The 115,343-nt window shown below is 44.4% G+C and carries 101 protein-coding genes, 4 tRNA genes and 1 other annotated feature (1 of these 106 running past the window's edge); of the genes, 61 read left to right on the top strand and 44 right to left on the bottom strand.

The features are described 5' to 3' along the window. Nucleotides 1–18 carry the 3' portion of a DUF4250 domain-containing protein gene (locus tag CBX98_RS15470; protein WP_109169711.1) on the top strand. The gene continues 183 nt to the left of window position 1, outside the view, so the window shows 18 of its 201 coding nt (coding positions 184–201); its start codon lies off the left edge, out of view; it ends in the stop codon at nucleotides 16–18. Between the two features lie 19 nt (nucleotides 19–37). Here the strand turns inward: CBX98_RS15470 and metR are convergent, their stop codons facing one another. Then, nucleotides 38–949 carry an HTH-type transcriptional regulator MetR gene (gene metR / locus CBX98_RS15465; protein WP_005392844.1) on the bottom strand — a complete coding sequence of 304 codons (912 nt, stop codon included), beginning with the start codon at nucleotides 947–949 and terminating at the stop codon, nucleotides 38–40. A 278-nt stretch (nucleotides 950–1,227) separates the two neighbouring features. On the opposite strand from metR, the gene metE reads away from it, so the two are divergent. Next, on the top strand, nucleotides 1,228–3,510 hold the full coding sequence (gene metE / locus CBX98_RS15460) for a 5-methyltetrahydropteroyltriglutamate--homocysteine S-methyltransferase (protein WP_109169710.1): 2,283 nt from the start codon (nucleotides 1,228–1,230) through the stop codon (nucleotides 3,508–3,510). Nucleotides 3,511–3,643: 133 nt separating this feature from the next. Here metE and gspS2 read toward each other — a convergent pair whose 3' ends face one another. From gspS2 to CBX98_RS15415, 8 genes are all read right to left on the bottom strand, one after another. After that, complete coding sequence (gspS2, locus tag CBX98_RS15455) at nucleotides 3,644–4,036, bottom strand: GspS/AspS pilotin family protein (RefSeq protein WP_048625727.1); 393 nt, start codon at nucleotides 4,034–4,036, stop codon at nucleotides 3,644–3,646. Nucleotides 4,037–4,039: 3 nt separating this feature from the next. After that, nucleotides 4,040–4,336 carry a YciI family protein gene (locus CBX98_RS15450; protein ID WP_005392847.1) on the bottom strand — a complete coding sequence of 99 codons (297 nt, stop codon included), beginning with the start codon at nucleotides 4,334–4,336 and terminating at the stop codon, nucleotides 4,040–4,042. A gap of 115 nt (nucleotides 4,337–4,451) precedes the next feature. Beyond that, nucleotides 4,452–4,847 carry an acyl-CoA thioester hydrolase YciA gene (gene yciA / locus CBX98_RS15445; protein WP_005392848.1) on the bottom strand — a complete coding sequence of 132 codons (396 nt, stop codon included), beginning with the start codon at nucleotides 4,845–4,847 and terminating at the stop codon, nucleotides 4,452–4,454. A 227-nt stretch (nucleotides 4,848–5,074) separates the two neighbouring features. Next, nucleotides 5,075–5,638: a septation protein A gene (locus tag CBX98_RS15435; protein ID WP_005392849.1), complete on the bottom strand. Its 564-nt coding sequence runs from the start codon at nucleotides 5,636–5,638 to the stop codon at nucleotides 5,075–5,077. Nucleotides 5,639–5,841: 203 nt separating this feature from the next. After that, nucleotides 5,842–6,084: a hypothetical protein gene (locus tag CBX98_RS15430; RefSeq protein WP_005392851.1), complete on the bottom strand. Its 243-nt coding sequence runs from the start codon at nucleotides 6,082–6,084 to the stop codon at nucleotides 5,842–5,844. 111 nt (nucleotides 6,085–6,195) lie between these two features. Further along, complete coding sequence (locus CBX98_RS15425) at nucleotides 6,196–8,736, bottom strand: hybrid sensor histidine kinase/response regulator (protein WP_048625725.1); 2,541 nt, start codon at nucleotides 8,734–8,736, stop codon at nucleotides 6,196–6,198. Continuing rightward, on the bottom strand, nucleotides 8,729–9,913 hold the full coding sequence (locus CBX98_RS15420; protein WP_109169708.1) for an acyl-homoserine-lactone synthase: 1,185 nt from the start codon (nucleotides 9,911–9,913) through the stop codon (nucleotides 8,729–8,731). Before CBX98_RS15420 ends, CBX98_RS15425 begins: the two co-directional genes overlap by 8 nt. 156 nt (nucleotides 9,914–10,069) lie before the next feature. Beyond that, a complete protein-coding gene (locus tag CBX98_RS15415) occupies nucleotides 10,070–11,329 on the bottom strand; it encodes a dicarboxylate/amino acid:cation symporter (RefSeq protein WP_012841620.1) in 1,260 nt (419 codons plus the stop codon). Between the two features lie 545 nt (nucleotides 11,330–11,874). Here CBX98_RS15415 and CBX98_RS15405 point away from each other — a divergent pair. After that, the gene (locus CBX98_RS15405) at nucleotides 11,875–13,416 is read left to right on the top strand and encodes a long-chain fatty acid--CoA ligase (RefSeq protein WP_109169707.1); all 1,542 of its coding nucleotides are present in this window, start codon (nucleotides 11,875–11,877) and stop codon (nucleotides 13,414–13,416) included. A 125-nt stretch (nucleotides 13,417–13,541) separates the two neighbouring features. Here the strand turns inward: CBX98_RS15405 and CBX98_RS15400 are convergent, their stop codons facing one another. The 8 genes from CBX98_RS15400 to CBX98_RS15365 form a co-directional block, all read right to left on the bottom strand. Then, nucleotides 13,542–14,237 (bottom strand): Crp/Fnr family transcriptional regulator, encoded by a 696-nt coding sequence (locus CBX98_RS15400; RefSeq protein ID WP_109169706.1) that lies wholly within the window; start codon nucleotides 14,235–14,237, stop codon nucleotides 13,542–13,544. Nucleotides 14,238–14,437: 200 nt separating this feature from the next. Further along, entirely contained in the window at nucleotides 14,438–15,244 is an 807-nt protein-coding gene (trpA, locus tag CBX98_RS15395) for a tryptophan synthase subunit alpha (protein ID WP_109169705.1), read from the bottom strand. Further along, nucleotides 15,244–16,434: a tryptophan synthase subunit beta gene (gene trpB / locus CBX98_RS15390; RefSeq protein ID WP_109169704.1), complete on the bottom strand. Its 1,191-nt coding sequence runs from the start codon at nucleotides 16,432–16,434 to the stop codon at nucleotides 15,244–15,246. The genes trpA and trpB overlap by 1 nt, the downstream gene beginning before the upstream one ends. Nucleotides 16,435–16,498: 64 nt before the next feature. Then, entirely contained in the window at nucleotides 16,499–17,938 is a 1,440-nt protein-coding gene (gene trpCF / locus CBX98_RS15385; protein WP_109169703.1) for a bifunctional indole-3-glycerol-phosphate synthase TrpC/phosphoribosylanthranilate isomerase TrpF, read from the bottom strand. 13 nt (nucleotides 17,939–17,951) lie between these two features. After that, complete coding sequence (gene trpD, locus CBX98_RS15380) at nucleotides 17,952–18,962, bottom strand: anthranilate phosphoribosyltransferase (protein ID WP_017635721.1); 1,011 nt, start codon at nucleotides 18,960–18,962, stop codon at nucleotides 17,952–17,954. A gap of 37 nt (nucleotides 18,963–18,999) precedes the next feature. Beyond that, on the bottom strand, nucleotides 19,000–19,608 hold the full coding sequence (locus CBX98_RS15375; RefSeq protein ID WP_109169702.1) for an aminodeoxychorismate/anthranilate synthase component II: 609 nt from the start codon (nucleotides 19,606–19,608) through the stop codon (nucleotides 19,000–19,002). A 5-nt stretch (nucleotides 19,609–19,613) separates the two neighbouring features. After that, a complete protein-coding gene (locus CBX98_RS15370) occupies nucleotides 19,614–21,191 on the bottom strand; it encodes an anthranilate synthase component 1 (RefSeq protein ID WP_109169701.1) in 1,578 nt (525 codons plus the stop codon). A 126-nt stretch (nucleotides 21,192–21,317) separates the two neighbouring features. Next, nucleotides 21,318–21,421 (bottom strand) — a sequence feature (Trp leader region). Continuing rightward, nucleotides 21,368–21,493 carry a Trp operon leader peptide gene (locus CBX98_RS15365; RefSeq protein ID WP_109169700.1) on the bottom strand — a complete coding sequence of 42 codons (126 nt, stop codon included), beginning with the start codon at nucleotides 21,491–21,493 and terminating at the stop codon, nucleotides 21,368–21,370. It overlaps the preceding feature by 54 nt. 95 nt (nucleotides 21,494–21,588) lie before the next feature. Here CBX98_RS15365 and CBX98_RS15360 point away from each other — a divergent pair, with 95 nt between their 5' ends. Next, nucleotides 21,589–22,446, top strand: coding sequence for a PHP domain-containing protein (locus CBX98_RS15360; protein ID WP_109169699.1), 858 nt, complete (start codon nucleotides 21,589–21,591; stop codon nucleotides 22,444–22,446). A gap of 185 nt (nucleotides 22,447–22,631) precedes the next feature. Further along, nucleotides 22,632–23,252: an L-threonylcarbamoyladenylate synthase gene (locus CBX98_RS15355; RefSeq protein WP_005376791.1), complete on the top strand. Its 621-nt coding sequence runs from the start codon at nucleotides 22,632–22,634 to the stop codon at nucleotides 23,250–23,252. Between the two features lie 102 nt (nucleotides 23,253–23,354). Here CBX98_RS15355 and CBX98_RS15350 read toward each other — a convergent pair whose 3' ends face one another. After that, complete coding sequence (locus CBX98_RS15350; RefSeq protein ID WP_005394815.1) at nucleotides 23,355–24,065, bottom strand: calcium-binding protein; 711 nt, start codon at nucleotides 24,063–24,065, stop codon at nucleotides 23,355–23,357. Between the two features lie 545 nt (nucleotides 24,066–24,610). Between CBX98_RS15350 and rluB the strand changes: the two genes are divergently transcribed. Further along, complete coding sequence (gene rluB / locus CBX98_RS15345; protein ID WP_005376798.1) at nucleotides 24,611–25,549, top strand: 23S rRNA pseudouridine(2605) synthase RluB; 939 nt, start codon at nucleotides 24,611–24,613, stop codon at nucleotides 25,547–25,549. 185 nt (nucleotides 25,550–25,734) lie between these two features. Here rluB and CBX98_RS15340 read toward each other — a convergent pair whose 3' ends face one another. Together CBX98_RS15340 and yeiP are read right to left on the bottom strand one after the other, a co-directional pair. Next, nucleotides 25,735–26,055, bottom strand: coding sequence for an HI1450 family dsDNA-mimic protein (locus CBX98_RS15340; protein ID WP_005376800.1), 321 nt, complete (start codon nucleotides 26,053–26,055; stop codon nucleotides 25,735–25,737). Between the two features lie 2 nt (nucleotides 26,056–26,057). Then, a complete protein-coding gene (gene yeiP / locus CBX98_RS15335) occupies nucleotides 26,058–26,624 on the bottom strand; it encodes an elongation factor P-like protein YeiP (protein WP_005376801.1) in 567 nt (188 codons plus the stop codon). Between the two features lie 194 nt (nucleotides 26,625–26,818). Here yeiP and CBX98_RS15330 point away from each other — a divergent pair, with 194 nt between their 5' ends. Beyond that, on the top strand, nucleotides 26,819–27,586 hold the full coding sequence (locus CBX98_RS15330) for a hypothetical protein (protein ID WP_012841624.1): 768 nt from the start codon (nucleotides 26,819–26,821) through the stop codon (nucleotides 27,584–27,586). Here the strand turns inward: CBX98_RS15330 and CBX98_RS15325 are convergent. Next, nucleotides 27,583–29,946: a DNA polymerase II gene (locus CBX98_RS15325; protein WP_109169698.1), complete on the bottom strand. Its 2,364-nt coding sequence runs from the start codon at nucleotides 29,944–29,946 to the stop codon at nucleotides 27,583–27,585. The two genes, CBX98_RS15330 and CBX98_RS15325, sit on opposite strands and share 4 nt — an antisense overlap. Nucleotides 29,947–30,373: 427 nt before the next feature. Between CBX98_RS15325 and uvrY the strand changes: the two genes are divergently transcribed. The 10 genes from uvrY (at nucleotide 30,374) to nspC (ending at nucleotide 40,646) form a co-directional block, all read left to right on the top strand. Continuing rightward, a complete protein-coding gene (gene uvrY / locus CBX98_RS15320) occupies nucleotides 30,374–31,018 on the top strand; it encodes a UvrY/SirA/GacA family response regulator transcription factor (RefSeq protein ID WP_005386783.1) in 645 nt (214 codons plus the stop codon). Nucleotide 31,019: 1 nt separating this feature from the next. Beyond that, a complete protein-coding gene (uvrC, locus tag CBX98_RS15315) occupies nucleotides 31,020–32,852 on the top strand; it encodes an excinuclease ABC subunit UvrC (protein WP_109169697.1) in 1,833 nt (610 codons plus the stop codon). Between the two features lie 46 nt (nucleotides 32,853–32,898). Beyond that, the gene (pgsA, locus tag CBX98_RS15310; RefSeq protein ID WP_005394805.1) at nucleotides 32,899–33,456 is read left to right on the top strand and encodes a CDP-diacylglycerol--glycerol-3-phosphate 3-phosphatidyltransferase; all 558 of its coding nucleotides are present in this window, start codon (nucleotides 32,899–32,901) and stop codon (nucleotides 33,454–33,456) included. 462 nt (nucleotides 33,457–33,918) lie between these two features. Further along, nucleotides 33,919–33,992, top strand: a tRNA-Cys gene (locus CBX98_RS15305). Between the two features lie 37 nt (nucleotides 33,993–34,029). After that, nucleotides 34,030–34,105 (top strand) — tRNA-Gly (locus tag CBX98_RS15300). A gap of 77 nt (nucleotides 34,106–34,182) precedes the next feature. Next, nucleotides 34,183–34,269, top strand: a tRNA-Leu gene (locus CBX98_RS15295). Nucleotides 34,270–34,282: 13 nt separating this feature from the next. Further along, nucleotides 34,283–34,358: transfer RNA gene (locus CBX98_RS15290), tRNA-Gly, on the top strand. 911 nt (nucleotides 34,359–35,269) lie between these two features. Then, entirely contained in the window at nucleotides 35,270–38,146 is a 2,877-nt protein-coding gene (locus tag CBX98_RS15285; protein WP_109169696.1) for a pyridoxal phosphate-dependent class III aminotransferase, read from the top strand. Nucleotides 38,147–38,164: 18 nt separating this feature from the next. Then, nucleotides 38,165–39,409 (top strand): carboxynorspermidine synthase, encoded by a 1,245-nt coding sequence (locus tag CBX98_RS15280; protein WP_012841628.1) that lies wholly within the window; start codon nucleotides 38,165–38,167, stop codon nucleotides 39,407–39,409. Nucleotides 39,410–39,512: 103 nt separating this feature from the next. Further along, nucleotides 39,513–40,646: a carboxynorspermidine decarboxylase gene (gene nspC / locus CBX98_RS15275; protein ID WP_005394797.1), complete on the top strand. Its 1,134-nt coding sequence runs from the start codon at nucleotides 39,513–39,515 to the stop codon at nucleotides 40,644–40,646. A 78-nt stretch (nucleotides 40,647–40,724) separates the two neighbouring features. On the opposite strand, the gene CBX98_RS15270 is transcribed toward nspC, so the two are convergent. Together CBX98_RS15270 and CBX98_RS15265 are read right to left on the bottom strand one after the other, a co-directional pair. Further along, entirely contained in the window at nucleotides 40,725–41,237 is a 513-nt protein-coding gene (locus CBX98_RS15270; RefSeq protein WP_005394795.1) for an ACT domain-containing protein, read from the bottom strand. Between the two features lie 226 nt (nucleotides 41,238–41,463). Continuing rightward, entirely contained in the window at nucleotides 41,464–42,366 is a 903-nt protein-coding gene (locus tag CBX98_RS15265; protein WP_031780425.1) for a DUF3943 domain-containing protein, read from the bottom strand. 193 nt (nucleotides 42,367–42,559) lie between these two features. Here CBX98_RS15265 and CBX98_RS15260 point away from each other — a divergent pair, with 193 nt between their 5' ends. Further along, nucleotides 42,560–43,792 (top strand): CinA family nicotinamide mononucleotide deamidase-related protein, encoded by a 1,233-nt coding sequence (locus CBX98_RS15260; protein ID WP_109169695.1) that lies wholly within the window; start codon nucleotides 42,560–42,562, stop codon nucleotides 43,790–43,792. 95 nt (nucleotides 43,793–43,887) lie between these two features. On the opposite strand, the gene yfaE is transcribed toward CBX98_RS15260, so the two are convergent. From yfaE to ubiG, 4 genes are all read right to left on the bottom strand, one after another. Then, complete coding sequence (gene yfaE, locus CBX98_RS15255) at nucleotides 43,888–44,169, bottom strand: class I ribonucleotide reductase maintenance protein YfaE (RefSeq protein WP_005376817.1); 282 nt, start codon at nucleotides 44,167–44,169, stop codon at nucleotides 43,888–43,890. After that, the gene (gene nrdB, locus CBX98_RS15250; protein ID WP_005376818.1) at nucleotides 44,169–45,302 is read right to left on the bottom strand and encodes a class Ia ribonucleoside-diphosphate reductase subunit beta; all 1,134 of its coding nucleotides are present in this window, start codon (nucleotides 45,300–45,302) and stop codon (nucleotides 44,169–44,171) included. The genes yfaE and nrdB overlap by 1 nt, the downstream gene beginning before the upstream one ends. 81 nt (nucleotides 45,303–45,383) lie before the next feature. Further along, the gene (gene nrdA / locus CBX98_RS15245) at nucleotides 45,384–47,666 is read right to left on the bottom strand and encodes a class 1a ribonucleoside-diphosphate reductase subunit alpha (protein ID WP_005394788.1); all 2,283 of its coding nucleotides are present in this window, start codon (nucleotides 47,664–47,666) and stop codon (nucleotides 45,384–45,386) included. A gap of 501 nt (nucleotides 47,667–48,167) precedes the next feature. After that, nucleotides 48,168–48,875 carry a bifunctional 2-polyprenyl-6-hydroxyphenol methylase/3-demethylubiquinol 3-O-methyltransferase UbiG gene (ubiG, locus tag CBX98_RS15240; protein ID WP_031780424.1) on the bottom strand — a complete coding sequence of 236 codons (708 nt, stop codon included), beginning with the start codon at nucleotides 48,873–48,875 and terminating at the stop codon, nucleotides 48,168–48,170. Nucleotides 48,876–49,355: 480 nt separating this feature from the next. Between ubiG and gyrA the strand changes: the two genes are divergently transcribed. The 3 genes from gyrA (at nucleotide 49,356) to CBX98_RS15225 (ending at nucleotide 53,419) form a co-directional block, all read left to right on the top strand. Further along, entirely contained in the window at nucleotides 49,356–52,076 is a 2,721-nt protein-coding gene (gene gyrA / locus CBX98_RS15235) for a DNA topoisomerase (ATP-hydrolyzing) subunit A (RefSeq protein ID WP_005394780.1), read from the top strand. Between the two features lie 123 nt (nucleotides 52,077–52,199). Then, a complete protein-coding gene (locus tag CBX98_RS15230; protein ID WP_006743142.1) occupies nucleotides 52,200–52,823 on the top strand; it encodes a cytochrome c in 624 nt (207 codons plus the stop codon). A 41-nt stretch (nucleotides 52,824–52,864) separates the two neighbouring features. Further along, entirely contained in the window at nucleotides 52,865–53,419 is a 555-nt protein-coding gene (locus tag CBX98_RS15225; protein WP_109169694.1) for a hypothetical protein, read from the top strand. Between the two features lie 87 nt (nucleotides 53,420–53,506). Here CBX98_RS15225 and nrfA read toward each other — a convergent pair whose 3' ends face one another. Then, nucleotides 53,507–54,934, bottom strand: coding sequence for an ammonia-forming nitrite reductase cytochrome c552 subunit (gene nrfA / locus CBX98_RS15220; RefSeq protein ID WP_109169693.1), 1,428 nt, complete (start codon nucleotides 54,932–54,934; stop codon nucleotides 53,507–53,509). 449 nt (nucleotides 54,935–55,383) lie between these two features. Between nrfA and nrfB the strand changes: the two genes are divergently transcribed. From nrfB to CBX98_RS15145, 15 genes are all read left to right on the top strand, one after another. Next, the gene (nrfB, locus tag CBX98_RS15215) at nucleotides 55,384–55,986 is read left to right on the top strand and encodes a cytochrome c nitrite reductase pentaheme subunit (protein ID WP_109169692.1); all 603 of its coding nucleotides are present in this window, start codon (nucleotides 55,384–55,386) and stop codon (nucleotides 55,984–55,986) included. Between the two features lies 1 nt (nucleotide 55,987). Then, entirely contained in the window at nucleotides 55,988–56,674 is a 687-nt protein-coding gene (gene nrfC / locus CBX98_RS15210; protein WP_012841634.1) for a cytochrome c nitrite reductase Fe-S protein, read from the top strand. Then, nucleotides 56,671–57,642: a cytochrome c nitrite reductase subunit NrfD gene (nrfD, locus tag CBX98_RS15205; protein WP_109169691.1), complete on the top strand. Its 972-nt coding sequence runs from the start codon at nucleotides 56,671–56,673 to the stop codon at nucleotides 57,640–57,642. Before nrfC ends, nrfD begins: the two co-directional genes overlap by 4 nt. Nucleotides 57,643–57,651: 9 nt before the next feature. Beyond that, nucleotides 57,652–59,556, top strand: a complete 1,905-nt coding sequence (gene nrfE / locus CBX98_RS15200; protein ID WP_109169690.1) for a heme lyase NrfEFG subunit NrfE — start codon at nucleotides 57,652–57,654, stop codon at nucleotides 59,554–59,556. Continuing rightward, on the top strand, nucleotides 59,534–60,067 hold the full coding sequence (locus tag CBX98_RS15195; protein WP_109169689.1) for a DsbE family thiol:disulfide interchange protein: 534 nt from the start codon (nucleotides 59,534–59,536) through the stop codon (nucleotides 60,065–60,067). Before nrfE ends, CBX98_RS15195 begins: the two co-directional genes overlap by 23 nt. After that, nucleotides 60,054–60,464, top strand: a complete 411-nt coding sequence (gene nrfF, locus CBX98_RS15190; protein ID WP_005394762.1) for a heme lyase NrfEFG subunit NrfF — start codon at nucleotides 60,054–60,056, stop codon at nucleotides 60,462–60,464. The genes CBX98_RS15195 and nrfF overlap by 14 nt, the downstream gene beginning before the upstream one ends. 146 nt (nucleotides 60,465–60,610) lie before the next feature. Further along, nucleotides 60,611–60,787 (top strand): hypothetical protein, encoded by a 177-nt coding sequence (locus CBX98_RS15185; protein ID WP_005394761.1) that lies wholly within the window; start codon nucleotides 60,611–60,613, stop codon nucleotides 60,785–60,787. A 216-nt stretch (nucleotides 60,788–61,003) separates the two neighbouring features. After that, nucleotides 61,004–61,660, top strand: a complete 657-nt coding sequence (gene ribA / locus CBX98_RS15180) for a GTP cyclohydrolase II (RefSeq protein WP_005394759.1) — start codon at nucleotides 61,004–61,006, stop codon at nucleotides 61,658–61,660. 176 nt (nucleotides 61,661–61,836) lie between these two features. Beyond that, nucleotides 61,837–63,099 carry an imelysin family protein gene (locus tag CBX98_RS15175; RefSeq protein ID WP_172605976.1) on the top strand — a complete coding sequence of 421 codons (1,263 nt, stop codon included), beginning with the start codon at nucleotides 61,837–61,839 and terminating at the stop codon, nucleotides 63,097–63,099. Between the two features lie 97 nt (nucleotides 63,100–63,196). Further along, complete coding sequence (locus CBX98_RS15170) at nucleotides 63,197–64,579, top strand: di-heme oxidoredictase family protein (RefSeq protein ID WP_109169687.1); 1,383 nt, start codon at nucleotides 63,197–63,199, stop codon at nucleotides 64,577–64,579. A gap of 10 nt (nucleotides 64,580–64,589) precedes the next feature. Next, on the top strand, nucleotides 64,590–65,627 hold the full coding sequence (locus CBX98_RS15165; RefSeq protein ID WP_109169686.1) for an imelysin family protein: 1,038 nt from the start codon (nucleotides 64,590–64,592) through the stop codon (nucleotides 65,625–65,627). After that, nucleotides 65,608–66,690: a DUF1513 domain-containing protein gene (locus CBX98_RS15160; RefSeq protein WP_109169685.1), complete on the top strand. Its 1,083-nt coding sequence runs from the start codon at nucleotides 65,608–65,610 to the stop codon at nucleotides 66,688–66,690. Before CBX98_RS15165 ends, CBX98_RS15160 begins: the two co-directional genes overlap by 20 nt. 141 nt (nucleotides 66,691–66,831) lie before the next feature. Then, nucleotides 66,832–68,373 carry a L,D-transpeptidase family protein gene (locus CBX98_RS15155; RefSeq protein WP_172605975.1) on the top strand — a complete coding sequence of 514 codons (1,542 nt, stop codon included), beginning with the start codon at nucleotides 66,832–66,834 and terminating at the stop codon, nucleotides 68,371–68,373. 166 nt (nucleotides 68,374–68,539) lie between these two features. Then, nucleotides 68,540–69,088: a DUF882 domain-containing protein gene (locus tag CBX98_RS15150; protein WP_048625700.1), complete on the top strand. Its 549-nt coding sequence runs from the start codon at nucleotides 68,540–68,542 to the stop codon at nucleotides 69,086–69,088. A gap of 95 nt (nucleotides 69,089–69,183) precedes the next feature. After that, the gene (locus tag CBX98_RS15145; RefSeq protein ID WP_048625699.1) at nucleotides 69,184–69,840 is read left to right on the top strand and encodes an MBL fold metallo-hydrolase; all 657 of its coding nucleotides are present in this window, start codon (nucleotides 69,184–69,186) and stop codon (nucleotides 69,838–69,840) included. An 18-nt stretch (nucleotides 69,841–69,858) separates the two neighbouring features. Here the strand turns inward: CBX98_RS15145 and CBX98_RS15140 are convergent, their stop codons facing one another. Next, nucleotides 69,859–70,524, bottom strand: coding sequence for a DUF2982 domain-containing protein (locus CBX98_RS15140; protein ID WP_046876193.1), 666 nt, complete (start codon nucleotides 70,522–70,524; stop codon nucleotides 69,859–69,861). Nucleotides 70,525–70,797: 273 nt separating this feature from the next. Between CBX98_RS15140 and CBX98_RS15135 the strand changes: the two genes are divergently transcribed. The 6 genes from CBX98_RS15135 to CBX98_RS15110 all read left to right on the top strand — a co-directional run bounded on the left by CBX98_RS15135 (nucleotide 70,798) and on the right by CBX98_RS15110 (nucleotide 76,800). Beyond that, a complete protein-coding gene (locus tag CBX98_RS15135; RefSeq protein ID WP_005394736.1) occupies nucleotides 70,798–71,202 on the top strand; it encodes a hypothetical protein in 405 nt (134 codons plus the stop codon). A gap of 414 nt (nucleotides 71,203–71,616) precedes the next feature. Continuing rightward, a complete protein-coding gene (locus tag CBX98_RS15130) occupies nucleotides 71,617–72,708 on the top strand; it encodes a TRAP transporter substrate-binding protein (protein ID WP_005394734.1) in 1,092 nt (363 codons plus the stop codon). 115 nt (nucleotides 72,709–72,823) lie between these two features. Then, nucleotides 72,824–73,363 carry a TRAP transporter small permease subunit gene (locus CBX98_RS15125; protein WP_047009966.1) on the top strand — a complete coding sequence of 180 codons (540 nt, stop codon included), beginning with the start codon at nucleotides 72,824–72,826 and terminating at the stop codon, nucleotides 73,361–73,363. 12 nt (nucleotides 73,364–73,375) lie between these two features. Continuing rightward, nucleotides 73,376–74,662, top strand: coding sequence for a TRAP transporter large permease subunit (locus CBX98_RS15120; RefSeq protein WP_109169683.1), 1,287 nt, complete (start codon nucleotides 73,376–73,378; stop codon nucleotides 74,660–74,662). Between the two features lie 151 nt (nucleotides 74,663–74,813). After that, nucleotides 74,814–76,169 carry a cache domain-containing protein gene (locus CBX98_RS15115; protein ID WP_005394729.1) on the top strand — a complete coding sequence of 452 codons (1,356 nt, stop codon included), beginning with the start codon at nucleotides 74,814–74,816 and terminating at the stop codon, nucleotides 76,167–76,169. Beyond that, nucleotides 76,162–76,800: a response regulator transcription factor gene (locus tag CBX98_RS15110; protein ID WP_005394727.1), complete on the top strand. Its 639-nt coding sequence runs from the start codon at nucleotides 76,162–76,164 to the stop codon at nucleotides 76,798–76,800. The genes CBX98_RS15115 and CBX98_RS15110 overlap by 8 nt, the downstream gene beginning before the upstream one ends. Before the next feature lie 40 nt (nucleotides 76,801–76,840). On the opposite strand, the gene CBX98_RS15105 is transcribed toward CBX98_RS15110, so the two are convergent. After that, nucleotides 76,841–77,317, bottom strand: coding sequence for a MarR family transcriptional regulator (locus CBX98_RS15105; protein ID WP_031780419.1), 477 nt, complete (start codon nucleotides 77,315–77,317; stop codon nucleotides 76,841–76,843). Nucleotides 77,318–77,704: 387 nt separating this feature from the next. Here CBX98_RS15105 and CBX98_RS15100 point away from each other — a divergent pair, with 387 nt between their 5' ends. Both CBX98_RS15100 and CBX98_RS15095 read left to right on the top strand, forming a co-directional pair. Beyond that, nucleotides 77,705–79,276 (top strand): BCCT family transporter, encoded by a 1,572-nt coding sequence (locus tag CBX98_RS15100; protein ID WP_005394723.1) that lies wholly within the window; start codon nucleotides 77,705–77,707, stop codon nucleotides 79,274–79,276. Nucleotides 79,277–79,506: 230 nt separating this feature from the next. Next, nucleotides 79,507–81,390, top strand: coding sequence for a methyl-accepting chemotaxis protein (locus CBX98_RS15095; RefSeq protein WP_012841645.1), 1,884 nt, complete (start codon nucleotides 79,507–79,509; stop codon nucleotides 81,388–81,390). A gap of 70 nt (nucleotides 81,391–81,460) precedes the next feature. Here the strand turns inward: CBX98_RS15095 and CBX98_RS15090 are convergent, their stop codons facing one another. Both CBX98_RS15090 and CBX98_RS15085 read right to left on the bottom strand, forming a co-directional pair. Then, complete coding sequence (locus tag CBX98_RS15090; protein ID WP_172605974.1) at nucleotides 81,461–82,180, bottom strand: 3'-5' exonuclease; 720 nt, start codon at nucleotides 82,178–82,180, stop codon at nucleotides 81,461–81,463. A gap of 8 nt (nucleotides 82,181–82,188) precedes the next feature. Further along, a complete protein-coding gene (locus tag CBX98_RS15085) occupies nucleotides 82,189–84,078 on the bottom strand; it encodes a DUF294 nucleotidyltransferase-like domain-containing protein (RefSeq protein WP_005396868.1) in 1,890 nt (629 codons plus the stop codon). 318 nt (nucleotides 84,079–84,396) lie between these two features. Between CBX98_RS15085 and CBX98_RS15080 the strand changes: the two genes are divergently transcribed. Then, on the top strand, nucleotides 84,397–85,038 hold the full coding sequence (locus CBX98_RS15080) for an outer membrane beta-barrel protein (RefSeq protein ID WP_046876189.1): 642 nt from the start codon (nucleotides 84,397–84,399) through the stop codon (nucleotides 85,036–85,038). Nucleotides 85,039–85,120: 82 nt separating this feature from the next. On the opposite strand, the gene CBX98_RS15075 is transcribed toward CBX98_RS15080, so the two are convergent. The 3 genes from CBX98_RS15075 to CBX98_RS15065 all read right to left on the bottom strand — a co-directional run bounded on the left by CBX98_RS15075 (nucleotide 85,121) and on the right by CBX98_RS15065 (nucleotide 87,418). Next, complete coding sequence (locus CBX98_RS15075) at nucleotides 85,121–86,311, bottom strand: amino acid aminotransferase (RefSeq protein WP_012841647.1); 1,191 nt, start codon at nucleotides 86,309–86,311, stop codon at nucleotides 85,121–85,123. Between the two features lie 331 nt (nucleotides 86,312–86,642). Continuing rightward, complete coding sequence (locus CBX98_RS15070) at nucleotides 86,643–86,942, bottom strand: hypothetical protein (RefSeq protein WP_109169679.1); 300 nt, start codon at nucleotides 86,940–86,942, stop codon at nucleotides 86,643–86,645. 245 nt (nucleotides 86,943–87,187) lie between these two features. Further along, the gene (locus CBX98_RS15065; RefSeq protein ID WP_005396877.1) at nucleotides 87,188–87,418 is read right to left on the bottom strand and encodes a hypothetical protein; all 231 of its coding nucleotides are present in this window, start codon (nucleotides 87,416–87,418) and stop codon (nucleotides 87,188–87,190) included. Nucleotides 87,419–87,677: 259 nt separating this feature from the next. Between CBX98_RS15065 and CBX98_RS15060 the strand changes: the two genes are divergently transcribed. Then, nucleotides 87,678–89,099, top strand: a complete 1,422-nt coding sequence (locus CBX98_RS15060; RefSeq protein WP_109169677.1) for a PLP-dependent aminotransferase family protein — start codon at nucleotides 87,678–87,680, stop codon at nucleotides 89,097–89,099. Between the two features lie 106 nt (nucleotides 89,100–89,205). Then, a complete protein-coding gene (locus CBX98_RS15055; RefSeq protein WP_012841649.1) occupies nucleotides 89,206–89,424 on the top strand; it encodes a hypothetical protein in 219 nt (72 codons plus the stop codon). A gap of 101 nt (nucleotides 89,425–89,525) precedes the next feature. Here CBX98_RS15055 and asnS read toward each other — a convergent pair whose 3' ends face one another. Then, complete coding sequence (gene asnS, locus CBX98_RS15050; RefSeq protein WP_046876186.1) at nucleotides 89,526–90,926, bottom strand: asparagine--tRNA ligase; 1,401 nt, start codon at nucleotides 90,924–90,926, stop codon at nucleotides 89,526–89,528. Nucleotides 90,927–91,114: 188 nt separating this feature from the next. Then, on the bottom strand, nucleotides 91,115–92,740 hold the full coding sequence (locus tag CBX98_RS15045; protein WP_109169676.1) for a methyl-accepting chemotaxis protein: 1,626 nt from the start codon (nucleotides 92,738–92,740) through the stop codon (nucleotides 91,115–91,117). 292 nt (nucleotides 92,741–93,032) lie between these two features. Here CBX98_RS15045 and queD point away from each other — a divergent pair, with 292 nt between their 5' ends. After that, nucleotides 93,033–93,395, top strand: a complete 363-nt coding sequence (gene queD, locus CBX98_RS15040) for a 6-carboxytetrahydropterin synthase QueD (protein WP_005376896.1) — start codon at nucleotides 93,033–93,035, stop codon at nucleotides 93,393–93,395. Nucleotides 93,396–93,485: 90 nt separating this feature from the next. Here the strand turns inward: queD and CBX98_RS15035 are convergent, their stop codons facing one another. From CBX98_RS15035 to CBX98_RS15015, 5 genes are all read right to left on the bottom strand, one after another. Further along, nucleotides 93,486–93,953, bottom strand: a complete 468-nt coding sequence (locus tag CBX98_RS15035) for a GNAT family N-acetyltransferase (RefSeq protein ID WP_046876185.1) — start codon at nucleotides 93,951–93,953, stop codon at nucleotides 93,486–93,488. A 94-nt stretch (nucleotides 93,954–94,047) separates the two neighbouring features. Next, nucleotides 94,048–95,763, bottom strand: coding sequence for an EAL domain-containing protein (locus CBX98_RS15030; RefSeq protein ID WP_046876184.1), 1,716 nt, complete (start codon nucleotides 95,761–95,763; stop codon nucleotides 94,048–94,050). 200 nt (nucleotides 95,764–95,963) lie between these two features. Beyond that, nucleotides 95,964–97,325: an L-serine ammonia-lyase gene (locus CBX98_RS15025; RefSeq protein WP_005396900.1), complete on the bottom strand. Its 1,362-nt coding sequence runs from the start codon at nucleotides 97,323–97,325 to the stop codon at nucleotides 95,964–95,966. 98 nt (nucleotides 97,326–97,423) lie between these two features. After that, entirely contained in the window at nucleotides 97,424–98,677 is a 1,254-nt protein-coding gene (locus CBX98_RS15020) for an aromatic amino acid transport family protein (RefSeq protein WP_005396901.1), read from the bottom strand. A gap of 344 nt (nucleotides 98,678–99,021) precedes the next feature. Then, nucleotides 99,022–99,621, bottom strand: a complete 600-nt coding sequence (locus tag CBX98_RS15015) for a CoA pyrophosphatase (RefSeq protein WP_046876183.1) — start codon at nucleotides 99,619–99,621, stop codon at nucleotides 99,022–99,024. A 242-nt stretch (nucleotides 99,622–99,863) separates the two neighbouring features. Here CBX98_RS15015 and CBX98_RS15010 point away from each other — a divergent pair, with 242 nt between their 5' ends. Together CBX98_RS15010 and CBX98_RS15005 are read left to right on the top strand one after the other, a co-directional pair. After that, entirely contained in the window at nucleotides 99,864–100,403 is a 540-nt protein-coding gene (locus CBX98_RS15010) for a heme NO-binding domain-containing protein (protein ID WP_012841652.1), read from the top strand. A 7-nt stretch (nucleotides 100,404–100,410) separates the two neighbouring features. Beyond that, entirely contained in the window at nucleotides 100,411–102,111 is a 1,701-nt protein-coding gene (locus CBX98_RS15005; RefSeq protein ID WP_006741438.1) for an ATP-binding protein, read from the top strand. A 367-nt stretch (nucleotides 102,112–102,478) separates the two neighbouring features. On the opposite strand, the gene pabB is transcribed toward CBX98_RS15005, so the two are convergent. Further along, the gene (gene pabB, locus CBX98_RS15000; protein WP_109169674.1) at nucleotides 102,479–103,843 is read right to left on the bottom strand and encodes an aminodeoxychorismate synthase component I; all 1,365 of its coding nucleotides are present in this window, start codon (nucleotides 103,841–103,843) and stop codon (nucleotides 102,479–102,481) included. A 271-nt stretch (nucleotides 103,844–104,114) separates the two neighbouring features. Here pabB and CBX98_RS14990 point away from each other — a divergent pair, with 271 nt between their 5' ends. The 8 genes from CBX98_RS14990 to CBX98_RS14955 all read left to right on the top strand — a co-directional run bounded on the left by CBX98_RS14990 (nucleotide 104,115) and on the right by CBX98_RS14955 (nucleotide 112,007). Beyond that, nucleotides 104,115–105,632: a fumarate hydratase gene (locus CBX98_RS14990; protein WP_005376905.1), complete on the top strand. Its 1,518-nt coding sequence runs from the start codon at nucleotides 104,115–104,117 to the stop codon at nucleotides 105,630–105,632. 173 nt (nucleotides 105,633–105,805) lie between these two features. Then, complete coding sequence (locus CBX98_RS14985) at nucleotides 105,806–105,991, top strand: hypothetical protein (RefSeq protein WP_012841654.1); 186 nt, start codon at nucleotides 105,806–105,808, stop codon at nucleotides 105,989–105,991. 260 nt (nucleotides 105,992–106,251) lie between these two features. After that, nucleotides 106,252–107,628, top strand: a complete 1,377-nt coding sequence (locus CBX98_RS14980) for a YcjX family protein (RefSeq protein ID WP_046876180.1) — start codon at nucleotides 106,252–106,254, stop codon at nucleotides 107,626–107,628. Next, on the top strand, nucleotides 107,625–108,665 hold the full coding sequence (locus CBX98_RS14975) for a TIGR01620 family protein (protein ID WP_109169673.1): 1,041 nt from the start codon (nucleotides 107,625–107,627) through the stop codon (nucleotides 108,663–108,665). The genes CBX98_RS14980 and CBX98_RS14975 overlap by 4 nt, the downstream gene beginning before the upstream one ends. 100 nt (nucleotides 108,666–108,765) lie before the next feature. Beyond that, nucleotides 108,766–110,310, top strand: coding sequence for a transcriptional regulator TyrR (gene tyrR, locus CBX98_RS14970; protein ID WP_109169671.1), 1,545 nt, complete (start codon nucleotides 108,766–108,768; stop codon nucleotides 110,308–110,310). A 36-nt stretch (nucleotides 110,311–110,346) separates the two neighbouring features. Further along, nucleotides 110,347–110,931 (top strand): ribosomal protein S5-alanine N-acetyltransferase, encoded by a 585-nt coding sequence (gene rimJ, locus CBX98_RS14965; RefSeq protein ID WP_109169669.1) that lies wholly within the window; start codon nucleotides 110,347–110,349, stop codon nucleotides 110,929–110,931. Between the two features lies 1 nt (nucleotide 110,932). Further along, nucleotides 110,933–111,520, top strand: coding sequence for an HD domain-containing protein (locus CBX98_RS14960; protein WP_109169668.1), 588 nt, complete (start codon nucleotides 110,933–110,935; stop codon nucleotides 111,518–111,520). 13 nt (nucleotides 111,521–111,533) lie between these two features. Beyond that, a complete protein-coding gene (locus CBX98_RS14955; RefSeq protein WP_046876177.1) occupies nucleotides 111,534–112,007 on the top strand; it encodes a DUF2947 domain-containing protein in 474 nt (157 codons plus the stop codon). Between the two features lie 43 nt (nucleotides 112,008–112,050). Here CBX98_RS14955 and CBX98_RS14950 read toward each other — a convergent pair whose 3' ends face one another. Beyond that, entirely contained in the window at nucleotides 112,051–113,013 is a 963-nt protein-coding gene (locus CBX98_RS14950) for an integron integrase (protein ID WP_012841657.1), read from the bottom strand. A gap of 245 nt (nucleotides 113,014–113,258) precedes the next feature. On the opposite strand from CBX98_RS14950, the gene CBX98_RS14945 reads away from it, so the two are divergent. The 3 genes from CBX98_RS14945 (at nucleotide 113,259) to CBX98_RS14935 (ending at nucleotide 115,109) form a co-directional block, all read left to right on the top strand. Next, complete coding sequence (locus tag CBX98_RS14945) at nucleotides 113,259–113,759, top strand: GNAT family N-acetyltransferase (protein WP_109169666.1); 501 nt, start codon at nucleotides 113,259–113,261, stop codon at nucleotides 113,757–113,759. Nucleotides 113,760–113,893: 134 nt separating this feature from the next. Then, entirely contained in the window at nucleotides 113,894–114,340 is a 447-nt protein-coding gene (locus CBX98_RS14940) for a GNAT family N-acetyltransferase (protein ID WP_109169664.1), read from the top strand. Nucleotides 114,341–114,491: 151 nt separating this feature from the next. Continuing rightward, nucleotides 114,492–115,109: a hypothetical protein gene (locus CBX98_RS14935; RefSeq protein WP_109169662.1), complete on the top strand. Its 618-nt coding sequence runs from the start codon at nucleotides 114,492–114,494 to the stop codon at nucleotides 115,107–115,109. The last annotated feature ends 234 nt before the right edge of the window (nucleotides 115,110–115,343 follow it).

Raw genomic sequence — 115,343 nt, 5'->3', positions numbered from 1 at the left:
AAAGTATATCAACGCTAAACCTTCTTAATTCATATCCCTAAGCCATCTTGATTCCGTCAAGGTGGCTTTTACATTGTAGCCTTGCGGTTGCGAAAAAGGCTTGTAAGTAACGTTTATCTTTCTCTGAGTGACGCGTTGCAGCAAATAAGCGACGCCATAAGCCTTGGCCAAAAGGTTTACTGGTAATAAGCCCTTGGCGAGAAAATTCAGAAATCGCCCAATTTGGCAGTGCTGCAACCCCTAATCCTGCGGAGACCATTTGCACTAACATCAGAGTATTGTCGGCTTGCTTCCATTTGGCGGGCTCTACACCCGCTGGCTGCAAGAAGTGTTTTACGACGTCTAGCCTTTGTTTTTGAACCGGATAAGAGAGCATGGTTTGATCTGCGAGATCTTGCGGATCAATAACTTCTTTTTCCGCCAGTGGGTGGTTGGTCGCGGTAATTAAGCGCATTTCAAAGTCGAATAAAGGTTCATAATGCACTTCAGAACGAGGTTGAATATCTGACGTGATAACGAGATCCAACTCGCCAGCTAACAGTGCAGGAAGTGGTTCAAAGCCAAAACCTGATGAAAAATCCAGTGTTACGCTAGGCCAGGCAAGTTGATATTCCCTAAGAGCAGGCATGAGCCATTGGAAACATGAGTGACATTCAATCGCCATATGCAACCGACCATTGACGTCTTCTTTCAAGCTTGCCAAATCATTTTCTGCTCTTGCGAGTTTGGGAAGAATATCTTCCGCAAGACGCAATAGGATTTCTCCCTCTGAAGTGAACTTTACCGGACGAGTTTTTCTAAGGAATAATTGTCCCCCAATCCGCGCCTCTAAATCTTTGATCTGGTGAGACAAGGCTGATTGAGTGAGATGCAACGCGGTCGCCGTCGCGGTTAGAGAGCCGGTGTCTCGAAGCGAAGTGAGTGTCCGCAAATGTTTTAGCTCTATCATGAATTCCTTTCATCCTTTGTTGCTCGCTATGAACAGAATAGCAATCGTATAAATAACTTAACGACAAAAAATGGATATGTAAACGTCTAGACGTCTATTTGTTGTGTTTATTTGCGAATCATGTCTCCTCATGATGAATTTTTTTAATAAACAAGTTGAATAAATGGACGTTGTTCAAACCGCAGATGAGAGCGATAGTTTAGCCATCCAGACATCTTTTATGACGAAAGATACTCTGACCCAAACAAATTGAACAAGATTGAAAAAGGAATAGGGACATGGCTACAACAACGCACGTACTAGGTTATCCACGCATCGGTGAAAAACGAGAATTAAAATTCGCTCAGGAAAAATACTGGCGCGGAGAAATTGATCAAGCAGAACTTAAAAAGGTTGGAGCAGATCTGCGCGCTAAAAACTGGCAAACGCAAACAGATGCTGGCTTGAGTTTTACCACCGCTGGCGATTTTGCTTGGTACGATCATGTACTGACGACCACGTTGTTACTGGGTCACGTGCCAAAACGTCACGCAGACGGTTTCCCTGATTTGGATACGCTATTCAAAGTGGGTCGCGGTCAATCTCAAGCGGGTTGCGGCTGTGCGGGCGCTGCAGCATCGGATATGACCAAGTGGTTCAACACAAACTACCACTACATCGTACCTGAATTTAGCAAGGACGATACATTTGAAGTGAGCTGGCCTCAACTGTTTGAAGAAGTCAACGAAGCAACCCAAGCTGGGCATAAAGTGAAGCCAGTTTTGCTTGGCCCAGTCAGTTATCTTTACTTAGGTAAAGAGGTAGAAGAAGGGTTCGATCGCCTGACGCTACTGCCACGATTGCTTACGGCTTACCAAGCTATTTTGGCAAAGCTCGCGAGTCAAGGTGTTGAGTGGGTTCAGATTGATGAGCCAATTTTGTCACTAGAGCTTGAAAGTCAGTGGGCTGATGCGTTCAAGCTAGCGTACCAAGTGATTCGAAGCGATGTAAAAGTGCTGCTAACGACGTACTTTGACTCTATAAGCGATACGCTAGACAAAATTGTAAAGCTACCAGTGGATGGTTTACATATCGATTTATCTGCCGCGCCTCAGCAGCTTGACGACGTGGTTGCCAAACTACCGGAGGGTTGGGTGCTGTCTGCTGGCGTGGTCAACGGTCGTAACGTGTGGCGCTCGGATTTGAGTGCGCAACTTGAACGCCTACAGCCAGTAAAAGAAAAACTGGGCGACAACCTTTGGGTGGCGAGCTCATGCTCTTTGCTACATAGCCCGGTTGATCTGGAACTGGAAACAGAACTAAGTGAGGAAGTGAAAAGCTGGTTTGCGTTCGCAAAACAAAAAGTGACAGAAGTCGCTTTGCTTGGCCGAGCACTCGACGGTGATCAAAATGCGATTCTCGCTTGTGATACCTATAGCCAGCCAATCAAAGCACGTAAAACGGCAACACATGTGAATAAGCCCCAAGTGCAAGCTCGTTTAAACAGTATTACAGCGTCACTTGCCGAGCGCAGCGCACCTTACGCGGAGCGTGCTGCGCATCAAGCTGAAGTGTTGGGTTTACCTTTGCTGCCAACCACGACCATCGGCTCTTTCCCTCAAACGGGTGAAATCCGTGTTCAGCGCAGTGCTTATCGTACTGGTCAGTTATCTGAGTCCGACTATATCCAGGCACTTAAAGGACACATTGCGGATGCCGTAAAACGCCAAGAAGCGCTCGACCTAGATGTACTTGTGCATGGTGAAGCAGAACGTAACGACATGGTGGAATACTTCGCGGAGAATTTGGCGGGCTTCCAAACGACGAAATTTGGTTGGGTGCAGAGTTATGGCTCGCGCTGTGTGAAACCTGCCATTGTGGTTGCCGACATTGAGCGTGAAAAGCCGATTACGGTTGAATGGTCGACGTACGCACAATCGCTAACCAGCAAGCAGATGAAAGGCATGTTAACTGGCCCAGTGACGATTCTATGTTGGACGTTCCCGCGTGAAGACATCACACGTCAAGAAATCGCGCAACAACTGGCATTAGCACTGCGTGATGAGGTTTCTGATTTACAAGATGCAGGCATCAATATCATTCAAATCGATGAGCCTGCGATTCGTGAAGGTCTGCCGTTGAAAAAGCGCGATCACAAAGCGTATTTAGAATGGGCGGTGGATGCATTTAAGATCTCGGCAGCGAGTGCAAAACCAGAGACTCAGATTCACACTCACATGTGTTACAGCGAGTTCAATGAAATCATCGATTCAGTCGCGGCGCTCGATGCGGATGTGATTACCATTGAAACGTCACGCTCAAATATGGAACTGCTTAAAGCGTTTGAAGAGTTCAATTACCCGAATGAAATCGGTCCAGGTGTTTATGACATTCACTCACCAAACATTCCGACGGAAGAGTGGATTGAAGGCTTAATCAAGAAAGCGGCAGAAAAGATTCCGGTACAACGTTTGTGGGTGAACCCAGACTGTGGTCTGAAAACACGTAACTGGGCAGAGACAGAAGCAGCATTGGCGAACCTCGTGTCAGCGGCGAAGAAACTTCGTGCTGAGCTGGCGTAAGGCACCTTTTTAGCAAATAAAAAACGGAGATTGTTGTCTCCGTTTTTCTATTCTTAGCCGTTCATTTTCGTCGTTATACTATCCCGCAATAGCGGATGAATTGCTCGTATCGAAAACAACGCACTCACTGTGACTATTTCATTTGAGTACAAGTTTGCGCGGAAACCAACTCATCTGCCATCAACTGACCGCGAGAGTTACGCACTTTAATACGGTACATTAAGCCCATATCAATTTGCTTACGAACTTCCGGGTTATTGCAATAGGTGTAGATACTGGTATTCAGTACTTGATTTAACGGCTTTGCACCGAGTGCGTCATCGTTATAAATCATCATCATTTCAACAACATTTTTGTTGGATGAGACACGCATTATCTGCAGTGGACCGTATTCCAAAGGGAGACCTGCGGACAAGACTCCCGCTCGGTTTGATGCCAATAGCTCAAGCTGGCGTTGATTATCATCGGTAGATGAACAGCCCGCTAACGCACCAAATGCCAAGAAAAGACACAGTAATTTTTTCATAAATTAAAACACTTTTTTGAACGGTTTCACGATTACATTATCGTAAACACCAGCCGCTACGTAAGGATCGGCTTCTGCCCACGCTTTAGCGTCTTCTAGAGAGGCGAACTCAGCGATGACAGTCGAGCCCGTAAATCCAGCTTCTCCTGGGTTGTCAGAGTCTATCGCAGGCATAGGGCCAGCAGTAAGAAGGCGACCTTCGTCTTGAAGCTTTTGTAAGCGCTCCAAGTGTTGCGGGCGAACGCTCATGCGTTTTTCCAGCGAGTTCTCGACGTCCTGAGAAAAGATGACATACCACATAGCATAGTTCCTTAATTGGTAGGGTAAAGTGTTAATTTAACGCCTTTTTTGTGTCTCTCACAAGTGAACAACAGAAAATGTGAGATCCTTTCTAACAGTTAGCGCTGTAGGTTGACTAATTCTGAACCGGGCGTGGTTTGCCTTCACTGTCAATGGCTACGTAGTTGAAAGTCGCATCACAAACCATGAAGCGCTCGCCGACACCGTGTGCTTTTACCGGCTTGACCCATACTTCCAGATCGACACTCATTGAGGTGCGACCAATCTTAGTGCATTCGCCATAGCAGCAAACGACATCGCCAACACCTACAGGCTTCTTGAAGGTAATGCTTGACACTGAAACGGTAACAACGCGACCAGAAGAGATCTCTTTGGCCAGAATCGCACCTGCTAGGTCGAGCTGAGACATAATCCAACCACCAAAAATATCGCCATTGGCATTAGTATCGGCAGGCATTGCAAGGGTACGAAGCAGCAGTTGACCTCTCGGAGAGCTAATTTCTTGACTCATTGTGACATCCTAAATCTTAAAGGCGCTCAAACTAAGCGCCAACATAGTAAATACCTAGAACCAAAGGTCCTTAAAAAAACCGCAGACACCGGACCAGAGAAAGTTGGTTTACAGCAGCAAGAATGGTCTGAATCCGGTATGTCGTTTGATCGGTTTAGTGATACATGGAGCAAAACAGCGACCCGAAGGTCGCTGCAAAGTGCGCGGATTATAGCAAAACTGAGTTTTTAATCATCAGTCGACACATCGGATGAGTTATTTTTTTGTTCTTTTGGCATGTGTTTGTAAATGTAGAAGCCAGTCGCAATCATGTAGGCAAATGTCGCAATCAACATTCCGAATACTTTGAAGTTGACCCAAACATCCAGTGGTAGCTCGTAAGCGATATAAATGTTCAGACCAGCAAAGAATGAGAAGAAGCCGACCCAAGCCCAGTTGATCTTAGCCCAAATAGCATCAGGTAGTGAAATTTCTTTGCCCAACATGCCTTTAATGGCCGATTTCCCCATTGCGTGACTCGCTGCTAAACCGATAGCTAGAATCACATAAATGATGGTGACTTTCCATTTTATGAAATTGTCGTCGTGGAAGAAAAGGGTCATGCTGCCAAATATCGTCACGATAACGAACGTAATTAGCTGCATTTTCTCGACTTTTTTATACAGAGCATAGGTGACGACAAGCTGAATTGCCGTTGCAACGATCAGCGCTCCTGTTGCTGCGTAGATGTCGTACATCTTGTACAAAGCAAAGAAGACGATGAGTGGGATAAAATCTAGGATTTGCTTCATGGTGGGAAAATCTACCTAATTAGTGAATTGAAGACAGTCTAACGGAATCTGACAAGATGTGAATACCGTCAAGGTTAGAGGTAAGAGAAGTAATCCCCTGACTGAATGATACAACAAGCAACATTTCGCAAAGATGAAGTAGTAAATCGAAGGCATAAAAATTGCCGCGATAAAGCGGCAATTGAGTTGATAGAATTTAAGATTTAAGCAACACGTTGATATTGAGAAATAAGCGTTTTGACATCTTCTAAATAGCCTTCACGTAACAGGTTATCAACGGTTGCTTCAAGCTCTTCGAGAGACATCGTAAAGCAAGTGGATTTGCCGGTCATTAGGCTCAAATACTGATGGTATTCTTCTTCTGTATAGTGGCCTAAGCGATCGAGTAGTAGTGCTTTGATTCCATGATGAATCAAGCCGTAGTATGTGTGTCGATGAAGTAACATGGCGATCTCCTTATCAAGCTCATCCGCTAACCATTTGCAGCTTGCTTGACCCTCTGGATAATTCGATTTACTTCAGTAATGCACATCTAGTGCCAGTTTTATCTTCGCAAATTAGAAAGTGTTGGAAGTAGCAAAACTCTCATGTTGCAACCAGCGCTTGATGACGGTTTGGAGCGCATTTAACGTGGTTGGCTTTTCAAGTCTGTCATCCATGAGTTTCGCAATGAGCTCCAGCTCTTTGGCTCCAGACTCTCCAGATAGTGCGATGATCGGAACGGAAGACGCAATTTGCTTAATTCGTTGGCTTGCGTCAAATCCATTCATCACTGGCATCTGTACATCCATAAGCACCAAATCAATCTTGTGCGACTGAAATAGCTCCACCGCAGAAGCGCCATTATTTGCTTGTAAGCTGTTGACTCCCAGCCTTTTTAAGTACATTTGAACCAAAGTACGCTGCACCTCTTTGTCATCAACAATGAGCACTGTTGGTGCATCGTTACTTACTTGTACGTGTTGGGCTGTGCGAGGTTCAGAATGTGGTGCATTTACTTTCCAGCCATTGAAGTCCGGTGTTCTCAACGTCTCTGGTTTGGGTGCGTTTGGGACGACCGGGAAATACAAGTAGAACTCAGTAAATTCGCCCAATTCAGACTGGCACTCAATTCGTCCGCCAAAAGAGCGCATAACGCGTTGACAGTAGCCCAAGCCAAGGCCGCTGCCGCCACTTTTTTGATACGAGAAGAAGTCGTCAAATATCTTGTGTAAGATACTGCTATCTATGCCAGGGCCACTATCTCGGAAGACCAGAATGTTTTCGTAGGCCCCCGTTTGGCTACGAATCTCAATTTGACTATCGGGATAAGAATCAAAATAGTAGATAGCATTGCGAATCAAATTGAAAATGACAAAGTTAAATAGAGTTTCGTTTAATTTCGCGACAAAATCGTGCTCTTGGGGCAGATTGATCCTTTCAATTATTTGATCGTTTTCAAAGCCATAACGACTGACCGCTTGATCGACAGCTTTATGTATAGACGTAATAGTTAAGGGTTCGTGCTCAGGTGAGCTGTCGCTGACTTCTCGCAAAATAATGTCGATAAGTTGGCGACCACGCTGAATCGCTGCTTCTCCTTTATCAATCTCACTCTTTAACGTCTCAAGTGAAGCGTTTGATTCGATATGCTGTTTTAAAGCTTCAAATCGTAATTGCACTTGAGCGAGAGGGTTACGCATTTCATGCGCAATAGAGTTAGCGAGCGCACGGCTTTGGCGTACTTTTCTATCGGCCTCGATGGTGCTCTGGATGCGAACTAATAAGGTTTGCAATGCTGAAATTTCTTCATTAGAAAACAGCTTATTATCCATTTTGTGTGAAGAAATCAGTAAGTGCGTAACGGACTTTCCACGACCAAAAAGAGGCATTACGAGCGCCGTATTGCTGGATCGCATACGTTCGTAGAGCTTGCGCATTGAGCCTTTCGACGAGGAGGCATAATCAATTTCTTCAGACAGTTCATCAAGCACGAGAACAGACTTGCTTGACGGCAGATAATCTTCATAAAACGTTTCGGTGTAACTGCTGGTGACGAGCTGCAATTTATTATTTGGTATATTCAGTAACGCTGCTAACTGGCGCATTGCATCATCTATTGAGCGTTTAAATTCCTCTTCTAATCCAAGAATTTGTTGAACGGGTGTATGTCGTTTCCCATAAATAAAATAGGACGCGAAACGACTGACGCGTTTGTAAAGCAAGTGCCAAGTGATACCGATGAGTGCGCATAAAGGCACCGCTACAAGCCATTGGTTATCTTCCGAGATAGGAATAAATATTGCGCCCAGCGGGAGGACGAAAATGGCACAGACAAACAGCGCGCTAACGGTTAAGTATGTGAGGTATTTAGCGCTATAAAAGCGAGAGGTAAGCAGGGCATAGCCTACAAACAACATTTCACTAATTGAAAGTGCTGGTGGTAACCAGGTTAAGGAAAAGTCACCAAGGAAGTAAGTCATTCCAAGGTGTATCACTGCAGTTGATAACATGAAGACCAAAATGCCGGCGATCATATAGTTACTTTTTGCCAGCGTGAGTTTGCTGCTGTTCGCTCGCATGGTAATCAAGTTCAGCAGGGTTAATACCACAAATGTCAGCAAACTAATAAAGAAATATGAGGTGTGGGGACCAAACTCGATCACGAACTGGCTTGGACCGCTAATGGTGACATTTTCGACAGTAAGGTTTGGTACTAAGTTGATGTAAAGCGAGTACGTTGCTAGTGCCACAAAGATGATTTTTTGCCAGGCTTTGACCGCAGTTTTTTTGATATCAGCTGCTAGCTGGCAAGAAAAATAGAACGCGAATGCAAAGGCAAAGAATGACGCCAAGTTCGCCAACTTAGCCATAAAAATACCGCCAGCGGAGCCCAACTCCGGCAATAAGTCGGTATGGAAGTATGCGTTGCTGCTGATCCAAACGATGATGCAACTAGAATAAGCAATGTACGGCGCATGATGCGAGCCTAAAATCGTTTCACTCTTCTGTTTTAGGCGATAGCAGTAATATAACAACCAAGCGAACACCACCAGTACAGTGGCGTATAGCGTCATTGCTTTTGGATAAAAAAGGCCGTGAAGATGAATATCAAGCATGTTCATTCACCTTTTCATCAATTCTTTTTGTTCGTACGCGGTGTTTGTAGTCGCGAAACTGTATGTCTTGAAATGCTTCAACCATCATACCTAAATTCCAGAAACCGCGGTATGTCTTGGTACCGTCACCGTTAATGTCGCGGTATCCTGAGTGAAAGTAGGCCTCTAAATCAATAGATTGATAGAAATTTAACATAAATATTTGTTCAATAATGGTAAAGCTGAGCTTATAGCCTGCTTTATATAGCTCACTCATCAATGCTTTTTGTGCCAAATACAAAAAGTACAGTTTTTGTTGGATGTTGCCACCCACTGTCAGACGCAGCACTTCGCAAACCGCTTCAGTGTTTTCCAAGTGAGATTGGAACTGCGCATCAAATTCAATAAGAGTCCGTTGGCGAGTTAGAGTGTTACCTCCCCAAAGGCCTAATTGATTAAGAGTAATGTAGCCATAATCAGGAAGGCAAAACTGCCATTGCTCACTACTAAATGGTGATGAATAGCTGAGCCAGGTATTTCTTTGGTGCCAGTTTTGCACCAAAGCGGAGGAGACCATGATTGGTGTAGATGACTGCTTGAACAATAGCACAAAGTGTTGACCTTTCTGCGAGAGTGATAGTAGAGGCAATATCTCAAACCATTGTTCAGTTTGGACGAAGAGCTCAAGGTTGCTCAGTGTGATTGCTTCGGAAATCGGCATTAATGCAGCGTGATTCGGCAGTGTTACCTTTAGGTCACATTCGGCAATATCTTCGATCAATATGCTTGAATAGTCGCGGTCGTCAAACGAGAGCTGAGTTGGTCTTGTCGCTTCATTTAAAGGGTGCTTTTGCTTGATCGCAGCAATCTCACATTCACACCAGAAAACCATCCAATGCGGGTAACAATCTGCGGCAATTTGTTCAATTAAGAGCGCCTCTTCGGAGAAAGGCGTTGGATACTGCTGTACTAAATCTCGATAATCTATTAATTCAAACAGTACGGACAGACTCTTAGATGCGTATTTAGGAAAGAGGGATTTAAGAAGCTTTATTCTATACAAAGCAACTTGTTGAAAAAGAGAAGACCTTTCTTGCGGTGTAAGAGTAAGAAGAACCGTGTCAACCAGCGCCTGTTGTTTTGACTCGATCGGCAAATCTGTACTGGCGAGGGGCTCCAAAGACAGCTTAAGACTCATGATATAACCTAGTTCTGACGTTTTTTATATTTTGTAATGGTTTATATCATTTTGATAAATTTATGCTATTGGTTTCTATTTATATAGTTACGTAATGCAAGAAAAGACAAAAAAAACCGCTCATAGTGAGCGGTTTTTAGTTCATTCGAGAAAGGACTAAGCTTCTTGCTTTTTAAGCTCAGCTTCTGCCGCTTCCTCTTCAATTAGCGCATCAACGATAACTGCACATGCTGCATCACCTGTGATGTTTAGTGCTGTACGAATCATATCGAAAATACGGTCAAGAGCGAATAGCAGTGGTAAACCTTCGATTGGAATACCAGCGGCAAGAAGCACGGCAACCACTAGGAAAGAAGGACCAGGAACACCCGCTTGACCAACCGCACCCAATGTAGAGGTTACGATAATTGCAATGTAAGCGCCCATACCTAAATCGATATTGAACAGTTGAGCAAAGAAGATAGCAACCAAGCCATAGTAAATCGCATTACCTGACATGTTGATCGTTGCGCCTAGAGGCAGAACAAATGACGCGGTTGAATTTTTTACGCCCAGTTCTTTTTCACAGGTGTCCATTGTGACAGGCAGTGTTGCCATAGAAGAGGCCGTTGAAAGCGCAACAGCTTGTGGTTTTTTCATTGAAGACAGGAACTTCTTCGCTGATGTCTTGGTGAAAATATGCACCATTGCTGGGTAAACAACGAAACCGAAGATTAGGATTGCGGCAACGTAAACAACGAACAGTTTGAATACCACCATTAGTGCGCCAAAACCGAATGTACCGACTGCTTCTGCCATCAGGCCGAACACACCGATAGGGGCAATGATCATCACTTTGTTGATCATCCAAACCATTGCGTCAACGATGCAGTTAACACCATTAATGATTGGCTCACGACGCTCTTTTGCTTGCTTAGAAATTGCAATACCAAAGAACATACAGAAAACGAGGATCTGTAGGATGTTTGCTTCATTTAGTGATTGGAAAACGTTGGTTGGGATCATACCAGTGATGGTTGCCCAGAAAGTAGGTAGTTCACCTTTTGAAGCGTATTCTGCTGAGAACATGCCTTCAACGCCAGAGACGTCGATCCCCATGCCTGGTTGGAATACTTCGCCCATAAATAGTGCAAGCGCAACGGCTAGGGCGGATGTTAAACCGAAATAACCTAGAGTGACGATGCCAACTTTGCCTGCTGACTGGCTGTTCCCAAGACCAGCTGCGCCAGAAATCAAGGCTACAGCGACCAAAGGAATAACCAACATTTTGATTAAGTTGATAAAGATAGCACCTAAAGGAGCGAACACTGTCGCATCATGACCCATCATGGCACCAACGGCTGTGCCCACGATCATGGCGATTACGACTTGTACGCCAATGTTGTTTAGCAAACTCTTTTCTTTTAACACTTCCATAACCTCTGTGCTAATAAAATGTAAAATCCTAAAATTACCCACTAACCATAAATGGTTTTATGGATAATTATCTCGCCTTGCTTTTTACACTTATCGTTTACAATTGGCAATATGCAGCAAGGTATTATTGATGGATTAATCGATATTTTATTGACGAACGATAAAGTTTTGTTCAATAGCAAACGTTTGCCATTGATTTTTGTTATGCCTATTAGCTGTGTAATTGTTTTTGTTTATTTCTTTTTCTTGTTTGTTTTTTGTTAACTGAGGTGGATTTTGTGTTTGCGAGCGTAGTCTGCGTCTTGCGTGACTTGGATTGATATTTATAACAATTAATTTCTTTCAAGCTCACACTTTTACCAATTAGCTTTGTGAAATGTTAATTGTTTTACATTCTTAGTTTTGATTGCATTGTAAACATAATGTTAATCAGAAATGGGCGAGACAAATATTAAGTACCAACATTTTAGTGTAGGGGAGTGCTCTCTCTGTTAATGCTCCCGAGCCGATAAAACGAAAATCAACAAGTAAGAGGTGAAGCGATTATGATGAATCTTGCTGCTGCATTACAAAGAAATGCTGCGAGTAAACCAGATAAGACGGCGTTGATATGTGGTGATGTCGAGATAACTTATGCGCAGTTTGATGTGATTACCGGAAAGATCGCGGCATCTTTAATCAACAAAGGGGTCGTTCCGGGCGATCGTATTGCGCTCTCATGCCCAAACATTCCTTTTTTCGCGTTTGTTTATTATGCGATACAAAAAGCTGGCGCGGTTGCTGTCCCATTAAATGTGCTTTTGAAAGCGCGAGAAATTAAGTATCACTTAGAAGATTCAAAAGCGAAGTTTTACTTCTGTTTTGAAGGGACATCAGAACTGCCAATGGCAAAAGAGGGGGTTAAAGCGTTTGAGCAGGCTGATATATGTGAAAATATGGTCGTGATGACTCAATCTCAAAGTGAAAACGAATGGAATGGTGTGCCAACTCTCAATGCGTTTATAGCGGATGCAAAACCATTGTCAGATTATGTACCGCGTAATGCGGATGATACTTGTGTTATTTTGTATACATCAGGGACGACAGGCTTACCAAAAGGAGCTGAACTGACGCAGCAGAACATCATAATGAATGCTCTGGTGGCACAAAACATTATGGGCAGTCAGGCCGATGATATTCACTTAGTAACTTTGCCTTTATTTCATACCTTTGGTCAAACCGTCCACTTAAATGCTAGTGTTTTGGGCGGAGCAACCTTGGTGTTAGTGCCTAGGTTTGAGCCTAAACATGTTCTTGAGCTGATGGAAAAACACAAAGTGACGTTGTTTGCTGGAGTGCCAACGATGTATATCGGTTTGCTTCATGTCCAGCACCAATTTGATACATCCTCACTACGTGTTGCTATCAGCGGTGGAGCCCCGTTGCCAACCGAAATCTTTAGAGCCTTTGAGGAACAATTTAATGTCCCAATTCTTGAAGGATACGGGTTATCAGAAACAAGTCCTATTGCATGTTTTAATCATTTAGATCAGAAACGTATACCAGGATCGGTAGGTCAACCGATTCAAGGCGTTGAAGTAAAAGTTGTCGACATTGAAGGCAATGCGCTACCGGTCGGTGAAGAAGGTGAGATTGTTGTGCGTGGGCACAATGTTATGAAAGGATACCTTGACCGCCCGGAAGTCACTGAATCCGCGCTACAAAATGGTTGGTTCCATACTGGTGATGTTGGCCGTTTTGACAGCTCAGGTAATCTATTTATCGTCGATAGAATGAAAGATCTGATCATTCGAGGTGGATTTAACGTTTACCCTAGAGAAATTGAAGAAGTGTTTATGACTCATCCTGCAATCTCAATGGTAGCGGTGATAGGGATTCCAAATGAAGAGTATGGCGAAGAGATAAAGGCTTACGTTGTGCTTAAACCGGGAGAGTACATTGACGCGGAAACATTACAAAAGTGGGGCAAAGAGCAGTTAGCCTCTTTTAAATATCCTCGTTATGTTGAAATTCGTGAGCATCTCCCGATGAGTGCGACAGGAAAGATTTTAAAGCGTGAATTGAAATCTGAATTGAATGTGGCTTAGTCAATTCAATGAACTTCTCGTCACAGCGCCACTTGCCTAGAGCGAGTGGTGTTGTGCGCCTGGTTACTAAGGAACAGAAGATGGCAATCTCTCGCTAGCGTGTACATATGAACTATCTGTTTACTCTATTGTTCGAGTTGTTTTATGTGCGCTTCTAAGCGTTTTGGATTGGTAATGGTCACAGAACCATATTTCAGTTCTAGCATCCCAATACTCTCCAAATTTTTTAGTACTTTATGAACACTTTGACGAGTTAGCCCCATCATGTTGGCGATATGCTCTCTAGTCACTCTCACGACACACGGCTGAGTATTGATAGCTTGGTTGTGTTGGTATTCAGCAAGCAACAGCAACCTTCTTGCAATCCGCTCTTCGATTCCTCTAATCGCATCATCTTCGATAACAGAAATGGCAGACCATAAGCGGCGGCTAAGTAAGTCGAGAATCGTAGGGTAACTTTGAGGATATTTGGCGAGTAATTGGCGAAATTTATCACCAGATAGTTCCAGTAAGGTCACGCCCGAATGCGCGGTTGCGCCAAAAATACGGGGCATGCCGGGAGAAAAAACATTGTCTCCAAACCAGCCTCCTGCCTCGAAAATCATTAATGTGACTTCTTTGCCTTTTGAACTCATCGAATTAATTCGTACGGCACCCTGTGCAATGACCATAAGAGAAGATTGAGGTTCCCCTTTATTGCAAATCAGTGCTTTTTCGTCGAAACAGCGAACTTTAGCTATTTGTGCTGCTTCACTAAGTCCTTTCTCGGGCAGCCCTGATAATACAGGACATTTGGCTAATAACGCTTTGACTTCTTCCATGTGCAACCTTACTGCATCCTGCTCTAGTTATTATTTGTGCTGGTTAAGTGGCAAAGTTTATCACTCTTTGATTGCTCTGCTTTAGATTGGTTTGGAAAGTGCGGGCGTTGAATAAAAATGATATGGTATAAACGCCATACAAGAAAACGCCCGCTAAACAGAATGTTAAGCGGGCGCTATAGCGTTACATCAAATGGAAATTATTTCTGAGTGGCAGCTTTCATCGCTGACACAAAATCACCAAGTTTATCGAGCATAATTTGTGGCTGCTCGACATTCGCTTCAATGATTTTCACCACAGCTGAGCCGGAGATGGCCCCTGCTGCGCCAGACTCTATTGCTTGTTTCACCTGTGCTGGTTCAGAAATACCGAAGCCAAGCAGCGCTGGTGGTGCATCGAACTGGTTTAATCTATCTAACATGTGACCAACTGGCATATTTGCTTTTGTCTCTGCGCCTGTCACGCCAGCACGAGAAAGCAAGTAAGTGTAGCCACCACCCAGTTCTGATACTTGCTTCAGTGTTTCGTCACTTGCCGTTGGCGGTGCGATGAAGATTGGGTGAATACCAAACTTCTCTGCTGCTGCAACAAACTCTGCACTTTCGTTGGTTGGTACGTCTGCAATCAGAACAGAATCGATGCCTGCTTTTGCACAGCGCTCGTAGAAGTTTTCGACACCGCGTGAGTAAACTAGGTTCGCGTACATCAGAAGGCCAATAGGCAGATCTGGGTATTTAGCACGAATCTTACCAATTTGTTCAAAGCAGATATCTGGTGTAGCGCCTGAATCTAGCGCACGAATGTTAGCGCCTTGGATGGTTGGGCCATCTGCTAGCGGATCTGAGAACGGAATACCAAGTTCAAGGGCGTCTGCGCCAGACTCAACGAGGGTTTCCATGATCTTGTAAGATTGTTCTGCGTCTGGATCGCAAACCGTTACGAACGGTACAAATGCGCCTTGGTTTTTTTCGTTTAGGCGCGCAAACATCTTCTCATAACGGCTCATTAAATCACTCCTTTTTCTTCTAGGATGGCGTGTACGGTGAAGATGTCTTTGTCACCACGACCAGATAGGTTTACGACCAATAGTTGTTCTTTCTCAGGATTCTCACGAGCCATGCGCAATGCATGAGCTAGAGCGTGAGAAGACTCTAGAGCTGGGATGATCCCTTCGCTGCGAGCCAGTTCTTGGAATGCCTCGAGCGCTTCGTCGTCAGTTACGTTGTCGTATTCTGCACGGCCAATTGCGTTTAGGTGTGCGTGCTGCGGACCAACTGAAGGGAAATCAAGACCCGCAGATACAGAGTAAGACTCCTCAACTTGGCCGTTTAGATCTTGCATCAATGGCGCTTTCATACCAAAGAAAATGCCCGTTTTGCCATGTTTAAGTGGTGCACCGTGTTGGTCAGTATCGATACCTTTACCTGCTGGCTCAACACCAATGAGGCGAACGCTTTCTTCTTCGATGAAGTCAGCAAACATACCAATCGCGTTTGAACCGCCGCCCACACACGCGATAACTGCATCAGGAAGACGACCTTCACGTGCCAAAATCTGATTCTTAGTTTCTTCACCGATCATTCGTTGGAAATCACGCACGATGGTTGGGAATGGGTGAGGACCAGCCGCTGTACCTAGTAGGTAGTGCGCGTCTTCATAAGTTGCAGACCAGTCGCGTAGCGCTTCGTTACATGCGTCTTTAAGTGTTGCTGAACCTGAGTGAACCGGAATTACTTCTGCACCCATGAGTTTCATACGGAATACGTTCGGGCTTTGGCGTTCAACGTCTTTTGCACCCATGTAAACACGACATTTCAGACCAAGTAGCGCACACGCTAGTGCAGTTGCTACGCCGTGTTGACCTGCGCCGGTTTCTGCGATGATTTCGTTTTTACCCATGCGTTTCGCAAGCAGAGCTTGACCTAACACTTGGTTGGTCTTGTGCGCGCCACCGTGAAGCAGATCTTCACGTTTTAGGTACAGTTTGGTTTTCGTACCTTTGGTTAGGTTACGAGTTAGAGTCAAAGCCGTTGGACGGCCCGCATACTCTTGAAGAAGCGTCATGAATTCGCTGCGGAATTCTGGATCTTCTTGCGCGTCGATAAACGCTTGCTCTAGTTGCTCCAGTGCTGGAACTAGAATTTGCGGAACGTACTGACCGCCGTATTCGCCAAAGTAGGCATTCAGTTTTGCCATCGTTATATTCCTTCTCGTATTTTTCGCTACGAATAGCTTTAAATTTTTTAGCTGAAATACAGCTTTAGTAGTTGCGAATGGCGGTGAATGCCGCGAGCAACTTCTGTGAATCTTTTTTGCCTGGTGCACTTTCTACACCAGAGTTTAAATCTAATCCCAAGCAACCTAGTGTCGCTGCTTGTTGAGCATTTTCTGGCGACAGTCCGCCTGCTAGCATAATTTGACTTGGGTCACCGATCAGTGACCAGTCGAACACTTGACCAGTTCCGCCAGTTTGGGTGCCAACTTGAGCATCTAATAGATGGCGGTCAATGTGGTCTACAAGTAGTTCTGGCTTCGCATCAGTCACGCCATAAGCTTTCCAAATTTCTACCGCTGCTGGCAGTTCGGCTTTGAGTTGGTTTACGTAAGCTTGGTCTTCTTGACCGTGCAGTTGCACCGCTTTTAAACCCAAAGAGGTCACGACAGAAGCAACAAAATCGATATCGTGATTTTGGAAAACACCTACGTAGTTAAGTGGAGCACCGCTCATGGTTAAGCGAGCACTTTCAAGGTCAACTGCACGCTTCGACTTCTCGACAAAAATCAGGCCACCAAATACCGCACCAGCTTGATATGCTTTTGCTGCGTCATCTGGATGCGTTAAGCCACACACTTTGTTTTCACCCAACGTGACTTTGCGTACTGCAAGCTCTAGGTTGTCTTCCGCCATCAGCGAACTACCAATCAAGAAGCCGTCTGCGTATTCCGCTAAATCACGAACTTGTTGATGCGTATAAATGCCAGACTCTGAAATCACGGTCGCGTTTGGTGTTAATTCGCGAATTGTCGGTGCCAGTTCTTTAGTACGATTCAAATCGGTACTTAGGTCGCGCAAGTTACGGTTATTGATGCCGATAACGCGTGCTCCTAGATTAACGGCACGATGAAGCTCGTCTTCGTTGCTGACTTCGGTCAGAATGCCCATGTTCAGGCTGTGTGCTGCTTCTTCTAGGGCTTTGTACTCTTCGTCATTCAGGACTGAAAGCATCAGAAGTACGGCATCAGCACTGTAATGACGTGCTAGGTAAACTTGGTAGGTATCTACCATGAAGTCTTTACACAGAACGGGTTGTTTGACTTGCCCACGCACTTGAGGAAGAAAGTCAAAGTTACCTTGGAAGTACTTCTCGTCTGTTAGGACTGAAATTGCATCAGCATGGTTGTTGTAAACCGATGCAATGTAATCCAAGTCGAAGTGATCACGAATCAAACCTTTGGAAGGAGACGCCTTCTTACATTCGGTGATGAATGCCGTCTTTTCGCCACTCAGTGCATCGTAGAAGCTGCGGTCCGATGGCAGCAAATCAGACTGAAATGTGCTTAGCGGTTGAGACACCTTACGGTCTGCTACCCACTGATATTTGTCGCGGACAATTTTTGCCAGTACTTCTGCCATTTCTGCTTCTTTCTTAGAAACGTGTTCAGACAGGTTGTCAGCTTGCTGAGTGTTGAAGTCAGTCATCTTCTTCAATTCCTTAAGCGTGTGCGGCAAGTTGTTGTACCAATTGGTACGCCTTGCCTGAATTCATTGCCTCAATCGCTTGTTGCGTGTTGGCTTTTAAATCTTCGTGGCCGAATAGACGCATTAGTAGAGCTACGTTCACCGCCACTGCACCTAATTGTGCGTCTGTACCTTTACCCGTCAGAATATTGGTAATGATCGCTTTGTTTTCTTCAGGATCGCCACCTTTGATCGCTTCTAGTGGGTGTGCTTCTAGACCGAAGTCTGCAGGCGTTAGTTTGTATTCTGTGATCTTACCGTCTTTGATCTCTGCAACGGTTGTTTCACCGTGAATCGCCACTTCGTCCAGACCGCTACCGTGTACTACAGCGGCGCGCTTCATACCCATTTGTAGCATGGTTTCTGCGATAGGACGAACCAGTTCTTCACTATAAACGCCCATCAATTCGATGTTAGGACGAGCAGGGTTAATCAGTGGGCCAAGAATGTTAAAGATGGTGCGTGTTTTCATGGTTTGACGCACTGGCATCGCATGACGCACACCACCGTGGTATTGAGGTGCAAATAGGAAAGCAACACCGATATCGTCGACCGCTTTGCGCGTATCTTCTGCGCTCATGGCTAGGTTGATACCAAATGAATCAAGAAGGTCAGAAGAACCCGATTTGCTTGAAACGCTGCGGTTGCCGTGTTTTGCTACTTTTAGACCACATGCTGCAGCAACAAACGCCGCAGTGGTTGAGATATTGATGGTGTTGTGACCGTCGCCGCCGGTACCTACGATATCTGCGAAATCGTAATCTGGGCGAGGAAATGGGTTTGCGTTTGCCAGCAGTGCTTTTGCCGCGCCTGCAATTTCATCTGGCGTTTCGCCTTTGATTTTTAGTGCAGTCAGTGCTGATGCCATCAAAATTGGGTCTAGTTCACCACGGATGATGATGTCAAACAGCTGTTGGCTCTCTTCCTGAGTAAGCGATTCTTGCTCGTACAGTTTGGTAATAATAGGGTTGATGATTGCTTCCATATTTCCTCTCCTAAATTTCTTATGTGCCAAGTGCTTTTTAAGCAGTGAGTGGGTTCACTGAAGTTGATTCTTCAAGCGCCCATTCAATGGCATTGGCCAACAGTGTTGCTCCGTAGGTCGTCATAATAGATTCCGGGTGGAACTGGAACCCGCAAACTTTATCTTCTTCATGTACAACAGACATCACCAAGTCATCCACTTCTGCCGTGATGGTTAGACTCTCAGGAACCTTGGTCGCAACCAGCGAGTGGTAACGTGCAATCGCAAGTGGTGATGGTAGGTTTTGGTAAATCGCATGGTTTTGGTGCTCCATCATAGACACCTTACCGTGAATGATTTCGCCTGCACCAGCAACAGTGCCGCCGTACGCTTCAACAATCGCTTGGTGACCAAGACAAATACCGATCATCGGAACTTTGCCTTTCATGCGTTGGATAAGCTCTGGCATTGAGCCTGCTTCTGAAGGAGCACCAGGGCCGGGCGATAGCAGAACCACTGGGTTTTCAAGCTCGTTTACCGCTTGTTCGATGGTTTCTGCTGGGATGCTGTTTCGGTAAATCTTGACTGAGTGACCTAGCGAGCGGAACTGATCCACAAGGTTGTAGGTGAACGAGTCAAAGTTATCGATGAATACGATGTTCGCCATGTCTGCTACTCCTTGTTCGTAGGTTGAGAATGCGCTGCTTGAATAGCAGAGATTACCGCTTGTGCTTTACCGCGCGTTTCGTCTGCTTCCGCTTGTGGATCAGAGTCGAACACAACGCCTGCGCCTGCTTGAACTTGAGCAATGCCGTTCTCAACGTAAGCTGAGCGAATTACGATACATGTGTCGAGTGTACCTTCGCCGGTAAGGTAACCCACAGCACCGCCGTAGCTACCGCGTCGTGCGCCTTCTACATCGCGAATCAACTGCATTGCACGAATCTTTGGTGCGCCAGTGAGCGTGCCCATGTTCATACAAGCTTGGTATGCGTGCAGGGCGTCTAGGTCTTCACGCAGTTGACCAACCACACGAGATACTAAGTGCATTACGTGGCTGTAGCGGTCGACTTTTAGTAGGTCTGCTACGTGGCGAGTGCCAGCTTGAGCAATACGAGCGACGTCGTTACGTGCTAAGTCAACCAACATCATGTGTTCTGCGTTTTCTTTCATGTCGGTGCGCAGTTCAAGTTCGATGCGGCTATCTAGGTCGAAATCGATCTCGCCGTTAGGGCGCTTACCACGGCGACGAGTGCCTGCGATTGGGTAGATTTCAATTTGGTTGGTGTCGGTTTCGTACTTAAGCGCGCTTTCTGGTGATGCGCCAAACAAAGTGAACAGCTCATCTTGCATGTAGAACATGTAAGGGCTTGGGTTACTTTGTTTCAGTTCTTTGTAAGCAGCTAGTGGAGAAGGGCAAGGTAGAGTGAATCGGCGAGATGGTACAACTTGGAATACATCGCCTTTCACTACGAACTCTTTTAAGTCGCGAACAGTTTGACAGAAGTCTGCATCAGATACGCTAGGTTCTACCGTTACGTCAGCGACTTGTTTTGCGCTTGGCAGTAGTTTTGGCGCTGCACACTGAGCGCTAATTTCTGCAATACGAGTCTCTAACGCTGTTTTCTCTGAACCGTCAACAAACAACGTCGCTTGAAGCTGGCAAGATTCCGTTTGATGGTCGACAACAAGTAGTGTTTCCGCGACGTAGAAAACGTAATCTGGACACTGATTTGTTACTTCTGCATTACCAAGCGGCTCGAAGTTTGCGACTAAGTCGTAGGCAAACAGACCACCAAGGAAAATCGCGTGTTTGTCTTGCTGTGAAATATCAAAACTATGCTGAACCAAACGCAGCGCATCGAAAGAAGAGGCTTCACGTAGGCGAGAATCTTCATCTAACGTGTCGCATGGCTGGCTAAACTCCAAAGTCAGCGTTTCGCCATCGAACTTACTTTCAACGTCACCACGGATGTTCTGGTTTAGGTGAGACAGTAGGTTTTTACCGTTGTTGGTTAACGCCTGCATGTTTACAGTGTGGCCGTAACAAACGATGCGCACCGCTGAATCGACGATTAAAAGTGATTTTAGATTCTGTTTCGAATCAATTTCAGCGGATTCGAGAAGCAAGCTATCTCTTTTGTTCTCACAAATGGTATGGAACAAACGTGTTGGGTCTTGAGTGTAAGGAACCGAAGTCTTTAATACTTCTAGGCATCCAAGTTTCTTGATTTCTATGGCCTTATTCACAAGACCTCCTTGTAGCTGGCTAAATCTTCCTGCCGTACATAGTCGCATAAAGCAAACGTTCTCCCAATCTAGAGTTAGCCATATTCGATTAATGTTTAGGCAGTTGAATGTGAAATGAGCAACAAAACAAAAAAGCCCGCTTAAGTAGCGGGCTTTACAACGTTTGGTTCTATAAACTAGAAGTATACGTTTGCCCACCAAGAACTAGTCCAAGTGCGCCACCAAGCAAGATCTGATGAGTTTGTCTTATTAAGACAAACCGCAACTTTCGCTTTTTGGTTGTGGTTAAATTCTTGTAACATGGTGAACCTTAAATTACGTACTTTGTATTTGTGTACTAGTTAACTAGTGCGAGAGTAAAAAGTCAACCCCAAAACAACATTAAAACGATAAAAATATGAGAATTGATTTACATAGTCACACCACTGCATCGGACGGTCGGTTAGAGCCTAAAGATTTAGTGGAAAGGGCGCTGAGTTTTGATATCGAGGTTTTGGCGATCACTGATCACGATACGGTTGACGGTTTGGCGTTAGCCAAGCAACACGTTCAAGACAATAATTTGCCGATCAAAATCATCAACGGCATTGAGATATCGACTGTCTGGCAAAACAAAGACATTCATATTGTCGGCTTGAATATCGATCCGGAAAATGAACAATTATCCGTCCTCATCGAGCAGCAGAAGCAGCACCGCATAACAAGGTCAGAGTTGATTGCAGAGCGACTACAAAAAGCAACTCGGGAAGGTGTGCTCGAAGAAGTAAGGCAGATCGCCGGTGATGCGCCTGTTACGAGAGCGCACTTCGCGAAATGGTTGGTGGATAATGGTTACGCAAAAACCATGCAAATGGTGTTTAAAAAATACCTAACGCGTAATAACCCAGGTTATGTACCACCGAATTGGTGCTCGATGAAAGATGCGGTTGATGCTATCCATGCTGCTGGTGGTTTGGCGGTATTGGCGCATCCTGGAAGATATAAGTTGACAGCGAAGTGGATTAAGCGTCTTCTAGCAGCGTTTGTAGAAGCAAACGGCGATGCGATGGAAGTTGCACAGCCACAGCAAGCGCAACAAGAAAGGCGCAACTTGGCTGATTATGCTATACAATACAAACTATTAGCGTCTCAAGGCAGTGATTTTCACTACCCATCCCCTTGGATGGAGCTAGGAAGGAACCTTTGGTTGCCCGCAGGCGTCGAACCAGTTTGGAAAGATTGGGGTATTGATCCTTCGTTGGATATATCAAAGTAACCTCAAAGCGTGGGTTTCAGCATCAAATAACTGGAAAGTGTATATTGGGTATTAATGTGGCTTTCCTTGTCGTTGGAACTGAACAACACTTTGAATCTTGAAGTCACTTGATAAAGCACAACAAGGCGGCATTCAAGCTCCACATAAGAATATAGAGCCGAGAGGCTCGATAATGAGGAATTACAATGAGCCAGTTTTTTTACGTTCACCCAGAAAACCCACAGGCTCGCTTGATTAATCAAGCAGTAGCAATCATTCGTAACGGCGGCGTTGTGGTGTACCCTACCGATTCAGGGTACGCACTTGGCTGTCAGTTGGAGAACAAACAGGCACTGGAACGAATCTGTCAGATCCGTCGTCTGGATGATAAGCATAACTTTACATTACTGTGTCGTGATTTGTCGGAACTTTCTCTATATGCGCGAGTGGATAACTCTGCATTCCGACTACTGAAAAACAACACACCAGGTCCTTACACCTTCATCTTCAAAGGCACGAAAGAAGTGCCGCGTCGTTTGATGAACGCGAAACGTAAGACCATCGGTATCCGTGTTCCAGACAATCAAATTGCCTTGGACTTGTTGGAAGCATTAGGTGAACCGATGATGTCTACGTCGTTGATTCTACCTGGCAGTGACGTAACAGAGTCTGATCCGGAAGATATTCGCGATAAACTAGAACATGCGGTTGATGTGATTCTTAATGGCGGTTACTTAGGTGAACAGCCCACGACCGTCATTGATTTTAGCGAAGGTGAGCCTGTTGTGGTGCGTTTGGGATCAGGTGACCCGGCACCATTCGAATAATTCGACTAATAGACGTACACCACCGTCAAACAAAATAGGAGGCATCGCGCCTCCTATTTTAGTTGTCATATCGAATATCTCATTGAACTTAACTGTTTGAGATTAAGCGAAATCGAAAATGTCGATACCATTTTGTTCAGCATAGTTGATGTATGCAGAGCTCACGCCGTTTAATGTTACTTCGACATTGTATTCATCACTAGAGAATACTGCCCAGCCACACTCATTATAAGATAAAGTCAGATCATCCGCTGAATCCAAGAATGTATCTCGAATGCCATCATTGTCGGTGTCTCTGCCCATATCGAAGACAAGTTTGTCATGAAAAATATTAAAATCGACAATATCGGCTTTAATATCAATATCGTTGGAAGATACAGGTTGATCGGGTACACCAATAGCCAGGCGGTTTGTAAGCACGAAAGTGTCGTCTCCACAGCCGCCGCTCAGTACTGATTCACCATCGCCAACGACGAGCGTGTCGTTACCCCAACCCCCACTCAAGTAGTTGTTGCCTGAGTAATCAAAAATTGTATCATCGCCACAACCACCAAAGAGCTTGTCATTTCCTAATCCGCCCGATAGGAAGTCGTTGCCAAAGCCGCCAGAAACAAAGTCGTTCCCTCGGCCACCGAGCAAGGTATCGTCTCCCCAGCCCCCGAAGACAACATCATTGCCTCCGTATCCTACGAACTTATCATCACCACAGAAGCCGAAGAAAATATCGGTTGTTTCAGACCCTTTTGTACCGGTCATATCGTCATCTTGAGATGTCCCAAAAATCCAATTTAGGTCTAGATTTAGCATAGACATTGTTCTATTCCTTTTTGTCTGATTTATGCCAATCGCCGAAAATGCAGAGCTAATCTAGCTAGTTAAAATACACGATAACGTTAGTGTCATTTTTAATAGTAAATAGTGACTTACCGATGCTTCTTTCTTGCTATGAGTGCTCATTTATCCACGATGATTGGTATTACTTAGCAGCAAACAGGGACGGCTTATTCTTCGTTGCTTTCTAGCAATACGAACAGTAAACACACCCCAAGTGGTTATCGTTGTAACCCTGACAATTTTATCAGGTACTGCACGGTTAAAGTGGCTCGGGAAGACCGATATTAGTGGGATTCTCGCTGGGCAATATCAGCATTAAGTAGGAAAAAAGTTGCAGAATAGAGTAAATATTTTCGATGTTTTAAAGTGAATTTTGGGTGTGGAGAATAGCGCCGATTTAGCTTACATTAACTGAGAAAGTTACGTATAATGTCGAACCGAAAAATCCCACTGAAATGGGTAATTAGCAAAATACAGACCAATTCTGGTCTAGACGTCTGTGAAGACGACACATAGGTAGATAAATGAGCGAAAAGTTACAAAAAGTATTAGCACGTGCTGGTCACGGTTCTCGTCGTGAGATTGAATCGTTAATTAAATCTGGTCGCGTTAGCGTGAACGGTGTAGTCGCTAAGCTTGGTGAAAGACTTGAAGACGAGAGCAGCGTAGTTCGTATCGATGGTCACATTGTCTCTGCAAAGATTCAAGAAGAAGTGATTTGTCGTGTACTTGCGTACTACAAACCCGAGGGTGAACTGTGTACTCGTCACGATCCAGAAGGTCGTCGTACTGTTTTTGATCGTCTGCCAAAAATTCGTGGCTCTCGTTGGATTTCAGTTGGTCGTCTGGATGCGAACACTTCTGGTCTTCTGCTTTTCACAACGGATGGTGAACTGGCGAACCGCTTAATGCACCCAAGCCGCCAAGTTGAACGTGAATACCTAGTACGTGTGTTCGGTGAAGTAACTGAACAGAAAGTTCGTAATCTAGTAAAAGGTGTTGAACTGGAAGACGGTTTAGCTCGCTTTGAAGATGTTGTTTACGCGGGTGGTGAAGGCATGAACCACACGTTTTACGTTGTTATCAACGAAGGTCGTAACCGCGAAGTTCGTCGACTATGGGAATCGCAAGAGTGTACCGTTAGTCGTCTGAAACGTGTTCGTTACGGCGACATCTTCTTAGACAAGAAACTGCCTCGTGGTGGTTGGATGGAGCTTGACCTGAAAGAAGTAAACTACTTGCGTGAGCTTGTAGAGCTTCGTCCAGAGAAAGAAACCATGCTTGATCTGAACAAAGACAACACGTCACGCAAACGTGAGCGTGCACGCAGCCAAAAAATTCGTCGCGCAGTTAAGCGCCATGAAGAGCGTGTTAACACGCCAAAAGGCCGCAGCAACAACCCTTCTCGTCGTAAGCCGAAGAAGACTGCTGGTGACCAAGGCGCACGTAACAAGCATCGTTAATCGATAGCAAAACATCAGAAAGGCTTGCCAATTCGGCAAGCCTTTTTCTTATCTGTTACATAACAAAAGGATCTAAAGCCGATATAGAGAAGGATGTTTGGATAAACAAATATCGCAGCTAAACAAAACAGCAGATAAAAAAATACCAGCACTAGGCTGGTATTTTTTATCATGATGAAGAAACGTTAATCGCGTTTCCAAAGCATATGGCAGAACTTATGTTCAGGGTCTCGGCTGATTAGCATACGAGCAAATACGTCATCAAGAACGTCATTTTCCTCATTTACTAGGCCGATACGAACCTCTGCATATACTTCTTTGTCGATCTCGAAGCCAACATGTTCAACCCAGTCATCACCAGTTTCAACAAGTTCTGCGGCACCACGATCTTCAAATTGCGCAGTAAACAGAATCACGTCAGCAGGCTCTAGATTATCTGGAGCCATTTCAAGGAAAATGTCGTACGCTGCGTCGATGACGTCGTCGTAAGAAATCAAATCAGACATGCTTATGCTCGGCTCATGTATTTACGTTCAGCTGTGTTAATGATAACACGGTCACCAGTTGCAATGTACTCAGGAACCTGGATGACAAGACCTGAAGCGAAGCGTGCTGGTTTAGTACGAGCAGATGCAGAAGCACCTTTGATTGAAGGGTCAGTTTCTTCAATCACTAGCTCAACAGAAGATGGTAGTTCAATACCCACAGCAGCACCGTTAACAAGGATAATGTGGATACCTTGTGTATCTTCGTTGATGAACAGCATGTCGTCTTCAACTTCATTGTGCTTGAATGTGTATTGTGAGTAGTCTTCGTTATCCATGAAGATGTGCTCATCGCCGTCAGCATATGAGTACACAACTGCACGTTTGTTCATTTCTACCGTTTCAACAACGTCATCAGACTTGTAACGCTCATCTACACGTGCGCCCGTGTTTAGATCTGTACAACGCATTTTGTAGATTTTAGCGCCGCCACGACCGCCAGGAGTCGTTACTTCGATGTCTTTAACTAGAAGAGTTTTACCATTAGACTCGATTGCGAAGCCTTTTTTGATTTCACTTGCCTTTGGCATTGTATATTCCTATTCATACTTATTAAGCAAAACTCGGTGATTATAGCGCTAAGTTAGCCGCCTAGCATTAAAATTCATTGCAGAAATTTGTTGTTACTCCCATGACTAAACACCTGAATGGACTTGATTCAGTGAGTCGGCTAAGAGAACATATAGTCCAACTTCTTGAACCATCTGAGAACACGTTTTAAGTCATGTCTCTGCCTGTTATCGATCCTAAACAACCATTTCAACCAGAGTTTGCGCCTTTAATTAGAGAAGTCACTGCTTGTCTCAAAGGTGGACTGGGGCAAAACTTACACAGCGTTTATGTGTATGGTAGCGTCGCTCGCAAAACAGCGGTCGCTGGGAGGTCGAACTTAGACCTGGTTGTCGTTACTCAATCATCCTTTGAGCACAATCGCGCGACTTTGCTCAACACAATTAAGTGGCGTGCGCAGCAGAGTTACCCTCAAGTTAATGGTGTATCGGTCCGTACAGCCTTAGTGAGCGAAGTAGCTAATTTAGATAGTATTTTCACTTGGGGCTTTATGCTTAAGCATTGCTGTGTCTGTGTTTATGGTGATGATCTAGCAGACTGTTTTGGTGATTACGTCCCAAGTTGGGAAATTGCTAAGCACTGGAATATGGATGTGGAAGATTGGATTACGGTGTATCGCAAAAAAATCGTCCAAGCGAAGACGATAGAAGAGCAGGTGGCCGCTCAACGCGTGATTGCTAAAAAGCTACTAAGGGCGTCATACTCTTTGGTGATGTATCGAGATAAACGTTGGTTTGATGACCCTATACAATGTGGCAAGGTATTCTTAACTTATCATCCTGAAAAGCAGCTTGAGATCGAGCGGCTAGAAATTTTACTTTCTGGCCGGGGTATTCCCAAGCGTTCTGTTATCGGGCTAATTGATGCGTTTGGTGATTGGTTAGTCAAACAGTACCAGAAAACAGAGTTTCGTATCGGTTAAAACAACCCCATTTGAGGCGCTGAAAGCCTGTCAAAATCCGTCCCAATGAAAGGGAGAATCGCATCTGCAACGGGTTTGAGTTGTTTATCAATGTAATGTTGATAATCAATCGGGCTATTGAGGTACTCATAAGGTTCAGGACCGTTCACGGTTATAATGTATTCAATTCGTCCTTTGTTTTGATACTGTAATGGGCGTCCAAGCTTGGCATTTATCTCATCCGCTAAACGAGCTGCACGCACTTGTGGCGGGACGTTCTTCTGATACTCATGCAGTTTTCTGCGCAGTCGCTTTTGATACACTAACTGTTCATCAAATTCACCGTTGTTAGTTTTCTCAACCATCTCTCGGACATAGTCGCTTGGGTCTTCACCATGGAAAATCATGCTATAGAGTGTATTTTGAAATTTCTGTGCTAACGAGGTCCAGTCAGTACGGGCACTTTCTAACCCTTTAAATACAATCCGCTCTTGCTCTCCTTCACCGATTAAACCCGCATAGCGCTTTTTCGAGCCAGTTTCTGCGCCACGAATCGTTGGCATAAGGAATCTGCGATAGTGGGTTTCATATTCAATTTCCAACATAGATGTTAGGTTGTACTCAGAGCGCAGATGTTCTTGCCACCAAGAGTTGATGTAATCAACTAATTGATTTCCAACAGCGTCGGCTTCTACTTGACTGTATGGTCGATTCAACGACACAAATGTGGAATCCGTATCGCCGTAAATCACTTGATAGCCTTGTTCCTCAATCAGCACTTTAGTTTGCTTCATGATCTCATGTCCGCGCATGGTAATACTAGAAGCTAACCGAGTATCAAAGAAACGACATCCCGATGACCCCAGTACGCCATAAAACGAGTTCATGATGATTTTGATTGCCTGAGAAAAAGCTTTTTCATTGTTCTTCTTTGCAACATCACGTGCTGCCCAAAGCTTTTCAATCATTTCTGGTAAAAAGTGTTTCGTACGATGGAACTGTCCACCGCGAAAGCCAGGAACAGCCTGATTATCTTCTTTTCCAATATCGAGTAATAACCCCTCAACCAAACCCATAGGATCAATCAAGAAAGAGCGAATAATCGATGGATATAGACTCTTAAAATCCAATACTAAAACGGAATCATATAGGTTAGGGATGGAGTCCATCACGTAACCGCCGGGGCTCGCAATCCAATTTTCAGGGTGTAGGTTTGGGGCAACGTAGCCTGCTCGGTGTATCTGAGGCATGTATAGGTTTGTGAATGCTGCAACCGAACCGCCTACACGATCCAGTTCTACACCAGTGAGCCGAGAACGCTCTATTGCAAAGTCAAGCAGGTGAGTGTGATTGAAAATCTTATTCACCAACACGCAGTCTTGTAAATTATATTTAGCCAGCGATGGTTTGTCGGAGCGGTACATACGATTGATCTCATCCATGCGGTCATGAACGTTGTGGATTTCTTTCCCTTCCCCTAAGAGTTCTTGAGATACAGACTCTAATGACCAAGACCGAAAGTGATAAGTCGCCGTTTTTAACGTATCGATACCATCCATCACAACTCGCCCTGGAATGGAGATAAACCCTTGTTGGCTTTGAGATGAACTTCTAAAAAAGCTGGCTTGGTCTGCTCTACCAAGCATTAGCTTCATGTTGTGCCATTCTGCTCGTTTGTGTAACAGACGAAAGTCAAAATCAATGACATTCCAACCGACAATGACATCGGGGTCGAATTTTTTAAACCAATCGATGAGTGCTTCTAGAAGCGCCTTTTCATCCTGGACCCATTGTATCGGTGTATCCGAAGGTTCTGGTTCTCCGATCATGATAACGCGGAAATCCATGACGCTGTCTAACCCGATGGAGTAAAGAATGCCTTTCTCAGAGCATTCTAGATCTAACGAGACAACGTTTAACTTCGGCTCATATTGCCCCGCACGGCATTTTGCGTTCTGGACGCGTTGGTAGCCATTGGTACGAGTCACATTGCCTGTAAACTCAATACTGCCTTTAATAAAACGCTCCATGAGGTAGCGATCGGCGAGGCGAATATCACTTTCGTAAGTGGTGATATCTTTTTGAGCGAATGTGTCTTTAAGTGTGAGAGCGTCTCTGGTTACATTGGTATAGCAGGCAGCAAGAGGCGTATGTTCAAACGTTTTGAGATCCAACAGGCGGATGTCGACGGGTATGTTTTTTTCTCGCGCGAGTGTTTTTGCTTGCTCTGAGTGTTTCTGAGCGATGAAAAATACTGGCTTCTCACCATTAATAAGTAACTGAGTAGGACCTGCTTCTGTCGAAAGCCACAGCTCGATTTGAGTTTGACCTTTGATGTCTCGTGCCTGTCGAGTAAGCAGAAAGCCTTGTTGGATATTCAAATGTGAGAAACCTTAGAAAACTTGAAGAACGCTAGTTTAACATTAAGAACTGTAAAAATAACCAGTAAAGAAAACGGTTCAAATTTTTGCTGGAATTAGTGATTACAAGTTAGCCTCTGGTGCAAGAGGGACAGTGTCATTTTAAGTTATAGCGTGTTTCTCTGGGCAATATGAAACCTAGTTACTTGATTTATTGTACTTAATGTTGTTAATTGTCTTTTCTTAGATTTCGGTTCTGCTCATCACGCTCTAAAATAATAGAGTGGTTTATGAATAAGTTCTTGCTAAAGTTTGCGTTTCAGCACATATTCATAGAAAGCAATTTTTTGTCGATTACGTTAGTATATAGGCAGTCATACTGATATCCACATTTAACAAATAATGGTTATGTGGGTGCAGAACCAATACAAAGTGTGGAGATACAAGTTTGATAAATGTTTTCCTTGTAGATGATCACGAGCTGGTTCGCACAGGGATACGACGTATTATTGAAGACGTCCGTGGAATGAACGTAGCAGGAGAAGCTGACAGCGGTGAAGATGCAGTAAAATGGTGTCGCAGTAATCATGCTGACGTCGTTTTAATGGACATGAACATGCCAGGAATTGGTGGCTTGGAAGCCACTAAAAAAATTCTTCGCGTGAATCCTGATGTGAAAATCATCGTACTTACCGTTCATACAGAAAACCCGTTTCCAACCAAGGTGATGCAGGCAGGTGCGTCTGGTTATTTAACCAAAGGTGCTGGCCCTGATGAAATGGTGAATGCGATTCGTGTAGTTAATAGTGGGCAGCGTTACATCTCACCAGAGATTGCGCAGCAGATGGCATTGAGTCAATTTTCTCCAGCCTCTGAGAACCCTTTTAAAGACTTATCCGAACGTGAATTGCAGATCATGCTTATGATCACCAAAGGCCAAAAGGTAACGGATATTTCTGAGCAACTTAATTTAAGTCCAAAGACAGTCAACAGCTATCGCTACCGACTCTTTAGTAAATTGGACATTAATGGTGACGTTGAGTTAACTCACTTAGCGATCCGCCACGGAATGCTGGACACCGAGACCCTTTAGTGTGAATCCTCCCTTCGATTCGGCTTCCTTTCTCAAGACAGTAACTCATCAGCCCGGCGTTTACAGAATGTACAACGCCGAAGCTGTTGTCATCTATGTAGGTAAAGCCAAAGACCTAAAAAAGCGCCTTTCAAGCTACTTTCGAAAAAAAGTAGACAGTGAGAAAACTCGCGCGCTTGTCAGTAATATCGCCAAAATTGACGTCACAGTGACTCACACTGAGACAGAAGCGCTGATCTTAGAGCATAACTATATCAAGCAGTATTTACCGAAATACAATGTTTTGCTGCGAGATGATAAGTCTTACCCTTATATCTTTATTAGCGGTCATAAGCACCCACGGCTTTCTATCCACCGTGGCGCCAAGAAGCGCAAAGGTGAATATTTTGGCCCCTACCCAGATTCTGGTGCAGTAAGAGAAACATTGCATTTGCTGCAAAAGATATTTCCTGTGCGCCAGTGTGAAGACACTGTCTATTCCAACCGAACGCGCCCATGTTTGATGTACCAAATTGGCCGTTGTGCAGGACCATGCGTTAATACCATCATTTCTGATGAAGAATACGCAGAGTTGGTTAGCTTTGTGCGTATGTTTTTGCAAGGCAAAGACCAGCAAGTACTCAAACAACTGATCGAGAAAATGGAAGTTGCCAGTCAGCAATTGCGCTTTGAATATGCCGCTAAATTTCGCGATCAAATCCAAGCGATTAGACGTGTTCAAGAGCAGCAGTACGTCTCAGAAGACAGCATGGATGATATGGATGTACTAGGGTTTGCTCAGGAGAATGGTATTGCGTGTATTCATATCCTGATGATACGCCAAGGCAAAGTGCTTGGTAGCCGTAGCCATTTTCCGAAAATCCCACAAAATACAAGCCAGCAGGAAGTGTTCGATAGTTTTCTGACTCAATACTATTTGAGCCATAACGAAGCGCGCACGATTCCTTCTCGTATTATTTTGAATCAAGAGTTGGCAGAAGATATTGCGCCAATACAGAAAGCGTTAAGTGAAGTGGCAGGTCGTAAGGTTCATTTCCATACCTCGCCAACAGGCTCTCGAGCAAGGTATCTCAAGCTTTCGAACACGAATGCACTAACGGCGATTACCACCAAAATCAATCACAAGATGACGATTAATCAGCGTTTTCATGCGCTTCGCGAAACATTGAAGTTGGAGTCTATTGCTCGAATGGAGTGTTTTGATATCTCTCATACCATGGGGGAAAGTACGATTGCATCGTGTGTGGTGTTCAACAATGAAGGCCCCGTTAAGCAGGAGTATCGTCGCTATAACATCACTGGGATTACCGGTGGTGACGATTACGCTGCAATGGGACAAGCGTTGGAGCGCCGTTATTCGAAGCAATTGGACGTAGAGAAAATTCCCGACATCATCTTTATCGATGGTGGTAAAGGTCAGTTAAATCGTGCGCATGATATTATTTCGCAATATTGGGGTGATTGGCCAAAGCGTCCCATCATGATTGGTATTGCGAAAGGGGTCACTCGCAAACCAGGCTTAGAAACGCTGATTACAGTCGATGGAGACGAGTTTCATTTACCAAGCGATGCTCCAGCGCTGCACCTTATTCAACATATTCGTGATGAAAGCCATAACCATGCTATAGCGGGGCATCGTGCTAAGCGAGGTAAAACCAGACGTACGAGTGCACTCGAAGGGATTGAGGGAATCGGCCCTAAACGACGTCAGGCGTTACTCAAGTACATGGGTGGGTTACAAGAACTTAAACGTGCAAGTGTCGAAGAAATCGCCAAAGTACCGGGAATAAGTCACTCTTTAGCAGAAATTATTTTCCAAGCATTGAAACAATAAGGAAAATCGCGCAACATTAAGCCGCAATGTGTAAGAGAATAATAAAATGCGTTTGAATATCCCGAACATTCTGTCTCTTCTTAGACTGTTCCTAATCCCTGTTTTTGTGGTTGTCTTTTATCTACCTTATTCATGGGCACCGTTTGCAGCAGCAATGGTGTTTTGGGTAGCGGGTTTTACTGACTGGCTTGACGGCATGTTGGCCCGTAAACTTGGCCAAACTTCTCGTTTTGGTGCGTTTATTGATCCTGTTGCTGATAAAGTGCTAGTGGCAACGGCATTGATTTTAATCACGGAACATTACCATTCAATTTGGGTGACCATTCCTGCGGTAACGATGATCGCGCGAGAAATCATTATCTCAGCATTGCGAGAATGGATGGCTGAAATCGGTAAGCGAGCCAGTGTTGCGGTATCTTGGGTTGGCAAAGTAAAAACTGTTTCGCAAATGTTCGCCTTATGGGTGTTGATATGGCGTTACGATGAATGGATGGTTTGGCTAGGCTTTGCGGCCTTGTATGTGGCAACTTTCTTGACGTACTGGTCAATGATTCAATATTTAGCTGCTGCGAAAGATGATCTGTTGAATGAAGAGCATCATTAAATTCTGATATTAGAAAGCAGGCTTAATAGCCTGCTTTTTTGTATCTAAGATAATCTACAGCATTTCCTTGCTTCTCACGTTTTTTAATGCTTGCTAACGGCCATGCTTGAAATTTCTATCTGAGTTCCTGTTTCGATAGAATTCCATATGTGATCTAAGTCTTGTTTTTGCCCTTGGAGAGTCTCAGAGAAGCGAGTCTCCTGATTGTTAACGCTTCAATACACGTAACGCACGGCCAGCAGTGTAAGGCGTAGCCAAAGTTTTATGATAAACAAGTGTATTTAAGCGATTTTTAGTATTAAAACTAAGCAATCTACCGTCTTTCGCACAAATTCTAGTCAAACGATTTAAAAAAATAAAAATAGTGTTGACTCGATCGCTCGAATCCGTAGAATGCATCCCGTACCCAAGAGAGCACAGCTCAGTAGGGTGGTGAAAAAGCTTAGCTTTATTCACAAATGAGGCGCCTTGGCAGAGTGGCTATGCAGCGGATTGCAAATCCGTGGACCTCGGTTCGACTCCGGGAGGCGCCTCCATTATTCTTTTGAGAGTGAATGGCTTTCGAGAATAAATGCGACACTAGCTCAGTTGGTAGAGCGCAACCTTGCCAAGGTTGAGGTCACGAGTTCGAACCTCGTGTGTCGCTCCAAATTTTATTGATATGGCGTTAGCGGTATCAGATGGTGTTTTACTTTTCTGTAAAGGCATCACAAAGAATATTTGTGTGCCCTGGTGGTGGAATTGGTAGACACAAGGGATTTAAAATCCCTCGACGTTCGCGTTGTGCCGGTTCAAGTCCGGCCCGGGGCACCATCTCATATTAAACGCGACACTAGCTCAGTTGGTAGAGCGCAACCTTGCCAAGGTTGAGGTCACGAGTTCGAACCTCGTGTGTCGCTCCAGATTTAAGGCCCAGCATGAAAATGTTGGGCCTTTTTTGTATTTCTTCAAATCTTAAATTTCTTCTCTGTGATGGATTTCGTTAAGCACTGAGCTCCTTCAGCTTACTAACTTAACTTCTTGTTAATTTTAGTCATAGCAACGTCACTTCATGGCCATACCCATCCAGCTAGTTTAAGTTTAGTCAATCAAAGTTCTGTGAATAAAGACTCATCGCTTTAGGCTGAGCAGTAACGTAAATACTAGCTCTGTTAAATACCTTGGATACTGAAAATAATGTTCTACGATTAGAGAGTGGTATGTTCATAAACCGTTTTGGTTCATGGTGCTGATATTGTAAGGATATTTGTTTAAATAACAGGTATTTGAGAAAAGAAGAAAAGCGTTGTAGATGAGTATGAATGTACAAATATCACTAGGGGGAACTTTGTTGTGATTTGCGTCACTGTTACTAATATGAAAAATCGTTGCCAGAAGATTTTATTTTGTGATAAATTCGCGCGCAATCTCGGAGCGTAATTAACAACGTTTGATCTCTGGGGGATACGCGTAGTGACCATTCAAGCTGATTGTGACACTGCGTAGGGTAGGTATCGGCAAAGCCTTTTGTCGATAGACGGGATACTAATGCTGTAAAAGCGGCATATTAATGGGAAACCCAACATTGAAACCTTTGAATAAACACACACTAATCAGCTTCATACTGCCGAAATGTCCTGTTTTACAAAACGGGTGCATTACGGAACCTTGATTAATCCCTTTTACATATAAAGTCACGAATATCGTGGCAGATGATCTGTATTTGTCATTTTGCACTGACAAATGCGGAGGGGTATACACACCTCCTGTAACTTCATTCCAATGATTATTAATACAGGATATAGAATTATTATAATTCAAGGGATTATGTAGTATGAGCACTGCCTTTGAAGTCGATAGCAATATCGCAAACATTTTTTCGTCTCAGGTTCCTATCGTTGAGGGAACGTATGACTTAACGCCAGATCAAGTATTGATTGATCAGGCTGAGCATGAATCTGAAGTGCGTTCTTATCCACGTCGCTTGCCAATCGCAATCAAACAAGCTTTTGGTTGCTTGGTTGAAGATACACGTGGACAGATCTTTTTAGACTGCCTTGCGGGGGCGGGCACTCTAGCTTTGGGGTATAACCATCCTGAAATAAACCAAGCTCTGAAAGAGCAATTAGATTCGGGTCTGCCATATCAGACGCTAGATATTGCAACATCAGCAAAAACGACGTTTATTCAATCTGTTAAATCTTTTCTTCCTCAAGAGTTAAGTGAGAACAGCGTTATCCAATTTTGTGGTCCGTCTGGAGCCGATGCAGTTGAAGCCGCGATCAAACTCGCAAAGCAGACTACTGGTCGCAACACCATGTTTGCTTTTCGTGGCGCATATCATGGTATGACTAACGGCACAATGGGCATGATGGGCAACCTAGGTACGAAAGCGCGTCGAACTGGTTTAATGTCAGATGTGCACTTTATGCCTTTCCCATACAATCTGCGTTGTCCATTTGGGCTTGGCGGTGATGAAGGTGCGAAAGCAAGCATTCGCTATATCGATCGTCTTTTAAACGATGATGAATCGGGCATTATGAAGCCTGCTGCGCTCATCGTTGAGCCAGTGCAAGGTGAGGGTGGTGTTGTTCCTGCGCCAGCATTCTGGCTGCGAGAGTTACGTCGTATTTGTGATGAACACGGTATCTTACTGATCTTCGATGAGATCCAGTGTGGTGTTGGTAAAACTGGCTACAATTTCGCATTTGAAGAGTCGGGAATTGTTCCAGATATCCTGTGTTTATCAAAAGCTATTGGCGGTGGCTTACCAATGTCGCTATTGGTTATCAACAAGCAGCATGATACTTGGAAGCCGGGCGAACACACAGGTACGTTTCGTGGCAATCAGTTAGCCATGGTCTCTGGTGCGAAAGCATTAGAAATCATCCAGCGTGACAATCTGGTTGAGCATGCCAATATTGCGGGCCAGTATTTGCGCTATGGTCTTGAAAGCATTCAAAAGCGCGTGAACTGTATCGCGGAAGTACGTGGCAAAGGTTTGATGCTTGGTGTGGAGATTAAAAATCCAAACGGCGAGCTCAATAAATTTGGCGAACCTCAAGCGGATAGTGAACTCACTCTTTCCATTCAACGCGCAGCACTTGAGCGTGGCTTGATCGTTGAGAAAGGCGGACGTGAAGGTGCAGTAATTCGCTTCCTTCCTCCTCTTATCATCTCGTTTGAGCAAATCGACTTTGCTTTACGTGTATTTGAAGACGCGATTTTAGCAGCCGGCGGTAGTCACATCGAAACTCAGCCACAAGATGAATGGAAGAAGCATTTCATCCACACTGGAGAGTTGGGCAGCAATGAGTTTGCTTCGGTGATGAATCACACTACGACAGCAATGAAATCAGTGTTTGAACAGGTTGCTGCACCATACTCAGGTATGGATCCAAAAGCATTGGAAGCAGCGATCCATGCTGTTGATCTTGACAATAAAAATGCGCCTCTCAAAACGGTTATTGATGATGCTGCCGAGTTGGTCGCAAAAAATGCGATTTTTACTCAACATCCAGATTGTATTGCTCACCTTCATACTCCACCGTTGATGCCTGCTATTGCCGCAGAGGCAATGATTGCGGCTTTGAACCAGTCAATGGACTCATGGGATCAAGCTTCATCAGCGACTTATGTTGAACAGAAAGTTGTGAACTGGCTATGCGATAAATACGAGTTAGGTGAAAAAGCGGACGGTATCTTCACGAGCGGCGGCACGCAAAGTAATCAAATGGGTTTGATGCTTGCGCGTGATTGGATTGCTGACAAACTCAGTGCGCACTCAATTCAAAAGCTTGGCCTTCCTGAATACGCAGACAAGCTGCGTATAGTGTGTTCGAAAAAATCCCACTTCACGGTTCAAAAATCAGCGTCTTGGATGGGATTGGGTGAAAAAGCGGTTATGACCGTCGATGCTAATGCCGATGGAACGATGGATGTCACTAAGTTAGACGAAGTTCTAAATCAGGCAAAAGCAGAAGGTTTGATCCCATTTGCAATTGTCGGCACAGCGGGTACTACGGATCACGGTGCTATTGATGACCTAGACTTTATCGCCGATATGGCAGCGAAACATGACATGTGGATGCACGTCGACGGTGCATACGGGGGAGCTCTGATTCTAAGTAGCCAAAAAGCCCGTTTGAAAGGTTGTGAGCGTGCACACTCCATCAGCGTAGACTTCCACAAGTTATTTTACCAAACCATCAGTTGTGGTGCGCTGTTGGTGAATGACAAGTCTAACTTTAAGTTCCTGCTTCATCATGCAGACTATTTGAACCGCGAGCACGACGAACTACCGAACTTGGTGGATAAGTCTATTGCTACAACTAAGCGTTTTGATGCGCTAAAAGTGTTTATGACGATGCAAAGCGTGGGGCCAAAAGCCCTAGGCGATATGTACGATCATTTGCTTGATCAGACGCTTGAAGTTGCGGACATGATTCGAGATAACAAACACTTTGAGTTGTTGGCTGAACCATCGCTATCTACGGTTCTGTTCCGCGCGATACATGAATCAGCGGATCTTGATGAACTGAATAAAACGTTGCGCTTAGAAGCGTTAACACGCGGTATCGCGATATTGGGTGAAACCATTGTCGACGGTAAAACTGCATTGAAATTTACGATTTTGAACCCGTGTCTGACGACGGCGGACTTTGAATCTTTGCTCTCAAAAATCAATACGCTAGCGGCAGAGCTAGTTTAACAAAGGTAACGGAAAACTATGGCAATTCTACAGATTGGTGCAGGCGGCGTTGGCTGGGTAGTTGCACATAAAGCAGCACAAAACAACGACGTTCTGGGTGATATCACAATCGCATCACGTACCGTAGGTAAGTGTGAGAAAATCATCGAATCGATTCAGAAGAAAAACAATCTGAAAGATTCAACTAAGAAACTAGAAGCTCGTGCGGTAAACGCGGACGACGTAGATTCTTTAGTTGCTTTAATTAAAGAAGTGCAGCCTGACTTAGTGATCAATGCGGGTCCTCCTTGGGTGAACATGTCTATTATGGAAGCATGTTACCAAGCTAAAGTGTCATACCTTGATACATCTGTTGCGGTTGACTTGTGCTCTGAAGGCCAACAAGTACCTCAAGCTTACGATTGGCAGTGGGGCTACCGTGAGAAGTTTGAAGAGGCGGGTATCACAGGTATTCTTGGTGCCGGTTTCGATCCGGGCGTAGTATCGGTGTTTGCTGCATACGCGGTGAAACATCTGTTCGATGAAATCGATACTATCGACGTAATGGATGTAAACGCAGGTGACCACGGTAAGAAGTTCGCAACTAACTTTGACCCAGAAACGAACATGCTTGAGATTCAAGGTGATTCCTTCTACTGGGAAAACGGCGAGTGGAAACAAGTACCTTGTCACTCACGTATGCTTGAGTTTGAATTCCCGAACTGTGGTTCACATAAAGTGTACTCAATGGCGCACGACGAAGTTCGATCTATGCAAGAGTTCATCCCGGCGAAACGTATCGAATTCTGGATGGGCTTTGGTGACCGTTACCTAAATTACTTCAATGTAATGCGTGACATCGGTCTACTCAGCCCAGATCCACTAACGCTTCACGACGGCACGGTTGTTCAACCTTTGCACGTGCTTAAAGCGTTGCTGCCAGATCCAACATCACTAGCTCCTGGTTACACTGGCCTAACGTGTATCGGTACTTGGGTTCAAGGTAAAAAAGACGGTAAAGAGCGCAGTGTGTTCATCTACAACAACGCAGATCACGAAGTTGCATACGAAGATGTTGAACACCAAGCTATCTCATACACCACTGGCGTACCTGCGATCACCGCGGCTTTGCAGTTTTTCCGTGGTAAGTGGGCAGACAAAGGCGTGTTCAACATGGAGCAGCTAGATCCAGACCCATTCCTAGAAACCATGCCATCGATTGGTCTAGATTGGCATGTTCAAGAACTGGAGCCAGGACAACCTGTTATCCATAAATTGAAGTAAGAATTTAGCGACTCTTATTTGTACGTTTAAGCCGATGCACTTGCGTCGGCTTTGTTCGATTTTATAGTGCCTTTGCTAAGGCGAAGGGACGTAAGGTATCAAAATGCAACAAAACGAACTAAAAACGCCATACTTCATGATCAATGAAGACAAGCTGATTGAGAATCTAGAGAAAGCAAAACAGCTAAAAGACATCTCTGGTGTGAAGCTTGTATTAGCACTGAAGTGCTTTTCAACATGGGGTGTATTCGACATCATCAAGCCTTACTTAGACGGAACAACCAGCTCTGGCCCGTTTGAAGTGAAGCTTGGCTACGAAACGTTTGGCGGCGAAACACACGCATACAGTGTGGGTTACAGCGAAGATGACGTTCGCGACGTGGCGGACATCTGTGACAAGATGATCTTTAACTCTCAGTCACAGTTAGCGGCTTATCGTCATATTGTCGAAGGTAAAGCATCGATTGGCTTGCGCCTAAACCCAGGTGTGAGCTACGCAGGGCAAGACTTAGCAAACCCAGCTCGTCAATTCTCTCGTCTTGGTGTTCAGGCTGACCACATCAAACCGGAAATTTTTGATGGTATTGATGGCGTGATGTTCCACATGAACTGTGAGAACAAAGACGTGGATGCGTTTATCGGCTTACTCGATGCTATTTCAGAGCAGTTTGGCGAGTACCTAGATAAGCTGGACTGGGTAAGCATGGGTGGCGGCGTTTTCTTCACATGGCCGGGGTACGACATCGAGAAGTTGGGTTTGGCGCTTAAAGCATTCTCAGAGAAACACGGCGTACAAATGTATCTAGAGCCGGGTGAAGCGATCATCACTAAGACAACCGATCTTGTCGTAACAGTGGTTGATATCGTGGAGAACGTGAAGAAGACGGCGATTGTCGATTCAGCAACAGAAGCTCACCGTTTGGATACGCTTATCTACAACGAGCCAGCGTCCATTCTTGAAGCATCTGAAAACGGTGAACATGAATACGTGATTGGATCGTGCTCTTGTTTAGCTGGTGACCAGTTTTGCGTGGCGAACTTCGAACAGCCTCTCGAGATCGGACAGCGTCTTCACATTCTAGATAGTGCAGGTTACACCATGGTGAAACTGAACTGGTTTAACGGTCTACGTATGCCTTCGGTTTACTGTGAACGCTCGAATGGTGACATTCAAAAACTGAATGAATTTGACTACTCTGATTTCAAACGTTCACTATCTCAGTGGTCGGTGAAATAAAACGTATTGAGTATTAGAACGACAAAGAGCAGCTGAATTGCTGCTCTTTTTTATTGGGGAAGCGTTAAAGGTATGCAGTTAGCTTTCTACAATTACACGAGTGTCTTCACTCAGAGATTCTAACTCATTAGCCACGTCCTCTATCTCTAGCTCGCTAGGCAATTTAATCGCCATTTTTGCGCTGAATAAGCTGGAGCTTACCCCACCGCCGCCTGCAATGAATACGCGTTGGCAATCCATATCTAGAATTGAAATGCCTTGATTATCGAGAACGTGAGTAATTTCATTCACAATACCTGCTCTATCGTTGGCATCTAAGCGAAGCTGAAAGATAGTGTCTTCACGATGCGAGTGAGGATCCGAGTCAACGAACCTAACCACAAGAGTTTGACATGAAGAGAACGCCTCTTTAACGATGTCGGCATTTTCTCTTGGAAGCTCTACTTTGATGACACCTGCAACTTGATCTTCGATAAAGTTTACTTTGCTTATCAGCCATTTACCGCCATTTTCATGAGTGATTGCTGCGAGTTCTTTGATGGTTGCGGGTGACGCTTGTCCGACAAAATTAACAATAAATACGGTGTTCATAATGTCCCCTCCTGGAATAAGGTTTGGACGCAGTACGAATAAACGTGCTACTTAAGTTATTGGAATAAATCCTTTTATTTAGTGTAGGTGCTAGGGGAGGGTTATGTTTGATGAAAGTCAATTTTTGACACTAATTCGTGAAGCAAATAATTAAAACGATGTTTAGGGCACAAAAAAGCAGCCATCATAAGGCTGCTTTTCTACTGAGTATCAACTCAAGTCAAGGCTAAAATGTTACTTTTAGTTCGACACCGTAAAATTGGCTGTCGTAGTTGGCGCCTGCGTCCATTGCGAATTTTGCGACGTCTTGATTACCAAACCAAGGTGATGAATTAAATTGTAGTTCTGCACTACCGCCCCATGCATCGGTTACCCAATAATGGATATGCCCAACAGGGTTTAGGAAGAAGAGTGATACATCACCGACGGTTTCAGAGCCCATGACTTCGCCGCCGTTTGCTACAATATCTTGCTCAGCAGTGAGCATCATTTCGCCAACCACAGCACCAAAGAATGGTGTGATAAAAATATCCTGCCAAGATGGCACTTCTGCAAATGCCTCTACTCCGTACTCCCAAAAGAACGTTGACATGGTTGCGGAGTACAAGAATGACTGAAACTCGTTATAGCCAGCGTGGCGTGCGGCTGTGTAGTAAACGCCGCCAAAATAAGGATGCATGATGTAGTTGAGGACATGTTCATCACGATCCCAAACAGGCCCGTCAGAGACATTATCTTTCCATTTTTGACCCAGCTTACTCATGTCTCGGTCTTCTTCGTCCCATTTAGTGATACTTTCTGGAAGGAAAGTCATCATACCAACGGTTGCGATACTCAGGCCAAGAATGGTGTATGTTTGACCCATGAGGTAATCCCAGTCTTTATCTTGAGGGATAATGAGATGTTTAGGCTGAAGCCCTGCATCAAGATTTAATGAATCATCATTATTCTGTTCAAACATAAGACCGCGATTTTGAGACTCGAAGGTGTACAGAGTCGTCGTTTCGCAGTAACCTGACAAGCAATCAGGTGTGTAAGAAAACTCCGTATGACTGGTCATATCGTACTGACTTGCGTGCGCAAGCGCTGACGAAGTCAAGCAAAGGCCAGTTAGAGTTTTCTTGAACATGGATGATTTTGACACAAAGGTCTCCGAGTTGATGGTGTGATGATCGGGCTCGCAATTATCCCTCAAAACATCAACCATTTAAATACTTGATCCTTATTTAGTCCCAATATATCTCGTCGAGATTCGTCCAAATAAAAAGAAAAATAAGCACTATAACGAATAATAGGATTGTGCTTATGTTCAGGAGTCAGTTGTGAAAATAGCAATGCTTAGTACCGGTGAGGAAGTGCTCCACGGTGATATTGTTGATACTAATGCGGCATGGTTATCTAGCCTGTTTTATCAACATGGATTTGGCTTAACAAAGCGCTCAACGGTTGGTGATAGCCTGTCGAGCTTGGTTGAAGAGTTTTTAATGTTGAGCTTCAACAATGACGTGGTGATCGTGAATGGTGGTTTAGGGCCAACGACCGATGATATGAGTGCGGCTGCTGCCGCGAGAGCTGCTGAGTGTAAACTCGTGCTTTTCAAAGAGTGGTTGCAGCATCTAGAAAGTTTGTATGCTCGACGTGGCATCCCAATGCCAGACAGTAATTTAAAACAAGCCATGCTACCAGAAACGGCTGAGATTCTGGATAACCCGATAGGCACGGCCTGTGGTTTCAAGATGCTGATTAATGATGCCATTTTTTATTTTACGCCGGGTGTGCCAAGTGAATTTAAGCTTATGGCAGAGACGCAAATTTTGCCTGATCTGAGAAGAGCTTTTCCAGAGGTGCAAGGTTCATGTTGTAGTCGAATCTATACGTTTGGCCTTTCCGAATCCGGCATCTCGGACAAGCTTGATCAGCTAAAACTTCCTCAAGGGTATGAGCTTGGTTATCGCTCTTACTTACCTTTTATTGAAGTGAAACTCTTTGGCCCTTCTGACCAGCTTGAACAGCGTTTGAAGTTGGTACAGATGATCAATAAGCATCTTGAAAGCAATACCGTTAGTATTGATTTACCTATGGTTGAAAATGTCGGCCAGCTGTTGGTGGATAAAGAGTTAACCGTGTCGGTTTCCGAAAAAAGCAGTGGTGGATACTTAACTTATTGGTTAAATAGTGATGAAAACGCTGAAAGGCAACTTGGACATGGTTGGGTACTACCAAGCCAGACTCAAGCGATGAGCAACAGCGGAGACCCATTAGCAGAAACGTTTGCTCTGGCAGGAGCGACGCGAGAGAAGTGTGGGACGGATTTATCACTCGTCACTGGCCATATTGAAGAGGGTGTTTTTTCCGTCGCTTTATCGACACCGTCAGGCGAGTGGGGAGCGTTATATAAACTCTCGAAAAAGTATCAGCGCAATGATCAAGTTAAAGTGATCAGCACTGCAGCACTAGACTTGTTGCGTCGTTACCTAGAACGTAAACCGATGTTTGCACATTATGCATTTTTAGAGAAAGTTAAAGAGATGCATCTCCCAGGTAGTGCTTTATAACCAGAGACCTATAACAGCCTGAGAGATAAAACACGTAGATACAAAAAAGCCAAGGTAATCACCTTGGCTTTTGCGTTTTATACCGTCGAGTCACGTTATGCGCGCTGCTTTTCTTTCATCGCGTAGTTAACGCCACTGAGTGACAAATCCGATTTTGCTTTACAGATACAAGGTAATATCTCATCACTTTGCGTGTAAGCCATGGCAAAACCAACATACTCCACTTCACCAGATTCCAACTTGCAGCGACAAGCGCCACAGTGCCCATCACGACAGTTGTATTCTGGTAATAAGCCAGCTTGCTCCATTGTTTCCAAAATTGTATTGGAAGGGTTGGATTCAATACTGATGAGTTTGTTGATTTTGAGTGTTGCCATTACAGCTCGAATCCTTCGAAGTCGTCTGCGCGAACTTCATTGTCAATTTGACCCACAAGGTAAGAAGAAATTTCCGCTTCTTGAGGTGCAACTTGAACGTTATCTGAAGACAACCAAGCGTTAATCCATGGGATTGGGTTGGTTGTTGCTTCTGGATAAGCTGCAGGTAGACCTACTGCTTGCATACGGATGTTGGTGATGTATTCAACATATTGGCTTAGGATGTCTTTGTTTAGACCGATCATAGAGCCATCTTTGAATAGATACTCTGCCCACTCTTTTTCTTGCTCAGCCGCTTCTTTGAATAGGTCAAAACAGTCTTGTTTTGCTTCTTCTGCGATTTGCATGAAAGTGAAATCATCCTGACCGTTACGTAGCAGGTTGATCATGTGTTGCGTACCGTTCAGGTGAAGCGCTTCATCACGTGCAATCAGTTTGATTATTTTCGCGTTACCCTCCATTAGTTCGCGTTCTGCGAAAGCGAAAGAACATGCGAAACTTACGTAAAAACGAATCGCTTCTAGAGCGTTCACAGACATCAGACAGATGTACAGTTTCTTCTTAAGGTCGTACAGACTAACCTTAACTGTTTCACCGTTAAGGACATGCTCACCTTCACCGTAGCGATGGTAATCATTCGTCGCTTGAATCAAATCGTCGTAGTAGTGCGCGATGTCTTTTGCACGCTTCAGGATGTGCTCGTTCTCAACGATATCATCAAATACCACAGCAGGGTCGTTCACGATGTTACGAATAATGTGCGTGTAAGAACGAGAGTGAATCGTTTCAGAGAAAGACCAAGTCTCAATCCAAGTCTCTAGTTCCGGCAGAGATACAAGCGGCAGCAGTGCCACGTTAGGGCTACGACCTTGGATAGAGTCTAGAAGCGTTTGGTACTTCAAGTTAGAGATGAAGATGTGCTTCTCGTGATCTGGCAGTTTGTTGTAATCGATACGGTCGCTAGATACGTCTACTTCTTCTGGACGCCAGAAGAAAGAAAGTTGTTTCTCGATAAGCTTCTCGAAAATCTCAAACTTTTGTTGGTCGTAGCGTGCAACGTTTACTGATTGACCTAGGAACATTGGTTCCTTCAATTGGTCATTCTTTTTTTGGTTAAAAGTACTGTAAGCCATAATGCCTCAATTCCTTTTAAACCTCCCCATAAGGGGAGGTTATCGATAGTCTGTCTTTACGGAGTGTTAGGTGCGGGTAGATTAAATCTTACAACCGCCGCCAGCACAATCGTCATCTTGTGGTTGAACAGCGTCTTTCTGTTCATCTTTTGCGCCATCACGAGTGTTATGGTAGTAAAGCGTTTTCACACCAAACTTGTACGCTGTTAGCAGGTCTTGAAGTAGTTTCTTCATCGGTACCTTGCCAGTCTCGTAACGTGACGGGTCGTAGTTAGTATTAGCAGAGATAGCTTGGTCAACAAACTTCTGCATAATACCCACAAGATGTAGGTAACCGTCGTTCGAACCGATGTTCCAAAGCAGTTCATAGTTGTCTTTAAGTTCAGTGAACTCAGGTACAACTTGCTTCAGAATACCGTCTTTCGAAGCTTTTACTGAAACATAACCACGTGGTGGCTCAATACCGTTAGTGGCGTTTGAAATCTGAGAAGAGGTCTCAGAAGGCATTAGCGCAGTCAGTGTTGAGTTACGTAGGCCGTGCTCCATAATTTCTTTACGTAGGCTGTCCCAGTCGTAGTGCAGCGCTTCGTCACAAATTAGGTCGATATCTTTCTTGTACGTATCAATCGGCAGTAAGCCTTTCGCGTAGTTCGTTTCGTCGAATGAAGGGCACTTGCCTTGCTCTTTCGCCAGTTCTACCGATGCTTTTAGTAGGTAGTACTGCATTGCTTCGAACGTACGGTGAGTCAGGCCATTTGCGCTACCGTCAGAGTATTTCACGCCATGCTTCGCTAAGTAGTAAGCGAAGTTGATCACACCAACACCTAGCGTACGACGGTTCATCGTCGATTTGTATGCCGCTGGTAGAGGGTAATCTTGATAATCAAGCAGTGCATCTAGCGCACGAACAACAAGATCAGATAGCTCTTCGAAGTCATCTAGAGATTTGATAGCACCAAGGTTGAAGGCAGAAAGCGTACATAGTGCGATCTCGCCCGAGTCATCTTCAACGTTAGTTAATGGCTTCGTTGGCAGTGCGATTTCTAGACATAGGTTCGATTGACGAACTGGCGCTACTTCAGAATCGAATGGGCTGTGAGTATTACAGTGGTCCACGTTCTGAATGTAGATACGACCTGTTGATGCACGCTCTTGCATTAGCAGAGTGAACATTTCAATCGCTTTAACCGTTTCTTTCTTGATTGAAGGATCGTTCTCGTACTTCACGTATAGACGCTCAAACTCTTCTTGGTTTTCGAAGAATGCGTCGTATAGACCTGGTACGTCTGAAGGTGAGAATAGTGTGATGTTGCCACCCTCAACCAAACGTTGGTACATCAGTTTGTTCAGCTGTACACCGTAGTCCATGTGACGAACACGGTTCTCTTCAACACCACGGTTGTTTTTAAGCACCATTAGGGAGCGAGCTTCGCCGTGCCACATTGGGTAGAATACAGTCGCTGCGCCACCACGAACACCACCTTGCGAACAACATTTGACTGCGGTTTGGAAGTATTTGTAGAACGGGATACAGCCAGTGTGGAACGCTTCACCACCGCGAATCTCTGAGCCTAATGCACGGATACGACCAGCGTTGATACCAATACCAGCGCGCTGAGATACGTAACGAACAATCGAGCTTGCTGTTGCGTTGATAGAATCAAGACTGTCGCCACACTCGATCAGAACACATGAGCTGAACTGGCGAGTAGGGGTACGTACGCCAGACATAATTGGCGTAGGTAGAGAAATCTTAAATGTCGATGTCGCATCGTAGAAACGCTTGATGTAATCAAGACGCGTTGCTTTTGGATATTTCGCAAATAGGCACGCTGCTACAAGGATATATAAGAACTGAGCACTTTCGTAAATTTGGCCCGTTACACGGTTTTGTACGAAGTACTTGCCCTCTAGCTGCTTAACTGCCGCGTATGAGAAGTTTAGGTCGCGTTTATGGTCGATGTACGCATCAAGTTCGTCGAGTTCTGCTTTTGTGTAGTCTTCTAGAATATGTTGATCGTACTTACCCATATCGACGAGGCGAGACACGTGATCATAAAGCGTTGGTGGCTCGTATTGGCCATACGCTTTTTTACGCAGATGGAATACCGCTAGGCGAGCAGCTAGGTATTGGTAATCCGGAGTCTCTTCAGAGATCAGGTCTGCCGCAGACTTGATGATTGTCTCGTGAATATCTGTCGTTGTGATGCCGTCGTAAAACTGGATGTGAGCGCGAAGTTCTACTTGAGAAACCGAAACATTATCTAGACCTTCTGCAGCCCAAGTGATAACGCGGTGGATTTTATCCAGATCGATACTTTCTTTACGGCCATCACGCTTGGTGACGGTAAGTTGTTGGTTCATTCTGCTTTATTTCCCTAAGAAAACTGATAAAAGCCGTATTTTTGTTTGTTTATGTGCAATATGAGTAAAGCTTGCGGCGGCTTTGTGATCAAAGTCTATCTATATATTGTCGCTTAAACACAACATATAGGGGTTCATTTGTTTGCGGGTTACAAGATAGTGCTATTACACTGATTTATCAAGGTACAGATCGGGGATGACTTGTGGATAACTGACAAAATGAAAAAAATCAGTAAGTGAACACTAACCGATGAGAAAAGGGCAGACTTGAATGGTTAAAAGCACGGTTTTGAGATCGGTTTAGAAATAACCGCATGCAAAAATATTTTCCTTGATCTTTGGTCGTTTTTATCTACGAAAAATAGGTTGGTTAAAATGGAATCTAGAGCACGAATTTTAGGCATAAAAAGACAAAAAAAGCGGCAACTTTGTGCTACCGCTTTCGATTCATTTTCTACAAAAAATGTCAATCACAAAACGCATTTTTTAACATAATGGCGTTCAGTATTTTTTAGTATGAACGATGTAGTTTACGTCTACATTACGGCCGAGTTTGTAACTGTCATTAAGAGGGTTGTAATGCAGGCCCGTAATGCCCATTTCCGTTAGGTCAGTTTGGTCTATCATCTTCATCATTTCGGCAGGCTTGATAAACTTCTCGTGCTCGTGAGTCCCCTCAGGAACAATCTTAAGAAGTTTCTCTGCACCGACAATAGCAAACAAGTATGACTTGATGTTTCGGTTCAAGGTTGAGAAAAACACGTGACCACCAGGTTTTACTAGCGCAGCACAAGAGCGGATAACGGAGAGAGGATCTGGAACGTGTTCAAGCATCTCCATACAAGTCACGACATCGTAAGTCCCTGCGTTTTCTATAGCGTGGTCTTCTATTGTGCTCTGAATGTAGGTCAGTTGAGTACCTGTTTCTAATGCATGTAGTCGCGCGACTTCTAAAGGTTCTTTGCCCATATCAAGTCCAGTCACAATAGCGCCTTCTTTCGCCATGCTTTCAGCAAGAATGCCACCACCACAGCCGACATCAAGTGCTCGCTTGCCAAACAAGCCATTTGCTTTTTCAAGTACATAGTTCAAACGAAGTGGGTTAATTTGGTGAAGTGGCTTAAACTCGCCTTCTAAATCCCACCATCGAGAAGCCATGTCCTCGAATTTCTTAATTTCACTTGGGTCGACGTTTTGTGCTTTAGTCATAATTGGTTTTATTGCATTCAATCTGAGTCCTTTAGAGGGCGTCAGTATACTCCAACGTTTTATAACCAAACAACCTCGACGTGCTTAGTGAAGGGACAATGACAGAGTTCACTGGTGCGGCAACAACAGGCTCCTGTAACTTTGAAAGGGCTTGCATGTTTTTGGTTCATCCTTGAACTAGTGCCAGTGACAATACTCTAAAACCGGCATTTTTGACGTTGTGTGGATATATTGGGATTAACGATTTCAACTAAGTTCCATACGTACAGAGTCCGATTTTGCTCAATATTGACCGAAATATAACCACTAATCAGAAAGATATGGGATGAGTGTGCAAATTCTCGACATTTGATTCATAACCAAGCTCACAACCTGATAAAAGGAGAGGGAAAGTGATGCCGAAGTGATGAATTGTGTGTTATATTTTTGCACCTTACACGTATCGTAATTACGATCAGATAATAGAGGGATAATGGCTCTATGAGCGATTTAGCTAAAGAGATCACGCCCGTAAACATTGAAGATGAGCTTAGAGGTTCATATCTAGACTATGCGATGTCAGTCATCGTGGGTCGTGCTCTTCCAGATGTGCGTGATGGCCTAAAACCAGTACACCGCCGCGTTTTATTCGCGATGAACGTACTAGGCAACGATTGGAACAAACCATATAAAAAATCAGCCCGTGTTGTCGGCGACGTAATCGGTAAATATCACCCACACGGTGATAGTGCTGTGTACGACACAATCGTACGTATGGCTCAACCGTTCTCGCTTCGTTACATGCTGGTCGATGGTCAAGGTAACTTTGGCTCTATCGATGGCGACTCTGCTGCGGCAATGCGTTACACCGAAGTTCGAATGGCAAAAATTGCCCACGAACTATTGGCTGACCTAGACAAAGAGACCGTAGACTACGTACCAAACTACGACGGTACTGAGCAGATCCCAGCGGTTCTTCCAACTAAAATTCCAAACCTATTGGTTAACGGTGCTTCTGGTATCGCAGTAGGTATGGCAACCAACATCCCGCCTCATAACCTTGGCGAAGTGATCGATGGCTGTCTTGCATACATCAATAATGAAGAAATCACTATTGATGAACTAATGGATTACATTCCTGGTCCTGATTTCCCAACGGCGGCGCTGATCAGCGGTCGTAAAGGCATTGTAGACGCGTACAAAACAGGTCGCGGCAAAATCTACATGCGTTCGAAAGCGGACATCGAAGTGGAGAAGAATGGTAAAGAAACCATCATCGTCACTGAGATCCCATATCAGGTAAACAAAGCTCGCTTGATCGAAAAGATCGCTGAGCTAGTTAAAGATAAGAAAGTTGAAGGCATCAGTGCACTACGCGACGAGTCAGATAAAGACGGTATGCGTATTGTTATTGAATGTAAGCGCGACGCTGTGGGCGAAGTGGTTCTAAACAACCTATACGCTCAGACTCAGTTGCAAACCACTTTCGGTATCAACATGGTGGCCCTAAACAATGGCCAACCACAGCTATTCAACCTGAAAGATATGTTGAAGTGCTTCGTTGATCACCGTCGTGAAGTTGTGACTCGTCGTACTATTTTCGAACTACGTAAAGCGCGTGAACGTGCCCACATCCTTGAAGGTTTAGCGCTAGCGCTTGCCAACATTGATGAAATCATTGAGCTTATCCGTAAGGCGCCAACACCGGCTGAAGCAAAAGCGGGCCTTATCGCTCGTGGTTGGGATTTAGGCAACGTTTCAGCAATGCTAGAGCGTGCAGGTACTGATGCAGCACGCCCTGAATGGCTAGAGCCTCAATATGGTATCCGCGATGGTCAGTACTTCCTGACTGAGCAACAAGCACAAGCAATTCTAGATCTACGTTTACATAAACTAACAGGTCTAGAACACGAGAAGATTCTTGGCGAATACAAAACACTTCTAGAAGAAATCGCTGAACTCATGCATATCCTTGCAAGCACTGAGCGTTTGATGGAAGTGATCCGCGAAGAACTTGAAGCGGTTCGTGACGGCTTTGGTGATGCTCGTCGTACAGAAATCACAGCTGCGAGCCATGATATCGACATGGAAGAGCTGATCGCACGTGAAGACGTTGTGGTTACTCTATCGCACGGTGGTTACGTTAAGTACCAAGTACTGAGCGACTACGAGTCACAGCGCCGTGGTGGTAAAGGTAAGAGTGCGACCAAGATGAAAGATGAAGACCACATTGAGCGTCTTCTAGTGGCGAATACCCACGATAATATCTTGTGTTTCTCTACTCGCGGTAAAACATACCGTCTGAAAGTTTACCAATTGCCTCTAGCGAGCCGCACTGCTCGTGGTAAGCCAATTGTGAACATCCTTCCACTAGAAGAAGGTGAGCGCATTACCGCGATTCTACGTGTTGATGAATTCTCTGAAGACAAATTCATCTTCATGGCAACAGGTGACGGTACGGTTAAGAAAACGCCGTTGAACCAATTTGCAAATGTTCGTTCAAATGGTCTGATTGCGGTAAACCTACGTGAAGACGATTCGTTAATCGGTGTGGATATCACTAACGGCGAAAACGAAATCATGCTGTTCTCTAAAGCGGGTAAAGTGGTTCGCTTTAAAGAAGCAGAAGAAATTCCAGTACTTGACGAAAATGGTAAGCCAGTTCTTGATGAGAATGGTCAGCCAGAGATCAAGTTTAAAGGTGTTCGTCCTATGGGTCGTACTGCCTCTGGTGTTCGTGGTATGAAACTGGCTGAAAATGACCAAGTTGTATCACTTATCGTTCCTTCGCACGAAGGCGACATCCTAACGGTTACAGAAAACGGTTATGGTAAACGTACAGCGCTGAGCGAGTACCCGACAAAAGGTCGAGGCACTCAAGGTGTCGTTTCTATCAAAGTTTCTGAGCGAAACGGCCCGGTAGTTGGTGCTATCCAGGTTGTTGAAGGTGATGAAATGATGATGATCACCGACGCTGGTACACTAGTACGTACTCGTGTGGGTGAAGTTAGCCAGGTTGGTCGTAACACGCAAGGTGTAACGCTTATCCGTACTGCGGAAGACGAATCTGTTGTTGGTTTGCAACGTATTGAAGAAGTTGATGACGAAGAGCTGCCTGCTGGTGAAGAAGCAGAAGCGTTAGAGTCAACAGACGAAAATACGCAGCAAGATACTCCAGAAGCGCCAGCCGCTGATGATGCAGAGGAAGGTAACGAAGAGTAATCTTTCGTTACTATTCTAATGTAAAAAGCCGAGCCTCAGTTGCTCGGCTTTTTTGTACCTGTATCAACGCAATACAAGCATTAAACCAGTACACTAATACTCAGTTTGTCTAGGGAGCGCGTTATGTCTGTTTGGTTTTTCATTGCCATCACTTTGATGGGATTATTCGTCGTCGTATTATCGCTCAGCGCTTCAAGAGTAAGAGCGGCACAATGGTTCGGTTTTTGTGCTTTGGTACTAGTGTTAACCAGCGCTAGCTTCTTATTGTTGCGTCAATCTCCTCCACAACCTATTCAAGCTGAAGTCTCTCGAATGATGACTGCTCGCGATATCATGCAGGAAATTCAAGACCAATTACGTGAAGACCCAAACAATGCCGAATTGTGGTTTCAGTTAGGGCAGGGCTACCTGCTAGAGGGAGAACTGGATGGCGCACTGATTTGTTTTGATTACGCCATCCAACTAACTGAGCCGGTCGGTGCCACGCAACTTGCTGCGAAAGCGACGACCTTATACTACATTCACCAGCAATCAATGACGCAAGAAGTCAGTTTGCTTCTAGAACAAGCTTTGCAGATAGAACCGCATAATGAAGCGGCTTTGTCGTTGATTGCCAATGATCATTTTCTGTCATTCCGCTTTCAGGAAGCCATTGATACTTGGGTGCTATTACTCGACTCGAACGATCCAAGCTTAGATCGAGTACAAATTATTAACTCGATCAATAAAGCGAAAGAGCTGTTGTAGGCGTAGACTCTAATAAGTAATAGAAGAAAGGTGGGGGACGAATGAAGAATAAAGCGTTCGGAATATTTGTGGTGCTGTGCGGCTCCGTGTTAGTGGGTTGTAGCTCTTCCGAACATTCTGGCACCTCATCTACGGTTTATTACTCTTCCGGTTATTACGACCCTTGGTGGTACGATCATGACGACTACTGGATTTATTACTATCCGGGTTGTTGCGACAACGACGATGAATACAAAGATAAACTAGAAGAGTGGTGGAATGGCTTGGATGAAGAGCAACAGCAATCCATCAAAGACAAAGTCGAAGATTGGAAAGACGATGATATGTCCGCCAATATCGATAACATGAAGCGACAGCTTGACGATCATTGGCAATCGCTGCCTGACGAGCAAAAGCAGGAGATTCAAACCAAGTGGGAGAACCGCCCCGAGCGCATCGAGCCTACGGCTTTACAAGACAAAGCCGTGGCAGAAAAGCTTCAACAAAGAAAAGCATTGCCGGAAACGAAGATCCAGCGCCCAGTTACACGCCCAAATGTGCAGATGCCTAAAACACGTCCACATATTCAGCCTAGGCCGAGACTTCCTCGTCGCTAATCTGTTTTCCTCTGCCTTCTATCAAACAAAAAGGGCGCAACGTGCGCCCTTCGTTTTATCCATTTAACCTAGTGTAATCGATACTGATCAGTACGTTGCTTCGCGCTCAGCAGCTGCTTTATCCCATTCTGGTGCCACCGTTTCTAGGAAGTGTTTCTTGTCTGCGTTCATCTTTTCCATATCCATACCTAGTGCTTGTTGCGCTTTTGCTTTGGTCGAGATATCTGGAATTTGAACTGGGTCAGTAATACCTTTTGTTGCCAGTAAACGAACTAACTTAGTACGAGCGTCAGCAGCGCGATCAACTGCGGTACCGAGTACTTCAAGTGCTACCTCAGGAGCATGCATGTGAACACCGTGAGAAGCAATCGCGTAGTCCCAACGCCATTGTGCATGGCGAATATCTTGTAGGATAGGTTGCATCTCTTCTTCTGTTGCCCCTGCTTCCCATGCTGCACCAGCTTCAAAGTGCGCTGCCACAATTTGCTTCTCGGCGGTTAGCTTCATGTTTAGTACTTGCGCTTTGCGAGTCGAAACGATGCCTTGTAGCTGCTCTTTGGTTTGAGTATGGCATTGCGCACAGGTGTCTTCAAAACGATCAAACGGGTTACCCACTTTGTGGTCAGTGTATACCGTACCGTCTTCTTTGGTTACTTTAGGCATGTGACAGTCCACACACACCACTTTGTTTTTGCCATGAATACCCGCTCTCCAAGTTTCGAAACCTGGGTGTTGCGCCTTAAGCATTGGTGCTTTAGAAACGGCGTGCGTCCAATCTTTAAAGTTTAACGCGTCGTAGTATTTCTCCATATCCGCGACGTTGGTCCCCATGTCCCATGGGAATTTGACTGCTTTAGTCGGACCAGTGAAGTAGTATTCAACGTGGCATTGAGCACAGACCGATGCTTGCTTATCTAGGCGAGACTGTTCATCAAAGTTTTTACCGATGGTGTCAAAAGCACGCTCGACGTATGGGCGAGTCAGTGCCAGTGCGGGTTCGCCCTTCTTGAAGGCTTCAGAACCCGTATTGTGACAGTCGGAGCAACCGATAGGGTTGACGATTTCTGAGCCCAAGCGCGCCCATTTACCTTCAAAATAGCCGTCTTCACCGCGCTCTTCAATTACGCGGGCGACATCTGGGCTTTTACAACTCCAACAAGCCATCGGCATTGGCCCGGAGTTTTCGTCTGCTGGTGCGCCAGTTCTGAGGGTTTGCCTCACATCATCAAGCGCGTAAAAGTGACCGCGCGCTTTGTTGTAGTCTTTAGCAAAACCATAACCGGCCCACAAGATCACCATGTTTGGGTCTTCACTTAAGGCATCTTCAATATGCTCGCTTTCCGATGTGGCTTTCCAAGAGTGATATTGGTCAGGATGGTTTCGTTCAAAGGTATCATTGCGAGGCTCTATGAGACCAGTATCCTCTGCCGCCAAAGGAGCACCAACCAAAAATAATTGGCTGGCGAATAAGGTCGCAACCGCGATAGGTGCGCTCATCCAGTGTTTTATGCTCACGGTGTTATCTCCATATTCGTTTTTATTAGCAGCGTTGTGAGGAGCTATTCCAAATAAGAATCGGAGATCTATCGTTAATATTAATAGTGAATTGAATAGATGAAATAGTGACCGAAATTGGCCTTGTTTTAGATCAAATTATGCTAGTGATCTTAATCATGTTTAAGTTCATATACCCCTAAAGTGGTATATTGTAATCCCCTTTAATCACAGTGTGTTATGGTGATAACCATTTTAAAAATAAGGTGATTAAGTTCGCTTTTTGAACATGTGATTCTACCTCTTAGGAATTATAGAGGTATTATAAATACAGGTTTAGCGTTGTGGCTTTCCAAAATAAGAATTGATGTCATTTGAAGGTGTGAAAATATCTTCAGAGGAAATTAATTGTTGCTCAAATAATAGTTGATAACAGTTATCAATTATTATCGAGCTAAGGAAAGAAAAATATGGGCAATATAAAATTGACCATAGAGACAATGCTGAAATTTCTCTTCATCTTTGCCATCTATGGTTTTTTCACCGCCGCCCATGCGACTTCTTCAGAGCCAGTTGAAGGTGCTCAAGCCGAGCGTCATCAAGTCGAGTTGATCCGTGACCGAGACTATAAATGTCTTCAATGTCATAAGGATGCAAAAGAGACTCTGAATCTATCGCATGATTCGCAAGCGTTATTGAGTCAAGGTAAGCAGCTCAATTGCACTAACTGCCACAGCAACATTGGCCCTGATCACCGTGAAGGCGCACCCGATGTGATTAAGTTTTCTGCTGCGCAATCGAAAGCGGTGCACGACAAAGTGTCCCTTGACCCAAGCTTGATTCTCAAAGCTAATAGCCAGTGTGTGGATTGTCACGCGCCACTTAAGTTAAGAGAAAAGCACTGGACGCACGATGTGCACGCCAAGAATCTCACTTGTTCAAACTGTCATGATGTTCATGCCGCAAAAACCAAAGCTTTGTCTTATGACAGAAAACAGCTGATTAAGCAGTGTGTGGATTGTCACTCTGAATTTGCCGTCGAACCTGAACTTGCCAAAGAAGAGGAGAGATAGCATGAAATGTTCGAGAAGAAACTTTTTAGCTAGCAGCGGTGCGTTGATTTTAACTACAGGCGTTGCGGGCACTTCCGTTGTTAGCTCCTCTCTTTATGCCAGCAACAGTGAACAAGCGAAGCGCATGGGTATGGTTCATGATGAAAATGCCTGCATTGGCTGTACCGCTTGTACCGATGCTTGTCGCGAAGTAAATAAAGTCCCTGAAGGCGTGACGCGACTTAAAATTCATCGCAGTGAACCGATTGGCGAATTCCCAGATGTGGAATACCAGTTTACTCGCGAATCCTGTCAGCACTGTGATAATCCACCATGTGTCTATGTGTGCCCAACAGGCGCAGCATACAAAGATGAAGCGACGGGCATTGTGGATGTACACAAAGAGAAATGTGTCGGATGTGGTTATTGCCTTGCTGCTTGTCCTTACCAAGTGCGCTTCTTTAATCCAGTCGATCACTCTGCGGATAAATGCAACTTCTGCCGCGATACCAACCTGGCGCAAGGTAAGCAGCCAGCTTGCGTGGAATCTTGCCCAACAAAAGCACTCATCTTTGGTGATTTAAATGACCCAGCTAGCGAGGTGAGCAAAGCTATCGAAAGCCATGTTGTCTATCGCGATAAATCGCATTTAGGTACGCAGCCTAAACTGTACAAAATTCCGCATAGTAAAGGGGAGGTGTCATCATGAACGGCTTCGAAAGTGCATTCCACTTTGACTCGTTAGTCTGGGATTGGATTATTGCGATTTACTTATTCCTTGCTGGGATGTCAGCAGGTGCGGTGATGATTTCTATCTATTTAAAACGCAAAGTGATTGAAGGTGATCCCGCAAACAATGGCATTATAAAAGCAATGGCTTGGCTAGCGCCATTTGGCATTATTTCTGGCTTAGTGATTTTGATTTTCCACTTAACTAAACCGCTTGAGTTTTGGAAGATCATGATTTACTACAACCCGACTTCCGTGATGTCGATGGGCGTTGTCTTGTTCCAAGTGTACATGCTAGTGCTGTTTGTTTGGATCGGCGTTATCTTCCGTCATCAAATCATCAGCTTTTGTGAAGGGAAGTTACCGAGCAAACTGTTGGATTTTGCCGATGGCATCTTGATTAAAGCAGGGAAAGCCAACAACGCGATTGAGTTGTTCTTGGGCTTTTTAGCGATCGTGCTTGCGGCATACACCGGCTTCTTATTGTCTGCATTGAAGACTTACCCAATGCTAAACAATCCAGTTCTGCCAATCTTATTCCTATTCTCTAGTTTGTCATCTGGCGCAGCAGCATGTTTGATGTTCGGCATCTTGGTGTTTAAAGAGTCGACCAGCAGCCCTAGTGTGTCTTGGGTGCACGGATTTGAACGCCCAGTGGTATTGTTTGAGCTGTTTGTCTTAGTGACATTCTTTACTGGGCTTATCTTTAGTGGCGGGCAAAATGAAGCCGCGGCTTGGAATGCCATTTCGAGTGGATTCTGGGCTCAGTGGTTCTGGGTTGGTGTAGTGCTCATCGGAATGATCACACCGTTGATACTAAACTGGCTAACGCCTTCAGAAGTTCGTCATAGAGGAAGTTACGTTTTTGCGGTCACAACGTTGAGTTTGGTTGGCGTACTCATGCTGCGTACTTTCATTCTCTATGCTGGTCAAATGACCATCGTGTAAGGAGGCTAAATGGAGGCTGAGCTCGGTTTCTTTTTGTTGATATTGGTGGCTGTCGCATCGACATGTGCGACGCTGCTGCATTGGGTTTGCTTTACGCTGCGGAAGAAGGGAGTGTTGCCACACCAAACCGCAACGTCTCATATTATCAGCTTAGCCTCCTTAGTTTGTTTGGCGCTTTTGATAGTCTGTTTTATTCAGGATAATTTTGCGCTTGAGTATGTGGTTACACACTCGAACAGCCAGTTACCTATCGCGTTTAAGATTGCAGCTGCTTGGGGCGGCCATCAAGGGTCTATGTTGTTTTGGGTGGTTACGTTGAGCTTATGGGCGTCTTTTATTGCTATCAAGTCGCCAGTTTGCACTCAATATACAGGCGATTGCTTGGGTATCATGAACTTACTTATTGCTATTTTCGCTTGGTTTACCCTCACCACGTCCAATCCTTTTGAGTATGCTCAGACACTAGCGTTGGAGGGACGAGATCTCAATCCGATGTTGCAAGATATCGAGCTTATTATTCATCCACCGCTGTTATATTTGGGCTACGTTGGTTATGCCGCGATACTGGCGTTCGCCTTAGCTGCGTTATTAGCGAAACGACCTATAAATGAATGGTATGGTGTTGCCCGTAGTGCCGCTTTCTTTGCTTGGGGTACGCTAACAATTGGAATTTTGATTGGTTCTTGGTGGGCATACAATGAATTAGGTTGGGGCGGGTGGTGGTTTTGGGACCCGGTAGAAAACGCGTCTTTGCTGCCTTGGTTAATGGGTACCGCACTACTGCATAGCGGTGTGTTGTCGAAGCGTAATAAAGGAGCAATTTGGAGCACCTACGCATTGGGTTTTGCTACGTTCAGTTTGAGTATTCTCGGCACATTTGTGGTGAGGTCGGGTGTATTAACCTCAGTACACGCGTTTGCGGTTGATCCAACCAAAGGTGTAGTACTTCTTGCTGTTCTCAGCGTTTTGGTGATTGTCACCTTTGGTGTGCTCATTATGCGAGGGCTACATATTCCTCGTTTTACGCTCGATTCGTTAATAAGTCGTGCCTACATGGTATACATCGCTATTGGGCTTCTCGTTGTTTGTATGGCGATTGTTTTCCTCGGTACCTTTTACCCAATGCTTTATCAACTGCTTGGCCTAGGTAATATATCCGTTGGGGCACCTTACTTTAATAGCCTCGTTTTTCCCCTTACATTACTTGCTCTGACCTTTCTCGCCTTTATGCCCGTGTTGAAGTGGACGAAAGGAGCCAGTCCTCATGCCGTTAAAACCATTGGGTTTGTCGGTATTCATGTTATTGCGGTTAGCACTATTTTCGTTTTTACTACAAAAGAGCTTCATATAACGACTTTGATTACTCTGGTATTAGCGACGTGGGTAGTGGTTTCTCATGTGCTATTGCTGTTTTGTGCAGAAAACAAGAGCAAATTAATGCCTATGTTTCTTGCTCATGTTGGCTTTGCGTTGGGTGCAAGCGGGGCAGTATTTAATAGTGACTATTCGTATGAATACAACTTACGGGTAGAGCCAGGTAGCTCGTATCAAAAAGCGGGTATCACCGTTGATTATCATGGAATTGAATGGTTAGTTGGGCCGAACTACACCGCAGAACAGGGAAGTGTTGATCTTTATTTGGAGAGCGGTAAGGCGCTGAACTTTCAACCCGAGAAACGGCATTACCCTGTACGCGTGATGAATATGACCGAGCCCGCTATTCGATCACTATGGCATGGAGACTACTACATCACTTTGGGTGACAAGCTCGACAACAGCGCCTACGCAATTAAAGTGCAATATCGGGCGGGTATCTGGTGGATATGGTTTGGTGGCGCTTTAATCGTAATAAGTGCTTTGGGGAGTATGATGAATCTAAGGGGAAAAGGTAATGAGATCGAAAAATACGCTTAAACTGATCGTTCTCATATTGCTAGTTGCGATTTTTGTTGTCACCGCGACAATGGCATTATCCGATAGACCAAACGTAGAAATACAACAAAATCGTATGTTATCTATCCCAGATTTTACCGCTTACTCACTCATTTCAGGCAATCGAATCACCGATGCAGTACTAGAAAATCAAGGTTATGTGCTATTGAATGTTTGGGCGTCTTGGTGCGGGGTTTGTAAACAAGAACATGATGATTTGCTCAACTTAGCTCGACAAGGTGTGCCCATCGTTGGTCTTAACTATCGAGATAAAGAAAGCGCGGCTAAACGCTATTTGAGCTCTTCACACAATCCATATACCGAAGTTATATCCGATCCTAATGGGCAACTGGCGGTTGAACTTGGTGTAATAGGAACGCCGGAAACTTACTTAATTGATCAAAATGGCAATGTTTTGATCAAATATAGAGGTAAGTTAACAATAGACAAATGGAACTCGTTATTTTCGGGGTATTTTAATGTCTCACTTTAAATATGCTTACTTCATTATTGTTTTGTTTTCTTTGTGTTCTTCTTGGGTCAAAGCAGAGCAAATTACGCAGCATGTTGATCTGTTTGAATTTCATTCCGTTGAACTGCAACAAAGAGCAAATGCATTAGCTAAGGCTTTACGATGCCCACAATGTCAAAACCAAAACCTTGTTGAATCTAATGCACAAGCCGCTAAAGATTTAAGATTGAAAGTGTACTCGATGGTAAACGAAGGAAGTACGGATCAAGAGGTAAAAGATTATTTGGTTCAGAGATATGGGAATATCGTTTTGTATCAGCCACCATTTAATTATTCGACAGCAGCGTTGTGGATCTTTCCTCTATTACTTTTGATCTTTTTTATCCTATTTTCGATCAAAATGATAAAGCGTCAATAATGTGACCACTATTCCACTATGGGAAATAAATCGTGCAGATAACAAACAGAATGTTATCATTTTTCCGAATTTATGAAGATTCCAGTATAAAGAAAATCAACGATTTGAGCTGGAGAAGTAATAAAAGAACTAAGTAGGTGCACGCAGTGGATTCAGTTATATTACAGTTAAAAAAAGACTTTTATTCGCAGATTCGTGCATTGCAAACCTCGAAACTGCCTCAAGTTACATCGTCTCTTGCCGTATTAACCGAAGAAGAAATTCAAGAACTCGAAGCGGTATGGATAGAGCTTACGGTTTGGAAACGTAGCCAAACACATTAAATCATCACCCCTACATACAACTCATTATCAACCCCAGACAAAATTTGTCTGGGGTTTTTTATTGTAGTTTTTCAAAATTGTTATACTATAACAATTCGTCAGCGCGGGGAGTTGTTCTCTTTGGCTGTCTTTAGGGGATAACTGCTCTCAATTGTGATCTCTATATTGAAAAATGCGGTATCAATCCCCATAGTTGAAGAGCAATGAGTGAATCCCATGAATGCAATAACGAAAACGCATCAAGCGCATCAAGCAATAAATCGAGTGAGTATAGATATGGCGGAAGTACGTGCCAGAGTAGATTTTAAAGTCGGGGCTAAAAGTAATATCGATGCTGAAATCCTGTCTTTTCGTGGCCTGAAGACAGATAAAGAGCATGTGGCAGTTATCTTTAGGCAAGCGGATCAAACGCAAGAAACGCCTTTGGTGCGTATGCATTCAGAATGTCTTACTGGTGATGTTTTTCACTCATCCCGCTGTGATTGCGGCGAGCAATTAGAAGAAACCATTCAACGCATGGGCGAATCTGGCGGTATTATTTTATACCTACGTCAGGAAGGTCGTGGTATTGGTCTATACAACAAGATTGATGCGTACCGTTTGCAAAGCCAAGGTATGAACACCTATGAAGCAAACAACCATTTGGGTTTTGACGATGACCTTCGTGATTTCACTGAAGCAGCGCAAATGCTCGAAGCATTAGGTGTAAGTAAAATTCGCCTTGTGACCAACAACCCTAAGAAAATCCGTGAATTAGCAGAATACGGCATCGAGATTGTTGAGGTTGTCAATACCTCTGCACATATTAAAGATGGTAATGAAAGCTACCTAAAAGCAAAAGTTTCTCATGGTAAGCACAATCTAAAATTCTGATTTTATTTATTAAATTATCAGTTTTGCATGTTAAAAGCCTCACAACGATGAGGCTTTTTTTGTATCTAGAGTTGAAAATAAATTGTAAATTTGTATTATCTCGTGACTAATAGTGCAAATAAGAATAATTAGCACTACGAATAAAACAAATAAATTGCTCAACAAGGATGCTTCAGATGAATGCAAAAACAGTTTTAGTCCAATCTATTGCTGCATCACTCCTCATTGCCAGTGGTTCTACCGTTGCTGCCCAAGTAACGAAACAACAAGTCGTTGAACATTATGCAGACGTTGCACATGCAGTCTTTGCTGACTCAGTGACAACGGCGAAAACGCTCGACGTAAAAATCGACGAATTCCTAAAATCGCCATCAGCGGATAAGCTTGAAGAAGTAAAACAAGCGTGGCTAGACTCTCGCGTTCCGTACCAACAATCTGAAGTATTCCGTTTTGGTAACGCGATTGTTGATGACTGGGAAGGGCAGTTAAATGCCTGGCCACTTGATGAAGGCCTAATTGACTACGTAGCGACAGATTACCAATATGAACTCGGTAACGAAGGCGCTGCTGCAAACATCATCGCAAACACCAGTTTACAGATTGGTGCTTCTAAACTAGACGTTGCAAAAATTACTCCAGAATTGCTAGCGGATCTCAACGAAGTAGGTGGTTCTGAGGCAAACGTTGCGTCAGGTTACCACGCGATTGAATTCTTACTTTGGGGTCAAGACCTAAACGGCACAAACGCAGGTGCAGGTCAGCGCGCTTACACGGACTTCGTTGTCGGTTCTGAGTGTACGAATGGTCACTGTGACCGTCGTGGTGAGTACCTAAAAGTGGCAGCCGATCTACTGGTTCAAGACCTTGAATGGATGGAAAAACAGTGGTCTGCGGAAGTGAAAGGCAACTACCGTGAAACGTTTCTTAATGATTCTGCGGATAATGGCCTACGTAAAATGTTGTTCGGTATGGGTTCATTGTCTTTAGGTGAGCTTGCTGGTGAGCGTATGAAGGTGGCGTTGGAAGCAAACTCGACAGAAGATGAGCACGATTGTTTCTCAGACAATACGCACAACTCTCATTACTACAACGAGCAGGGCATCTATAACGTTTACACAGGTCTTTACAAGCGTGAAGACGGCACATTGCTTTCTGGTCCGAGTATTGCTGACCTAGTGGCTCAAAAAGACAAACAAGCAGCTAAAGAGATCCAGAAGCAGTTTGATGTTACGCGTAATCAAGTTGGTAAATTGGTTACGTCTGCGGAGAAGAACAACCAACACTTCGACCAGTTAATTGCAGCGGGTAATGCACAAGGCAACACGTTAGTGAATGACACCATCATGTCATTGGTTGCTCAAACCGGTTCAATTGAACGTGCTGCGGGTATCATTGGTATTGATAGCCTAAGCCCTGATACTGCAGACCACGAGTTTTAATCAAAGTACAAAAAATAATTGAAAGGGCTCGTTTGAGCCCTTTACCGTTTTAACTCGCTGTTATCCCACCCCTCTTGTTGTGTTTTAGAGCAATGATATGAAGCCTTACTTAATTTCGGCCTTGGCCGTGATCTTTTCTTCTACTGCTATCGCGTATGATGTGAAATCTGGTGGACAAACGAGCGTGAAAAAAGAAGGCGCCAACGCGTATTCTCTTCCTGCCGCGAACCTTCCTATGAGTAAACGTCTTGATTTTAGCGTGGGCAATAGTTTTTTCCGCAACCCTTGGGTACAAGCGCCAGCGTCTACCGATGCCAGAGATGGTTTGGGACCTCTTTTCAATACAAATGGTTGTCAAAACTGCCACATCAAAGATGGTCGTGGTCATCCTCCAGAGCCAAATGATTTGCATGCGGTGTCCATGTTAGTGCGTTTGAGCATCCCTGCGATGACGTCAGAACAAAAAACAGCGTACATCAGAGACGGCGTTATACCTGAGCCGACTTATGGCGGCCAGCTCCAAGACTTTGCCCTGCAAGATCAAACGCCAGAAGGAAAAATCGAAATCACCTACACCGATGTGCCAGTGAAGTTTAAAGACGGCACGAAGGTGACATTAAGAAAACCTCATTTGAATATTACCGATCTAGGTTACGGCGATATGCACCCTGATACGGAATTTTCAGCGCGTGTTGCACCGCCAATGATCGGCCTTGGTTTGTTAGAGAGTATTCCTGACGAAACGCTACTTGCATGGGCTGATGCACAAGATGCAAATAAAGACGGTATCTCAGGTAAAGTAAACAAGGTTTGGGATATTGAGAAGGACGACTTCTCGATTGGTCGTTTTGGCTGGAAAGCCGGACAACCGACGTTAATGCAGCAAAATGCAGCAGCATTCAATGGTGATGTGGGTCTGACGAGCCATTTATTCCCCAATGAAAACTGTACCTCGAAACAAAGTATTTGTGACGACATGCCAAATGGCGGCAAACCAGAAGTGAGTGAAAATATTCTCGACTTCGTTGAGTTTTACAGCCAGCACTTAGCCGTACCTATTCGCCGAAATATGAACAATCCTAGCGTGAAACTCGGTCAGAAAATCTTTGCGGCTTCTGGCTGTGAAAGCTGCCATAAGACCAGTGTCAAAACGGCGAAGCGACCAGAGTTACCAGCGCTTTCTGAGCAGCTTATCCATCCATATACAGACATGCTTCTGCACGATATGGGTGAAGGTTTAGCCGATAACCGTCCTGAGTACTTAGCAAACGGCCGTGAATGGCGAACGGCACCCTTATGGGGCATTGGTTATACCGAAGAAGTAAACGGGCATACTTACTTCTTACATGATGGCCGCGCCCGTAATCTGATGGAAGCGGTACTGTGGCACGGCGGTGAAGCGGAAACGGCGAAACAAAACGTCTTAGCACTGAATAAAAAAGAACGTGACGCATTGATTGCGTTTCTGAATTCTCTATAAGGAAGCAACCATGAAAAAAACACTGTTAGTGAGTGCGATTGCCGCAACGTTAAGTTTGGTTGGTTGCCAATCGACCATCGGTTCGAGCTCTGCCAAGCCTGAGAGTACAAGTCATATTTCTCAAGCGGTCTACGAAGTTGAGTTTCAATCTGCGCAGACGTTTTTAGCGCAAACCACAGAACTTGAACAAAGCTTCGCGGATTACTGCACATCAGAGACGAAAGATGATACGCAAGTAAAACAGCAATGGCACCAAACTATGCTGACGTGGATGGCATTACAAGGTCAAGAGCGTGGCCCTGCTACGGCGTTGGAGCAAAGTTGGAATGTCCAGTTTTGGCCAGATAAAAAGAACACCACCGGCCGAAAAATGTCTGTGCTGACGAAATCTGACCAAGTTTGGAGTGCGGAAAAGATCTCCACGCAAAGTGTTACTGTGCAAGGCCTAGGTGCACTAGAATGGCTGCTTTACGATAAAGCGTCGACCTTATCTAGCAACAGCAATACCTGTGCGACAGGTGTTGCAATTGCTGAAAACCTAGAGAACAAAGCGCAGATCATCGCAGATTCTTGGGCACAAAATCCTTGGAAGTCGTTAGAGATGACGGAATGGAAATCCGAGTACATTTCGCTGCTCTCTAATCAGCTTGACTACAGCATGAAAAAGCTGAGCAGACCGTTAGCTAAAATTGGTCAGCCTCGTCCTTACTTTTCTGAATCTTGGCGTTCAGAGACGTCGCTTTCAAACTTAAAAGCAAACCTTGAAGCAATGGAAGCGCTGTATCTTGCCAACGGTAATGGTCTAGATACTCTACTAAGAGAGCAAGGCCATGCAGGTCTCGCAGACCGTGTTGTTCACCAGTTTGAAATGGCGTTGGAAACATGGCCGGAAGATAAGAGTTTGTTCATGGCTTTACAAAGTAAAGAAGGCTACCGCATGGTACTCGCTCAATACAATAAGCTAGAGCAATTGAAGTACTTGATCCATGAAGAGGTGGCGATCGAGCTTGGCGTGGTTATAGGATTTAATGCAACTGATGGTGACTGATCAAACCCGCCGAACCTTACTGAAAGCCGCACTCTTTGGTGCGGCCGCACCTATGATGCCATTTGGTTGTGCTTCAACACGTTCACGTCAACCAGCGTTGATTGGCTGCTCAATCATCGGCCGAGATAAATACGCAGCAGTAGTGGCCGATGAGCATGGTATGCCGCTATCTTCGTTGCCGATTCCTGAACGTGGTCACGGTGTGGCAACAAACCCACAAGGCCACGCCGTAGTTTTTGGTCGTCGACCAGGTACTTTCTTCATGGTGTTTGATTATCGCTCAGAGCAGATGATCAAACTGCAGCTAGCAAAGCCAAATCGCCATTTCTATGGTCATGGTGTTTACTCCCATGATGGCACGTTGCTATTTGCTACAGAAGGGGAAAGGGGCACAAGCCGTGGGATCATTGGTGTTTATGATGTGCAGAAGCAATATCAAAAAATCGATGAGTTAACGGGTTTTGGTCTAGGTCCTCATGAAGTGATCATGATGCCTGATGGTGCATTAGCGATTGGCGTCGGTGGCGTACACACCAACGGGCGTGAACCGCTCAATCTTGATAGCATGAGACCAAGCCTGAGTTACCTTTCACAAGAAGGTGAGCTGTTGGATCAAGTCTCTTTACCAGATCATAAGTTGAGCATCCGTCATTTAGCGCATGATGGTGCAGAGACGGTACTGTGTGGTCAGCAATATCGTGGAGAGCCGGATGAATACCCAGCTTTACTTGCGATGCACACTCGTGGAGGCGTGATGCAATCTTTGCATGCGGAACCCGAAGAGTGGGCGAGATTTAATCACTATGTCGCGAGTATCGCGGCGACGGATGAATGGATCCTTGCGACTTCTCCTCCGGGCAGTTGTTATGGGATATGGTCCAAAGCTACAGGGAAGTTGGTTGAGTTAAGTGCTTTGCCAGATGCATCGGGAGTGGTGACATATGGAAAGGAATTCAGGGTCAGCTCTGGTGCTGGCAAAGTGGTTGAGCAAAGGCCAACAACACATAAAAGCGCTTCTTTTAGTGGTGTTCAATGGGATAACCATTGGTCAAAGATTGTTTGAACCCAAATAGATAAAGAAACTTGATGTTAATTTCAACATCAGATTCTTAATTTTAAACCTGCAAGCTGTGAGATATTTGCCATACTTTTCATTATGGCAAGTAGCGCAAGGATCGTTTCAGTGTTTGCTAGGGTTTTAATCATGACGGCACTTATGGTGCCGTTTTTCAGCTTTTCTACCGTCGTTTCTCTCGAAGCTTCTGCACAAACAGAGCAAGAGGGAGCGGTACAAAAGCTGTCTGTCGAAAAAATGATCCATTATCCAGAGGTGATTGACCAGCTTTATCAAAGTACCAATTACCGTTTGAACTGGGAAAATGAAAGCGATATTGAGCAGTTTCTTTTTCAAGTAAACTTGCTTGCTCTTGCTGGCGTCACGGACGAATTCGAGAATCAACTCCATCGTATAAACCAAGTTCGATGGCAGGGAGATAACCTCGACTTTGATTTGGTGATGACAGATTCACTGTTGATGTATCTCAGCTATCTCGAGCAGCTCCCTGAAGAAGGTATCAATTGGTTATTTGCTAACAAAGCCCACGTGATTTTACCTGCTCCTAGCATCGATACTTTGTCCGTACTGAGTAACGAAATTACGGTTGGCAAACTTAGTCAATTCTTAGCAAGCCTTCGCTCTCCTTTACAAACGGACGAAGCTTTTTATTCCGCTTACTCCTCTTTATCCGAGCACGCTCAGTATCAATATCCAATCTATGAACAAACGGGCCTTGCCCGTGTCGGTGACCAATTAGAAAATAAACCGCTTCTGATTGAGCGTATGGAAGTGGTCGGTGTGGATGTATCGTATTTAGATATCACGACCCAACAGTATGATGAAGAATTAGAGTTAGCGGTGAAAGAGTTTCAGCGTATTCATGGCTTGAAAGAGGATGGGGTGATTGGCCCGAATACCATTCGATGGATCAACTTTTCTCCTCAAGAACGATTGCATCTATTGGCGCTGAACTCAGAACGTTCAAGGATTTGGTCCAAAGACAGAGATAATGTTGTCTTTGTAAATGTACCTGGATACGAAGTGACGTATTGGCACGATGGTCAACCGTTGTTCGAGTCTAAAGTTGTGGTTGGCAGAGCCTCAAGAAAAACACCAATCATGTCGGGAACTCTTGACTCCGTCATTCTCAACCCCACATGGAATGTGCCATGGACCATAATGGTGAAAGACATCATTCCTAAAGTGAAACGTAATCCGATGTATTTGATTAACCACAACATTCAAATCATCCGGTCTTGGACGTCAAACGAAATTATTGACCCTACAACCATCAATTGGGCGACGGTGAATCCGAGAACATTTCCTTATCGTATGCGGCAGGCATCGGGCTTACACAATGCATTGGGATTGTATAAGTTTAATATGCCAAACCCCCAAGCTATCTATTTGCATGATACGCCAAGTAAAAACTTGTTCGAACGAGATAGACGCGCATTCAGCTCCGGGTGTGTCCGCGTTGAACATGCCGACCAACTGGCGGAGCTCTTATTCAAAACTCAGGGATTAGAAGAACGCCTAGCGAAAAAACGGGAAAGTACGCGTCGCTCTAACACGTCGGTTCCTTTAGGAGAACGCATCCAAGTGCACATTATTTATCAAACCGCATGGCTAGAAGAGGGAACACTTTACTACCGAGATGATATCTATAAATACGATCACCGTAGTTGAAATCTTTAAATAAAATTTACAAAACTAAGAATCTTCTGTTTGTTCAATAATTAAGCGTTAATCGACACATCTTAAAATTAGGGTGGAGCGATTTATGCATTTGACGTGACAAATGTGTTTGGGTAATGTCCGCGACTTGTTTAGTTGTTGAGCATTGTTTTTTGAAATGGTAAGTCGTAATTTTTCCCGCCGAGATTTCCTTAAAATGACCGCTGGTGGCGTGGTTTTGGCATCTGCCTTGCCATCGATTTCATGGGCTTCATTCCCTGACGAGCCACGTGAGTTGGCGATGAACAACCTTAATACTGGAGAGCTCCTCGAAACATGCTATTTCGATGGTAGACGCTATCTTGATGATGAACTAAAAAAGCTGAATGAGTTTTGTCGTGATCACCGTCGAAACGAAGTTCATCCGATGGATCGACGCTTGTTCGATCAAATCAGCCAGATTCAAAAGCTGATCGGTACAGATGCAGAAGTCATTGTAATTTCTGGTTACCGTTCGCCTTTGACCAATGCGTCCCTGCGTAAAGGGGCTAGCGGAGTGGCGAAGAAAAGTCTTCATATGGAAGGTAAGGCCATAGACTTCCGTCTTGATGGAGTGAAATTGTCTACTGTACGCGATGCAGCAATTAGCTTGAAAGCTGGTGGTGTTGGGTATTATCCAAGTAGTAACTTTGTCCATATCGACACAGGTGCTGTGCGTTCTTGGTAAGTCAATAGCAAGCCTCAGCAGGTCTTGAAGTCGCATGGGGTTAGTGTCATAGTTGCGCCAGTTTTAACGCAAATTTGTTTGGTAATAGGTTTTCTATGGCTCTGAAATACCAAGTTGTCCCAGTGACATCTTTTTCTCAAAACTGTTCTATCGTGTGGTGTGATGAAACGATGAAAGGCATCGTTATTGACCCAGGCGGTGACGAAAAGCAACTTGCTATGCTCATTAAAGAGCTTGGCATCGAGATCGTCAACTTGGTGCTAACTCATGGTCACCTAGATCATGTTGGCGGAACAGAGCCGCTGGCTGCAATGCTTGGTGGTACTGAGATCATTGGTCCTCATAAAGCGGATAATTTTTGGTTACAAGGTCTAGAAGGGCAAAGCCAAATGTTTGGTTTCCCATTGACTGAAGCCTTTGAACCGCATCAATGGTTAAATGAGGGTGACACTGTCACGTTTGGTAATCAAGTATTAAAGGTATTCCACACACCAGGTCATACCCCTGGTCACGTTGTTCTTTATAGTGAAGAAGCGCGATTGGCGTTTGTGGGCGACGTATTGTTTAACGGTAGCATTGGCCGAACTGACTTCCCACAAGGTGATTTCAATACCTTGATTAGCTCTATCAAAGAGAAATTGTGGCCTTTAGGCAATGATGTCACGTTTGTCCCTGGTCACGGCCCTCAATCGACTTTCGGTCACGAACGTAAAACTAACCCGTTCGTTGCTGACGAGATGCCGCTTTACTAAAAGCGCGTGTAGTAAGCATTATTCTGGCTCGGCGGCAGCTAAGTATCGCCGAGTCAGTCCCACAAAATCCTCTGCTTCACGATCTAGGTCACTGGCTGATATAAACAGATCGTAGCCGTAAAATCCTCTTTGATATTTCATACGGTTGGCGAGCATCGCCAGTAAGCCTTTATACTCAATCCCATTGCTGTTTATGTATGGCTTAGGATCAAGCACCATATCTTCAAACTTATCTTCACACTGATTTTGCTTCGCACCTAAATAAAGTAGTGCGCGTTGGCTAAGGAGAATTTCTGTCGCTATACGAGGGCAGATCGAATCCAAATAAGGTGAGTAGTGTTTTAGACGAATACCAATCCAAGGTAGCGGCTGATGCCACCCTTCCTGCTGGTAGCTACAAATCCCTATTGACTCAATATTTCGCCATCGGACGACCCATCCGCCTTTAAAAAGGTGTTGTTGGAAGTGAGAAGCTGTCAGCGTAAAAGTGACTTGGCTTTTTTTGATCATCAAGATGGCGAAACCAACAATTGCAGACATCAAAATGACCGACAACATGGCTTGCTTCCATCCCGGAGAAATGACAACCAAAAACAGGGTTATCAGTGCAACGAGCAACAAAAGTATTCTGTTGATAGGGGAGTCGGGTTTGAAATGTGAATTTGTTAGGTGCAGCGTTTCCATGCTTATAACCTCATCGAATACTTGATCAAAAATGCGTGGATGACTAAATGTGCATTGACTTGCATTTGAAATAAAAGAAACCTCTGTTTTTATACCCAGTATTCAATAAATCCGTTCATAAAATATCTGATTAAATAGTAGACGTTCTATGCTTTGAGCGCATTTTTCATCGCGTTTCGCCGCTAAAACCTACAAATTGCTTGTGAATTTTGGTATAAAACGCGCTTCAAATTTTCATCCCTGCTGAGATGCAGTGAACTGGAGAAATATTCAATGAGACTTGCTCATAAGCGTAAAGTGCAGATGAAACTGCAAAAACGCATTAAAGCGACAGTAGCAAACTTAGCTGCAGCACCTAAAGCAGTGAAGCCTGTTGCCGAAAAAGCAGTAGCACCTTCTGTTGCTGAAAAAGCTGTTGCTGAGAAAGTAGTAGCTGAGAAAAAAGTAGCTGCAGTGAAAACAGTTGATGTTGCCCTTACTCCTAAGCAACAACAAGTATTAGACATCGTTGTAGCAAATGCTGAAGGTATCAACCCTAAAGGCATTGGTCTAGCTGCAGGTCAAGAAGATACTAAAGCGGCATCATGGGCTACTGGCGCACTGAAGAAGCTTCTTGAAGAAAACCTAGTTCAAAAAGAGCAGTTAGCAGGTAACAAAGTTATCTACAAAGCAGTTTAATTACCGCTACCGTTCTAGCTTGAATACCTCGGCCAATGCCGGGGTATTTTTTTATCTTCGTATTGAAAATAATCTATTAGGAATTGATTTTAACGCTGCCAATAAGTGCTTTGTCACATTTTCTTAAATACTATGTAAATTTTTTGGCAGAGAAGTACGTACGTATCATTTTTCTTTTTGCCTCGTTACAGGAAAAGTAACTCATTAATTTTATGATAATTAAACTTGTTGCATAACAGCTGTCCTACGTAGTTATACGTAATACCTAAGGCTAATGTCTTATTGATGAATTACTCGCTTCCGTGTTCATGCCCATTTCGCATTCGACAACATTGTTACATCTTTTATACCGAATACAGCCAATCCTAATGAAATGGATGACAACAATAACCTTGGTGATAAAGGACGTGAACGATGAGTCTAATCCAAAAATCTTTAAAACGAGTGCTCAAAACAACCGCTGTCGTTGCCGCGATGACATTCGTTGTGACTTCTGCAAATGCTGCTGAAAAAGTCTATCGTTTAAAGCTTGCTGAAACTTGGGGACCTAACTTCCCTATTTTTGGTGATGCGACAAAAAACATGGCAAAAATGGCAGAGGAGATGTCCAACGGGCGTCTGCAAATCCGTATTGATTCCGCAAACAAGCACAAAGCGCCTTTTGGGGTGTTTGATATGGTTAAGTCTGGCCAATACGACATGGGCCACTCGGCGTCTTACTACTGGAAGGGCAAGGTTCCAAACACACTTTACTTCACTTCTATGCCTTTCGGTATGCTACCAACTGAGCAGTATGCGTGGTTTTACTACGGCGGTGGTATGGAGCTGATGGAGAAGGTGTACTCTCCACATAATTTGATGTCTTTCCCTGGCGGTAATACCGATACTCAGATGGGCGGGTGGTTCCAGAAAGAGATCAAGTCCGTCGAGGATTTGCAGGGTTTGAAAATGCGTATCCCAGGTTTTGCTGGTGAGATCTTGGCAGAGCTAGGTGCAAAACCAACGAATATCGCCCCTGGTGAACTATATACCTCTCTAGAGCGTCGCACAATTGATGCCTTGGAGTGGGTTGGTCCATCATTGGATTTGCGCATGGGATTCCACAAAATCGCGCCATACTACTACACAGGTTGGCATGAGCCAGCAACTGAGCTTCAGTTCCTTGTTAATAAGCGTACTTGGAACCGTCTACCTGATGATCTAAAAGCGATTTTACAAGTAGCAATGAAAACCGCCGCTTACGATATGTACACGCAATCGAAACACGAAAGTGGCAAAAACTGGGCATCTATCAAATCTGAATACCCAAATGTTGAAGTCAAAGACTTCCCGCCTGAAGTAGTGGCTGCGTTGCGAGAAGCAAACGATCGTTTGTTGAAAGAGCACGCAGAAAAAGATGCTTTGGCGAAAGAGATTCAAGAGTCGCAAGCGAACTACATGAATCAAGTTCGACCTTGGTCAGACATTTCACACAGAGCTTACTTAAACAGTCAAGCTCAACAATAACGTTATGACGCAGGCGACGCCGAGAGGTTTAGCCTGCGAACGAAGCCCAAGAAAACTTCATAATGAATGCTCCGCACCATAGCGGAGCGTATCCAAACGTTCCACGGAGTTCGGAATGAGAAGTCTTATTTATATTGAGCGATTATTTAACCGCTTTAGCGATTTCCTCGGATGGTTGTCCAGCATCCTGTTTATTTTATTGTTGGTGAATGTGGTTTACGACGTTGTGATGCGATATGTATTCAACGATGTATCCATTGCATTCCAAGAAATGGAATGGCATCTATTCTCCGCCGTATTTCTGCTTGGTGTGCCTTACGCGATTAAGTCTGGTGGCCATGTTCGCGTTGACATTTTTTATGAACGCTTATCTTACAAAGCACAATCCATCATCGACATCATAGGCACGCTATTTTTCTTATTCCCTTTTTGCCTACTGGTGGCTTGGTTTGGTGTCGATTTCGCCAAAGAAAGTTACGCGCTAGGCGAGACGTCTGGTGACCCAGGCGGATTGCCATATCGTTGGATCATCAAGGCGATGATTCCGCTGTCATTTTTCTTTATGGCAGTCAGCGGCATTGGACTGCTGCTGCATTCGATCAACAAGATTGTTAACCCTCATCTTATCTATGCCGGTAATAACGGTAAGTCGTAAAAGGAAGTCATTATGATCGGTATAGTGATGTTTTTTGTCGCGCTTTTTGCGCTTTTATTGGGATTCCCCGTTGCCTTTACTTTTGGCGGTATTGCACTGATTTTTGGTGTTTGGGCTGAAGGCATCGAGATGTTTGCTTTCATGCCATATCGTATTCAATCCATTATGGAAAATACGGTGCTAATGGCCGTACCATTGTTTGTCTTCATGGGACTAGTACTTCAGAAGACGAAGCTTGCAGAGCAACTGCTTGAGTCAATGGGACGTCTGTTCGGCGGTGTCCGTGGTGGTATTGCTATTTCGACAGTATTAGTTGGCGCATTACTTGCCGCATCAACGGGCGTAGTCGGCGCATCGGTTGTTGCGATGGGGTTGATCTCACTGCCTGTGATGCTTAAATACAATTACGACAAAGGCTTGGCGTGCGGGACTATTTGTGCGTCTGGTACCTTGGGACAAATTATCCCGCCTTCTATCGTGTTGATCTTGTTAGGGGATGTACTCGGCGTTCCGGTCGGGGACTTATTCCAAGCTGCAATCTGGCCCGGTATCACGCTCGTCGGCGCCTATGTTATCTACATTCTTATTTACGCGAAGTTGAATCCTCACGCCGCACAGGCGATAGAGCGCGATGAGTCGATCAGTCGAAAGCAAGAAGTGTTCACCGCGCTGAAAGCCGTTTTACCGCCACTAGCACTGATCATTGTGGTATTGGGCTCCATCTTTGCAGGGATTGCAACGCCAACAGAGTCAGCGGCTCTGGGCGGCGCTGGTGCGATAGTTCTGTCGTTACTGTATAAGCAGTTTAGTTGGTCGATGATTTATGATGCATCGAAAGAAACCGTTAAAGTAACCGCAATGGTCTTTGCTATTTTGCTAGGGGCAACCGCCTTCTCAATGGCATTTACCTACACTGGCGGTGATTATCTAGTCGAAGAGTGGATGTTAGAACTGCCGGGTGAAAAGTGGGGCTTCCTCATCATTACCATGGTGGTGATTCTGATTTTAGGCTTCTTTATCGACTTCGTTGAAATCTGCTTTATCATCGTGCCAATTATTGCGCCGGTCGCTGAGTTGATGGGTATCAACATGACGTGGTTTGCGATTCTTATCGCAATGAACTTACAGACATCATTCCTAACACCGCCATTTGGTTTTAGTTTGTTCTATCTAAAAGGCGTCGCACCAGCAGGTGTCACTACGCGAGATATTTACAAAGGTGTGATGCCGTTTATCGCGATTCAAATTGTCGTGTTGGCTTCTTTGCTGTTTTTCCCAGGCTTTTATGGCATGAGTTGATCACTCGATAATAAAAGAGATTTTGTGAACTGAGAGTTTTTACCTTTTGAGACAAGTTGTTAAGCTGCTATTTATGTCTAGGCGGACGAAGTCGAGTTATTTGTGCTGCTAAGATAGTGAGCTGTAAAGCAGCGTTTCATGGAGGAAAGGGATGCCTCTCAAAGCAAAGTTAATTCTGCTGACATTGATACCCGTGGTATTGGTGTCAGCGAGTATCAGTTGGATTTCTATCTATCAAACCAAGACTCTTGGCAAAAGGGAGGTAGAGATCTTTCATCAAAACCTGATCCAATCAAAAGAGGCGGCGCTCAAAGACACGGTCGACGTCGCCTTTGACTCCATTTCTTATATCTACAACGATCCAACCTTAGAAGAGAGCGTTGCTAAAACACGCGTGAAAGCGATTTTAAACCGTTTAAGCTACGGAGCAGACGGCTACTTTTTTGCTTACGATAAATACGGCACCAACCTTGTACATCCTGTTCTTCCAGAGCTAGTCGGAGAGAACTTACTCTATCTTGAAGACGAGAATGGCGATCGTCTAATAGAAGCTTTGTTGTATCAAGCTCAATCAGGTGGTGGGTTTCATCAATACCTGTGGCAAAAGCCATCTACGGGTGAGGTCGTCCCAAAGCTTAGCTACGCCGCATGGCTCGATAAGTGGGAATGGATGATAGGGACAGGGCTCTATATTGAGGACGTCAGCCAAGAAGTTGCCAATATGCGTGCTGCGGTGAACAAAAATATCGAAACGACTTTTTTCTCGGTCGTCGTGATCTTAGCGGTGACCGTTGCTGTAATTATCGTTCTCACTTTAGCGATCAATCTGCATGAACACCGTCTTGCCGATAAAAACCTTAAAGAGTTGGCACATAAAACCGTCATGTTTCAAGAGGATGAGAAAAAGCATCTAGCGAGAGAGTTGCATGATGGAATCAACCAGCTGTTAGTTTCTAGTAAATGTCATTTGGATTTAATGAGTCATAGACTGGAAGACGAAAAACTCAAATCCCACTTAGATAAATCGCAACGCTCATTGGTCACCGCGATAAATGAAGTAAGGCATATTTCTCATCAACTTCGCCCTAGCGCCCTTGATGATATCGGCTTAGAGGCGGCACTGACCACTTTACTGCAAGACTTTCACTCTCACTCTGGGATTGATATCGAGAGTAATTTTGATACTCAGCAGTACAAACTGACGTCGGAGGTCGCGACAACCTTGTATCGTGTTGCTCAAGAGTCTTTGAACAACATCGAAAAACACGCAAGAGCGAAAAAAGTGACGGTTACTTTGCAAAAAATGGGCAATATGCTGCAATTACTCATACGTGACGACGGTGTTGGCTTTGTGGTTAACCAAGCAGTGCACCAACAAGGGATTGGGTTAAGGAACATGCAAGAGCGTGTAGAGTTCATTGGTGGTGAGTTTGAACTGATGAGTGAGCTTGGTTTAGGAACAGAGATTACCGTGCTGCTTAATTTGGATGAATTAGTTTATGGATAAACCGATTAGTGTGGTGATTGTTGATGATCATCAAGTGGTCTTAGATGGCTTCATGGCTCGCTTGGAGTTAGAGCCTGACATTGAAGTGGTCGGTACGGCAAGCAATGGGCTGGAAGCGATAGAAGTCGCAAAGCACCTTCAGCCTGATGTCATCTTGATGGACATTAGCATGCCGATAATGAACGGTATTGAAGCGACTGGGGTAATTAAAGAAGAGCGTCCAGAGAGCAAAATACTTATGCTGACCATGCACGATAACCGTGAATACATCATGAAGGTCATGCAAGCTGGCGCAGTAGGGTACATGCTCAAGGAAATCTCGGCCGAGAAAATGGTGCAAGCAATAAAAACGGTAAATCAAGGTTCAACGTATTTCTGCGAGTCTGTCACACAAACGCTTTTTACCCAAGAGGTGGTGCCAGCCACTCAAAAAACGAATCCACTCAGCCGAAGGGAAGAGGCGGTGCTTAAATTAGTCGCTCAAGGAAACAGCAGTAAGAAAATAGCCACACTACTTAACATTAGCTACCGAACGGTAGAGACGCATCGCCACAACATTAAGCACAAGTTGGATTTACATTCGACGGCGGAGCTAGCGAAATATGCGTTTGAAACAGGGTTAACAGAGTAGGAGAGTAGTGCCCGCAAAAAGCGAGCACGTGAGAGCGAAATTAATCGACTTTTGTAATGCTGCCAAGCTCTAGCATTGGAGCGACATCGATATCCTCTGCATTCATCATTGTTGAGATGCGTTGAACGGAAGATAGCAGCAGAGACTGCTCCCATTCTTCCAATTTTTGGAATCGATTAATGAAGTGTTCCTGCAATGGCGTTGGTGCTTGCTTTAGGGCTTCTTGGCCTTTGCTCGTAAGTACAGCATGCACTTTACGCTTGTCTTGAACACTGCGTTGACGCTCAACAAACTGGCCTCGTTCTAGTCTATCTAGAATGGTCGTTGCGGTCGCTTGGCTCATGTTAGTGTGGCTAGACAACTGTTTAATCGTTACGTTATCTAACTCATTGATAGCACGCATCAAAATCAACTGTGGAGCGGTCAATCCAGACTCTTTGCTCAGCTTTTTAGAATGTAAATCAATAGCGCGGATGATCTGACGAATCGAGACCAATACTTCTTCGTACTTTTCCAATTTATTCATCCAGTCTGTAGGGAACATTTATCGAGGCGACACTAACTTAAATGCGCCCTTATTTAAAGGGGTGGAATCAAAAATTACCACTACAATTTTAAGTAGTGTCTCCAATTTCATTTTGTCGCGTCGTGTAGACAAAATAAGAAGACCTAAAATTATTATAGCAATAAATGTTTGTGGTCTAACTATTGCGCTAGTGGTTTATCCTTTTAAAGGCGGAAATTGCTGAGTGAAAAGTAAGTTATTGGATTTTTTCATAGCAAAAAGATAGACAAAAACGTGTCAAATGATAGGATCTTGCGCCTTCACGGAATGTAAAACGTATCGTGTTCGAAAGATTTTTTTGTTTGGTACGTAAAAACAGTACAAAAATAGAGAGGAACGATGACAAAGGGTATAGATAAGTACAGTATCGATAGTACCGACTATACGGTAGGTCAAGACAACGTTCAAAAATGGGGTTTTGATGTTCATAACCCAGTTTTTGGTATTAGTGCAGGTTTAATTGCGCTGTTTCTTGTCGCTGCATTAGTTCTAGATGCACATACCGCAAAGACGGCACTTGATGGGCTGAAATGGAAGATCATTGGTTCATTCGATTGGTTGTTCATTATTGCAGGTAATATTTTCGTTATTTTCTGTTTGGCACTTATCGTTTCGCCAATGGGTAAAATCCGCCTAGGTGGTAAAGACGCTGTTGCCGATTACTCGTTCATGTCATGGCTTGCAATGCTATTTGCGGCTGGTATGGGTATCGGTTTAATGTTCTGGAGTGTCGCAGAACCTGTCGCTTACTTCACTGGTTGGTATGAAACGCCACTCGGTGTTGAAGCAAACACACCAGAAGCAGCGAGATTGGCACTGGGTGCGACGATGTTCCACTGGGGTCTTCACCCATGGGCAATTTACGGTGTTGTAGCACTTTCTTTAGCATTCTTTGCCTACAACAAAGGTTTACCGCTTTCTATGCGCTCGATCTTCTACCCGCTTCTGGGTGATCGCGCGTGGGGCTGGGCTGGTCATATCGTGGATATCTTGGCCGTTCTTGCGACCTTGTTTGGTCTTGCAACGTCACTGGGCTTAGGTGCACAACAAGCGGCAAGTGGTATTCATCACGTATTTGGTGTTGAGCCAGGACTGGGCCTACAAATCGTCGTCATTACCGTTGTAACTTTGCTTGCTGTTGTTTCAGTCGTACGTGGTATTGATGGTGGCGTTAAAGTCATTAGTAACATCAACATGGTTGTGGCGTTCTTGCTACTGATTCTTGTTGGTCTTATCGGTTGGGCTGCGAGTTTAGGCTCGATTCCAACCACACTTATGGCATACGTAGAGAATATTATTCCGCTAAGTAACCCGTTTGGTCGTACAGATGAAGCATGGTTCCAAGGCTGGACAGTATTCTACTGGGCTTGGTGGATTTCATGGTCACCATTCGTCGGTATGTTCATTGCGCGTGTTTCTCGCGGTCGTACCGTTCGCGAATTCATTACAGCCGTTCTATTGGTTCCAACCGCTGTTACTGTTGTTTGGATGTCAGTATTTGGTGGTCTAGCGATCGAGCAAGTTGTTGATAAAGTAGGTGAGTTGGGCACGAATGGTTTGACTGACGTTTCACTTGCTATGTTCCAAATGTTCGATGTTCTTCCATTTGGTAGCATGCTTTCAATCATTGCTGTTGTGTTGGTACTTGTGTTCTTCATCACGTCTTCTGACTCTGGTTCACTTGTTATCGACAGCATCACAGCGGGCGGTAAAGTCGACGCTCCTGTACTTCAACGTGTTTTCTGGGCATTTATGGAAGGTGCAATTGCGGTTGCTCTACTGTGGATTGGTGGCTCAGAAGCAGTTCAAGCGCTTCAGGCAGGTGCAATTTCTACAGCACTACCGTTTACCTTCATTCTGCTTGCAATGTGTGTGAGCTTATTGATGGGTATGAGAACAGAACGTCAATAATTCAGGCATTTTATAAATCTGTCTGAGTAACAAGTAATCAAAAGGCCAGCATTTTGCTGGCTTTTTTTGTGCGGTTTTTATGACGGTGAGACAAAAAAATGACACATGAAAGTTCATATTTTACAAAGAGTTAATGTGCTATTTTGTTTTTTAAAAATTAGTGAATAGTCGTGAAAAAGTGTGTAATATTCACACACCTTAACTGTTCTCCCAACTCAAAAACTATAAATATGAAATTATCATTAAAACAAAAGCTTATTGGCGCAAGCCTTTCTGCTGTTGTTGTGATGGCAACAGCACTTACTTGGTTGTCGGCTGGTCAATTATTTGATCAGACTCGTTCAGGTGTCTATTCACGTGCGCAAAGTCTAAGTACTACTGCGTCAGAAGGAATTTCTGATTGGGTCAATATCCGTAAAGATATTGCTACCGCATTCAACGACTACTCGACAGAGCAAGACGTTGTCCCTTTCCTACAACAAGCTCGCAAGGCTGGTGGCTTTGATGACATCTTCCTTGGTACACCAAACGGTGATATGTATCGCTCTCACCCTGAGCGTAACCGTGCTGATTACGACCCTCGTACTCGTCCTTGGTACAAAGATGCTAACGCCGCAGGTAAGCAGATCATCACAGCTGCATATCAAGATGCAATCACTAACGCGCTGCTTGTAACCATTGCTGAGCCAGTAATGAAAAATGGTCAGTTTGTTGGTGTTGTTGGTGCAGATGTACTGATCGATCAGCTCATCAGCGACGTGATTAACCTAGATGCAGGTGAAAATGCGCATGCGATGTTAATCGATATGAACGAAGGTACGTTCCTAGCGCATCCTGATAAAAGCTTAACGCTTAAGCCTATCACCAGTGTTCTAAAAGACTTTTCAGAAGAGGCAATCGAGCGTGCTGCAGATGAAGGTCGTATCGAAGATACGGTAATCAAAGGCAAAGAGAAGCTTTACTACTTTAATAAAGTACCTGGCACGCATTGGATGTTCGCTATTGAAATGGATCGCGCAACGGAAGAAGCAGGGCATGCGGTATTGCTACGTGACCTATTGATCACTGCAGTGATGATCACCATTGTGGTTATTCTTGCGGTATCTTGGTTGGTTGGTTTCTTGTTCCGTGACTTGAGCCGCGTATCAAATGCACTTGAGGAAATTGCATCTGGTGAAGGTGACTTAACGCAACGACTAGAACCACGCAGTGATGATGAAGTCGGTAAATTGGCTGAAAACTTCAACCGCTTTGTTGGCAACATGCACACGATGGTGACCAAGCTTAGTCACGTATCATCTGCGCTTTCAGAGCAAGCACGCACGACGGCACAGCAAGCTGAAGAGCGCAGTCAGCGTATCTCTTACCAGCAAGATGAGATCAACATGGTTGCGACGGCTGTGAACGAAATGGCAGCAGCAACACAAGAAATTGCAGGTAATGCAGATAGCACGGCAAGTAATTCAGAGGAAGCGGTTCAAGCTTGTTCACACGGTTCTAGCCAAGTGACTCAGACGCAAGGTTCTATCCAGAACTTGGCGCAAGAAGTTCAAGTTGCCACTGATGTGATTCAAGAGCTAGAAGCACACGGAAATAGCATCAATACGATTCTATCAACGATTCAAGGTATTGCTGAGCAAACTAACCTACTTGCACTTAACGCGGCAATTGAAGCAGCACGTGCAGGTGAACAAGGTCGTGGCTTTGCTGTGGTTGCGGATGAAGTTCGCGTATTGAGCCAACGCACTCATGCTTCAACGCAAGAGATTCAAGAAACTATCGAGATGCTACAGGGCACAACAGCGAAAGCGGTTGGCATCATGGGTGATAGCCGTCGTCTGGCTGACACCAGTGTTGATGATGCAAACGCGGCAGCAGCGAGCTTGACGCAAATCCATACTGCTGTTGAGCGCATCAGTGACATGGCAACGCAGATTGCATCGGCGGCAGAAGAGCAAGCATCGGTAACAACCGAGATCACGCGTAATACTGAAGGCATTCGTGACGTTTCTAACGAGCTGTCGGTAGAAGCTCATCAAGCAGCAGAACAAGCTGCCCACCTATCTGAGCTTTCACACGAATTAGAGCAAGAGATTCAACGCTTTAAGCTGTAATCGGATACCGGCCTAAATAAAAAGGAGCCATTTGGCTCCTTTTTTGATCGCTTATTAAGCTAGAAAGACGTTATAGCCAGAACTCACTGATCGGTTGGTCTTCGCTATAATGATGGGCGATTTGCGCTTGTAGCAGTTCTGCCGTAGCAATTGCATCGGTTAATGCATGGTGAGGGGTATAGTCTGGCAGACCATAACGGCGTCGAGATTGCGCTAGCCGAACCGATTCTGGCTTTTTGCCTTTTAAACGCTCCCAGAGTGAGCCAGAGCGTTTCTGTTGAATGGTTTCTTCAAGATGCAGCGTATCTATCACTGGAAACTCAATTCCTTCCCCTAATCGGCTTTTGAGAGCTTTATCCAGAAATTCTCTCTCGATACGACGATAATGCACAACAATGATTTTTCCGCTTAAGCATGGTAGTAGCTCGCTTAAGATGTCACCCAAGTCAGGTGCATCGATCAATTCACTGTGAGTAATACCATGTATGATTACCGAGTCTTCATCGAGTGTTCGCTGCGGGCGAACTTTCCAATGACGCGAATTGCGCAAAAAAATCCGCTTCAAGTTAAACGGCACTAAACCAATGGTAATGATGTCATGTTTCTCGGGGTTCAACCCCGTCGTTTCGAAATCTAGCGCGACGAACTCCACCTCAGACAGGGGGGTCTCTGGTGCAGGTGGTTTATTGCTATAAAACGCAATTAAATTCTCATCTTTAGCCATCTCCAACTTTTGTTCAAATTTCGTTGGCCACTGAATGGTTGGCTTCTGAAAGAGTTTTTTGATCATGTTCAACCTCACTTAAAGCTCTTATTCGCTTGGTAGCGGAACTTAAGGAAGTTCTGACCATTGCTTAGGATTTGGAAAGCATCTTTTAGGTTGCGACGTTCAAATTCAGAGAGATTTTCTGGTTCGATATTGTTATCTGGGTCAATGCCTAATTCCACGTCCGTCGCTTGGTGACGAATACGCACCATGGAAATAAACTCTAGTGCGTCTTTTAAGTCTTGTGCACGACCTTTTGGCAAAATGCCAGCATCAATGATGTCGTCGAGACGCTCAAACGAGTTCTGTGCACGTGAGCCAACCGCCAGAGAGTGAACACGAATTAAGTCGACCAGAGGAGCCGTACCGCGACGTTTGAGGTTGATGGAGTTGTTGTGTCTGCCATCTTTCTCCATCACAAAGTCTTTAAAGAAGCCAAGTGGCGGCGTTCGGTTAAGTGCGTTGCGAGCCAGACAGGCTAAGAAGCGATTGTTTTTACGCGCACGACGAACAATAAAGCTGGTTAATTGTTCTGCCCATTTTAAGCGACCGTAAACGCCATCCAAATCGAAAAAGATGGACGCGTTGAGTAGCGCTTTCGGGTTCGGGTTATCAATCCAGTCAGCGAAGCACTCTTCCCACTCTGAACGAGTCATGCGCCATAATGGGTTGGTTGCCATAATATCGCCCGTACAATACTTGTAGCCACAGGCATCTAATCCATCACTGACGTATTTCGCTAAAGCTTCGAAGTACTTGCCATGTTTCTCTTCTTGGTAGGTCTCATCTAGAATGATGGCGTTATCTTGGTCAGTCACCAACAGTTGCTCATCACGTCCCATTGAGCCAAGTGCAAGGAAACAATAAGGAATTGGTGGTGGGCCAAGCTCTTCTTCAGCCATTTCTAACAGACGTTGTTTGAAGCTTCGACCAATCACGGACATCGCACTGCCCACCATGTGTGAGTTGGCATCTTCGTTGACCAGGCGTACAAAGCTGCTTTTTACTTCTTCAGCAACAACTGCCAAATCTTCGATGGTCTGTTGTTGGAAAATGCTGCTCACCAATAAGAGCGAGTTTTGTGATTCATAACGAACAATGTCGGTTGTTTCGATAATACCAATAGGTAATTGGTTTTTAACCACAGGCAGATGGTGCACGTTGTAACGCAGCATGGTTAACATTGCTTCATAGATGTAGGCATTGTGATCAAGAGACATGACTTCAGTGGTCATCACACTTGATACATCGTCCTGTGGAGACAAGCCTTCGGCTAACACACGGGTACACAAGTCACGGTCAGTAATAATACCAAGTACCGGAGACTGTGGGTCATCTTCGTCACGAACGAAATCTGGATCGACTATAAGTAGAGCAGATACGTTGTCATTCGCCATCTGCTGCGCGGCTTGCTGGATTGTCTGTCCTCGATCAATCGTATGAGCATCGCCAGTCAGCAAGGTTTTCACTTTCGATGTCGTCAGATCATTTGCATCTTTGTTTTCTGAAATTGCTTGGCGTAAACGAGCACTATTTTCCACTTCGACAAAGTCTGCAAAGGAATCAAAGTTGTCGTATATTTCTTGGAAAACGTCACCAGGAATACAGTAGAGAAGAGTATCTTCAATGGCTTTTACCGGAAAGCGTACTTTGTTGTTGGTTAGCATTCCCATCTGGCCAAATAAGTCACCTTCATCAAGACGGTTATAAAGCTCTCCTTTGCGTCGATAAACTTCTACGACCCCGCTTCGCACCACGTAGAGATCTTGGATATAGTCTCCAAAATGGATGATTGGGGTATCTTCTCGGTAGTACGAGATCTCGACACTCTCTGTCACCTTGTTTAGTGTTTCTTCAGGGAGTTCATTGAACGGGGGATACTTGGCGAGAAAGTTATAAATCTCGAGAAGTTCTGCATCCATCGAAGGTGCCTTTTAGTTCGCAAATAATAAAGTAATCTTAACTTAGTTTTAAAACAGAGTCTTATCTGAACCGTGATTTTCGTACTCAGTCATAAGATTCTGACATATCGCACGATAAGGAATCGGCATTTCTACTACTATATAGTCACTCAAAAGGTGAGCGGACGTGGTCGATATATTTTTGGCCAATGCTTGATTTAGAGGCATAGCAGATTTCAAATCGTTACCGCGTCTGTAAACTAAGTTATTTTTGTTGAACTAAGCCACTCAAGGTGATTTGGGGGCAGTGTTTAAATAATTCTCATGAAAGGAAGTCGAATGGTGAGAAGTTTATTGCTTGCGTCTTTAGCTGCTTTGCCAGCAGTAACTAGCGCGGCGGTCATGGACCAAGCAGAAAAATTTGGGTATGAACACATTCACCTGGATGTGGGTGCCGGAACCACAAATGAAGAGTGGTTAGATAATTCGAACGCGACCACAATTGGGCTCGGTGGTAATTACTTATTTACTGAGAACTGGTTGTTTAATGTCGATTACTCGGCGCAGTTTTTCCATCCGGACGACTTTACTCTTCGCATTGACCGTTTGTTGTTTGGTGGTGGTTATCGTTATGGGATTACGGATCAATTCGATATCTACGGTAAATATGGAATAGGTGCAATCAAAGCGAAAGCGACGGACGACAAAACGGATAATACGTTATCTTCAGATAGCGAATTGCTTCAAGCCGTCACCGTTGGGGTGAATTACTTATTCAGTGAAAAACTTATTGCGACGGCCGAGGTGGAAGTTAACCGCAGTGATATCGTCGATGAGAACAATTTTAAGATAGGTTTTAACTACCAATGGCATGATGTTATTGGTACTGGTCTTTTTTATCAGTTTAGAGATACCGATTACAGCGGTGAGAGTTCTGATTATGTCAATGAAGTGGGGCTGAGTTTGAAGTTTGTCTACTAGCGGACAGGTTCATTTATTGGCAATAAATAAAAAAGGTCAGCTTATGCTGACCTTTCCTTTTAATAAAGTATGCGACTATCGATTATAAAACCGCTGCAATGCCTTTACATAGAGGACCCATATTTGACTTCGTCATACCAGCAACACTGATTCGGCCTGAACCGACGATGTAAATACCGAACTCTTCTTTCAGACGGTTTACTTGCTCTTTAGATAGGCCAGAGAAAGAGAACATACCATTTTGACGTTCGATGAAGCTAAAGTCTGCGTCCACACCTTCTGATTTTAGTGTCGCTACAAATAGTTCACGCATCTCTTGGATACGGTCACGCATTTCTGCTACTTCAGCTTCCCATTCCGCACGCATTTCGGCGTTGCCAAGAATGTGAGTCACGACCGCGCTGCCGTGCGCAGGTGGGTTAGAGTAGATAGAGCGAATAATGGCTTTAACTTGCGAAAATGCGGTTGTTGCGACTTCTTCTGATTCCGCTACTAACGTGAAGGCACCAACGCGTTCGTTGTAAAGGCCAAAGTTTTTCGAGAACGAGCTCGCGACTAGGATTTCTTTGTTGTACTTAGCAAAAGTACGAAGACCCGCCGCATCCTCTTCCACACCTTTAGCAAAGCCTTGGTATGCGAAGTCGAACAGAGGAAGCAATTTCTTCTCTGCGACTAGTTTCGCCAATGTTTCCCATTCTTCGGCAGTTGGATCGATACCAGTAGGGTTGTGGCAGCAGCCGTGTAGAAGCACGATGTCACCTTCAGATGCAGATTGCAGATCGTTTAGCATCGCATCGAAGTCTTTGTCTTTTGTTTCAGCGTTGTAGTAGCTGTATTGTGCCGTTTCGATACCAGCGGCAGTAAATACGCCGTTGTGGTTTGCCCAAGTAGGGTTGCTGATCCAGATTTTTACATCGCCAAGTTGGCGTTTAATGAACTCACCAGCAACACGTAATGCACCAGTACCACCTGGAGCTTGAGCTGTTTTAGCGCGCTTTTCGTTTACAATTTCTGCATCAGAGCCGAAAAGCAGTTTTTGTACTGCAATGCCGTACTCAGCTGTGCCTTCGATAGTTAGGTAAGATTTGGTTTTTTCAGTTTCAACAAGTGCTGCTTCAGCTTTCTTTACTGTTGCAAGAACGGGGGTTTCGCCTTGCTCGTTTTTGTAAATACCTACGCCAAGGTTAATTTTGTCTGCGCGAGTATCTTTTTTAAACTCTTCAGTAAGGCCAAGAATAGGGTCAGCCGGAGCGGCAACTACTTTTTCAAACATAATCTTCATCCATGTTAATCGAAGGGGTGTGCTAACATTTATACCTTTCAGCAATATTGGTTACAACCGTTACTGAAAAGAAAACCTAAAAAAGTTGCGATTTGAAACAGAATTCTAACATAACTAAAGTTTTTGCCATGAAAACGTTTGGTAGGCACAGAGTTTGAAGGGGATTTATACCATGATTGATGAAGTTTTGTTCACGTACCAATCGTTTGACTTCAGTGCTTTGTATTAGTGATTTACGTGGAGTGGCGGTTACTAGTTGAGACAAAAACGCCCCACTAAAGGTGGAGCGTTTGCTTGTAAGAAGTATAGATGTCGGCTGATGTTATTTCTTCAGGTGGATTTCAGACTCAACCGCATTGGTTTCGATGTCTGGGTTAGAAGAAAGCTTCTCAGTCGCCCAGTCGTTCATATGTTTTAAGATTGCTTTTAATGCGTGCTTCTCTGTTGGTACTTCCGCTTTTTCGACGTCAAGCTTTTGTTTCGGGTGTGTGCCCGTCGCATCTTCCGCTACGTGTAGCCAATCTGGGTGCCAATAATAAGGTTGGCCGGAAGGTGAACTCCAAGAATGTACGCCGTTGGATTCACCTTTGTATTTAATGTCTTCTTCGTTGTATTTCGCCATTATTGTTTTCTCTCATAATCCATGAGTTGAGGTGTGCATCACCATTACTATCTAAATGTAACAGATGTAATGAAAATTAATGTGATAACTATCGACTTATTTTGTCATTCGATAGCTACAGACGATGCGTACTTCTCATTCAGAAGAATTTATTATTTGGTAGGTTTTGGCTTTATATGCGTTTAAAGCATACGACGATGGATTCGCCTACCTAACGCTATTCTTGAACGGTGATAGAGCCTAAACTACTCGTCATTCAAGTGTTTGAGAATCGCCGCTTTTGCATGCTCTTCTGTTGCGGCCTCTCCGTCAGGGACTTCAAGGTCAGCCTTTTTGTGTTCACCCAAAGCATCTTCAGCGATATGCAACCAATCAGGATGCCAGTAATAAGGGGTTGTGCCGCCAGGATGGTCCCAGCTATGTACACCTTTATGTTTCCCGCGATAAGAGAGATCGTCCATTGTAAATACTTTCATCGCTTCCTCCCGACTTAAAAGATAGATGTCTAAGTGGATTTAACACTCTCAGTCCCGTGAAATGCCTTGCTTTTCAGACAAGGCAAAGATTTAAGACCACTCGGACGTATCAGTAAAAGTATGGAACATAAATTCTCACTTCGTCGTCGAAATTGCTATAAACAAGCTTGATAAATTACGTTGCTAAATTGACTACTGCCATATCAGAATGCTGGCGCGAAGTATGCTATGGTGCGGCTGCAAGTGAAATGAGGGATACATGAATCGATACCGTCAATTGGCCGAATTGTTTAAGGCACAAATTCAGCAAGATACTTGGAGAGCAGGGGAGAAGCTGCCTTCAATACGCGTTACCAGCCGCAATCATTCCGTAAGTGCAGGTACGGTATTGCAAGCCTATCAATTGCTAGAGGCGCAAGGTTGGGTGATAGCAAAGCCTCAATCTGGTTACTATGTGACTGCCGATCTTGAACGTCTCACCAATACGAATGGAATTAAAAGTAACAATACGCCATGCACTAAGTTGAATGATGAGTTGTATTCGTTTTTGAAGCACCAAGCAACATCGGATGTTGTTCATTTAGGCTCGGCGTTTCCGGATCCGTGTTTGTTTCCTTTAGAGTCGCTTAACCGTAATTTGGCCAGCTCGGGACGAAAAATGGGGCCGGATAAGTTGCTAGACAACCTACCTCCTGGTGTTGAGTCGTTAAGGCGACTCGTCGCTCAGAGGTATATTCATCATGGGATATCATTAACCCATGATGATGTGGTTATTACTTCCGGTGCGCTAGAAGCATTAAACTTGAGTTTGCAAGCGGTCACCCGACCAGGTGATACCGTCGTTGTCGAATCCCCAACGTTTTATGGCGCACTTCAAGCAGTAGAACGGTTGGGGCTCAAGGCTATAGAAATCAGTGTCGATGATGAGAGTGGGCATTCGCTTGAACAAATCGAAGCAGCTTTTGCCAATGAAGATGTTCGGGCTTGTTGGTTAATGACGAACTTTCATAATCCAACCGGGGCTTTTTTGTCTGATGAACACAAACGATACATTGTTGAGTTAGCCAATCGATATGATGTGTATCTCATCGAAGACGATGTGTACTCTGAGCTGTATTTTTCTGACAAAAGGCCGAACTCATTAAAGACCTTTGATGAGCAAGAGCGTGTCCTTCATTGTGGTTCTTTTTCTAAAAGTTTATGCCCTGGATATCGCTTGGGTTGGGTGGTGAATAAGCGTTTTAACGAGACTATTCAAAAGCTCCAGTTAATATCGACATTGTCTGGGAGTGCCCCTATTCAGCAGGGAGTTGCACACTACTTACAAAACGACAGTTACGACAACCACCTGAGAAAGCTGCGTAAGACACTGCAACACCGTCAAGCTGACTTCGTGGATTTACTCGCAAAGCACCTACCTAAAGAGGTTACCTATCAACGTCCTGATGGTGGTTACTTTCTTTGGCTGAAATTGCCAGATGGAATATCAAGTAAAGCGGTATATCAAGCACTATTGTCTGAGCAGGTTACTGTCGCTTATGGCAAACTCTTTTCGATAAGTGATCAATACGAAAACTATTTAAGACTGAATACATCGCTTCCTTTAGAAACGAGTTTAGAAGGTGCTATCAAAAGGTTAGGTGATTTGCTTCGCGAATTACTCAGAATTGAAACTCATTAAACTGCTTAGTGTTTTTTTGCTCCAACTGTATCAGCGCCATTTTTGAAAATTATGCTTCAATCATTATTCAGGTCGACAGACCTTGGACGATTAAGCAGGATTTAAGATGAAAAAGCAGTTGGTTAAACATGAGTTAAGGTTAATCGCCGTTGCTATTTTTAGTGCGTTTTTACTGGTATTTGCGCATCTCATTTTGGCGAAGTCTTTCTCTCATATGGCATGGACAGAGTACACCGCGGCCGTGATCCCTTTCGTAATGTTTGGCTTATGTATTGTGGGCGTAAAGTACGCTGAAAAAGCGGACAGAGATAAGGAAGAAGACTAACTCAAGCTTGAGTTGCTTGGCAGATAGTATTGACGGTTGAGCACAAAATAAAAGACCTCCACTAGGGAGGTCTTTTCTAATTCTGTCTCACTAAAAAGTGATTAGAAGTTCGCAGAGCGAGGCGTACGTGGGAATGGGATCACGTCACGAACGTTGCCCATGCCTGTTACGTAAGATACTAGACGCTCAAAGCCTAGACCAAAGCCTGCGTGTGGCACTGTGCCGTAACGACGCAAGTCGCGGTACCAGCTCATGTGCTCAGGGTCGATACCCATTTCGCGCATACGTGCATCCAGTACGTCTAGACGCTCTTCACGCTGAGAACCACCGATGATTTCACCGATGCCAGGTGCTAGAACGTCCATTGCCGCTACCGTCTTACCATCATCGTTCATACGCATGTAGAATGCTTTGATGTCTTTCGGGTAGTTCTTAACGATTACCGGCGCTTTGAAGTGCTCTTCCGCTAGGAAACGCTCGTGCTCAGATGACATATCGATACCCCACTCAACTGGGAATTCGAACTCACGGCCAGAATCCAACAGGATTTGGATCGCGTCTGTGTAGTCAACTTGTGCGAAGTCAGAAGAAACAAAGTTCTCTAGACGGCTAACGGCTTCTTTGTCGATGCGCTGAGCAAAGAACTCAAGGTCATCGCGACGCTCTTCAAGTACTGCTTTGAATACGTACTTAAGCATGTCTTCAGCCAGTTTCGCAACGTCGTCCAGTTCTGCAAACGCAACTTCAGGCTCAACCATCCAGAACTCTGCTAGGTGGCGGCTTGTGTTTGAGTTTTCAGCACGGAAAGTAGGGCCGAAAGTGTAAACCTTGCTTAGTGCACAAGCGTAAGCCTCCGCGTTTAGCTGACCAGATACCGTAAGGAAAGTTTCTTTACCGAAGAAGTCTTCGTTGTAGTCCACTTTGCCAGCGTCTGTACGAGGTAGGTTTTCCATGTCTAGCGTAGAAACGCGGAACATTTCACCAGCACCTTCAGCATCTGAGGCAGTGATCAACGGCGCAGATACCCAGAAGTAACCTTGCTCGTGGTAGAAGCGGTGGATCGCTTGAGATAGGCAGTTACGTACACGAGCTACCGCACCGATTACGTTTGTGCGCGGACGTAGGTGCGCAACTTCACGTAGGTACTCGATAGAGTGACGAGTTTTTGCCATCGGGTAAGTTTCAGCGTCTTCAACCCAGCCAACCACTTTAACGCCAGTGGCAGCAAGTTCGAAGTCTTGGCCCTTTGCAGGAGATTCAACAATCTTACCAGTTACTTCAACAGAGCAGCCAGTCGTTAGCTTTAGTACTTCGTCTTCGTAATTATTAAGATTATTTGGGACCACGGCCTGAATCGGGTCGAAACAAGAGCCGTCATATATGGCAAGGAAAGAGATTCCAGCTTTGGAATCACGACGTGAACGGATCCAGCCACGAACAGTCACTTCGCTGTCTACTGCTAGCTGACCTTTCAATACGTCTGATACAGGCGCGTAAGTCATGTTTTCAATATTCTCCATTGAGGTAAAAATTCAACCCAACACTTATTAAAGTGCTTGTCTAATAACATTTTTGTTCAAAAAACAAGCTAAGTGCTGAGTTGGGTAGCATTTTACAGATTCAACGAGACATATTACCTGTCAATTCGCTCGCATCAACCTTTATATTCATTTTGATGGGGAGAATCTCTCTATTTATTCACTCTTTGATGCTCTGAAAGTGTGAATTGGTTAAGTAATTGCTCTAAACGTTCGGATAGATGCTCTAAATCAACACTAATATCACGCGTGTGCGATGCTGATTGCGATGTGTCGTCAGCATGCAGTGTGATCACATCAATTTTGGATTGAATACGCTGACTGACGTCGGATGTGGTTTGCGTCTGGCTTTGAATGTTTTCCGCATGTTTCAGAACTTGATGCATTTCATCGACAACGTTATGCATCGTGACTGAAAGTGTCTCGACATCGACTGAACGTTGGTGAGCAAACTGGCAGACAGTATCCACAGAGGCTAAGGACTCTTCACTCCCTTGCTGGAATTGAGAAATGATATGCTCAATGTTGCCCGTGGCTTCGGCGGTCCGAGAAGCTAGGTTACGCACTTCCTCCGCGACGACGGCAAAACCACGTCCTTGCTCTCCGGCTCGGGCGGCTTCAATTGCAGCATTCAACGCGAGTAGGTTGGTTTGTTCTGCAATGCCTTTAATGACCCCAAGAATGGACGACACTTCCTCGGTTCTTTGGTTTAACGAACTGATTTTTTCCCGTACGCCGTCAATATTGCTCACCAAGTGTTTGATGTCTTCGCTCACGCTGTGTGCTTGGCTTGCGCTGTGAGTAGCAACATCAACGGTGTGGTTGACTAGAGCTGTGGCGTTATTGGTCGAGTCTTCAACGGCGGTTTGTTGCTGCAACATGTCGGTGATGTTGCTTTGTACGTCACTGGTTTCCAATTGTTGATTATTGGCCGCTTTGTCTGTTGATTGTGCAACATCCGTTAACTGACTGGCTGAATTGGCAAGAGAGTGGGAGGTGTCTTGTACACGCTCTAAACTCTCAGATACCGTGTCCATAAACGAATTAATCGCGGTAGAAAGTTGGCCTACCTCATCTTTTTGGTGATGAACAAGTCGTTGAGATAGATCTTTACTATGGCTCACATTCGCCATGAATTGCGACGTTTTTTGTATTGGGCGAACAATGATCTTACGAATCAAACTCATCGTTATAATAAAACCAACAAACGCGATAACGGCCATTATTCCCATCGCAAACATTGCCTGTTTATTGATCATTGAATTGACGTGGTTCATGTTGTATTCCAAACGAATCGCGCCCAATACTTCGCCTTCTGGTGCTACATGGCAAGAAACGCAGTTGGTGCCACGATAATTTTCGCTTGATTTCATTGGTAGCGCGACAACCAGTCCGTTCCCCCAATCGGCTGAAATTGGCTCAATGACCAGTTCGCCATTTAAAGCTCGTTGATCAATATCATCGACCGGTTGTTGGTTTGCTTGTCCTGGTCCGTAAAGCTTGGTGACGGTATCGGCCCGCAACACGCGAACTTCTTCAATCCCTTCTTGTGCAAGTGCTTTTTTTCGCAAAGTTTCTTTTTGCGACATGGTGCCTGTTAGCATCATCATGTTTAGGCTATCGAAGTAATTACTAGCCTTATCATGAAGCTGTTCACTGAGAACATCATTGATTAAGGTTTTTTGTTGATGGTATTGATAAGCCGTAGAGGCTGCCAGAACACAGCTGAAGACGGCAATTAACGCGAGCAAGAGCTTAAAAGTGATAGTTGAGCGCATAAATTTATAAGTGTAATTGGAACGAACTGCACAATCTTAATGTGCACAAATGCACACTGCGATCAACGAAATGAATGATTGTGACCCCACTCATGTTGGGGATATGTAATTGTGATGTGAGTGCTGTGTAATCAAATGTTTGGCGCATGACAGAAATACGACGATCAGGACAAAGGTTTAATTATTTTCGCTGAGAACAAACGGCGTTTTGCTACGCTTGTATTGAGTAGCACTTGTCTGTTGGCAGTGAATTCCTTAGTATTGCGTGTCTTTTTAAAGCCTGAGAATCAAGATGAAAACAGAATTGTACAAAGAGTTTATGTTCGAAGCGGCACATCACTTGCCACATGTACCTGAAGGCCATAAGTGTGGTCGTTTGCATGGACACTCTTTCTTAGTTCGTCTTTATGTAGAAGGTGAGGTAGACCCGCATACTGGTTGGGTAGTGGATTTCGCTGAAATCAAAGCGGCATTCAAACCAATTTACAATCGTTTAGACCATTATTACCTGAACGACATTGAAGGGTTGGAGAACCCGACGAGCGAAGTGCTAGCAAAATGGATTTGGCAACAGCTTAAGCCAAGTTTACCGTTGCTAAGCAAAGTAGAAATCAAAGAAACGTGCACAGCCGGTTGTATTTACAAAGGTGAATAAGTCACTTTTTATTGAGCATTGAAGACAAAGGCAAGCCATGAGCTTGCCTTTGTTGTATCTGGATATTCCCTATTTTTTATACTTTTCTTGCTAGCTCAGTGGATGACGTAAAATCCACTCTTTTTCGTTCTCACCAAACGTTGTTTTCTCTGTATTGATGAATCCACACGCATCAAGAAAACTGATAGCGTATTGCTGACTCTGTGGCACAGTGACGCAAAGAGAGGTGCTTTCAGGGTCAATGGTATACGCATAAACGAACAGTTTGCGTAACGCTTCACTCCCAACCCCTTGGCGTTGGAAACGTCGATCAACCATCAAGTACTTGAGCCCCAGTTCGTGCCTTTTGGCAAAGGGGGCATGTTGGGAGAAGCCTTTATCGATAACAAGATAGCCAACTAATAGATCGTCAGAATAAATCGTAAAGAACGCTTCAGACTTATTGCGTTTTTGATAAGCCACTTCAAACGGCGTAGAAAATCCTTTCTGCTCTTCCTGCACATCCAATTGCATCAAACTCGAAAAATCTTTCAGTTTGGTGGGTTTAATAGCAATCATCGTTCAACCACAAATTGGCGGCATATCCTCATGCCGCCACGAACTTTAATAGAGTATTCCCTCTAGTTTAAGTAACTCACGAGGTTAAGAAAAGCTAGAAATGCAGAGGATAATAATAACCTTGGTGAATATAGGCACCTAATGTTGTGAGTAAGTGAGCGCTATCGGCGGTTTCTACGCCTTCAACAATGACGGTACACCGATACGTATTTCCCATGGCGATTAACTGACGCAACGTTTCCACTTTCTTATCGTCCGACTTTAAACCAATCACAAACTCCCGATCTATTTTCAAATAATCTGGATTGATTTTACTGATGAGCGACACGTTGTTGTTGCCAGTGCCAAAGTCATCGATACTGATTTTACAATCCAGTGCTTTTAGTTTCGCGACATTGCCATAAATCTCGGAGGTATAGTACATCGATGCATTTTCCGTGATTTCAATCGTCAGTAAACGACAATCTCGGTTAGATAGTTCTCTGTGTAGGATTGAAAAGTTGCGTCCTCGCAGCAAAGAAGGACAAATATTGATGCTGATAGGAATAGGCAGCGCTTTGTGCTTAGTATAGATGGACTCTATCACCAGTAAGGTATGAGTAAGGAGCAGCCCATTGCGGATCAGTGTTTCAATAAACCGTTGCGTATTTTTTACCTTAAACCGCGAGAGCGCTTCGTAATGCACAATCTTTTGCGCTGAAGTGTCATAAATCGGCTCCAGTTTGATTTTAAATTGTCGAATTGCACACAAATAAGCCATAAAGGCTTGTAGGGAGCGATGACGCAGTATTATGAGAAACAGCAAGCTTAATAAAATGATGCTTTGAAACGGTCCAGAGATGTAATACACCTCTTTATAGCCGCTGTTCTTCACGTGATAGTTGAAAAAGCGTTCATTGGTGTTACCAATTTCTAAAGAAGTCCCTGTATTGGTTGATAGCTTCATGCCGGAAAGAAAAAAACGCGAAATATGATTTTCAACGTTGTCGGATAAGTTAATGTTTTTGACACGAACCAAAACGGTCGCGTTATTCAAGTCAAATGATTGGGTCGTATAATTGCTATTATTACTCCACTCTTCAAATGCTTTTTTGCTGACAGGGACAACGGTTTCGGGGGTGACTAAACACCGGATATTGAAACGGTCCAGCATCATGCTCGATTCCACCAACTTTACATTATCAAAGAGCGACTTCAATTCTCTTTCATCAGCAAAGCAGCTCTTTTGGGAAAGGTTTTCTGCAATTTCGAAGGCGTTATCCAGATAATTATGTTTCACAATGCTGTTTATCGCGTAATAACAGATGGCAAAGAAAATGATCGCTGTGATCAACACGACCCACAACGTATCTGAATAGATCTTTTTATTACGCAGACAAATACGAAGGGCTTTGCCAAGGCTGTTTGTTGTGTACTGATTGATCTTGTGTTGATGGTCGATGCCATTCTGATGGTTGTTTTGCATAGTAAAAGGGATGAAGTATCCGGTCCGGTGAATATTTTCGATAATATTTTTTTTTGTGGTTACGTGTTCTTCCGTGAGCTTGCGAAATTTCCTTCTTAGAGCGGCCACCGCGTTTTTAAAGCCATTTTCAGGCAGTGTCATTTTGTATTGTTGAGTGATTTTGCTTTCTATCAATCGCTGGCTAATTGGCGTATTTAAGCTGCCGTATTTGGCGATGGTTGACAGAATGGCGTACTCATTTGGGTTGACAGGAATGGAGTGGTGGAGTGATTGATTGAGCTCTAAAGATATTTCGTTTTCGGACAAGCAAACGCAGATTTGGTTTCCAATTTCAAACCTAATCATGTGTTGGTGTGCTCCAAGTTTAATTTTTGGCTACGTTATCAATAAAGCTAGGAGAGGGATGTGATTTTTTACGGGGATATCCATAATAATTGGATATATTCAAGGTTTTAGGTTTTTTTATGCTGGGCATTATTCATGGTTAATGAAGTATAAAAAACCCGAGCAGAGGCTCGGGTTTCGTCGATATTCAGTAAGGCTTATTAACAGATAACTTTTACTGCTAGGCCGCCTTGAGAAGTCTCACGGTATTTCGCGTTCATGTCTTTACCTGTCTCTAGCATGGTTTCGATAACTTTATCTAGAGAAACAGTAGGAGCAGAAGAACGACGCAGTGCCATACGAGTTGAGTTGATTGCTTTTACAGCTGCAATACCATTACGCTCGATACATGGAACCTGAACCTGACCTGCAACCGGGTCACAAGTTAGACCTAGGTTGTGCTCCATCGCAATTTCAGCCGCCATACATACTTGCTCTGGACTACCACCCATAAGCTCAGCAAGGCCCGCTGCTGCCATAGAACATGCCACGCCAACTTCGCCCTGACAGCCAACTTCTGCACCAGAGATAGACGCGTTACGCTTGTAAAGGCCGCCAATTGCACCAGAAGCTGCGAAGTAACGGATGTAGTCTTTCTCAGTTACGGTTTGGATAAACTTGTCATAGTAAGCTAGTACTGCAGGGATGATGCCGCATGCACCGTTAGTCGGCGCAGTTACAACACGACCACCTGCTGCGTTCTCTTCGTTTACTGCAAAAGCAAACATGTTTACCCAGTCAACAACAGACATTGGATCGTTCGTTGTTTTTTCAGAAGTAAGCAGTTGCTGACGAAGTGCTGCTGCACGACGAGGCACGCGTAGTGGACCAGGCAGAATGCCTTCTTCGTTCATACCGCGATCCATACATTCGCGCATTGTGCGCCAGATGTTTGCGAAGTAAGTACGAGTTTCTTCGTCAGAATGAAGCGCATGTTCATTTTTCATGGTTAGCGCACTGATAGACAGGCCGCTTTCATGACATTGCTTTACAAGCTCTTCTGCCGTTGTAAACGGGTAAGGAACTTTTACTGGGTTCTCAACTTCTTTACCGAAGTTTTCTTCATCAACGATGAAGCCACCGCCGATGGAGTAGTAAGTTTTTGAGTACGCTTTTTCGTCATCAATCCAAGCGTGGATTTGCATGCCGTTTTCGTGTAACTCAAGGTTTGTTTTGTGGAAGTTCATTCCACCTTCACGTGGGAACGATACTGTGTGACAGTGCATGCCAACAGGAAGGCGTTCAGTTTCTTCTACGCGAGCGATAAAGCCCGGGATAGAATCGATATCAACTTTCTCAGGAGTGTTGCCTGCAAGACCCATGATGATAGCAATATCTGTGTGGTGACCTTTCCCTGTCAGTGATAGTGATCCATAAACGTCAACGGTGATTTTAGTGATGTCGCGCAGTTTTCCCATTGCACGAAGGTCATCAATAAACTCTTTACCCGCTTTCATTGGGCCTACAGTGTGTGAGCTTGAAGGTCCAACACCGATTTTATAGATATCAAAAACACTAATCATATCGATTACCTCAGAAGAAAGCCTCCCAAGGGGAGTTGGGAGGCTTAATTTTATCGTTATATTTTTGGATTAATCATACCGTGCTAGGGCAGGGATGATTAAAGAGCGCCGTAGATTACAGAACTAATGGCAGCAAGACCACAGATTGCTGTGAAAATTTGCACAGGTGCTGAAGTTTTGTACTTAGCCATCGCTGGAACTTTTTGCATTGCGAAGATAGGCATCAAGAATAGGATTGCCGCAATCATCGGTGCGCCCATTGTTTCAATCATACCTAGGATGCTTGGGTTAACGATAGCAACGATCCAAGTTGTGATTACGATGAAGATAAGAGACATCTTCTCGATCTTGCTTACTGGCGATTTTGAACGAGATTTCACTAGACCAACTAGACCTTCATGCGCACCTAGGAAGTGGCCGAAGTAGCTAGAAGTGATAGCCGCGAAAGCAACCAGTGGACCTAAGTAAGAGATCAGTGGAGACTCATGAACGTTTGCTAGGTAAGAAAGAACAGAGATGTTTTGCTCTTGTGCTGTTGCTAGTTGCTCTGGAGACAGAGAAAGTACAACAGAGAAAACGAAGAACATTACAAAGCCCATTAGCATCATCGCTGCGCCACCAGTGATAGCGTCAGTTTTCTTAACTGCGTCATCACCGTATACACGACGTTGTTCTTTAGAGAACTGAGAAATGATTGGGCTGTGGTTGAAAGAGAACACGATAACAGGGATTGCTAGCCATACGATAGCTGGCATTGCACCCCAGTCAGGTGATACTTCCATCATTGAAGTGTTCCAACCAGGAATTAGGTACACAGACAGCGCTAGTAGGATGAACACTAGAGGGTAAACCATCGCTGAAGTTGCTTTCAGCATAAGCTCTTTACCGAACACTACGCCCGCTGTCATTGCAGCGATAAGTGCACCGGAAAGTAGCCAGCGAGGAATAGATTCCATACCCATTTGGTTAACTAGGAAAGAGTCAACCGTGTTTGTGATACCAACACCGTAGATAAGTACGATTGGGTAGATAGCGAAGAAGTAAGCGAACGTAATAAGGTTTGCGCCAGTCTTACCAAAGTGCTCTTCTACTGTGTCAGTGATGTCCGCTTCTGGGTTTTTCGCAGAAAGAACGAAGCGAGCTAAAGATTTGTGTGCGAACCAAGTCATTGGTGCTGCGATTAGGGCTAGGATTACTAATGGCCAAAAGCCACCTGCACCTGCTTTAATAGGAAGGAATAGTACACCGGCACCTACTGCCGTACCAAAAAGGGACAGACACCAGGTAAAGTCTTTGTAAGAAAACTTACTAGACGATTGTGCGGTAGAAACCGCAGAAGTAGTTGTATTCATTTTTTAGTTACTCATTTTGGGAACAGGAAATAAGTCGGGAGTAATTTTGCAAGATTTTACACTAGGAAAATTAGATCTAAATCATTTATTGCTTACGCTTATTGAATGATATGTCAAAAACCTGCTTTTTATCACGAAAATGATGTGCTACTCGTGATTTCTGCTAATGAGTAAAATTAGAAAAACTTATCGATAGGGCTGTTTGTATAAATTTATTTCACCGCAAGCGTTTGCGGTGAAAACGGCAAATTAATCTAATGTGAATGAATGTTTATGAAGCAACGTTTTATTAATATTGATGCGCATGATGATCGCATCCATAAAAATACCGATATCAGAAGTTTTTAATGTGAAATGATATGTTTTTGCATCGATTCGATGATTTGTGCGGTCATGCCCCAGATGAAATGCTGTCTATATGGGATAGCAAATACACGATGACTGCTGTTTTTTAGGTCAAACTTGGTGCTGTACAATTTTGTCGGATTCAGAATGTGGTTAGCAGGAACTTCAAAAACAGACTCCACCTCATTTGGGTCAATATGCGTTTTATACTCAGGAGAAATAAAGGCCAAAAACGGTGTCACATTAAACTGACTAATCGTTGGCAATGTTGGAAGCTGGCCAAATACATGAATATGTTCATCTTCTATACCGACCTCTTCTTTGGTTTCTCTTAATGCCGTATTGATTAGATGATGATCTTCCTGCTCAAACTTACCGCCGGGGAAACTGATTTGTCCCGGATGATGACGCAAGTGCGCTGCTCGCTTTGTCAAAATGACCTGTAGCCCCTCCGGGCGTTCTACAAAACCAATTAAGACCGCTGCGTCTCGCAGTGATTTTCCTTTCATCCATTTCAGTCGCGCGAGGGACTCTTTGTGGTAACCCGTTGGAAGCCGAAATTGAAAGTTTTGCAGTAATTGTGTTTTGTCGATAACCAAACCAAATCCTTATTTATTGTGCCTAACCACTATTTATTATACTCAATGGCCGCAAGAGGCGTGGTGCTATCGCCGTTGGTACGGTATTAAAGTAGTAGTACGGCAATACCAAAGCATGTCCATTGGTTCTTTCCCTGCTTTGTGTCATGTGTCTCACTCTGCTTGGGTATAATAATTTGAAACTTATAAGGTTATAAACCATTCTTTATTTTAAGACGTCACTATGGGGCAAGTATTGACTAATGAAAGGGATTATTTTCACCGAGTTCATGGAGTTAGTGGAAGAGAAGTTTGGTCTCGATGTGTTAGACCAAGTGCTCGACCTTTCTAATGACGAAGGGATTTATACGGCGGTTGGTAGTTACGATCATAAAGACTTGGTTAAATTGATTGTGAATCTCAGTAAAGTATCTGGCATTCCACCTGAACAACTGCAAGAAGTATTTGGAGAGTGCGTTTTTTTGAATTTACTTCGCTCGATTCCTAGTCATGCCAGTTTGCAGCAGTGTGAAACGACATTTCAATTTGTTCGCCATGTTGAAGATTTTATTCATGTCGAGGTCAAAAAGCTCTACCCAGATGCTAATCCTCCTCAGTTTGATTTTATCAGCGAGACTCAATCAAACATGGTGTTTGATTATCGAAGTGCGCGGTGCATGTCTCACGTATGTTTAGGTCTAATAAAAGGCTGCGCAGCGCACTTTGGCGAAGTTATTCATATCAAACACCAAAACCAGTCAGAAGATGGTAGCCAGGTCCGCTTTTGGTTAGAGGCACAATAAGAACGATATGACAGGAAGTTCCTCGCTAGAAAGGAAACTCAAACGAGAAATCGAATCAAGAAAAGCAGCTGAGCGGTTATTGGAGCAGAAGAGCTTCGAACTTTATGAATCTACTCAACAGCTAAGTGTTGCTTTGAAAAAGCTTGAGTTGAAATCAAAAAAGGATTTACGCAAGTTTGAGTTCGAAGAGAAAGTTGACGCGACGCTGATTAAGTTTGGTCGAACTTTTTTGTCGAGCACCTTTGATGAAGCTATGATTGCCAGTTTTATTGAGCAGCTCACTTCGAACTCAATCATTTCTGCGGCTTACTTACATCTTGATTCCACAAAACTTTCTTCTTTGCGCCGACATCATTTTGGTCATTTACAGCTTCGCCATGAGAATACGATTAAGACTGTCCCCAATTGGCAAGGGGAGAACTTGCATTTGCCTATCATCATTGACAAGCAAACAGTAGGGGAGTTGATCTTCTCTGTTCAGTTGGATCAAATCGATCAGTCTTTTATTTCCAAACAGATGGAGCTGGTATCGGATTTGGTTCATGGGGTCATTGGCCGTCATTTGAGTTTAGAGCGAGAAGTGGAGCTGCGAAAGCGGGCAGAGGAATCGGAAAAAGCGACGAAAGAGTTTGTCGCCATGATTAACCACGAGTTGCGTACACCTCTTAATGGCGTATTAGGTAGTGCTGAACTACTAAGTCGAACACAGTTAGGTGAAGAGCAACGCCATTACCTAAACAACTTGACTCAATCGGGAGACTTGTTGAGGGTCATCATTAACGATCTTCTCGACTTCAGCAAGATGAATGCCGGTATGATGGAAATCATCGATAAGGTCTTTGCTTGGGAAGAGCTTGAAAAAGCCATCATGGGGGTATTTTCAGCTAAAGCAGCAGAAAAGCGAATTCATTTCTCCATCGATAAAAAGCTCGGTATTCCTGAGTTTTTAGTCGGTGACTTAGAGCGAATTACACAGATCTTGGTCAACTTGGTGGGAAATGCTATTAAGTTTACTCATTTGGGTGGGGTGGTGCTGCGAGTGGAGTGGATAAACGGTATTGCGCATTTTGAGGTTGAAGACACGGGTATTGGCATCCCGATAGAAGCACAGCCCTCATTATTTGACCCATTTGTGCAAGTAGATCGCTCGGCGAAGCGCAGTTTTGAAGGCTCAGGTTTGGGCCTTGCGATTTGTAAAAATCTAGTGGATTTGATGCAGGGCGAGATTAGCTTTGAAAGTGAAGAACGCAAAGGTACCACCTTTAAAGTCTCTATTCCTCTAAAGGAGGGACAAGCCCAAGGCGCAGCTGAGGGGGAATTAGCTACCATAGAGCGAAGTGATTTGGCAGGACGCTCAATACTGGTGGTTGACGACATCAGAATGAACCAAGTGATAGTTACTCAAATGCTGAAAAAACTCGACATTACGCCTGATTTAAAAGCTAATGGGAAAGAAGCTTTAGAAGCGGTGAAAAACAAAGAGTACGAACTGATATTTATGGACTGCCGAATGCCAGAAATGGATGGTTATGAGGCGACGATGTATCTGAGAGAGCGTGGCTTTACTCATCCTATTATTGCATTAACCGCTGGCACTACCATCGAAGAGCGTCAAAAGTGCATTGATTCAGGCATGGACGACATCCTCACTAAACCGTACACCGCAACCGATATTGAACAGATCATGTGTAAGTGGCTTGAGCAGTAGACGCAGCCTCTTAAAAAACGGATTCTTGTTAGCCAACGGCTAAAAGCCAAAGTACCTGTAAATAAAACACACAAAAAACGCTCCACACTGGATAATGCCGATCGCTTAACGATGTTTCTTGTGTCATTCCAGCGAGCCTTGGCGAGACTAGGAATCTAATAGCAGCATGCTGAGCGGCTAATGAAACAAATTTGACCATAAAGTGCTCGGATAGAAGAGCCTACATCACGCTCCTTCGTCGCTGTGCAGGATGACGAGATACAGAAATATGCCCACTCGCTGTTAAACGAGCGGCATTATCCGTACTGGAGGCGTTTTTGCTTGTTTTCGTTAGCAGGATTCATAGACCGTTGCCATTTGACGAAACCTACGATTGCAGCGCTGGCAAAATCTTTGAGAGCTTATCCAACGTTTCTTGATATTCAGAAGCGCAATCGCTATCTGCAACGACGCCGCCGCCTGCCCAAGCGTACAGTTTGTGATTCTCCGCTACGAGAGTGCGGATGGTGATGCTGGTATCCATACGACCATGGCGAGAAATGTAGCCAATACTGCCGCAATACGCGCTACGTCGATGTGGCTCTAATTCTTCAATGATCTGCATTGCGCGAACTTTAGGTGCGCCCGTAATTGAACCGCCTGGAAAACACGCTCGCAGCAAATCTGCAGGAGAGTATTGTTCATCCAAATTCGCACGAATGGTGCTCACCAAATGATGCACTGCGGGGAAGCTTTCAATTTCAAACAGCTTTGGCACGTGAACGCTCCCCGGTGATGCAACTCGACCAATGTCATTACGCAGCAAATCGACAATCATCAGGTTCTCTGCTTGATCTTTTTCTGCTGTCTGCAAGTCATGGGCATTAGCGTTATCTTGTTTTGAATCTTCGCTGCGTGGGCGAGTACCTTTGATTGGTTTCGTTTCAATGACGCGATCTTTGAGCTCTAAAAAGCGCTCTGGAGAGATACTCAAAATTGAAGACTCAGGCATACGGATAAACGCTGAGAATGGCGCTTGGTTGGCGGACTCCAATTTCAGATACGCTTGCCACTCACTGCCTTGATACGGTGCGTTAAAGCGCTGCGCCAAATTGATCTGATAGCAGTCACCGCTCAACAAGTATTCTTGCACCTTGTCAAAGCGAGTAGCGTAGCTCTCTTTCGTCATGTTTGACTGCCAATCACCAGACAGAGCGAAGTCTACGCTTTGCTCTGCTTCTTGCTCGTCTAACCATTGCCAAGCTTGCTCGATATTCTGACCGACTAGGCAGGCTTTTTTAAGCTTGTGGTCAACAACGACGGCCCATTCATACAGACCTACCGCCATATCGGGCGTGTTGAGGTCCTTTTCGGCCAGTTCTGGCATCGTTTCTACGCGTCGACCTAAATCGTAACTGAAGTAACCGAGCGCTCCGCCGACAAAAGGCAAATCCAATTCTTTATTTAACTCAACGTGAGGAAGCCACTGTTCCTGCAACTGATGAAGCAGCGCGAATGGGTCATCTTGAGTTGAATAGGCATTCGATGGTGTTTCAACTTGTGTGCTTTCGGCAGTGGTTTCTAACGTTGCAATTGGGTTGGCAACCAACACATCGAAGCGACTATCGATATGCGTTTCTGATGCAGAACGCAGCAACATCGCCCAAGGCTGGTGTTGAATGCGAGAAAAGAGGTGAAGAGCAAACTCTGGTGCGTATTCCAGCGTTTTAAAATCAATGAATTGATTGTCCATGTTGTTCATTTGTGTAATTTGTGACAAAGAGATCGTTCACTGCATGGCATGTCATGGGCAGCAAGAGTATCATATTCCTCTGTATAGCCAAACTCCCTCTATTCATAGGGTTTTGAGATGGTTTACAAGTAGGCGACTTCAGCGTTTCGTGTGTCGATATCAGCCGTTCGACAATTGTTTATAAAAAAACGAAGCTCAAAAGAGCAATAAGCTCAACAAACACGATTGAAGCCAAGCCAATAATGGAAGCATAACTATAACGAGGCATGTAATGACGGTAATACGCAAGCAGGATGTGATCAGCAGTGTCGCTGATGCGCTACAGTATATTTCTTACTACCACCCGCTAGACTTTGTTCAAGCTCTTGAAAAAGCCTACCACCGCGAAGAGAGCCAAGCCGCTAAAGACGCGATTGCTCAGATCCTAATTAACTCCCGAATGTCCGCAGAAGGTCACCGACCAATTTGTCAGGATACTGGTATCGTGACGTGTTTCGTCAACATCGGTATGGGCGTGCAATGGGACTCAACCGACATGACGGTTCAGCAGATGGTAGATGAAGGTGTTCGACAAGCGTATACGAACCCAGACAACCCGTTGCGTGCGTCAGTACTTATGGATCCTGCCGGTAAACGTATTAATACCAAAGACAACACGCCTGCTGTCGTACACATCAACATGGTTCCGGGCGATAAAGTTGAAATTCAGATCGCAGCGAAGGGCGGCGGTAGTGAAAACAAAACTAAGATGGTGATGCTAAACCCATCTGACGATATTGCTGAGTGGGTAGAGAAAACGCTACCAACAATGGGCGCGGGCTGGTGTCCACCAGGCATGCTTGGTATTGGTATTGGCGGTACGGCTGAAAAAGCAGCAGTATTGGCAAAAGAATCTCTAATGGAACACATCGATATTCAAGAGCTTATTGACCGTGGCCCACAAAACGCAGAAGAAGAACTTCGTCTTGATATCTTCAATCGCGTGAACAAACTTGGTATCGGTGCGCAAGGCCTTGGTGGTTTGACGACTGTTGTCGACGTTAAGATCAAAACGGCGCCAACGCACGCGGCTTCTAAGCCTGTTTGTTTGATCCCGAACTGTGCGGCGACTCGTCACGTACACTTCACGCTTGATGGCAGCGGCCCAGCAGAGCTCACGCCACCTAAACTAGAAGATTGGCCAGACATTACTTGGGAAGCGGGAGAAAACACGCGTCGCGTAAACTTAGACACGATTACTAAAGAAGAAGTACAAGAGTGGAAGACAGGCGAAACCGTTCTTCTATCAGGTAAAATTCTGACTGGCCGTGATGCAGCGCATAAACGTATTCAAGGCATGCTAGATAATGGCGAAGGTCTACCAGAAGGTGTAGATCTCAACGGTAAGTTCATTTACTACGTAGGTCCTGTCGATGCAGTTGGTGATGAAGTCGTTGGTCCTGCTGGTCCAACAACATCAACGCGTATGGATAAATTCACCGATATGATGCTAGAAAAAACAGGCATCATGGGCATGATCGGTAAAGCTGAGCGTGGCCCTGCAACGGTTGAATCTATCAAGAATCACAAAGCGGTTTACCTAATGGCTGTCGGTGGTGCGGCGTACTTGGTTGCGAAAGCGATCAAGAAAGCTCGCGTTGTCGCATTTGAAGATTTAGGTATGGAAGCGATTTACGAATTTGAAGTTGAAGATATGCCAGTAACAGTGGCTGTAGACTCAAATGGCGTTAACGCGCACCAAATCGGTCCTGACACTTGGAAAGTGAAAATCCAAGAGATGGAAGCGTAAGGCAAACGGTAATCTTACATTGTCTCAGGAGAGAGAATGTGACAAGGTGCTGATTTACCTAGCAAACATTTGACAAAAGTGCAGCGAAAACTGCACTTTTTGTCTATATAATGTAGATATAAACCTCAGGGCATAGCAATCAAACGTTATGCGAACAATAATTAGGAGACGGCATGCCTCGTTTTATTCAGATTCTACAAATTATTCTTGCTGTAGTGGTAGGTGGCTTTGTTGGCTACGACTTGATCCTTCACGGCATCAGCATCTTTGATGAGAAGTACGTGACCATCACGTGTGTGTTGTGGTTGATTTTAGAAATCGCTCTATTTGTTATCTATAAGTTGATCGAAGACGACTAGGCTTAAAGAAAGCGGGTTCCTGTTTAACATAGTAATCAGCGCATATAGAGTTACTAATGCTGTAGATTAAGTAAGCCTCTGAACCACTCAGGGGCTTTTCTTTTTTTAATACAGCATTAAGCCGGATGTTTTGTTCATCTTTTATTAAGGTATATAAAGTTAGACTCATAGAGTTCAGTATTGAAAGGTAAGTATTCATAGATTAATACCCGAAGTGGCTGATAACGTTGTTTTAGAGCGGAGCAAGATAAAGAAGCGCAATGAAAAGAATAAAGAAAGAAGTCAATGACTTTATCAACAGAGGTATGGACTCCAATGTTCGAATTGCCGTCACCGGGCTTTCTCGTGCCGGTAAGACGGCATTCATCACGTCATTAGTGAATCAGCTTCTCCATACCGCTACCCATGATAATTTGCCTCTTTTGACTGCAGCCAGAGATAAGCGTCTTATTGGAGCGAAGCGTGAACCTCAAGCGAATATGATGGTGCCACGTTTTGCTTACGACGAAGCGATGAGCCAGATCCATGCGACCCCACCTCAATGGCCAGTACCAACACGGGATGTGAGTGAGATTCGCTTAGCGCTCAAGTACAAACCAAATAAAACCACGAAAAAGCTGTTGAGTAAAACCGCAATTTTAAATGTTGATATTATCGACTATCCAGGAGAGTGGCTGCTCGACCTGCCGTTATTGGACATGGACTTTGCGACGTGGTCGCAAACTCAGTTTGATGCACTTAAAGGCCAGCGTGGCGATTTAGCCAAAGCTTGGCTGTCTGAATTAGAAAAGGTGGATCTTTCTGCTGAAGTGAACGAGAAACTACTCGAGAAAGTTGCGCATACATACACCGAGTACCTTCATGCCTGTAAAGACGCAGGTCTTCATTGGGTACAACCAGGAAGATTTGTATTACCTGGTGAGCTCGCAGGCGCGCCTGTGCTGCAGTTTTTTCCGTGTCGTGCTGGTTCGGAAAGCAAGGCGCTTAAGGGCAGCAACTTGGCGATGCTCGAAGCGCGTTTTCAGGAATACCAACAGAAAGTAGTGAAAGCGTTTTATAAGCATCATTTTGCGACCTTCGATCGCCAGATTGTGCTGGTGGATTGCTTGCAGCCTCTCAATGCTGGCGATGAAGCGTTTTACGACATGCGCCAAGCGCTAGAACAGATCATGCATAGCTTCCGTTATGGTCGTAGTAGCTTTTTGCGCCGTTTATTCTCACCAAAAATCGACAAAGTGCTGTTTGCTGCCACAAAAGCGGATCACATAACGCCCGATCAGCATCCCAATTTAGTGTCTTTGCTACAACAAATGGTGCATCCAGCGTGGCAAACCGCAGCCTACGAGAATATCGAGATGAGCTGCATGAGTATCGCTTCTATCCAATCAACCACGACGGGATTTATTTCTTCTGGAGATAAGACGATTCCGGCGTTACAGGGTACGACGTTGGATGGTGAGCCGATGACGATGTTTCCGGGAGAAGTGCCGAAAAAGCTACCAAATGCGGCTTATTGGCAAAACAACGGGTTTGATTTTACGTCATTCCGTCCAATGCCCTCACCGAATGATGAGCCAGTGAAGCATATACGCTTAGACAAAGCACTGGATTACCTAATTGGAGATAAATTGAAATGAGTGAGTTGAAGCAAAAACAAGTTTTCTCTGAAAAGGCAATGGAAAAAGAGCAGCAATCGAATCAACCGGAGTTGACGGCGCAGCAAACATTCGGCGAAAAAGAAACATTCGTACCTGTTGAAGTTAAAGAAGAGCGCCAGGAGACCGAGCAGGAATTACAACTCGAGCATGTCATTCGTCCAAAATCGGGCAGAAAATGGCTTGCGACTGGTGCATTTGCCACCTTTGCTGGTTTGGTTGGCTGGCAAGCGGTGGACTCGGTTATAACCGCAATTCAAACTTCTGATTGGCTGGCTTTAAGCTGGACGGGGTTTATTGCTGCGATCGCTTCGCTTGGTTTAGGGGCGATGGGTAAAGAGCTTTGGAAACTGCGCAAACTAAGAAATCATTTTAGTGTTCAAGAAGAAGCCGAAGCACTTGTTAATAGTGAGAGTGTGGGGAAAGGGAAAGCCTTTTGCGAAACAGTGGCAGAACAAAGTGGCGTGATGGCAGAGAACCCGGGCTTTGATCGTTGGCAGAACAGCATTAACCCTGCTCATAGTGATGCTGAAATCCTTGATATGTATGACTCGATGGTTGTGAGCCAACAAGACAAATTGGCAACGAAAATCGTATCGCAGCACGCAACCGAGTGTGCGGCCCTAGTCGCGGTGAGCCCTCTGGCTGCCGCTGATATGTTGCTGGTGGCGTGGCGAAATTTCAAAATGATAGACAACCTCTCCAAGGTATATGGGGTAGAGCTAGGTTACGCCTCTCGCATCAAGCTACTAAAAGCGGTATTTGTCAATATGGCGGCGGCTGGTGCCAGTGAGCTAGCTATTGATGCCAGTATGGACTTGGTGTCGATGGACCTTGCGGGCAAAGTCTCCGCTCGTGCGGGGCAGGGGCTAGGTGTTGGTATTCTAACGGCACGTTTGGGCTTGAAAGCGATGACCTTATTGCGTCCACTACCATGGTATCCTGACCGTCAGGTTAAATTGGGCACCATACGCAAGGCTGTGGCGGCGAAAGTTGCATCAATTACGATGAAACCGTAACGAATATCAACTTTGATGGATAGGATTGCTTGACGCCATTCCAAGCATGATAGAAACTACTGTCAACTTTTCCTGACAGTCGTGAATTGGGATATTTTCAGTGCGTCTTGAAGTCTTATGTGAAGATCGACTCGGCTTGACCCGAGAACTGCTCGATATTTTAGCGTCTAAAAGCATCGACTTGCGTGGTATCGAAATCGATATTAGCGGTATTATCTATTTGAATTGCCCGGATATTGATTTTGATACGTTTAGTGAGCTGATGGCTGAAATCCGCCGTATTCCGGGGGTGAAAGACGTACGTAAAATCCAGTTTATGCCGATGGAGCGCCACAATACGGAGTTGCTCTCGCTAGTTGATAACTTGCCCGATCCGGTTTTTGCCATCGACCTTAAAGGTGCCGTAGACATGGCAAACATGTCTGCACTTTCACTGCTTGGTCTTCACAAGCAAGAAGTAATTGGCACGCAGATCGGAGCTTTGCTGCCAAGTGTTCGTTTTTCTCGCTGGTCTGAAGGTGTGAATGGCAGAACGCGGGAAAACCTTGTGATTGATGGCTTGGACTATGTTCTTGAGTTGATGCCAGTTTATATCCGAGACGAAGCGCAAAACTCGACCTTAGCTAGTACACTGATGACGATTCGCTCTAGTCAGCAAGTCGCAAGAATTGAAGAAGCGCTACCGCTACATAATCCTCTGGGTTTTGAGCACTTTGTTGGTATATCGAACCGTCATAAAGCGCTAATGAACCAAGCTAAGAAGCTGTCTGTGCTTGACCAGCCACTGTTAATTGAGGGCGAAACAGGGACCGGTAAAGAAATGCTTGCTAAAGCTTGCCACAGCCGTTCTAGCCGTGCGAGCAAGCCATTCTTAGTTTTGAGTTGTGCTTCGATGCCTGACGATGTAGCGGAAACCGAACTTTTTGGTCATGCGCCGGGTTCATTTAATCATGAACAAGGTCACAAAGGCATCTTTGAGCAAGCAAATGGCGGGACAGTATTTCTTGATGAAATCGGTGAAATGAGTTCGCATCTTCAAATCAAGCTGTTACGTTTTCTACAAGATGGTAATTTCCGTCGTGTCGGTGCAGAAGATGAGATGCATGTCGATGTTCGTATCATCGCTTCAACAAAACATAACCTTGCCGAACTTTCTGAGGCAGGAATGTTCCGTGAAGATTTGTATTATCGTCTCAACGTACTTACGCTCAGCATTCCTCCGTTACGTAAGCGCTCAAACGACGTTGCACCATTGCTTGAGTTGTTTGTGGCGAAACATGCTCAAAAGCTTGGTATTGATAAGCCAGAGTTTGATGATGGCCTAGTTGATGCCCTTGCAAATTATCAGTGGCCAGGAAACATGCGCCAGCTGGATAACATGGTTCTTCGAGCACTCACTGAAATGGATGGTGGTATACTAAACGCGGAGCACTTCAATTTACCTCAGCCTCAATCAGTCGGCGCTGGTAGTGCGACGCTTAACATCGACGGTTCATTGGATGAGATCATGCGTGACTATGAATCTCAGGTTCTGGAGCGTTTGTATCAGTCATTCCCATCAAGCCGCAAGCTTGCTAAGCGCTTAAATGTATCGCATACCTCAATCGCTAATAAACTGCGTGATTACGGTATCCGCAAGAATTAATCGAATTGAACGAACAGACGGAATTAATCATTTGTAATGGAAGATAACAGCTCATCTATCGCCGTTCATAAGTTGGACGGTGACTTGCTTCTGCGTACCGCTGAAATCGGTGACGCAGATATGATTGCCGAGTATTTTCAAGCGAACCGAGAATATCTGAAACCATTTGAACCGAAACGTGAAGAAGCTTTTTTCTCAGTGAACGGTTGGTTGCAAAAGCTTATCAAGCTCAATGAGCTGCATCGAATGGGGTTGGGGTATTATTGCCTCTTGGTCAGAGCCTCTTCAGGTGAAATGCTAGGTACGGTATCCTTTAGTAATTTGAGTCGTTTCCCTTTTTATTCTTGTAACGTCGGATACTCTCTCGCTGAAAAAGCACAAGGGCATGGTTATATGCGTCGTGGATTAATTATGGCTTGCGACTACATGTTTAACGTTCAGAAACTGCATCGTATTCAAGCCGGGTACATGCCTCACAACAAACGTAGTGAAGCTGTGCTAGAGCATGTAGGGTTCAATCGAGAAGGGTATGCAAAAGATTACCTTTTGATTAATGGTGAATGGCAAGACCACGTTCTAACGTCACTTATTAATCCGAATTGGCAACCAGAAGGGCGATAGTATGGAGCGATTGGAAAAGCAATTAGCACTTGTAATCGAGCTCGATAAACTCAAAAGTATTTTGCGCCGAACCCGAGTTAAAAGTGCTGAAGGGCGTCTCGAAAATAGTGGTGAGCATAGTTGGCATGTCGCACTGATGGCAATATTGATGGAAGAGCATGCGAATGCGCCTGTAGATATTTGCCGAGTGATGAAAATGTTATTGATACATGACGTAGTAGAGATCGACGCGGGGGATACCTTTGTTTATGATACTGTCGCGTCTCAAGAGCAAGTAGAAAAAGAAATTAGAGCGGCAGAACGCTTATTTGGTATGCTACCTACAGATCAAGGGCAAGAATTATTAGCGCTTTGGCAAGAATTTGAAGCCGCGCAGAGTGATGATGCAAAATATGCAAAAGCGCTTGATCGTTTAATTCCCATGCTCTTGAACTACCATAACAATGGTCAAAGTTGGAAAGAGAATAGTGTAACGCGTGAACAGGCGCTTACCATTAATAAACGAATTGAATTTGGCTCTGTTACCTTGTGGGACAAAGCGAAAGAGTTGATTGAAGAAGCCACAGAGAAAGGTTGGCTGAAATCGTAATAAAGGAGACTGAATGTCTTATTTGCCTTTGGATGAATACCAAAGAAAATGGATTTTTACGCATCAGTCGATGCCTGTGCCAAAAGAAGATTTGGCTTTTATTAAGCCGATGAGCCAAGCTCGTTCAGCACAATTTTGGAAAGAAAATATTAGTGCTCAAAGCCCTGATATGGATCGACTTAGCTCCCAAGATTGGCCAATGAATGAGGCGAACTGGTCTGAAGTCGTTGATTGGATGGCTGCGTGGGAGTTGGATGATCCGGACATGCCAGCGGAAGTAGAAGCACATATCGATTGGCAAGACGATGTGACCGTTTACTTTTGCTACGAGAAGTACAATGTCATCGAAACTAAATGGTCGATTTTTAAAAAGCATTGGAAGAACTTTCTCTTTTATGATGATGGTCCAATATTGATTGGACGTCGCCGTTCACAAGCGCTTTGGTTTGATTCAAAAGGCAATGTGAAACTCGGTGTTCGTCAATAGCGAGTTATACAGCAAGCCACCTTTTCGAGGTGGCTTTGTTTTTCTAAAGGCTGGATAATGGACTCAACACGCCGCCAGCCCCGCGCTCGATAACGTGAGTATAAATCTGTGTGGTTTTTACATCGGTGTGACCAAGCTGCTCTTGTACTGTTCTAATGTCAGCACCAGACTCCAATAAATGTGTGGCAAAGCTGTGCCTGAGTGTATGGCATGTTACTGTTTTCTCGATACACGCATCCGTTGCAGCGCGCTTTACCGCTCTTTGTATTGCACTTTCATTGATATGATGTCTTCTGAGCTCTCCGGTGTCCCGATCTGTACTTAACTTTGTTGATGGGAATAAAAAGTGCCAGTTAAAATCTAGCTCCGCTTTTGGGTATTTACGTCGTAAACCTTCAGAGATGTATACCCCCGCATAACCAGGCATGTGTCTATCTTTAAAATAGTAATCTCTTGCTAAATTAACCTGAGCTTTAAGCGGCTCATGTAGCTCTTTTGCTAACGTTACGGTACGATTTTTACCTCCTTTTCCTTGCCAAACACGAACTGCGCCATAATCATAATCGATGTCCTGAACTCTTAAGCGCAAACACTCCATGACTCGAAGCCCTGAGCCATAAAGCAGCTGAATATGGAGTTTATACCTCGGGTCGATATGTTGAACGAATCGTCGGATCTCCTCCCTGGTTAACACAACGGGAAGTTTCTTTTCGGTCAGGGATTTCTGAAATCTCATATCAAGTGATAGTGGAGTTTTGAAATAATCACGATATAAAAATGATATTGAGTTCAGTGCCAAAGCTTGCGTTTTTACCGCAACTTTTTCTTTTACCGCTAAGTAACTCAGGAACTGAACTACATCATCTTCTGCTAGTGTTGAAGGGTGGGCAAGCTGGTGGAAAGTGATAAAGCGTTTTATCCAAAATAGATAACTTTCGATGGTTTTATTCGCATAATGACGAGTAAGCATGTGCTCTTTTACACTAAGTAAAAACTGACTTTTCATGATAAAGTTGACCTGTTTATTTATACAGTCTCTTTAATCTATCACCTCTTTTGTAATTAGCGTCCATTGCGCCGTCTAATTGCGCGCGCGACCACACATATTCATACTGTTTTTCTATTTGTTTCATGCATATAGGTGCTACGATTTATAGCGCTTTTGATCAGAAAGAGCGCGGTAGCTTGCCAGAAAGGAGGCAAATTGCCGTATAGAAAGCGTTATATGCTCTAGAGGAAATGGAGAACTCGATGCTCGAGACTGAAAGACTAATACTTAGCCCTGTAACCCCAGAAGATTCTGATATTTATACAAAACTTCTGACTTGCGCTGAAACAACAAGATATTTACCAGGTGGGAAGCCTTTTTGCTTGGAGTGCATTCAGAATTACGTACCAAGCAAAGTGGCTCACTGGTCGAAAGGCTATGGTACTTTCATTGTTGTGTTAAAGAGTAAGCCATCTCAAAAAATCGGTTATGCTGGCGTCGAGTTAGTTCCTGACTCGAGTTTTTCAGATATCAGGTATGCATTACTACCTCAATATCGAGGTAAAGGGTACGCTTTTGAAGCTTCAAAGGCAGTCTTAAATTTCACCTTGGAATCGGGTTTGGTGTCTGAAGTTTATGGTGTAGCGGTAATAGAAAATCTGGCATCAGAAAAACTACTCCGAAAGCTTGGTATGCAAGAATCCGCAGAACGTTTGTACGACAGTGATGACTTGGTTACTCTCTCCACTCAAACACGCATATAACAAAGCGTTTAAGACGGATTCACAACGCTTGGCAGTTTTGGTTTCAATAAAATTTAGTGTTTACGGCACAATGGTTTAGGCAAGGTGGTCGCGTTGTTCACCACTTAACGCGGCGTTATGTGCTTGGAGGGAAAATGCAATATATCGAAGTCAAAAGTAGCCAGATTCCGCTAGATTTGCTGCTTGAAGCTGATCCTTCTGAAGCGAGTATTTCTTCATATTTATCCGATTCATGGTGCTTTGCTGCACTAGACAGTGGGCGTGTTTTAGCCGCTTGCATAGTGAGGCCACAAACCAATAGCCTTGCTGAGATATTCAATGTCTCTGTATATCCAAAGTTACAAGGTCAAGGTGTTGGTTCTGAATTGCTTAAGTCAGTTCTGTCTCAGTTATCGAGTAAGGGAATCTCTCGTGTTGAACTGGGTACAGGTACCTTTGGTTATCAACTGACTTATTATCAGCGTCTTGGCTTTAGGGTTGACTCAATCGTCAAAGATCACTTTTTACTGAATTATCCAGAGCCAATCTATGAAAATGGTATTCAACACAAAGATATGCTGAGATTGTACGCACAACTTTAGTACGCACATAACAAAGCGTTCAAGAGGGATTCTCAACGCATGGCAGCTTTGGTTCAAAGTTTAGCTTTTGTGTCTATGGCACAATGGTTTAAGTTGGGTGGCATAGCGTTGTTCACCCCTTAACGCGGCGTTAGCTTTTCATGGGATTGTAATGAAAAACAGTGGATTAGATTTATTTAGGGATAATGTTGAAGTACTAATAGATCATATATCTGAGAATGAGTGGATAAAAGAAATCCCCGTTTTAGATAATGTTTTCAACATGCTATCACTTGTGACATCAATCAAAGATTCATTATTTGCAAAAAAATTAGAACAGTTTTTTGTAAGTTTAAATGAAGTGAGTGAAAAGGATTACCATAAAATAAAGCAGTTTTCTAAGACCGCTGAGGCCAATGAAATATCGGAAATGATAATTAATGTTTTAGATAAAGTTACAGATAATAAAAAACCAGAAATTATAGCTAACTTATTCATCGGATATATAGAAGATTATATTAATGTTAACGAGTTTAAGACTTCGCTAGAAATTGTTGATAAGTCGTATGCAGCAGATCTTGAAAGTTTTCTTTCTTGTGGTTTTAGTATCGTTGATTTCACTCTCAGTGATCTCATGACAAATAAAGTCTATAACATGATTTTTACACCTTTATTAGCTCGGACAGAAAATCCAGATAAGACTCATGTTGAGCATTATAGTATTTCGAATTTAGGTATCGCTTTTTTTGATGCTTATAACCACGGTGTCACACTTAGAAAACAAAGCTAACAAACTGTTCAAGAGGGATTCGCAACGCGTGGCAGTTTCACTATGCGTTGGTTTTAGTGTTTAAGGTGGTTTGCGGCGGCTTCTGTATTGCGTTGCTCACCCCTTAACAGGGCGTTAGCATGCGGGAGTAATATGAAGAAAATTCTCATCATCGGTAATTCTGGCTCAGGCAAGAGTTGGTTGTCGAAACAGTTATCCCGAAAACTTCAGTTGCAAGAAGTTAACTTGGACTCG

The sequence above is a fragment of the Vibrio sp. T9 genome, assembly GCF_003123985.1.
Taxonomy (GTDB): Bacteria; Pseudomonadota; Gammaproteobacteria; order Enterobacterales; family Vibrionaceae; genus Vibrio; species Vibrio diabolicus.
Note: the sequence above shows the minus strand (reverse complement) of the source record. Positions and strands in the feature narration are given on the sequence as shown.

Bases quoted from the DNA above. Each gene is read 5' to 3' on its own strand.
- CBX98_RS14945 (WP_109169666.1), top strand. From the start codon at position 113,259: ATGCTCGAGACTGAAAGACTAATACTTAGCCCTGTAACCCCAGAAGAT.
- CBX98_RS15140 (WP_046876193.1), bottom strand. From the start codon at position 70,524: ATGGAAACGCTGCACCTAACAAATTCACATTTCAAACCCGACTCCCCT.
- CBX98_RS15010 (WP_012841652.1), top strand. From the start codon at position 99,864: ATGAAAGGGATTATTTTCACCGAGTTCATGGAGTTAGTGGAAGAGAAG.
- trpD (WP_017635721.1), bottom strand. From the start codon at position 18,962: ATGGAAGCAATCATCAACCCTATTATTACCAAACTGTACGAGCAAGAA.
- CBX98_RS15100 (WP_005394723.1), top strand. From the start codon at position 77,705: ATGACAAAGGGTATAGATAAGTACAGTATCGATAGTACCGACTATACG.
- metE (WP_109169710.1), top strand. From the start codon at position 1,228: ATGGCTACAACAACGCACGTACTAGGTTATCCACGCATCGGTGAAAAA.
- CBX98_RS15070 (WP_109169679.1), bottom strand. From the start codon at position 86,942: ATGGCGAAATACAACGAAGAAGACATTAAATACAAAGGTGAATCCAAC.
- pgsA (WP_005394805.1), top strand. From the start codon at position 32,899: ATGCGTTTGAATATCCCGAACATTCTGTCTCTTCTTAGACTGTTCCTA.
- CBX98_RS15340 (WP_005376800.1), bottom strand. From the start codon at position 26,055: ATGTCTGATTTGATTTCTTACGACGACGTCATCGACGCAGCGTACGAC.
- trpCF (WP_109169703.1), bottom strand. From the start codon at position 17,938: ATGACTGACTTCAACACTCAGCAAGCTGACAACCTGTCTGAACACGTT.
- CBX98_RS15425 (WP_048625725.1), bottom strand. From the start codon at position 8,736: ATGCTTGATATTCATCTTCACGGCCTTTTTTATCCAAAAGCAATGACG.
- nrfF (WP_005394762.1), top strand. From the start codon at position 60,054: ATGTCTCACTTTAAATATGCTTACTTCATTATTGTTTTGTTTTCTTTG.
- CBX98_RS15420 (WP_109169708.1), bottom strand. From the start codon at position 9,913: ATGAGTCTTAAGCTGTCTTTGGAGCCCCTCGCCAGTACAGATTTGCCG.
- CBX98_RS15020 (WP_005396901.1), bottom strand. From the start codon at position 98,677: ATGAATACAACTACTTCTGCGGTTTCTACCGCACAATCGTCTAGTAAG.
- CBX98_RS15225 (WP_109169694.1), top strand. From the start codon at position 52,865: ATGAAGAATAAAGCGTTCGGAATATTTGTGGTGCTGTGCGGCTCCGTG.
- metR (WP_005392844.1), bottom strand. From the start codon at position 949: ATGATAGAGCTAAAACATTTGCGGACACTCACTTCGCTTCGAGACACC.
- asnS (WP_046876186.1), bottom strand. From the start codon at position 90,926: ATGACTTACGCGCCTGTATCAGACGTATTGAAAGGTCAGCTAGCAGTA.
- nrfC (WP_012841634.1), top strand. From the start codon at position 55,988: ATGAAATGTTCGAGAAGAAACTTTTTAGCTAGCAGCGGTGCGTTGATT.
- CBX98_RS15265 (WP_031780425.1), bottom strand. From the start codon at position 42,366: ATGTTCAAGAAAACTCTAACTGGCCTTTGCTTGACTTCGTCAGCGCTT.
- CBX98_RS15125 (WP_047009966.1), top strand. From the start codon at position 72,824: ATGAGAAGTCTTATTTATATTGAGCGATTATTTAACCGCTTTAGCGAT.
- CBX98_RS14990 (WP_005376905.1), top strand. From the start codon at position 104,115: ATGACGGTAATACGCAAGCAGGATGTGATCAGCAGTGTCGCTGATGCG.
- CBX98_RS15075 (WP_012841647.1), bottom strand. From the start codon at position 86,311: ATGTTTGAAAAAGTAGTTGCCGCTCCGGCTGACCCTATTCTTGGCCTT.
- CBX98_RS15155 (WP_172605975.1), top strand. From the start codon at position 66,832: ATGACGGCACTTATGGTGCCGTTTTTCAGCTTTTCTACCGTCGTTTCT.
- CBX98_RS14950 (WP_012841657.1), bottom strand. From the start codon at position 113,013: ATGAAAAGTCAGTTTTTACTTAGTGTAAAAGAGCACATGCTTACTCGT.
- queD (WP_005376896.1), top strand. From the start codon at position 93,033: ATGAAAACAGAATTGTACAAAGAGTTTATGTTCGAAGCGGCACATCAC.
- nspC (WP_005394797.1), top strand. From the start codon at position 39,513: ATGCAACAAAACGAACTAAAAACGCCATACTTCATGATCAATGAAGAC.
- CBX98_RS15055 (WP_012841649.1), top strand. From the start codon at position 89,206: ATGAAAAAGCAGTTGGTTAAACATGAGTTAAGGTTAATCGCCGTTGCT.
- CBX98_RS15115 (WP_005394729.1), top strand. From the start codon at position 74,814: ATGCCTCTCAAAGCAAAGTTAATTCTGCTGACATTGATACCCGTGGTA.
- CBX98_RS15330 (WP_012841624.1), top strand. From the start codon at position 26,819: ATGTCTCTGCCTGTTATCGATCCTAAACAACCATTTCAACCAGAGTTT.
- CBX98_RS15435 (WP_005392849.1), bottom strand. From the start codon at position 5,638: ATGAAGCAAATCCTAGATTTTATCCCACTCATCGTCTTCTTTGCTTTG.
- CBX98_RS15405 (WP_109169707.1), top strand. From the start codon at position 11,875: ATGATGAATCTTGCTGCTGCATTACAAAGAAATGCTGCGAGTAAACCA.
- CBX98_RS15175 (WP_172605976.1), top strand. From the start codon at position 61,837: ATGAATGCAAAAACAGTTTTAGTCCAATCTATTGCTGCATCACTCCTC.
- ribA (WP_005394759.1), top strand. From the start codon at position 61,004: ATGAATGCAATAACGAAAACGCATCAAGCGCATCAAGCAATAAATCGA.
- CBX98_RS15400 (WP_109169706.1), bottom strand. From the start codon at position 14,237: ATGGAAGAAGTCAAAGCGTTATTAGCCAAATGTCCTGTATTATCAGGG.
- yeiP (WP_005376801.1), bottom strand. From the start codon at position 26,624: ATGCCAAAGGCAAGTGAAATCAAAAAAGGCTTCGCAATCGAGTCTAAT.
- gspS2 (WP_048625727.1), bottom strand. From the start codon at position 4,036: ATGAAAAAATTACTGTGTCTTTTCTTGGCATTTGGTGCGTTAGCGGGC.
- CBX98_RS15195 (WP_109169689.1), top strand. From the start codon at position 59,534: ATGAGATCGAAAAATACGCTTAAACTGATCGTTCTCATATTGCTAGTT.
- CBX98_RS15430 (WP_005392851.1), bottom strand. From the start codon at position 6,084: ATGTTACTTCATCGACACACATACTACGGCTTGATTCATCATGGAATC.
- CBX98_RS14980 (WP_046876180.1), top strand. From the start codon at position 106,252: ATGAAAAGAATAAAGAAAGAAGTCAATGACTTTATCAACAGAGGTATG.
- CBX98_RS15280 (WP_012841628.1), top strand. From the start codon at position 38,165: ATGGCAATTCTACAGATTGGTGCAGGCGGCGTTGGCTGGGTAGTTGCA.
- CBX98_RS15035 (WP_046876185.1), bottom strand. From the start codon at position 93,953: ATGATTGCTATTAAACCCACCAAACTGAAAGATTTTTCGAGTTTGATG.
- CBX98_RS15090 (WP_172605974.1), bottom strand. From the start codon at position 82,180: ATGATCAAAAAACTCTTTCAGAAGCCAACCATTCAGTGGCCAACGAAA.
- CBX98_RS15150 (WP_048625700.1), top strand. From the start codon at position 68,540: ATGGTAAGTCGTAATTTTTCCCGCCGAGATTTCCTTAAAATGACCGCT.
- CBX98_RS14935 (WP_109169662.1), top strand. From the start codon at position 114,492: ATGAAAAACAGTGGATTAGATTTATTTAGGGATAATGTTGAAGTACTA.
- CBX98_RS15045 (WP_109169676.1), bottom strand. From the start codon at position 92,740: ATGCGCTCAACTATCACTTTTAAGCTCTTGCTCGCGTTAATTGCCGTC.
- CBX98_RS15450 (WP_005392847.1), bottom strand. From the start codon at position 4,336: ATGTGGTATGTCATCTTTTCTCAGGACGTCGAGAACTCGCTGGAAAAA.
- CBX98_RS14960 (WP_109169668.1), top strand. From the start codon at position 110,933: ATGGAGCGATTGGAAAAGCAATTAGCACTTGTAATCGAGCTCGATAAA.
- CBX98_RS15065 (WP_005396877.1), bottom strand. From the start codon at position 87,418: ATGAAAGTATTTACAATGGACGATCTCTCTTATCGCGGGAAACATAAA.
- nrfE (WP_109169690.1), top strand. From the start codon at position 57,652: ATGGAGGCTGAGCTCGGTTTCTTTTTGTTGATATTGGTGGCTGTCGCA.
- nrfB (WP_109169692.1), top strand. From the start codon at position 55,384: ATGGGCAATATAAAATTGACCATAGAGACAATGCTGAAATTTCTCTTC.
- CBX98_RS15145 (WP_048625699.1), top strand. From the start codon at position 69,184: ATGGCTCTGAAATACCAAGTTGTCCCAGTGACATCTTTTTCTCAAAAC.
- CBX98_RS15415 (WP_012841620.1), bottom strand. From the start codon at position 11,329: ATGGAAGTGTTAAAAGAAAAGAGTTTGCTAAACAACATTGGCGTACAA.
- CBX98_RS14985 (WP_012841654.1), top strand. From the start codon at position 105,806: ATGCCTCGTTTTATTCAGATTCTACAAATTATTCTTGCTGTAGTGGTA.
- nrfD (WP_109169691.1), top strand. From the start codon at position 56,671: ATGAACGGCTTCGAAAGTGCATTCCACTTTGACTCGTTAGTCTGGGAT.
- CBX98_RS15285 (WP_109169696.1), top strand. From the start codon at position 35,270: ATGAGCACTGCCTTTGAAGTCGATAGCAATATCGCAAACATTTTTTCG.
- CBX98_RS15135 (WP_005394736.1), top strand. From the start codon at position 70,798: ATGAGACTTGCTCATAAGCGTAAAGTGCAGATGAAACTGCAAAAACGC.
- CBX98_RS15160 (WP_109169685.1), top strand. From the start codon at position 65,608: ATGCAACTGATGGTGACTGATCAAACCCGCCGAACCTTACTGAAAGCC.
- gyrA (WP_005394780.1), top strand. From the start codon at position 49,356: ATGAGCGATTTAGCTAAAGAGATCACGCCCGTAAACATTGAAGATGAG.
- CBX98_RS15080 (WP_046876189.1), top strand. From the start codon at position 84,397: ATGGTGAGAAGTTTATTGCTTGCGTCTTTAGCTGCTTTGCCAGCAGTA.
- CBX98_RS15165 (WP_109169686.1), top strand. From the start codon at position 64,590: ATGAAAAAAACACTGTTAGTGAGTGCGATTGCCGCAACGTTAAGTTTG.
- CBX98_RS15025 (WP_005396900.1), bottom strand. From the start codon at position 97,325: ATGATTAGTGTTTTTGATATCTATAAAATCGGTGTTGGACCTTCAAGC.
- CBX98_RS15130 (WP_005394734.1), top strand. From the start codon at position 71,617: ATGAGTCTAATCCAAAAATCTTTAAAACGAGTGCTCAAAACAACCGCT.
- CBX98_RS15360 (WP_109169699.1), top strand. From the start codon at position 21,589: ATGAGAATTGATTTACATAGTCACACCACTGCATCGGACGGTCGGTTA.
- trpA (WP_109169705.1), bottom strand. From the start codon at position 15,244: ATGAGCCGTTATGAGAAGATGTTTGCGCGCCTAAACGAAAAAAACCAA.
- CBX98_RS15005 (WP_006741438.1), top strand. From the start codon at position 100,411: ATGACAGGAAGTTCCTCGCTAGAAAGGAAACTCAAACGAGAAATCGAA.
- trpB (WP_109169704.1), bottom strand. From the start codon at position 16,434: ATGGCAAAACTGAATGCCTACTTTGGCGAATACGGCGGTCAGTACGTT.
- CBX98_RS15060 (WP_109169677.1), top strand. From the start codon at position 87,678: ATGAATCGATACCGTCAATTGGCCGAATTGTTTAAGGCACAAATTCAG.
- rluB (WP_005376798.1), top strand. From the start codon at position 24,611: ATGAGCGAAAAGTTACAAAAAGTATTAGCACGTGCTGGTCACGGTTCT.
- CBX98_RS14940 (WP_109169664.1), top strand. From the start codon at position 113,894: ATGCAATATATCGAAGTCAAAAGTAGCCAGATTCCGCTAGATTTGCTG.
- CBX98_RS15170 (WP_109169687.1), top strand. From the start codon at position 63,197: ATGAAGCCTTACTTAATTTCGGCCTTGGCCGTGATCTTTTCTTCTACT.
- CBX98_RS15110 (WP_005394727.1), top strand. From the start codon at position 76,162: ATGGATAAACCGATTAGTGTGGTGATTGTTGATGATCATCAAGTGGTC.
- yciA (WP_005392848.1), bottom strand. From the start codon at position 4,847: ATGAGTCAAGAAATTAGCTCTCCGAGAGGTCAACTGCTGCTTCGTACC.
- CBX98_RS15120 (WP_109169683.1), top strand. From the start codon at position 73,376: ATGATCGGTATAGTGATGTTTTTTGTCGCGCTTTTTGCGCTTTTATTG.
- CBX98_RS15270 (WP_005394795.1), bottom strand. From the start codon at position 41,237: ATGAACACCGTATTTATTGTTAATTTTGTCGGACAAGCGTCACCCGCA.
- CBX98_RS15085 (WP_005396868.1), bottom strand. From the start codon at position 84,078: ATGGATGCAGAACTTCTCGAGATTTATAACTTTCTCGCCAAGTATCCC.
- pabB (WP_109169674.1), bottom strand. From the start codon at position 103,843: ATGGACAATCAATTCATTGATTTTAAAACGCTGGAATACGCACCAGAG.
- rimJ (WP_109169669.1), top strand. From the start codon at position 110,347: ATGGAAGATAACAGCTCATCTATCGCCGTTCATAAGTTGGACGGTGAC.
- CBX98_RS14955 (WP_046876177.1), top strand. From the start codon at position 111,534: ATGTCTTATTTGCCTTTGGATGAATACCAAAGAAAATGGATTTTTACG.
- CBX98_RS15375 (WP_109169702.1), bottom strand. From the start codon at position 19,608: ATGGCGAACATCGTATTCATCGATAACTTTGACTCGTTCACCTACAAC.
- CBX98_RS15350 (WP_005394815.1), bottom strand. From the start codon at position 24,065: ATGTCTATGCTAAATCTAGACCTAAATTGGATTTTTGGGACATCTCAA.
- yfaE (WP_005376817.1), bottom strand. From the start codon at position 44,169: ATGGCAACACTCAAAATCAACAAACTCATCAGTATTGAATCCAACCCT.
- CBX98_RS15095 (WP_012841645.1), top strand. From the start codon at position 79,507: ATGAAATTATCATTAAAACAAAAGCTTATTGGCGCAAGCCTTTCTGCT.
- CBX98_RS15030 (WP_046876184.1), bottom strand. From the start codon at position 95,763: ATGATTAGGTTTGAAATTGGAAACCAAATCTGCGTTTGCTTGTCCGAA.
- CBX98_RS14975 (WP_109169673.1), top strand. From the start codon at position 107,625: ATGAGTGAGTTGAAGCAAAAACAAGTTTTCTCTGAAAAGGCAATGGAA.
- nrdA (WP_005394788.1), bottom strand. From the start codon at position 47,666: ATGAACCAACAACTTACCGTCACCAAGCGTGATGGCCGTAAAGAAAGT.
- nrdB (WP_005376818.1), bottom strand. From the start codon at position 45,302: ATGGCTTACAGTACTTTTAACCAAAAAAAGAATGACCAATTGAAGGAA.
- CBX98_RS15365 (WP_109169700.1), bottom strand. From the start codon at position 21,493: ATGTTACAAGAATTTAACCACAACCAAAAAGCGAAAGTTGCGGTTTGT.
- CBX98_RS15230 (WP_006743142.1), top strand. From the start codon at position 52,200: ATGTCTGTTTGGTTTTTCATTGCCATCACTTTGATGGGATTATTCGTC.
- CBX98_RS15355 (WP_005376791.1), top strand. From the start codon at position 22,632: ATGAGCCAGTTTTTTTACGTTCACCCAGAAAACCCACAGGCTCGCTTG.
- ubiG (WP_031780424.1), bottom strand. From the start codon at position 48,875: ATGACTAAAGCACAAAACGTCGACCCAAGTGAAATTAAGAAATTCGAG.